Genomic DNA, 114,749 nt, shown 5'->3' with positions numbered 1-114,749 from the left:
GTGGCGTTGATTGAGCGGCACGATATCGCCACCGGCGCCACCGGCCGCAACCATGGTCTGTTGCACAGCGGCGCGCGCTATGCCGTTACCGATAGCGAATCCGCACGCGAATGTATCAGCGAGAATCGCATTTTACGTCGCATCGCCCGCCACTGCATTGAACCCACCAACGGGCTGTTTATCACCCTGCCTGAAGATGACATGGCCTGGCAGCAAACCTTCATCAACGCCTGTCAGCAGGCCGGTATCGATGCTAAACCGCTTACCCCCGCTGAAGCATTACGTCTGGAGCCTGCGGTGAACCCTACGTTGCTTGGCGCCGTACAGGTACCGGATGGCACCGTCGACCCGTTCCGTCTGACGGCCGCCAATATGCTCGACGCCCGCGAACACGGCGCGCAGATCCTCACCGGCTGCGAGGTTACCGGCCTGCTACGTCAGGGCGATCGTGTGTACGGCGTACAGATCTACGATCATCAACGTCGCGAAGCGCGCAGCATGCGCGCACAGGTGGTGGTCAACGCCGCCGGGATTTGGGGCCAACGCATCGCGGAATACGCCGATCTGCGCATCTCCATGTTCCCGGCAAAAGGCTCGCTGCTGATCCTCGACCATCGTATTAATAATCAGGTGATTAACCGCTGCCGCAAGCCGGCGGATGCCGATATTCTGGTGCCCGGCGATACCATCTCGCTGATTGGCACCACCTCGACGCATATTCCTTATGACGAAATTGACGATAACCGGGTGACGACGGAAGAGGTCGATACGCTGCTGCGCGAAGGGGAAAAACTGGCGCCGATCATGGGGCGCACCCGGGTGCTACGCGCTTACTCCGGCGTCCGTCCGCTGGTCGCCAGCGATGACGACCCCAGTGGGCGCAGCGTCAGCCGCGGTATTGTGCTGCTCGACCACGCCGCGCGCGACGGTATGGAAGGCTTTATCACCATCACCGGCGGTAAGTTGATGACCTACCGTCTGATGGCGGAATGGGCCAGCGACGCCGTCTGCCGCAAACTCGGCAATACTGAGCCGTGCCGCACCGCGGAGCGTCCGCTGCCGGGCTCGCAGGAAGCCACAGAAACCACGCTGAAAAAGATTATCTCGCTACCGACGCCGCTGCGCGGGTCGGCGGTCTATCGCCACGGCGACCGCACCCCGGCATGGCTCGGCGACAGCCGCCAGCACCGCAGCCTGGTCTGTGAATGTGAAGCGGTCACCGCCGGGGAAGTGCAGTACGCGGTAGAGAATCTGGCGGTGAAGAATCTGCTCGACCTGCGCCGTCGTACCCGAGTCGGTATGGGCACCTGCCAGGGGGAACTGTGCGCCTGCCGCGCCGCCGGGCTGCTACAGCGCTTCAACGTCGCCACACCGGCGCAGTCGTTAACTCAGCTGTCGGAATTTCTCAATGAACGCTGGAAAGGCGTTCAGCCCATCGCCTGGGGTGACGCGCTGCGCGAAAGTGAATTTACCCGCTGGGTCTACCTCGGCTTATGCGGACTGCAAAAGGAACATCAGGATGAAATTTGATTGCGCCATCGTCGGCGGCGGGCTGGCCGGGCTACTGTGCGGACTGGCGCTGAATCAGTACGGCCTACGCTGCGTGATAATCAGCCGCGGGCAAAGCGCGCTGCACTTTTCCTCTGCTTCATTAGACCTGCTCTCGGCGCTGCCGAACGGCGATACCGTCACTGATATCGCACAAGGTCTTCAGCAACTGGCCGTTCAGCTTCCTGAACACCCCTACTCCCGTCTCGGTGCCGACGCGGTGTTCGAATACGCCAGGCAGGCCGAAGCGCTGCTGGCCGCCTGCGGCGCGAACATGCAAGGCGAAGCGCGCCGACCGCATCTGCGGGTGACGCCGCTGGGAACGTTGCGCCCGGCGTGGCTGTCGCCCGAAGAGGTTCCGCTGGCGCCCATCGCGCAGCAGCGCGTATGCATGGTGGGGATTAGCGGTTTTGCCGATTTTCAACCGCACCTGGCCGCCGCCGCCCTCGGACAGAGCGGAGTGGACGCCTCCGCGGCGGAGATTGATTTACCGCTGCTTGATGTGCTGCGCGATAACCCTACGGAGTTCCGTGCCGCCAACATCGCCCGCGTGCTTGATGATGAAAACCTGTGGCCTGCCCTGCAGTCCGCGCTGCTGCCGCTAGCGCAAGAGTACGAACTGCTGATAATGCCCGCCTGTTTTGGGCTCGCGGATAATCGCCTCTGGCATTGGCTACAGGAACATCTGCCCTGCTCGCTGCGCCTGCTGCCGACGCTGCCGCCTTCGGTGCCGGGGATGCGCCTGCATAGCCAGCTTCAGCGTCAGTTCATCCGCACCGGTGGTACCTGGCTTGCCGGTGACGAAGTGGTGAAAATCAGCCATCAGCAGGGCGCCGTCGAGGCCGTCTGGACGCGAAATCACGGCGATGTCGCGCTGCGCCCGCGCTTTACCGTGCTGGCGAGCGGTAGCTTTTTCAGTAACGGACTCGTCGCCACCCGTGATAGCGTGCGCGAACCGATCCTCGGCCTCGATCTGCAGCAAACGCTGGCGCGCGATAGCTGGTATCAGCGTGATTTCTTCGCGTCACAACCGTGGCAACGCTTTGGTTTGAAGACGGACCCCATGCTACGCCCACACCTGCTCGGCCAGCCGCTGAGTAATCTTTTCGCTATCGGCTCGCTGCTCGGCGGTTTCGATGCCATTCAACTCGGCTGCGGCGGCGGCGTTTGCGCCGTCACCGCGCTGCATGCCGCCAGACAGATCCACGCCCTTGCAGGAGGCCGGCCATGAACGATACTCGCTTTGAAAGCTGCATAAAATGCACGGTTTGTACCACCGCCTGCCCGGTGAGCCGGGTAAATCCGCGCTATCCCGGCCCGAAACAGGCGGGGCCGGACGGCGAACGTCTGCGTCTGAAAGATGGCGCGCTGTACGATGACGCGCTGAAATATTGTATTAATTGCAAACGCTGCGAGGTGGCCTGTCCGTCTGATGTGAAAATCGGCGATATCATTCAACGCGCGCGTGCGCAGTACAGCCAACAAAAACCGACTCTGCGCGATGCCATCCTCAGCCATACCGATCTGATGGGCACCCTTTCCACGCCTTTCGCGCCGCTGGTCAACGCCACTACGGGGTTAAAACCGGTGCGCCGCCTGCTCGACACCGCGCTGAAAATCGACCATCGCCGCACGCTGCCGAAATATGGCTTCGGCACCTTCCGCCGCGCTTATCGCCAGCTCGCCGCCAAACAGGCGCAGTACAGCGAGCAGGTGGCTTTCTTCCATGGCTGCTACGTCAACTATAACCACCCGCAATTGGGTAAGGATCTGATTCGCGTCGTCAACGCGCTGGGTACCGGCGTGCAGCTCCTATCGAAAGAAAAATGCTGCGGCGTCCCGCTTATCGCCAACGGCTTTTTTGACAAAGCGCGCAAGCAAGCGCACAGCAACGTCGCCGCCATGCGCGAAAACAGCTTGCCGATCATCGCCACCTCTTCAACCTGTACTTTTACCCTGCGCGATGAATATCCCCATCTCCTGGATATCGATAACAGCGATCTGCGGGATCGGGTGGAGTTAGCGACCCGCTGGATTTGGAAACAGCTCGATGCCGGCAAAACCCTTCCATTGCGCCCGCTGCCGCTGAAGGTGGTCTATCACACCCCATGTCATATGGAAAAAATGGGCTGGTCGCTATACACCCTTGAGCTTTTACGCCAAATCCCGGGCCTACAGCTGGAAGTACTGGATTCGCAGTGCTGCGGTATCGCCGGCACCTTCGGCTTTAAGTCGGAAAACTATTCTTCGGCGCAGGCGATTGGCGCGCCATTATTTCGCCAGATTGAGGAGAGCGGCGCGGACTTAGTGATTACCGATTGCGAAACCTGCAAATGGCAGATTGAGATGTCCACCAGCAAGCGCTGCGAACATCCCATTACTCTGCTGGCGCAGGCGCTGGGCGCGCCTGCCTGAATCAGTCGATAAACAGCGTCTCGACGACGTTGATCCAACCATGCTCGCCGCTGACCGGCTTACCGTTGAGCCAGCGGCGCAGCATATTCAGCGCCATCATGGCGCACACTTCTTGTCGCACCGCCAGCCCATGACGATTCACGCTGAACTTAACCCGCAGCGCGTGCGTACCTTCCGGCGTCGCCAGCACAAAGTTCAGGTAATCGGCCTCCTGACCGCTGACCGACAACGCCAGCCCGGCAAAATGGTTAACGCGCCGCTCGGCGGCCCAGCGCGCCGATTGCGCTAACGTCTCCTCCTGCGCCGGCACCACTTCGCTGGCGAGAAGCGGCGCGTTCGCCCGCCTCAGCTGCAGCGCCAGCAGACCGCTGGTGAACTGTTCGCTCAAGGTCAGGCTAAGCTGACGCTCCTGCAGGCAGCGCGCGATCTGCGCCGGTAACCCTTCCGTGCCCTCGAAGATAAGGCTCTCTCCGGCTACCTTACGCACTTCTGGCCACAGCGCCAGCATGGCATCGCGCTGCTCGGCAGGACCGGTTAGTTTTAGCTCGATAATCGGCATTGACGAGCGATAGCCCATCACCACACCAGGGGGGAGCTGCAGGTGATTGAGGCTTTGCGCCAACTCGCTTTCCGAACGTCCGAAGGTGGTTAAACGCAGACAGACAGGCGGCGACGGAAGCGTGAAGCGCGCACGTAAGCGCGGTACGATCTCCTGCTCGACCATAACTTTGAATTCAGACGGTACGCCGGGGGTGAAAAACATCAGGCAGCGGTTGAACTGTACGGCAAACCCGCAGGCGGTGCCCACCGGATTATTGATCATTTCGGCGCTGGCGGGGATTTCCGCCTGCTTGCGATTGCTTTCCGCCATCGGCCGACCGCGCTCGGCAAAGAATCGCGTCATCGTCTCCAGCCATTCAGCGTTGAGGACCAACCCTTCGCCTTTCGCCGTCGCCGCCGCCAGCGCGCTAAGATCGTCGCTGGTCGGCCCCAGGCCGCCATTCACGATCAGCACATCCGCCTGTTCGCTGCGTTCGCGCAGAATAGCCACCAGCGCGTCGAGGTCATCGCCGACGGTATTGCGGCGCGTTAACGGTAAACCCTGATTAAAAAAGTAATCCGCCAGCCAGGCGGCATTGGTATCGACAATCTGCCCATGCAGCACTTCATCGCCGGTGGACAGCATTTCCACTTGTAGCATTATGAACTCCAGCCTGATAAGTCGAATTACTATAGCGCAAAGGCGCGGGCTGGCGACGAAGAAATTTGGCGCGGCGGATGGCCGCGCCGGAGGATTAGAAGCTGGCGCTGGCGCCGATGTACGGACCGTCGGCGATGGTGTTATCACGGTTGCCGTCTTTGCCCGCCAGGTTCAGGTAGCGATAACCTGCCTGGATGCTAAGCGGACGCATGATGGTCCAGCTGGCGCCGACGTTCGCTTCTTCATAGCTCTCGATGCCGCTGGAGAGGGAATCAGGCGAGTAGTAATAGTCGCCGTACAGACGGAAGCTATCGCCAATTTTCCACTGCAGGCCGCCGCCGACCGCGGCCGCGTAACCTTCATCGCCCTGCTTCGGATTGGTGTAGATGCCTTTGCCGCCCACGGTCGCCAGGAATGGTCCCAGCGGAATATTCAGACCCAGACCTAAACCCGCGGCGTCGCCGTCGTTATCGCTATGCAACCAGTTGCCGGAAATAGCAAGGCCGGTGGATTCGGTACCGAAGCCAACGCCGAGGTTGGTATAGTGCTCGCCGGCTTCGCCAGTAACGCTAATAGCATGGGCCGCCGAGGAAACCATCATTACCCCGGCCAGGGCCATAAAAATGCTCTTTTTCATTATTTACTCTATCCAGAAAAGAAGAATCAAAGAAGTCCCGAAAAAACCAGAAAATTCTACTGCGCACCCGTCAGGAATCAATGACCTGGCGAAATGATTTTTCACAAGAGTGTAACCAGTTGCGTCTTTTTACATCAATACCGACGCGCAGTTGCGAAAGAATGCAAATTCTGCCGAATTTAAATTCATCAGAATTATATTGAATTGAGTTGTATTGATTAAATAAATCTATATTAACCTGCGCGATCGCCATCACGCAGGCCGTTTGAAGGAAGCAGAGAAATTAATGTGCGAGCAGAGCCAGACGCTCCGGCGCAAGCCCCGTCAGCTTCGCCACCAGCGCCAGATCAAGCCCGTTTTCCAGCATCGCCTGGGCAATACGTTGCGCAGCCAATTGTTCTCCCTGTTCAAGACCTTGCTGCAGGCCCTGCTCAAGGCCCTGCTGATGGCCGCGTTGTTCCAGAAACTGGGCAATATTCATTAGCGTCTCCTTATGCGGCCGTCTGGGGACATTTTGCGCAAGATTACGTAAAAAGGCGACCGGATCGGCGGCATTTCCTGCCTGCAATAAATAGTGAAGCAGCGTCCTGAGCTGCCTGCGGCTAGTGTATCCCAGCGCCAAAAGGCTGGCTAGTTGCTCCTGCAGTTCCATCATATCGCGTTGCCGGATATGCTTTTGCAGCAACTCAAGCATCGCGACCCGTCGGTGCTGCATTATTGTATCGTCAGGAAGCACCGTGATATCGATTAAGTGAAAATCCTGATTGTATACCTGCCGCGCGGTTTGCGGATGAGCAAATCCTTCCAGCCAGCACATGGGATACGGCCAGGGCGAGACTTGCCCATGATAAAAAAGCAGCGGGATCACCAATGGCAGTTGCGTATGTCCTTTATCCAGATGCCGCTGCATCGCTGCTATCGCATAACGCATCAGGCGAAATGCCATATGACGGTCCACAGAGCTTTGATGTTCGATAAGCAGATAGATATATCCGTCTCCCGCTTGGGTTTGCAGCGAGTAAAGAATATCGGAATGGCTGGCGCGCAGGTCTTCATCGATAAAACTTCCGGACTCCAACTGCAGCGTTTGCAGATTGCATAATTCTCGCAAATGTTCAGGAAGGTGAATGTCCAGAAAATCCCGCGCCGTCGCCCGATGCGACAGCAGGTGTTTAAACACGGCGTCATGTGGGGAATGGGTGGTCCTTTCCATGGTGGCTCTCCATAAGATAATTTCGCTTAACTTAGCACTCTGTAGAGCCAGCGCCGTATTTCCCTTGCGGTTTGCCGAGGCGCCTCGCAAACTGTTTCCTCTATACCCGGCCCGACTCACTGCGAAGGAGAAAAATCATGCGTCAAAGGACGATTGTTTGCCCGCTAATCCAAAATGATGGCCATTACCTGTTGTGCAAGATGGCTGCCGACCGCGGGGTTTTTCCCGGACAGTGGGCGCTGTCCGGCGGCGGCGTGGAGCCGGGGGAAAGTATTGAAGAGGCGCTGCGACGTGAAGTCCGCGAGGAGCTTGGCGAAAAACTGCAGTTGACCCGTATCACGCCATGGAGCTTCCGCGATGATACCCGTGTGAAAACCTATGCCGATGGTCGCCAGGAAGAGATCTACATGATCTATTTGATTTTCGATTGCATAAGCGCCAACCGCGAGGTCACGATCAACGAGGAATTCGACGATTACGCGTGGGTGAAGGGCGAAGACCTGCGACACTACGATCTTAATGCCGCGACCCGCCTCACCCTCAGCCAGAAAGGGCTGCTTTAAGCCACGGTCAGCAGACGCAGCGTCACCTTTAATCCTCCCAGGCTTTCGCTGCGCGACAGCTGCGGGCGGCTACGATGCAGACGTGCGATATCGTTTACCAGCGCCAGGCCCAGCCCGGCGCCGGGTATGCCGCCACCATTCTCCAGCCGTCGAAACGGCGTCAGCGCCTGGTTAATCAGGTTTTCATCGATACCCGGGCCGCTATCCTCCACGCTCAGCGTGACGGCTTCGCCATCGCGATGCAGACTCAGCGTCACCGTCCCACGTGCCGGAGTGTAGCGAATCGCATTGTCGAGCAGGTTGGCGCACAGTTCCCCCAACAAAACGCCATCACCCAAAACGTTCACCGGCGACTGCTCGCCCTCATAACCCAGATCGATGTTTTTACTGCGCGCCTGGGCAATGCGCGAAAAACAGCTATGGTGCACGACCTCCTGCAGATCGACCGCGGCAAACGCCTGCTCGCCCTGCTCCCGGCGTTTTACCGTCGCCAGTTGCAACAAACGTTCGGTGAGTAAAATCGTATCATCCAGCGTCGCGCGCATGGCCTGCAAACTCTCGCGCCACAGCCGCGGATCGTCGCTGGCCAGCGCCACCGAGGCCTGGGTTTTCAGGACCGCCAGCGGCGTTTTCAACTGATGTGAAGCGTCGGCGCTAAAGCGTTCTTGCCGGGAGATCATCACCCGCAGGCGGTCGATATAGCGGTTAAAAGCCACGATCAGCAGCCGAGTTTCCGACCACGGCAGCAATTCCGGTAGCGGCGTCAGCAGGCCGGGTTCGCGGCGCACCATCAGCGCCGAGAGCTGACGCATTGGCCGCAGAACGCGGCGCAGTAGCCACCCCGCCAGTACCAACGTCAATAGCACTAATAAGCCCTGTGACACCCAGGATGAGAACAGCAGTTGTCCGGCCAGCCAGCGCCGCGACTGCAGCGTTTCGGCAATATAAATCTCCGCCATACCAACGATACCGCCTTCATTGACCGGCTGCAGCAGGCGCGCCACGCGGATTGCCTGACCGCGGTATTCGGTATGATAAAACCATGCCAGCGCCGGATAAAGTTGAGTTCGTGAAGTGGCCGGCGGCATTGCCGGCAGATCGTCAAAGCCGGAAATCACTTTCCCCTGCGGGTCGACCACCTTGTAATACAGCCGGTCGTTCATGTTGAGTTCAAAGCTGTCCAGCACCACCCAGGGCACATTGACCTCCAGATGACCGCCGCGCACTACCAGCCGCTCCGCCACGGTACGCGCCGAGGAGAGCAGCGTACGATCGTAGGCCTGCGTCGCCGCCTGCAGCGCGCTCACGTAGCTATTGAATGCCGATAGCCCCCACAACAGCGCCAGCGGCAGGCCAAGAAACAGCAGCAGTTGGGCATACAGCGATTGCGGTTTACCCCAGCTCATGCGGCTCACACTCCAGCAGATAACCCAGCCCGCGTAGCGTAGTAATACGCACGTTGCTTTGCTGGAGCTTCTTGCGCAGGCGGTGAATATAAAGTTCGATGCTTTCCGGACTGACGTCGTCGCTGAGGCTAAACACCTGTTCAAATAGCTGCTGGCGGGAAACCGGACGGGTACGGCGAAACATCAGCACTTTCAACAGCGCCAGCTCGCGCGGCGTCAGGGACAACATCTCACCACGCAGCAGAAAATAGCCTTCATCGCGATATTCCAGATCCCCAAGCTGCTGTACCTCATGCACCTGCCCTTCGCTGCGTCGCAGCAACGCCCGCAGACGGGCGTCGAGCTCCTCCAGCTCAAAAGGTTTAGGCAGGTAATCATCGGCGCCGACGTTCAGCCCTTTCACCCGGTCCGCTACCGCGCTGCGCGCGGTCAACAGCAGCACCGGCAGCGTTTGCCCGCGCTTACGCAACCGCTGTACCACCTCGAGGCCATCCAGGCCCGGCATACCGATATCCAGCACCGCCAGCGCATATTTTTCGCTTTGCAGCAGGAGATCCGCCGCCCGGCCATCAAAAACGCAATCCACGGCAAAACCGCCCTGCACCAGCGCTTTTTCCAGCCAGTGAGCCAGCTCACGGTTATCCTCGGCTAATAAGAGACGCATATCACATCCTGTAAAGTTGCTGCCGCATTGAAAGGGAAATGAAAGGTAACTGTTTTAACAATCACGCAACCGAATCGCCACATGTCGGTTCACATAATCAGAAAAACATTCCCTGTACCTACTGAGGAAGCCTATGAAAACGCCATTTTTCCGCCATCTTAGCGCCATCGCGCTGTGCCTATGTACAACCACCGCTTTCGCGGCGCAAGCCCCGTCCCGCACCGAATGTATCGCCCCCGCCAAACCCGGCGGCGGCTTCGACCTTACCTGTAAGCTAATTCAGGTGAGCCTGATGGAAACCGGCGCGATCGAAAAACCGATGCGAGTCACCTATATGCCCGGCGGCGTCGGCGCGGTGGCCTATAACGCCATCGTCGCCCAGCGCCCGGCGGAAGCCGGAACCGTGGTCGCCTTTTCCGGCGGCTCGCTGCTGAATTTGTCGCAGGGGAAATTCGGCCGCTACGGCGTTGATGACGTACGCTGGCTGGCCAGCGTCGGTACCGACTACGGCATGATTGCCGTGCGCGCCGATTCGCCATGGAAAGACCTGAAGTCATTCATGACTGCGATGGAGAAAAATCCCGCCACTATCGTCATTGGCGCCGGGGCCTCCATCGGCAGCCAGGACTGGATGAAAGCGGCGCTACTGGCGCAAAAAGCCAACGTTGATCCGCACAAGATGCGCTATGTCGCCTTTGAGGGCGGCGGCGAGCCGGTAACCGCGCTGCTCGGCAACCATGTGCAGGCGGTCTCCGGCGATCTGAGTGAAATGGTGCCGTACCTGCAGGGAAATAAGATCCGCGTCCTGGCGGTCTTCTCCAACGAACGTCTGCCGGGCGCGCTGGCCAATGTCCCTACCGCTAAAGAGCAGGGCTATGACCTGGTGTGGCCGATTATTCGCGGCTTCTTTATGGGCCCGAAGGTAAGCGATGCCGACTATCAGTGGTGGGTTGATGAATTCACTAAACTGCAGCAAACCGATGAGTTCAAAAAGCAACGTGAACTGCGCGGCCTGTTTGAATTCAACATGAACGGCAAGGAGCTCGATACCTATGTAAAACAGCAGGTCAGCGATTATCGCGAACAGGCGAAAGCCTTTGGCCTGGCTAAATAATCCGCGGAGGCGCTAATGAGCGATCGTATCTTTGCCGGAGTCTGGCTGTTGTTATGCATTGGCGGCCTGTTTATCGCCTGGCAGATCCACAGCGAATACTCGTATGAACCCGTCGGCCCGCGCCCTTTCCCATTGGGCATTATCGGCCTGATGCTGCTGTGTTCGGCGCTGATGCTGCTGCGTCGCCCGGACGCCATCGAGTGGCCGGGACGACATGTACTGCAACGGCTGTTAACCATGGTCGTGGTGCTGGTGGTCTATGCCTGGGGATTTGAATGGCTGGGCTTTCCGCTAGCCACTGCGCTACTGACGGCGGTGATTGGCCTGCTGTTCGGCGCCACGCTACCGGCGACAGGCATTGCCGGCGTGGTGATGGGCGTCTCGTTATGGTACGCCTTCGATACCTTACTTGATGTGACCCTGCCGCTTGGCGTCTGGTTAAATTAACGGAGAAGCTTATGGATACCTGGATCTATCTGTCGCAGGGTTTCGCCGTCGCCATGACGCCGGAAAATCTGCTTATCGCCCTCATCGGCTGCTTTGTCGGAACCATCGTCGGGCTGCTGCCCGGCCTCGGGCCGATTAACGGCGTCGCCATTCTGCTGCCGCTGGCCTTTGCCCTGCACCTGCCTGCGGAATCGGCGCTGATCCTGTTGGCGACGGTCTATATCGGTTGCGAATATGGCGGGCGTATTTCATCTATCCTGCTGAACGTACCCGGCGATGCCGCCGCCATCATGACGGCGCTTGATGGCTATCCCATGGCGCAGCAAGGGCGCGGCGGCGTCGCACTATCGATTTCCGCCGTTAGCTCTTTCTTCGGTTCGCTTATCGCGATCGGCGGCATTATTCTGTTCGCGCCGCTCCTCGCCCAGTGGTCGCTGGCGTTCGGCCCGGCGGAATATTTCGCGCTGATGGTGTTTGCCATCGCCTGCCTCGGCAGCATGATGGCGCAAAACCCGCTGAAATCCTTTCTCGCGGCGTTAATCGGTTTGGGCCTGGCGACGGTGGGCGTGGATGCCAACACCGGGGTTTACCGCTTCACCTTCGACAGCGTCCATCTCTCCGATGGCGTGCAATTTATTGTGGTGGTCATCGGCCTGTTCTCCGTTTCCGAGATCCTGTTGATGCTGGAGAGCACCAGCGGTGGGCAAACGCTGGTGCGTAAAACCGGGCGCATGCTGTTTAACACCAAAGAGGCCGCGCAGTGCGTCGGCGCGACCCTACGCTCTTCCGTCGTGGGTTTCTTCGTCGGTATTCTGCCCGGTGCCGGGGCGACCATCGCCAGCGCCATCACCTATATGACGGAGAAAAAAATCAGCGGCAACAGCGATAACTTCGGCAAGGGGGATATTCGCGGCGTGGCGGCGCCGGAAGCCGCTAATAACGCCTCCGCCTGCGGTTCGTTTATTCCGATGCTGACGCTCGGCGTGCCTGGCTCCGGTACCACCGCGGTCATGATGGGTGCGCTGACGCTATATAACATTACGCCCGGCCCGGCGATGTTCACCGAACAGCCGGATATTGTCTGGGGACTTATCGCCGCGCTGCTTATCGCCAACGTGATGCTGCTTATCATGAACATTCCGCTGATTGGCCTGTTCACCCGCATGCTGACGATACCGCTGTGGTTCCTGGTACCAGCCATCGCCGCCGTTTCCGCCGTTGGCGTCTATGCGGTGCACAGCACCACCTTTGACCTGCTGCTGATGGTTGGTCTCGGCGTGCTCGGCTACATCATGCGTAAAATGCATTTCCCGATGTCGCCGCTGATCCTCGGTTTTGTGCTGGGCGAGATGCTGGAGCAGAACCTGCGCCGCGCGCTGTCAATCAGCAACGGTAATCTGGCTATCCTCTGGGAAAGCGGCGTAACCAAAACATTGCTAATGCTGGCTGTCGCCGTCCTGGTGGTGCCGCCGCTGCTGCGTCTGAGACGTAAACAGCGCCAGCGCCGCGCCGAGGCCAATATCGGCTAAACCGGCGAATTGACCCATTCGCGCAGCGCCCGGCGCGAAATCTTAATCCCGCCGTTCTTTAACGTTTCCGGCAGCCGTAGCCACTGTACCGGCTGCTGGAAACGCGCTAACCGTTCTGCACTCCATGCCGCCAGCGTGGCCATTTCGCAGCCGTCCTCGCATTCAACCACCGCCACCGGGCGTTGGCCGTATTCGACATTATCCTGCGGCACAATAAACACCTGCTGAACCTGCGGATGGGCGAGTATCACGCGCTCAACCTCCTCCGGCTGAATGCCTTCGCCGCCGCTAAAAAAGAGATTATCCAGTCGCCCTATAATCGACAGCCTGGCGTTGCGTAACTCCCCGCGATCGCGCGTCGCAAACCAGCCTTCATCGTTGGTTAATGACAACAGTTGACCATCCCGCCAGTAGCCCGCGGCCATGCTCGCCGCCCGCAGCCAGATCTCGCCGGCGACAATTTTTACCTCCCGTCCCGGCAGCGCTTCGCCCACATCCGCCGCTCCGTCGGCCTCTTTGGCGCAAACCGTGGAGGCGAATTCAGTGAGGCCGTAGCCGCAGAAGCTGCGTATCCCCTGCGCTCGCGCCCTTTCGGTCAGCTCGACGGGGATCGCCGCGCCGCCAAGCAGCACCGCCTTGAGTGAAACATCGGCATCGCCATTTAGCAGGCGCCATAGCTGAGTCGGTACCAGTGAAGCATGGGTACAGCCCAGCAGCGCCTGCTCCAGTGGTTGTCTATCGCGCACCGTCAGCCGCGCGCCAGCCAGCAGCCAGCGCCAGATGATCCCCTGCCCGGAGACATGGAACAACGGCAGCGACAGCAGCCAGTCGTCTTCCGCGGCAAACGGCATCAGCGCCAGCACGCCAGCGGCACTGGCCAGATGGGCGCTGGCGCTATGTACCGCCGCCTTCGGCAGGCCGGTTGAGCCGGAGGTTAACGTCATCGACACCAGCCGTTCGCCATACCAGCAGACGGCACAGGCGCCTTCTGCCGCCTGCAGAGTTAACGCCGGTAAATTCCCCGGCAGCGAATCACCGTTAAGCACCAGTTGATGCTGTACGGTTAACGCAGGCAGCAGTTCCTGCAGCAAGGCCATAGGCAGCTGCGGATTAAGCGGCAGCACCCGCGCCCCGCACTGCAGCAGCGCCAGCCAGGCGAGTAGCGTCTCCGGCTGGTTGTAGGCCCTAAGCGCCACGCCCTGACCCTCCATGACGCCCTGCGCGGCAAAACCAGATGCCAGCGCGTCAATCCGCGCGCATAGCTCACGCCAGGTCAACGGCTGGTCATTCAGGCGTAGCGCCTGCGACTCGCCGCGTAACTGACGCCAGTGGCGCCACGGCCAATCGGAAAACATCACAGCAGTTGCTCCAGCTCATCAGCATTGAAAATTGGCAGCGTACTCTCCGGCCACGCCCGCACCAGCTGAGCGCCCATCAGCGCCAGCGTGTCGAGTCCGGGGATAGTCTGCGGAGTCAGCCAGGCGGCAACCCGCGCCAGCTGCGTTAATCCCAGGCTGGACTCGATCGACGAGCTAATCACCGCGCTCAGCCCCAGCGCATGCGCCGCGGCGACCTGTTGCTGAACCTTTTGTAAGCTGCCGGTCAGCGTCGGTTTGATCACCACCGCGCGCACGCCAGGCTCGGCGACAAAGCGGAAATCCGCCTCGCGCAGGCTTTCATCCCAGGCGATAGCAATACCGGTCTGCTGGCTGAATTCACGCGAATCGTCGCGGCTTTTGCACGGTTCTTCGAGAAAGGCAATGCGTTGGCGATACGCCGGATTAACGTATTTGGCGAACTGCTGCGCTTTGACCGGCGTCCACGCCCGGTTGGCATCCAGCCGCAGCTGCAGGTCGGGGATCGCTTCCAGCAGCAGATTCACCACCATGCCGTCGCGTACCGCCTCCCACAGCCCTACTTTCACCTTAGCGACTTTCTCGCCGGGCATCGCCGCCAGTTTGGCGAACAGTTCATCCGGGTCGCCGGAACAGAGCGGCGCCGCGCGATAATCCGCCGCCTGTGGTAGCTCGCCGCCAAGCTCCGCCTGCGCGCAACTAATACCAAAAGCGACGGAGGGCTGCATAGGAAGCGGCGCCTCGGCGCCGTCGCGCCAGGCCCGCGCCCACGCCAGCAGCGCCATTTGCGCCTCTTCCAGCGTTTCGTCACTGAATCCCGGCAGGGGAGAAATTTCCCCCCAGCCTTCGCGTTCACCCTCCTGCAGGCGGATGAACAGCCCATCGCGGGTTTTTAACCGCCGTTCGCGCAGAACCACGCCCGCGTCCATCGGTATCTGCCAGCGGTAAACCTGCGAAACGCGCATTATGGATTCCGTTTAAATTTGCTGAAGTCCGGCTGACGTTTCTGGTTGAAGGCGTTACGTCCTTCCTGCCCTTCTTCCGTCATGTAGAACAGCATGGTGGCGTTACCCGCCAGCTCCTGCAGCCCGGCCTGGCCGTCGCAGTCGGCGTTCAGCGCCGCTTTCAGGCAACGCAGCGCCATCGGGCTGTTTTGCAGCATTTCACGACACCAGCGCACGGTCTCTTTTTCCAGATCCGCCAATGGGACCACGGTATTCACCAGCCCCATATCCAGCGCCTGCTGGGCGTCGTACTGACGGCACAGGAACCAGATTTCGCGCGCTTTTTTCTGCCCGACGATACGCGCCATATAGGAAGCGCCCCAGCCGCCATCAAAGGAGCCGACTTTTGGCCCGGTCTGGCCGAAGATGGCATTATCCGCCGCGATGGTCAGGTCGCACATCATGTGCAGTACGTGGCCGCCACCGATAGAGTAACCGGCGACCATCGCCACTACTGGTTTCGGGCAGGTGCGGATCTGGCGCTGGAAGTCGAGCACGTTGAGATGGTGAACCCCGGAGTCGTCCTGATAGCCGCCGTAGTCGCCGCGGACTTTCTGGTCGCCGCCGGCGCAGAAAGCTTTATCGCCTTCACCGGTCAGCACGATGACGCCGATATTGTCGTCATAGCGGGCATCCGCCAGCGCCTGAATCATCTCTTTGACGGTCAGTGGACGGAAGGCGTTGCGCACCTGCGGACGATTGATGGTGATTTTAGCAATCCCGTCAGTCGATTTTTGATAACGAATATCGGTATAGCCTTCTGAGCAATCGTGCCATTCAACGGGGGCGTAGAGCATTGCTTCATCAAGAGAGATCATAGAATGTCCTTCAGTTAACTTGCCAGAATCTGCGCCAGACAGGCAATCACCGCAGCGGGGTTGTCCCGGTGCGCGTTGTGTCCGGCATGGTGAATGATATGGGTATCGGCGGCGAGCGCTTGCGCGATAGCGCGAAACTTGGCGTCGCGTTCGCCGCACAGGTAGTGAAAAGGAAAATCGCGAGCCTGCAGAGACGCGCGCAAATCGGCCTGCTCCGCAAGGGAGGTTGCCTCCAGCATCGCCGCCAGCGTAGCGCCATTATTGCGGCGACGTAGGGCGACCAATGACTCACGCTGCGCCGCATCCAGCGAAGCGAAGACCGGCTGCTGATACCAGTCGGCGAAGACCTGCGCTAACGGCTCGCGGCGAAAACGTTCCGCCCAGGCGCTATCATTGCCGCGCCGCGCCTGCCGCGACGCTTCGTCCTGCAGGCCCGGATGTCCGCCCTCGACGATCAGGCCGCGCAGGCCCGCGCGCGGCTGGCAGGCGAAGTTCATCGCCACCCGGCCGCCCAGGGAGTAGCCAACCAACCAGTAATCCAGGATGTTGTAACTATTTAGCGTAGCCTGCAGTAATTCGCTGACCCCGGTAAAGCCATCGACCGCGATATCCGCCGAGCCACCGTGCCCCGGCAGATCGAGATACAGCCGCGGCCAAGCCGGAAACGCTTCACCAACCGTACGCCACTCGTCGCGGTCTCCGGAAAAGCCGTGCAGGAATACCAGCCAGGGATAACCCGGCTGGCCGCTTTCAACCGTCGCGTTGAACGTCACAGGCGGCTTACCTGCGCCAGCAGTTGCTGGAGAGTCTGCGTACCGTCGGTCTCGTTAACCGCCAGCTCAATTACCGTCGCCCCGGCGCGGCGCCACGCGCCTGCCAGCGCCTCATCCAGCGACTGCCAGTCATCAGGGCGGTGATAAGCCAGACCAAACATCGCCGCCGCGTGGCTGAAATCAACGTCCTGCGGCATTAAATAGAACTGGCGGCGCTCGTCCTGCGGCGTCGGCAGCATAGAGAAAATCTGCCCGCCGTTATTATTGACCACGATCAGCACCAGCGGCGCCGACGCCTGGCGCAGCAGGGCCAGCGAGTTGAGATCGTATAACGCCGAAAGATCGCCGACGATCGCAAGCGTAGGCCGGGCGCTCGCGCGCTGCACGCCGGCGGCGGTCGCCAATAGGCCATCGATGCCGCTGGCGCCGCGATTACTATAGACCGGATAACCCGCCGGCAGTTGCCCCAGCGCGTCTATCAGGCGTACCACTAAACTGTTGCCAACAAACAGCTGTCCCTGATCCGGCAAATAGCGCCGAATGCGCTGCGCCAGCTGCGCTTCGCCAAAAGGCTCGTTGCTGGCGACCGCGGCCTGCCACGCCTGCCCGGCAAGCTGCGGGATCACCGTCGCCCACGGCTGGCGTTTCTCCGCCGGATGCAGTTCGAGCCAGCGCTCAACGCTTGAGAGCAGACGGCGACCGCGGTGCTGCGCCGGATCGAGGCGACCGCGCAGATTATCCACCAGCCAGTATTCATCCGGCTCGCAGGTCGCCTGCCACTGAAGCACGCGTTTGCCGGTCAGGCTGCTACCGAGTTGCACGACGATTTGCGCCTGCGCCAGTTCGCTGACCGCTTTACCGTTGCCAAGCCACAGGTCGGCGCACGGTAACGGCTGCCCGGTCTGCGACAGGACATCGCCAATCAGCGGCCAGCCGAGGGTCTGCGCCCATTCAGCCACTTTTTTACCTTCCGCGGCGCTCATCCTGCCCGCGACCACTACGCCGCGTTTTTGCCGCCAGAAGAACCAGTCGCGCTGTTTCTCACTCTCCATCTGCAGCGCCTGACGCAGCCAGGGCTTATCGCTCTGCCACCAGTTGCCGAGCTGCTGTTGCCACTCCAGCCCGGTATCGTCCATATCGCCATATAGCGGCTCAGCGAACGGGCAGTTGATATGCACCCCGCCGGCATGCAGCTCGCCCAGCGCCTGATCGATGGTCGAGACCAACCAGCGCGCGGAAATATCCTGCGAAGGACGCGGTAAAGAAACGGTCTGCGCAGGATGAGAAGCAAACATTCCCGGTTGGCGGATGGCCTGATTGGCGCCGCAGTCGATAAGCTCCGGCGGGCGGTCGGCGGTCAGCAGGATCAGTTTTTCACCCGTCAGGCCCGCTTCAATCAGCGCCGGATAGAGATTCGCGGTTGCGGTTCCGGAGGTCACAATCACCGCCACCGGCTGGCGGCTAGCCTTCGCCAGTCCCAGCGCCAGGTGGCCAAGGCCACGTTCGTCAAAATGAGTGTGATGAATAAAAGCGCGGTTTTCCGCCGCCGCCAGGGTTAAGGGCGTCGAGCGCGAGCCTGGGGCAATGCAAATGTGCTGCACGCCGTGGCGGGTTAAAGCTTCAAGGATCACCGCCGCCCAGCGTCGGTTAAATGCGCTTACTGACATGAAATTGTCCGGTATCAAATATTGATGCTAAGTATAGATAAGGCAGAGTTGCGCCGTTTTGATATACGTCGTCTCTCTACGTTTCTGAAAGTAATAACGTTCGTAATCCCGCCGCTTTATTTTCTATTTCTTGCCACTCCTGCTGCGGGTCAGATCCGCTGACAATACCGGCCCCGGCATACAGCCGCAGGGTGTCGTTCTCGACTTTTGCCGAGCGCAGCGCCACGCAAAACTCGCTTTGCGCCAGAGAAAGATAACCTGCGGAGCCGGCATACCATTCGCGGGCGAAAGGCTCATGACGGCGGATGAACGCCAGCGCCGTCTGGCGCGGCAGCCCCGCCACCGCGGCGGTAGGCTGCAGCTGCAGCAAGCAGCGGCTGTCGTCGGGCTCAGCCAGTTCGCACCAGATACAGCGCCGGAGATGCTGCACCTTACGCAGGCGTACGACCTGCGGCGGTAGAACGTCAAGCGTCGGCGACTCGCTCTGCAAACGCTGGCAGATATCCTCGACCACCAGCATATTTTCCCGCTGGTTTTTATCGTCTTTCATTAGCCAATCGCCCAACTGCTGCGCCCGGGCGTCATCAGGATGATTAGCGAGGGTACCCGCCAGCGCTTCGGTGCGCAGCAGCGCGCCGCGTCGCCGCCATAGCCGTTCCGGCGTGGAGCCGAGAAACGCCTGCTTCGGGCTAAAGGCCATCAGGAAGTGAAAACAGTTAAGATTGCTGCGCCGACTGGCCGCCATAATGGCAAACGCCTGCAGCGGCGCGCTAAAGCGTAAATCCGTGACCCGCGCCAGCACAACCTTATCCATTTCGCCGGCGCCGATTGCCTGCGTCGCCTGCGTAATCAGCTCACGCCACTGCGGGTATTCCGGCGCATGCTGCTCGCTTTGCAGCGGCGGCATCGATGCCGCCGTCGCCTGCTCGCTATTTAATGATTGGAGAAACGCCCGCGCGGCGGTCGCGTCGTCAAGCAGCGAGGTCGCACTGTGTACCACCAGCCGCAAGGTCGCTTTGCCGCCCAGGCGGCGCCACTCCAGCCGCGGCAGAAACAGATGGCCCTGCTGCGGGTCGAACGCGTTCAGCCCGCTGATGCGCAGATCTTCCCGCCCCTGCGCGCATAAAAAATCATGCGCCGCGGACAAAGAGGCAAAGGTGGTTACCGCCCCCAGCGCCGCCAGCTCTTCATCACCATTACGCTGCTGCCAGTAGAATTGCGGCCAGCACGGCTGGCGCGCGCACCACAGTAACGGGTCGAAGGCGTCGTTTAACGGGAATGGGATATCAAAAATTCGCGTGCCGGGCGACGGAGGGAAATCTTCAGCCAGACAACCCAACAGGCTTTCCAGCGCGGTGGAAACAGACAGCACGCGAACCTCCACGAAATTAAAAACCCCACATTATAAAGGGTAGCTGCGATAAATAGCAGTACCCATCATGAGGGAGCGAACCTTAACAGGCCCGGCGAACGCCAGACACTGGATTCGCTACAGGAGGAAAAGTATAGATAATTGATAGCGATACGCTATTACTATTTAGCTTCTTAATGAGTTGTGATGTCACGCGCCATACCGATATGGGCAATACCATCTTCATCGTATACCTCTGTCACCGGCACAAAACCAAAGCTGGCATAAAATTTCTGCAGATGCGCCTGCGCCCCCAGATAAATCGCCTTCTGCGGCCAGTTCTGCCGGCAGCTGGCCAGCGCCTGCTCCATCAACTGGTAGCCCAGCTTCTCGCCGCGCACGGACGGGCTAACGATAACCCGGCCAATCACCACCGGTTCGAACTCCTCTTCGCTTTTGAGGATCCGCGCGTAGGCCACCAGCTCTCCGTCGCGCCAGCCGAGCAGATGACGGTTCTCACCGACTAAATCATCGCCGTCGATATCCTGATAGACGCAGCGTTGTTCGACGACAAACACCGCGCTGCGCAGCTTCAGCAAGGCGTACAGTTGAGCAACGGTGAGCTCGCTGTGATGTAAATCCTGCCAGGTCATCATTTGTGACTCCTTATTGATATACTGATGCTTTACCACTCGCCTGAGGACACTGGACGATGGAATTAACATTTTTGGGGACATCCGCCGGCGTGCCGACCCGTACGCGTAATATGACGTCGATAATACTGAATTTGCAACAACCCACCAGCGCTGAAATGTGGTTGTTTGACTGCGGCGAAGGCACCCAGCATCAGTTTCTCCATACCCCTTACCACCCAGGCAAACTGAATAAAATTTTCATCACTCACCTGCACGGCGATCATCTGTTCGGCCTGCCCGGCCTGTTGTGCAGCCGCTCGATGCAGGGAAACTCGCTGCCGCTGACAGTTTACGGGCCAAAAGGGATTAAAGAATTCATCGAAACCGCGCTGCGCCTGAGCGGGTCATGGACCGATTATCCGCTCACTATCATCGAAGTCGGCCCAGGTCTGGTCTTCGACGAAGACGGCTATCGGGTCAGCGCGTACCCGCTCAGCCATCCGGTGGAGTGCTACGGCTACCGCATCGAACAGCATGACAAGCCCGGTACGCTCGATGCCGCCCAACTGATTGCCGATGGCGTGCGTCCGGGGCCGCTGTTCCATCAGCTCAAGCTCGGTCAGCGCGTTGAGCTGGAAGATGGCCGGGTCATTGACGGTAGCCGCTATCTGGGGCCATCGACGCCGGGTAAAACGCTGGCCATCTTTGGCGATACCGCCCCCTGCCCGCAGGCGCTGGAGATGGCGCGCGGCGCGGATGTAATGGTCCACGAAACCACCCTTGAGCAGGCGATGGCGGAGAAAGCCAATAGCCGTGGCCACTCTTCCAGTCAGCAGACCGCGGCGCTTGCCAAAGAAGCAGGGGTCGGCACGCTAATCGCCACCCACTTTAGCTCGCGCTACGATGCCGAAGGCTGCCTGCGTATGCTGGCGGAATGCCGGGAGATTTTCGCCAATACGCTACTGGCGGAGGATTTTATGGTTTATCGACTGGCATAAATCGCAGGCATAAAAAAACCGCCGACAAGTCGGCGGTTTTTTTTATTTATAGCGCAGATTACATCAGCGGCGTCGCCAGTTGCACGATGCTAATCAGCGGCTGCGGCCACACGCCAAGCACCAGCACCAGCAGCGCGGAGATCAGCACCACGATACCGCCGGCGCTGTACTGCCAGTTTGACGGCGCATCGCGGTTCAGCTGCTCCGGGGCGCTCAGGTACAGGCTGACGGCAACGCGCAGGTAGTAGTAGAGACCAATCGCCGAGCCGATCACTACCGCGGCAACCAGCCACCACAGGTGCGCATGCACACCGACGGCCAGCACGTAGAACTTACCGATAAAGCCGAGGGTCATCGGAATACCGGCCAGCGACAGCATCATCACCGTCATTACCGCCGACAGGATCGGACGGTGCCAGAACAGACCGCGGTAGGAGAACAGCGAGTCAGCATCCGGACCGCGGTACGGGCTGGACATCAGGCTGACCACGCCGAACGCGCCGAGGCTGCTGAACAGATAACCGGCCAGGTAGACGCCAACGGCTTCCATCGACATTTCGCCGCTCTGCAGGGCGATTAACGCCACCAGCAGATAGCCGAGGTGTGAGATGGAAGAGTAACCGAGCAGACGCTTAATGTTGGTCTGGCTCAGCGCCATCAGGTTACCGAAGATGATAGAGGCGAAGGCGATCAGGCCCAGCACCACGCGTACCGCTTCGCTGTCGCCCACCGGCATGTACAGGAACAGACGCATCACCACGCCGAAGATGGCAATCTTGCTGGCGGTCGCCAGGAAGGTGGATACCGGCGCAGGCGCGCCCTGGTATACATCAGGCGTCCACAGGTGGAACGGCACCAGCGACAGTTTAAAGCCAAGACCGACGATCATCAGACCGAGGCCCGCCAGCAGCAGCGGCTCGTGGAGCGCGTTGTCAGCCAGGCTCTTGCCCAGCGCGAGGAAGGACAGGTTACCGGAATTCGCATACACCAGCGCCATACCGAACAGCAGGAAAGACGAGGCTGCCGCGGAGAGGATGGTGTATTTGATGCTCGCTTCCAGCGAACGTTTCTGGCGGAAGGCGTAACCGACCAGGCCGAACAACGGCAGCGAAATCAATTCGATACCGAGGAACAGCGAGGCCAGGTGATTAGCGCCGGCCAGCAGAATACCACCCAGCGCGGCGATCAGCACCAGCAGGTAGAACTCTTCTTTATTGTCCTTGTAACCCTCAAGCCATGGGTAGGCGAAAGTACAGGTCGCGAGGCTCGCTAACAGCACCAGCCCGGTATAGAGCATCGAGTAACCGTCAACGCGGATCAGCGGGGTGACGTCCATCGCCCCGTTCTGACCGACAAACCAGAGCGAGACCAGCGCGGCGTTAAGTCCGAGAACCGACAACGTGGCATTGAGAAAATGATTGCGTCGCCACGCAATGGAGAGCATCACAACCACCACCGTCAAGCCGACGATCAGCAGCGGTAGCAGTGCGATCAGTTGTTGTGGAGTTATTGTCATGGCGAATTACGGCCTTGTAGTAGAAACAGAATTAACAAACCACTGCTGAATGTTGCTCATCGCAGCATGCGAGGTGTCGAGAATTGGCTGCGGGAAGAAGCCCAACAGCACCAGCAGCACCACCAGCAGCAGGATGATAGACAGTTCACGCAGGGACATCCCCGGCAGCTCTTTCGTCGCGATTTCGCTTTTCGCTTTACCGAAGTAAGCGCGATGCAGCATCGACAGCGAGTAAACGGAAGCGAATACCAGACCAAAGGTCGAGATAACGGTAATCACCGGCACCACTTTATAGCTGCCGAACAGAATCATAAATTCGCCGACAAAGTTACCGGTGCCCGGCATCCCCAGGGTGGCGACAGCGAAGAACATCGACATCGCCGGCAGCCATTTAATTTTGCTCCACAAGCCGCCCATCTGGCGCATATCGCGGGTGTGCAGACGTTCGTACAGCTGGCCGCACAGAATGAACAGACCCGCCGCGGACAGACCGTGGGCAATCATCTGAATCACCGCCCCTTGATAAGCCAGCTGGCTACCGGTGTAGATAGCAATCAGTACGAAGCCCATGTGGGAAACGGAGGTGTAAGCAATCAGACGTTTGATATCGGTCTGGGCGAAGGCCATCCACGCGCCGTAGAAGATACCGATCACGCCCAACCACATGGCGATTGGCGCAAACTCGGCGGAGGCGTTCGGGAACAGCGGCAGCGCAAAGCGCAGCAGACCGTAGGCCGCGGTTTTCAGCAAGATGCCCGCGAGGTCGACGGAACCGGCAGTCGGCGCCTGGGAGTGGGCGTCCGGTAGCCAGCCGTGCAGCGGCACTACCGGCATTTTCACCGCGAAGGCGATGAAGAAGCCGAGCATCAGCATGTATTCCACGCCGTGCGACATCGGGGTTTTCAGCAGCTCTTCATAGTTGAAGGTCCACACGCCGGTGGCGTTGAAGTGAACGAATGCCAGCGCCAGAATGGCGATCAGCATCACCAGGCCGCTCGCCTGGGTATAGATGAAGAACTTGGTGGCCGCCGTGATACGCGTTTTACCGTCAGAGGCTTTGTGACCCCACAGCGCGATCAGGAAGTACATCGGCACCAACATCATTTCCCAGAAGAAGAAGAACAGGAACATGTCGATGGCGAGGAATACGCCGATGACGCCGCCCAGGATCCACATCAGGTTGAGGTGGAAGAAGCCCTGGTACTTTTCGATTTCGCGCCAGGAACAGAGCACCGCCAACACGCCGAGCAGGCCGGTCAGCACCACCATCAGCAGCGACAGACCGTCAATCGCCAGATGGATGCTAATGCCGAAACGTGGGATCCACGGCAGCACGAATTCCGACTGCCACTGCGGAATACCCGCGGATTGCGTCAGAGAATAGCCGCCCTGCATCCACAGCTGCAGGCCAAGCACCAGCGTCAGTCCCATGGTAATCAGCGCAATCCAGCGCGGCAGTTTCACGCCAAAGCGTTCAGTCTGCCAGCACAGGAAGCCGCCAATAAAGGGGATTAATATTAGCCAGGGTAATAACATGGCGATTTTTATTCCTTGTTAAAGTCCCGTTCAGGACCGATTTTCAACGAATTCGACTACATTCACGTTTGAGTGCGGTTTGTTGTGTCGGGTGGCGTTTCGCTTACCCGACCTACGGTTTCGTAGGCCCGGTAAGCGAAACGCCACCGGGCAAAACCGCGCGCTCAAATCAACGCAGTACCATCAGCAGAGCCAGCACTACCACCGCGCCAATGCTCATTGAAGCCACATACCACCGCAGATAGCCGTTCTCGCTCACCAGCAGGCCTTTACCTGCGAAGCGGGACAGAATCGCCGGGATATTCATCAACGAGTTCAGCGGATCGCTCTTCAGCAGCCAGGCGATACCGAGGAATGGTTTCACGAACACTTTGTCGTATAACCAGTCGAAGCCCCAGGCATGGAACCACCAGGTACCGAAGAAGCGGCCAGGCGCGCTGTTGGCGATGGAAGTCACCAGCGTACGTTTGCCCAGCCACAGCCATGCGGCGATCAGGATGCCGGCGATAGCGATAATCCCGGAGGTCATTTCCAGCGTCATCACGCTACCGTGAGCGAGCTCGGTGGTCTGCGGCAGTACGCCTTCCAGCGGCGGCACAATCAGCGCGCCAACGAAGGTGGACAGAATCAGCAGCACAATCAGCGGCAGATGGTGGGTAATCCCCTTCCCTGCGTGCGCGTGAATTTGCTCTTTACCGTGGAACACGATGAAAATCATACGGAAGGTATACAGCGAGGTCATAAAGGCGCCAACCAGGCCCGCTACCATCAGATTGATATGGCCGTTGGCCATCGCGCCAGCCAGAATCTCATCCTTACTGAAGAAGCCTGCGGTGATAAGCGGCAGAGCGGACAGCGCCGCTCCCCCCACCAGGAAGCAGACATAAACCAGCGGAATGGATTTGCGCAGGCCGCCCATCTTGAAGATGTTCTGTTCGTGATGGCAGGCGAGGATCACCGAACCGGACGACAGGAACAGCAGCGCTTTAAAGAACGCATGCGTCATCAGGTGGAAGATCGCCGCGTCCCATGCCTGCACGCCCAGCGCGAGGAACATGTAGCCAATCTGGCTCATAGTCGAGTAAGCCAGCACGCGTTTGATGTCGGTCTGCACCAGCGCGGCGAAGCCCGCCAACACCAGCGTGATTGCGCCAACGATACCGACCAGATGCAGCACTTCCGGCGTCATCAGGAACAGGCCGTGGGTACGGGCAATCAGGTACACGCCCGCGGTCACCATGGTAGCGGCGTGGATCAGCGCAGAGACCGGCGTCGGGCCCGCCATCGCATCGGCAAGCCACGTTTGCAGCGGCAGCTGAGCGGATTTACCGACCGCGCCGCCGAGCAGCATCAGCGTCGCCCACTGCAGCGTGGTGCTGCCGTTAGCGAAGTGCTGCGGCGCCAGCTCAACCATTTCGCGGAAGTTCAGGGTGCCCAGTTCGTTATAAAGAATGAACAGCGCGAAGGCGAGGAACACGTCGCCGACGCGGGTGACCACGAACGCTTTCATCGCCGCGGCGTTGTTCTTCGGATCGGTGTAGTAGAAGCCGATCAGCAGGTAAGAACAGAGACCCACGCCTTCCCAACCCAGGTACATCAACAGCAGGTTATCGGCCAACACCAAAACGACCATGCTGGCGATAAACAGGTTGGTGTAAGCGAAGAAGCGAGAGTAGCCCTCTTCGCCGCGCATGTACCAGGAGGCGAACATGTGGATCAGGAAGCCGACGCCGGTAACCACGGAGAGCATGGTCAGAGACAGGCCATCCAGCACCAGGTTGAAGCCGATGTTGAAATCACCGACCGACATCCAGTTCCACAGCGGTACGCTGACCGCCTGTTTGCCGTTAGCGAAAAAGTCGACGCCGACGTACGCCGTCACCAGCGCCGCCAGGCCTACCGAGCCCATCCCCACGGTAGCGGAAAGATTTTCCGACCAGCGTCCGCGGGAGAAGGCCAGCAGCACAAAGCCAATCAATGGCAGAAGAATGGTTAAGGCAAGCATGTTCATCCACGCAACTCACTTACTGAATCGATGTTCAGGTTCTGGCGGCGACGATGGAGCTGCAGCAGCAGCGCCAGACCGATACTCGCTTCCGCAGCCGCGAGGCTGATGGCGAGGATATACATAATCTGACCATCAGTCTGGCCCCAGTAGCTTCCCGCGACCACGAATGCCAGCGCGGCGGCGTTAATCATGATTTCCAGGCTAATCAGCATAAACAGCAGATTGCGGCGGATCACAAGACCAGTCAGGCCGAGCACAAACAGGATGGCGGCGAGGATCAGTCCATGTGTTAAGGGGATCATGCGTGTTCCTCCGTTTTTCTTTTGTCGCTGTCGTTCACGCGGTTGCTCAGCACCTCACCGGCGCGCTCTTCGCGGCCAATGTGGAAGGCAACAACCAGGCCCGCCAGCAGCAGCATGGAGGCAAGCTCCACCGCCAGGACGTACGGCCCAAACAGCGCAATACCCACTTCTTTGGCGTTGATCGCCGCGCCGTCGATACCCTGGTCATTGATGCCAAGGATGGCGTAAACGATTACCACCAGCAGCACTGCGGAAAGGATGGCCGGGCCAATCCAGATCCCCGGCTGCAGCCATTTGCGTTCCTGTTCGATCTCGGTGCCGCCCAGGTTGAGCATCATCACCACGAACACGAACAGCACCATAATGGCCCCGGCGTAAACGATGATTTCCAGCGCACCGGCGAAGTAAGCGCCCAGCGAGAAAAACACCCCGGCAATCGCTAACAGCGAAATGATCAGGTACAGCAGCGCGTGCACCGGATTGGTGTGGGTGACGACCCGCAAGGTTGCGAGGATGGCTATCAGGCCACAGATATAAAAAGCGAATTCCATTGCCCCTCTCCTTACGGTAACAGGCTCTTGACGTCGATTGGCTTAGCTTCGTTTTCCGCTTCGCCCTTATCTTTGCCGTCGATTGCCATACCCGCCATCCGGTAGAAGTTATATTCCGGGTATTTGCCCGGACCGGAAATCAGCAGATCCTCTTTTTCGTACACCAGATCCTGACGTTTGTATTCGCCCAGTTCGAAGTCCGGGGTCAACTGAATCGCCGTGGTCGGGCACGCTTCTTCGCACAGGCCGCAGAAAATGCAGCGTGAGAAGTTGATGCGGAAGAATTCCGGGTACCAGCGGCCGTCTTTGGTCTCTGCTTTCTGCAGAGAGATACAGCCAACCGGGCAGGCTACCGCACACAGGTTACAGGCAACGCAGCGCTCTTCACCGTCCGGATCGCGCGTCAGCACGATACGGCCACGATAGCGCGGCGGCAGATATACCGGCTCTTCCGGGTACATCTGAGTTTCACGTTTGGCGAAGGCGTGCATCCCGATCATGCAAATACTGCGGACCTGGGTGCCGAACCCTACCAATAATTCTTTTAAGGTCATGTTCAATTCACCCCTTATTGCGCCTGCCAGAGAATGACAGCCGCCGTTACCAACAAGTTGACCAGCGTTAACGGCAGGCATACCTTCCAGCCAAAGGACATTACCTGGTCATAACGCGGACGCGGTAATGATGCGCGGATCAAAATGAACATCATCATGAAGAACGCGGTTTTCAGCGCGAACCAGATGAAAGGCGGTAACCACGGGCCATTCCAGCCGCCGAAGAACAGCGTCACGATCAGCGCTGAGACGGTGACGATACCGATGTATTCACCGACGAAGAACAGACCGAATTTCATACCGGAATATTCAATGTGGTAACCATCGGCCAGTTCCTGCTCCGCTTCCGGCTGGTCAAACGGGTGACGGTGACACACCGCCACGCCGGCGATGGCGAAAGTCACGAAGCCGAAGAACTGCGGGATGACGTTCCACAGATGCGCCTGGTTGTTGACGATATCGGTCATGTTGAATGACCCCGCCTGCGCCACCACGCCCATCAGGGAGAGACCGAGGAACACTTCGTAGCTCAGCGTTTGCGCGGAAGCACGCATCGCCCCCAGCAGCGAGTATTTGTTGTTGCTCGACCAACCGGCGAACAGGACCGCGTACACCGCCAGGCCTGCCATCATCAGGAAGAACAGAATACCGATGTTGAGGTCGGCGACCACCCACGACGGGCTAACCGGCACGATAGCAAAGGCCAGCAGCAGCGAAGTAAAGGCGATAACCGGTGCCAGAGTAAAGATCACGCGATCGGAGAAGCGCGGGATCCAGTCCTCTTTGAAGAACATCTTGATCATGTCGGCGACCAGCTGCAGCGAACCGCCCCAGCCCACGCGGTTAGGTCCGTAGCGGTTCTGGAACAGGCCGAGCAGACGACGCTCGCCGAAGCTCATGAACGCGCCGCAGGTGACGACCACCAGCAGAATGACCACGGCCTTCAGGATGCTTAACAGAATGTCGATAAGATCCGGCGTTAACCAACTCATGCTTGCGCCTCCTGCAGTGAATCAATACGCGCCCCGGCCAGTACCGGCGCGATGCCCGGCATGCCCATCGGTAAGCCAACCTGTCCCGCGGTCAACCCTTCAGAAATAACCAGCGGCAGACTCAGCGTCTGGCCTTCTACGCTGAAGGAAACCATCGCCCCGGCGTTAACGCCAAGCTTTGCGGCATCCGCCGGGTTCAGCTTGATGTATGGCTCAGGCATCCGGCTCTGGAACACCGGAGAACGCTGCGACAGCTCATCGCTGCCAAACAGGTGATAGTACGGCGCGATACGCCATTTGCCCTCTTCCGCGTGGAAGCTGGCCGGAACCGCCGTGAAGTACTCCAGCCCGCTGGCGGAAGCTTCAATCAGACGTACGCCCGGATCGCCGTGGCGCAGTTTACCACCCACTTCATCCTGGAATTTGTTCCATGCCTGCGGGGAGTTCCAGCCCGGCGCCCAGGCGAACGGGATCTGCGAACGCGGCGCGGACGGCTGGTTGTTCCCTTCCATTGAGAAGGCGAACATGGTGTCTTTATCCTGCGGCTGACGCGGTTCATGCACGCTGATGTTGGCGCGCATCGCCGTGCGGCCGCTGTAGCGGTGCGGTTCACGCGCCAGCTTCTGGCCGCGAATGCGGAAGGTCGCATCCGGCGCGGCATCTTTAATGCCCGCCAGCTGCGGCAGCGCCGCAATCGCCGCATCGATGACGTGGTCCAGCTGCGTCCAGTCAACCTGACGGTTGTTGACGGTGCTGTGCAGCGAATGCAGCCAGCGCCAGCTTTCCAGCATCACGGTTTTCGCGTCGTAGTAAGCCGGGTCGTAAACCTGGAAGAAACGCTGGGCGCGGCCTTCGTTGTTAACAACGGTACCGTCGCTTTCCGCAAAGCTTGCCGCGGAGAGCACCAGGTGAGCTTTGTCCATAATCGCAGTGCGCTGATGATCAACCACCATCACCAGCGGCGCTTTCGCCAGCGCAGCGTCGACGCGCGCGGCGGAAGCATGACGGTGCAGGTCGTTTTCCAGCACGATAACCGCGTCTGCGGCGCCGCTTTCCAGTTCGTCCAGCGCCTCTTCAAGCGAGCCGCCGCCGATCATGCCCAGACCGACGCTATTCACCGCGCGGGCGACCATGGTCACGCCAACATCGGCGCCGCGGCCTTTCAACGCTTTCGCCACGTTGGCGGCAGCCTGAATGATTTCCATGCTACCGGCGTTAGTACCGGAGATAATCAGCGGTTTTTTCGCCCCGGCCAGCGCCTGAACGATAACATCGACTTTACCCTGCAGGTCATGGCTCAGGCCATCAACCGCCGGCGCGCTGTCATCCAGCGCATGGGCGATAGCGAAGCCCAGACGCGCCTGATCTTCCACCGGCGCGCGGTAGGTCCACGCCGCGATGTCATCCAGGCGAGTGTCGTCGATATTAGTGACGAATAACGGATGCTTGGCGCGCTGTCCGATGTTGAGAATTGCCGCAATCTGCCAGTCGGCCACTTTCTGCGCCGCCGCCATTTCGCGAGCTTTCCCTTTCACCGCCTGGCGTACCGCCAGGGCAACGCGCGCGCCGGTCTGAGTAATATCTTCGCCCAGCACCAGTACCGCATCGTAGGATTCGATATCGCGCAGCGTCGGGGTATGGATCCCGCCTTCGCGCAGCACTTTGAGCATCATCTGCAGGCGCGCTTGTTCGCCTTTAGCGATGCCGGTATAGAAGTTTTCGCTACCGACCAGCTCACGCAGCGCGAAGTTGCTTTCAATGCTGGCGCGCGGAGAACCGATACCAATGACTTTCTTCGACTGGCGCAGGATATCCGCCGCCCCCTGCATCGCCTGTTCGGCGTTGAGCGCGATCAGATCGTCGCCGCGGCGCTGAACCGGCTGACGCGGACGATCTTTGAGGTTTACGTAGCCATAGCCGAAACGACCGCGGTCGCAGAGGAAGTAGCGGTTAACGGTGCCGTTATAACGGTTTTCGATACGACGCAGCTCGCCATAGCGTTCGCCAGGGCTGATGTTACAGCCAATGGAACACTGCTGGCAGATGCTCGGCGCAAACTGCATGTCCCACTTACGGTTGTAACGCTCAGAGTGCGTTTTATCGGTGAAGACGCCGGTCGGGCAAACTTCAACCAGGTTACCGGAGAACTCGCTTTCCAGCGTGCCATCTTCCGGGCGGCCGAAGTAGACGTTGTCATGAGCGCCATAAACGCCCAGATCGGTGCCATCGGCATAATCTTTATAGTAGCGAACGCAGCGGTAGCAGGCGATGCAGCGGTTCATTTCGTGAGAAATAAATGGCCCCAGATCCTGGTTGCGGTGGGTACGCTTGGTGAAACGATAGCGGCGGAAGCTATGACCGGTCATGACCGTCATATCCTGCAGGTGGCAGTTGCCGCCCTCTTCGCAGACCGGGCAGTCGTGCGGGTGGTTGGTCATCAGCCACTCCACCACGCTTTCGCGGAACTGCTTCGCTTCGCCGTCGTCAATAGAAATAAAGGTGCCGTCAGATGCCGGAGTCATACAGGACATCACCAGGCGACCACGCGTGTCTTCCGCGTTCTGATATTGCTTCACCGCACACTGGCGGCAAGCACCGACGCTCCCTAGCGCCGGGTGCCAGCAAAAGTATGGAATATCAAGACCAAGAGAGAGACAAGCCTCTAGCAGGTTGTCCGCTCCGTTGACCTCGTATTCTTTGCCGTCTACATGAATCGTAGCCATTTGCGTGCTTCCAAAAATAAAAAACCTTTAGATTACCAGCGCGTCTTAAGCAGGTTCGGCTGAATACCGTTAATTGCATGGGTATTGCTGAACTGCTGCTTAATGCCAGCCTCGAATTCTTCGCGGAAATATTTGATAGCGCTCTGCAGCGGTTCAACCGCGCCCGGCGCGTGCGCGCAGAAGGTTTTACCCGGCCCGAGGAATCGACACAGTTGCTCAAGAGTTTCGATATCGCCAGGCTGGCCTTCGCCGCGCTCCAGGGCGCGCAGGATCTTCACGCTCCACGGCAGGCCGTCGCGACAAGGCGTACACCAGCCGCAGGATTCGCGGGCAAAAAATTCTTCGAGGTTGCGCACCAGCGGAACCATGCCGATCTCGTGGTCGACGGCCATCGCCAGCGCGGTGCCCAGACGACTACCGGCTTTACCAATGCTTTCAAACTCCATCGGCAAATCGAGGTGCGCTTCGGTCAGGAAGTCGGTACCGGCGCCGCCCGGCTGCCAGGCTTTAAACTTCAGGCCATCACGCATGCCGCCGGCGTAATCTTCGAGGATCTCGCGCGCGGTGGTGCCGAAAGGCAGTTCCCAGACGCCCGGATTCTTCACGCGCCCGGAGAAGCCCATCAGCTTGGTGCCGGCATCCTTGCTGGTTGAAATATTCTGATACCACTCCACGCCGTTGGCGAGAATGGCAGGCACGTTGCACAGGGTTTCAACGTTGTTGACGCAGGTCGGTTTGCCCCATACGCCCGAGCTCGCCGGGAACGGCGGCTTGGAGCGCGGGTTCGCGCGGCGGCCTTCCAGGGAGTTGATAAGCGCCGTCTCTTCACCGCAAATATAGCGCCCTGCCCCGGTATGCACGAACAGCTCGAAGTCAAAACCGGTGCCGAGGATATTTTTCCCCAACAGGCCTGCTTCAGTGGCTTCGGCGATCGCACGACGCAGATGCTGCGCCGCTTCGATATATTCGCCGCGCAGGAAGATGTAACCGCGATAGGCCTTCAGCGCAAAGGCGGAGATCAGCATGCCTTCCACCAGCAGGTGCGGCAGCTGTTCCATCAGCAGACGGTCTTTATAGGTACCCGGTTCCATTTCATCGGCGTTACACAGCAGGTAACGGATGTTCATGGACTCGTCTTTCGGCATCAGGCTCCACTTCAGACCGGTGGAAAAGCCCGCGCCGCCGCGCCCTTTCAGGCCGGCGTCTTTTACCGCATTGACGATTTCATCCGGCGCCATACCGCTTAAGGCCTTGCGCGCCCCTTCATAACCGTTTTTACTGCGATACTCGTCCAGCCACACCGGCTGCTTGTCATCGCGCAGACGCCAGGTTAATGGATGCGTTTCGGCAGTACGAATAATGGTTTTCATTTATACCGCTCCAGGAGGTCAGGAATCGCTTCCGGCGTCAGATAACTGTGCGTGTCGTCATCAATCATCATGGTCGGCCCCTTGTCGCAGTTGCCAAGGCAACAGGTCGGCAGCAGCGTGAAGCGGCCATCAAAGGTGGTTTGACCCGGTTTGATGTCCAGCTTTTTCTCGATAGCCGACTGGATCCCCTGGAAGCCGGTGATATGGCACACCACGCTGTCGCAGTAGCGGATCACGTGACGGCCAACCGGCTGGCGGAAGATCTGGCTGTAGAATGTCGCCACGCCTTCGACGTCGCTTGCCGGGATCCCCAGCACATCGGCGATCGCGTAGATCGCGCCATCCGGCACCCAGCCGCGCTGTTTTTGAACAATTTTCAGCGCTTCGATGGACGCCGCACGCGGGTCTTCGTAGTGGTGCTTCTCGTGCTCAATAGCCTCACGCTCTGCCGCACTCAGCTCAAAAGCCTCGGTTTGTGGTTGTTGATTCTCGTGCATAATTAGCGGTCCACGTCTGACATAACAAAATCAATACTACCCAGATAGACGATAAGGTCGGATACCAGGCTGCCGCGGATCGCCGCCGGGATCTGCTGCAGGTGCGCATAGCTCGGGGTACGAATACGGGTACGGTAGCTCATGGTGCTGCCGTCGCTGGTCAGGTAGTAACTGTTAATCCCCTTCGTCGCTTCAACCATCTGGAAGGATTCGTTGGCCGGCATTACCGGGCCCCAGGAAACCTGCAGGAAGTGCGTAATCAGGGTCTCAATGTGCTGCAGCGTGCGCTCTTTCGGCGGCGGCGTGGTCAGCGGGTGATCCGCTTTGAACGGGCCTTCCGGCATATTATCGAGGCACTGCTGGAGAATGCGCAGGCTCTGGCGCAGCTCTTCCACTTTTAGCATCACGCGGGTGTAGCAGTCGGAAACGCCGCCGCCGGTCGGGATTTCAAAGTCGAAGTTTTCGTAGCCAGAATAAGGACGCCATTTACGCACGTCGAAGCCGATACCGGTCGCGCGCAGGCCTGCGCCGGTGGTACCCCACTCCAGCGCTTCTTTCGCGGTGTAGGCGGCAACGCCTTTGGAGCGGCCAATCAGAATAGTGTTGCGCAGCGCGGCTTTCTCATAGGAATCCAGGCGCTTAGGCATCCACTCAAGGAATTCACGCAGCAGGCGATCCCAGCCGCGCGGCAGGTCGTGGGCGACGCCGCCGATGCGGAACCATGCCGGGTGCATACGGAAACCGGTGATCGCTTCGACCAGATCGTAGATTTTCTGACGGTCGGTAAAGGCGAAGAAGACCGGGGTCATCGCGCCGACGTCCTGAATAAAGGTCGAGATATACAGCAGGTGGCTGTTAATGCGGAACAGTTCGGACAGCATCACGCGGATCACGTTCACGCGATCCGGCACGGTGATCCCGGCCAGTTTTTCCACCGCCAGCACGTACGGCATCTCGTTGACGCAGCCGCCGAGGTATTCGATACGGTCGGTGTACGGGATGTAGCTGTGCCAGGACTGGCGTTCACCCATCTTCTCCGCGCCGCGGTGGTGGTAGCCGATGTCCGGCACGCAGTCGACAATCTCTTCGCCATCCAACTGCAGAATAATACGGAATGCGCCGTGAGCGGACGGGTGGTTCGGGCCGAGGTTGAGGAACATAAAGTCCTCGTTTTCGGTGCCGCGCTTCATGCCCCACTCTTCCGGCTTGAAGGTTAACGCTTCCATTTCCAGATCCTGCTTGGCTTTAGTCAGCTCAAACGGATCGAATTCGGTGGCGCGCGCCGGATAGTCTTTACGCAGCGGGTGGCCTTCCCAGGTCGGCGGCATCATGATGCGGCGCAGATTCGGGTGACCGTCGAAGGTCACGCCAAACATTTCCCAGGTTTCACGCTCATACCAGTTGGCGTTAGGGAACAGTTTGGTGAAGGTCGGTAGATGCAGATCGTTTTCAGACAACGCCACCTTGAGCATGATATCGCGGTTGCGGTCTACTGAGATCAGGTGGTAGAAAACGGAAAAATCCGCGGCTGGCAAGCCATCGCGGTGTGTACGTAAACGTTCGTCCATGCCGTGCAGGTCAAACAGCATCACGTAAGGTTTAGGCAATCTCTTCAGGAAATCACCCACCTCGAGCAGCTGTTCGCGCTTCACCCATACCACCGGAACGCCGGTACGGGTAGGCTGAACGGTAAAGGCATCCGGCCCAAAACGGTTGCGCAGTTCGCCGATCACCGGGTCATCAAGGTGATCGCGGGTTTGCCAGGCTGGTGCGGCGTCATGCGCGGTTAAATCAGTCATATTGTTCACCATTGCAAAAGGTCCGTGGTGACTGCCGGGCGAGGCTTCGCTGCTTTTGTAGATTGATTTGCGAAGTCTGGTTCCCGCCCGCAGGCGCAAGTTAAATCTCGTCCGGAGTCCGCAGATTGGTCACCGCAATTCGTTCGCCGCGTTTACGCTCGCGCTCGGATTGCATGTTGGCGCGATAGACGCCCTGATCGCCAACCACCCAAGAGAGAGGGCGGCGCTCTTTACCAATGGATTCCTGCAGCAGCATCAGCGCCTGCATATAAGCTTCCGGACGCGGCGGACAGCCCGGGATGTAAACATCAACCGGAATAAACTTGTCCACGCCCTGGACGACGGAGTAGATATCGTACATCCCGCCGGAGTTAGCGCATGCGCCCATAGAGATAACCCACTTCGGCTCCAGCATCTGATCGTACAGGCGCTGAATAACCGGGGCCATTTTGGTGAAGCAGGTACCAGCGACCACCATCAGGTCGGCCTGACGCGGAGAGGCACGCAGTACTTCCGCGCCAAAACGCGCAACGTCATGCACCGCAGTGAATGACGTCACCATTTCTACATAGCAGCAAGACAGGCCGAAGTTGTACGGCCAAATCGAGTTCTTACGGCCCCAGTTCACCATGTCATGCAGCGCGTGTTCGAGTTTCCCCATATACACGCTTTTATTGACTTCTTGCTCCAGGGGGTCAGTTACGATCTCCTGTTTTTGCAGGGGGTAACGGTCGTTCTCACCGTTAGGATCTATGCGGGTGAGCGTATAATCCATCTTATTGCCTCGCTTTTACTGCATATGACGGTTAGTGGGACTGTCTGTTTCCGGGTTAACCAGCGTGCGACGGGAACGCGCAGGCGTCCAGTCCAGTGCGCCGATGCGAACGAGGTAAACCAGACCAGCCAGTAGCACTAAAATGAAAATTGCGGCTTCCACAAAGCCAACCCAGCCGCTTTCGCGAATGGATGTTGACCATGCGTAGAGATACAGGGCTTCCACGTCGAAGATAACGAAGAACATGGCGACCAGATAAAACTTCGCAGAAAGACGTAAGCGGGCCGAACCAACGGAGTCGATCCCCGATTCAAACGGCGTGTTTTTGCTACGCGCGCGCGCGCGACCGCCAAGGTACCAGCCGCCGACGAGCATCAGGCAGCACAGACCGATAGCGATGATGAGAAATATAGCGAATGCCCAATGATGAGCGATGACTTCAGTGGATGTTGACATACGCATTGCTTAACCAAAAAAGTGTAGCGCCAAAACCCTCTGCTCTTGATGGCAGATGAACGCCACAGCGTTTCACGGGAGGAATAAAAAAATGACCTTGCAAAAAAGCGTCCCTGGTTGATGAGGAAGCCCAAATGCCGTGGCTTTTTACCCCTTTCTTTAACCTTTTGTCAACTTTAACAAAAGTTTTAACTACATTAATTTACATTGGAATCTTTTCATTAACATTAAATGCCCTTTGTTGCGTAATAACCTTGCATATCATTCGGATTTAGTGTTGTTGAATCGTGTCCGTTTTAGACGTAAATCAGTTTCGCCAATCTATTTTGACAGGATTTGGCCGCGATTCCTCCCCCCAAGTAGGGGTATTTTCTTGATCTGTGACACGCTTTTGTTAATTACATCTGGAAAACGGCAACAATCCGTCCGGTTTTTTAACATTAGCAGGAAGTATTGAAACTGCAGCTAAAAACAGGGAAACAATGGTCGCTTTCAATCCAACTCATTGATTCATATATCAATAAATTATTAAACTGCTTAAAATCCTTGTAAAATATAAAAAAAAAGAGCCACTGACCTCATTTTGTCGATCGGCGGCTCTTTTTTACACTTACATTTTGTTACCGGATTATTGTGATCGATATATGATAATTTCGCTTTATGAAACCAGAGATCCGTCTCCCCCTTCCGGGGTATACAGCGTTTCCGTGTTCCACGGATTATGGTCCTGGCTCAGGGACTGAAAAATCGCCTGCGCCAGCTCGTTTTCCCGCTGTGGATTGCAGCTCAGCACATAGTGGGTATCCGGTAAGCCTGGCAAACCATCGCTTTTACCCGGCACGCGCAGTTCCGGACTCATCATTTCTACCGGACGCGCGGTGACGCCAAGCCCCGCTTTCACCGCCGCCTTCACCCCGGCCAGAGAACTGGCGGCATGCGCCAGATGCCAGGGGACCTGCGCGGCATTCAGCGCCGAGATGATATCTTCGCGAAACGGCCCGGACTCTTCGAGCAGCACCAGCGGAACAGATTCACCGTGCGCCAGTACGTAATCCGCGGCGCAATACCACAGCGTCGGCGAGGTACGCAGCGTCAGGACATCAAATTCGCCGGTTTGATGAGTGGTTAACGCCAGGTCAATCTCGCCGCTACCCAACTTCGCAACGATATCGGCGTAATTCAGGACCTTAATTTCCAGCGTCAGTTTGGGATAGAAGCTGCCGATTCGATTGAGCAGATAAGGCAGGATGGTATCCGCCGTTTCATCGGAGGCGCCGATAGTCAACGTCCCCTGCAAACTGCCAAACATCAGCGACATGCAGGCTTCATCATTAAAACGCAGTATTTTGCGCGCGTAGCTGAGCAGTTGGATCCCCTGCTCAGTCAGTAATTTATTACGCCCATGACGAGCGAAAAGCTCTTTGCCAACCAGTTGCTCCAGTCGCTGCATCTGCTGGCTGACGGCGGACTGGGTACGACATACCGCGGCAGCGGCCGCCGCAAAGGTACTCAGATCGGCGACGGCGACGAAGGTCCGCAGCAGATCGAGATCGAGATTTAGTATCGGACGATTTGCATTTATCATATTTCTTCACTTACAGGCGCTAATGCTGGCCTGCCTTGTTGATGCTGTATCCAGGTTTCCGGCTATTCCATGAGCCTCGTGCCGAGCGGACAATTGCCGCGGATGACAACTGGAAGAACGTCATTGCATGTGAAAGCACTCGTTCGCGACAAATGTGCGAAAAATTTGAGTAATATTTTGTTCGTAGCTCTACGCATTTTTAATTACTGAGACTTACGTTATGTGATGAATCTCAAACAAAGTCTGCAATAACAAATGTCGTTACGACCGGAAGCCCGACACAGATAACAACGCTTGCTGGAACACAAACAAAAAAGTCTGCAATAACAATATATTAATAAAATCACGCCGTTAAACAGAGGTTTATACGTCGATATTAACCGTCATATCCTAACCGAAAACCACAATATTTATAAGCGCTAATCAGTATTATCTAAGGTAATTTTAAACATTTTTGCAGCACTATAATTAAATTAACAAAAGCCGAAATAATCCATGCAATCAAATATACCTGATTCATTAATTGGCATGTTTTATTAAAAAAAATTAACATAGTTGCTACAGTTGTCGTCGCCCTCTTTCTTATTAGCATAGTGTCTTTTAGCGGTTAAAATTCAGGCAAGCCGCTTTTTCCTTCAGCAACAAACCGGATAAACATCCATGTAATCACCTAATACGCGCAACATAAAACCATTCAAAAACCCATACCAGGCACATTATATAAAGAATAACGCCATTACACAGATAAATTCATTACTCTAAAAAAATACTATTCGCAAAATCTTCTCCTGTTAACCCTTCAAAACAGCGGGGATGCGGAGTACATTGTTCCGTGCTGACTTCCACGGCAGGGAGTGGCGATAACAGCTAAAAGGTCAAAGGTTCATGTCCCCTATCGAAAAATCCAGCAAGTTAGAGAATGTCTGTTACGACATCCGCGGTCCGGTTCTAAAAGAAGCAAAACGCCTTGAAGAAGAAGGCAACAAGGTACTCAAGCTGAATATCGGCAACCCGGCGCCGTTCGGCTTTGATGCGCCTGACGAAATCCTCGTCGACGTTATCCGCAATCTGCCGACCGCCCAGGGCTACAGCGACTCAAAAGGTCTCTATTCCGCCCGTAAAGCAATTATGCAGCACTACCAGGCGCGCGGAATGCGCGATGTTACCGTGGAAGATATCTATATCGGTAACGGCGTTTCAGAGCTGATCGTCCAGGCCATGCAGGCGCTGCTCAACAGCGGCGACGAAATGCTGGTTCCGGCCCCGGACTACCCGCTGTGGACCGCGGCTGTCTCGCTTTCCAGCGGCAAAGCTGTGCACTATCTGTGCGACGAATCTTCAGACTGGTTCCCGGACCTCGACGATATCCGCGCCAAAATTACGCCACGCACCCGCGGGATCGTCATCATTAACCCGAATAACCCAACGGGCGCCGTTTATTCCAAAGAGCTGCTGCAGGAGATAGTCGAGATCGCCCGTCAGCACAACCTGATTATTTTCGCCGACGAAATCTACGACAAGATCCTGTATGACGACGCCGAACACCACTCTATCGCCGCGCTGGCGCCGGATATGCTGACCGTCACCTTCAACGGACTGTCGAAGACCTATCGCGTCGCCGGTTTCCGCCAGGGCTGGATGGTGCTGAACGGGCCGAAAAAGCACGCCAAAGGCTATATCGAAGGGCTGGAAATGCTGGCCTCAATGCGTCTGTGCGCGAATGTTCCGGCGCAACACGCTATCCAAACCGCGCTGGGCGGCTACCAGAGCATTAGCGAATTTATCATTCCGGGCGGGCGTTTGTATGAGCAGCGCAACCGCGCCTGGGAGTTAATCAACGAGATCCCGGGCGTCTCCTGCGTCAAGCCGAAAGGCGCGCTGTATATGTTCCCGAAAATCGATGCTAAACGCTTTAATATCCACGATGACCAGAAAATGGTGCTCGATTTCCTGCTGCAGGAGAAAGTGCTGCTGGTTCAGGGTACCGCCTTTAACTGGCCGTGGCCGGATCACGTGCGTATCGTCACCCTGCCGCGTGAAGATGACCTGGAAATGGCAATTTCCCGCTTTGGCCGTTTCCTCTCCGGCTATCATCAGCTTTAATCGCGCCGCCGCCGGTATTTGCATCCGGCGGCGATCCCTGCGCACAATGGAACCTGATGTTGTCACCGCTTAAGGGTTCCTATGAGTCAGAGTCATTTCTTTGCCCACCTCTCCCGCCTGAAACTAATTAACCGCTGGCCATTGATGCGCAACGTGCGTACCGAGAACGTCTCCGAGCACAGTTTGCAGGTGGCGATGGTCGCCCACGCGCTGGCGGCGATTAAGAACCGCAAGTTTGGCGGCCAGGTCAACGCCGAACGTATTGCCCTGCTGGCGATGTATCACGATGCCTCCGAGGTACTCACCGGCGATCTGCCCACGCCGGTGAAATACTTCAATTCGCAGATTGCCCAGGAATATAAGGCGATTGAGAAAATCGCTCAGCAAAAACTGGTCGATATGGTTCCCGATGAGCTGCGCGATATCTTTGAGCCCCTGATTGATGAGCACCATTACAGTGAAGAAGAGCAGTCGATTGTGAAGCAGGCCGACGCCCTGTGCGCCTATCTGAAATGTCTTGAAGAGCTTTCCGCCGGCAATAACGAATTCCTGCTGGCTAAAGGTCGGCTGGAAAAAACGCTGGAGTCGCGCCGCAGCCCGGAGATGGATTACTTTATGCAGGTGTTTGTCCCGAGCTTCCAGCTGTCGCTTGATGAAATCAGCCAGGATTCACCGCTTTAATATACGGGCCGGGCATCCCCTGCCCGGCCTGAATGAATTAAAACGGAAAGAGTACCGGGATCAGCAGCACGCAGACCACCATCACCAGTACGGTGAAGGGCACACCGATTTTGACAAAATCACTGAACGAATATTTACCGGGTCCGAGCACCAGCGTGTTAACCGGTGAAGAGACCGGGGTCATGAAGGCCGCCGAAGCCGCCATCGCCACCACCATGGCGAAGGGATACGGCGATACCCCCATCGATTTCGCCGCCGCCAGAGCAATCGGCGCCATCAGCACCGCCGTCGCGGTGTTAGAGATAAACAGACCAATCGCCGCGCACATCACAAACAGACAACCCAGCATCAAGTAGGGGCCTTTGCTCCCGGCGACGTCCATTAACCCCTGCACCACCAAATCCACGCCGCCGGTTTTCTGCAATGCCAGGGCAAACGGCATCATCCCCACGATCAAAATGATACTCGGCCAGTGAATCGCCTTGTAGGCGCTCTCCGCATTGATGCAGCGAAACTTGCCCATCAACAGGCAGGCGATGATTGCGGCAATGGGGTTGGGAATTTCATCGGTAAGCATCAGCGCTACCATCAACACCAGGCAGAATATGGCGTGCGGCGCCTGGCTGTGCGCGGGTGACGCATCGTTGACCTCAACCGGCATATTCAGCACCACAAAATCACGGCCGCGTTTTGCCAGCATGGCTATCTGACGCCAGTTGCCGACCACCAGCATAATGTCGCCTAATTGCAGCGGTTCATCGACTACCGCGCCGTCGAGCGCTGTGCCATCGCGCTTCAGGCCGACGATATTCAGACCGAAACGGGTACGGAAGGCCATCTCGCGCACCGTTTTACCAATAAGCTCTGAATCAGGGATTAATGAGACTTCCGCCATGCCGACGTCCAGCGCCTGGTCGGAAAAGTATTCGCCACGCAGCACCATCGGCTCAAGCATCTGTTCGCCGCAAAACTGCCGCAGATCGACATCGGAAGCCGACATATCGATAAGCAACACGTCGCGGGCGCGAAACTCCGATACCCCGTTAACGTTGACAATCACCCGGCGAAAACGCCGCCAGCGCTCAACGCCGATAACGTTGGCGCAGTAGCGTTCACGCAGCTTTAAATCATCAAGCCGCTGACCGATCATCGGCGAGCCCGGACGAATCGCCAGTCGGCGCGCCCTACCGGTGAGGTGGTACTCTTTGATTAAATCGCGAAAGGTGCTTTTCTTGCGGCCATCGCGAGCGGCGCTGTCATCTTCGCCCTTCAGCATAAAACGCATCACCAGCATATAGACGATACCTAACACCAGCACCACCAGACCAATCGGAGTCACGCTGAAGAAACTGAATCCATGCAACCCCTCGCGCAGCAGTTCACTGTTGACCACCAGGTTCGGCGGCGTCGCCACCAGGGTCATCATGCCGCTAATCAGCCCGGCGAAGCTTAGCGGCATCATCAGCCGCGATGGCGAGGTATTCATGCGCAACGAGACGCTGAGCACCACCGGAATAAATATCGCCACGACGCCGGTTGAGCTCATAAACGCGCCCAGCCCGGCAACGGTGAGCATCAGATAGACCAGCATTTTGGTTTCGCTATTGCCGGCAACCTTGACCAGCCAGGAGCCCATTTTAGTCGCCACGCCGGTGCGCACCAGGCCATCGCCAATGATAAATAGCGCAGCAATGAGAATAACGTTCGGATCGCTAAAGCCGGAGAAGGCCTCGCTGAGGGTTAACGTACCGCTAAGCACAAACGCAACAATGATCATCAGCGCGATGGCATCCATGCGCACCTTGCCGGTTGCAAACAAGACAACCGCGATGGCCAGTAGCGATAACACCCAAATCAATTCACCGTTCACAACTTATCCTTGTCTGAAGAGGGAGCCGGAATTGTGGCATAAAAAAGCCCCGGCGACGCGGGGCTAAATCATGAGATTATGCTTTAAGATTCACCTGAACATTGCCGTCCGCCTGCCGCTCAATGCGCAAGCTCTCGAGGGTTGTCAGCACCAGATCGGCTTCATCAAGACGCGGCGCATCCGCCGGAACGTTGACGGCGATGGTGCGGCATCCGGCAGCCAGCCCGGAAAGCAGCCCCGCCGGCGCATCTTCAACCACCGCGCACTGTTGCGCCGGTATCCCCAGCAATTCAGCGCCGAGCAGATAGGCATCCGGCGCCGGTTTCCCCTTCTTCACCTGCTCGGCGGTGACAAACACTTTCGGCATCGGCAGACCTGCCGCGCGGTGGCGGGCGTGAGCGACCGGAATGGAGCCCGAAGTCACGATAGCCCACGGGATCCCCGCTTCATTAAGCGTATTCAGCAAGCTTAACGCGCCCGGCAGTGCGACAATGCCTTCGATATCAGTGGCTTCAATCTGCTCAAGAAAGCGGAACTCGGCCTGAATATCCTCTTCGCTGCGCCCCGGCATAAAATGACGAATCGAAGTGATGGCCTGTTTACCGTGAATGAAACCGAGAATCTCATCGTGTGGAATGCCGAAACGATCGCCCCATTTACACCATGAACGCTCGACTACCGGCAAAGAATCCACCAGCGTCCCGTCGAGATCGAACAGGAAACCTTTACACTGCACGGGCACCTCCATCAGGCATTAATAATTTGGTTAATTTCGTTGCTACTCAAGTGATACTGGCGCGGGCAGGAGTGCCAGGCGGCCAGCATACGCTGGTATTTTTCCCACATCGGCGTCTGCGAGTTAAAGCCGTGAGTTCCTGCGTCGAAGTGGCTATAGCGCCCTTCTACATTGACCATAAAGCGCACGTAGCCGAGATAGCGGGCTTCTGTGGCGACATCAAAGCCAAGGAAGGTGACCCGGCGTTCATCAATAGCGGAGGCATCCTTCAGGTTGGTCCACGAGACGTGCAGCGCGTGGTACATCTCCATGATATCGATAATGGTCCGGCAGGTTTCTTCCGTCAGTTGGCCAAATTCGCGGTCCAGCTCGCGCATTTGCAGCCCATATCCACGCTCGATGATGGTCTGTAGACGGCGGTAACGTTCGGCGTTGTCCGGGTCGAGCATAGTCATCATCTTGTACTGATTGGACAAAATCAGACGCTGCGCATTGGTCATTTCCATTTTTGACTCCTGTAGCACTTACGGCGTGAAATAAAGAAGGCGCATAAATCATGCGCCTTCTTTTATATGCGTTTTCCGTATGGAATTACAAATCATCAAGGAAAGTTTTATCCAGTTGTTTGAAGGCGCGCTTAAGCGTGTCAGCCAGCGCCTGGTAATCCGGCTTGCCGTCAACCGGCGCTAACGCCTGCCCGGCCTCTTGTAATTTGCCGCGCACTTCATAAAACCAGTTCAATATTGATGGCGGTAATGGCGTCACGGAACGCTTGCCCAACCACCACAGCCCCTGCATCGGCAGGCTTAAGGCAAATAGCGCGGTGGCGACGGCCGGGCCGAGCTGCCCGCCGAGCGCTATCTGCCAGCATAAGGTGAAGACCGCAACCGGCGGCATGATGCGAATCGCGTAGCGGGTGGCGCGAATAATGCGGTTTTCGATAAACACCGGCGCCAGCCGTTTATCGAGGGGCCAGGTCTTCGCATAGTGCTGCCCGCGACGAAACAAGCTAAAAAAGCTAACGGGGCGATTCTCAGGGGTCGACATGGCTATACCTCAACTTTACATATAAAACTTAAAATTTTCGTGCAAAACACCAACTGTGCATGACAACGTTCAAAAGATTTTGGCAATGGGTGCGGCAATCAGGTATCCTGTGCCCACCTGAGAGGGCGGTTAGACCCTTTTACCAGGTTAGTCAAATTATCGCATATTCTGCTGCTGGCGGAAAATTATGCAAAATGACATAAAATCATATGTACTTCCCTCATCGTGCCAGAAAACAGAACAAGGCATGATGTTAATCATAAATGTCGATGTCATCCTGCGCTACGCTTTGTGACACACTGATGTTTTTTTAGCCACGTATCATAAAAGGTACTTCCATGTCGAGTAAGTTAGTACTGGTTCTGAACTGCGGTAGCTCTTCCCTGAAATTTGCTATCCTGGATGCCGTTAACGGTGACGAATATCTCTCCGGTTTAGCCGAATGTTTCCATCTTCCTGAAGCCCGTATCAAATGGAAAATGGACGGCGGCAAACACGAAGCTGAGTTAGGCGCTGGCGCCGCTCACAGTGAAGCGCTGAACTTTATCGTTAACACTATTCTGGCACAAAAACCAGAACTGTCAGCACAGCTGACCGCAATTGGCCATCGTATCGTTCACGGCGGTGAAAAATACACCAGTTCCGTTGTCATCGACGATTCCGTTATTCAGGGCATCAAAGACTCCGCTTCCTTCGCACCGCTGCACAACCCGGCGCATCTGATCGGTATCGCTGAAGCGCTGAAATCCTTCCCGCATCTGAAAGACAAGAACGTTGCCGTGTTCGACACCGCGTTCCATCAGACCATGCCGGAAGAGTCCTACCTGTACGCCCTGCCGTACAGCCTGTACAAAGAGCACGGCGTACGTCGTTACGGCGCGCACGGCACCAGCCACTACTATGTGACTCAGGAAGCCGCTAAGGTTCTGAACAAGCCGGTTGAAGAACTGAACATCATCACCTGCCACCTCGGCAACGGCGGTTCCGTTTCCGCTATCCGTAACGGTAAATGCGTTGATACCTCCATGGGTCTGACCCCGCTGGAAGGTCTGGTGATGGGTACTCGCTCTGGCGATATCGACCCGGCAATCATTTTCCACCTGCACGACGCGCTGGGTATGAGCGTAGATGCTATCAACAAAATGCTGACCAAAGAGTCCGGCCTGCTGGGTCTGACCGAAGTCACCAGCGACTGCCGCTACGTTGAAGACAACTACGCGGATAAAGCTGACGCTAAGCGCGCAATGGACGTTTACTGTCACCGCCTGGCGAAGTATATCGGTTCTTACACTGCGCTGATGGACGGTCGTCTGGACGCGGTTATCTTCACCGGTGGTATCGGTGAAAACGCCGCGATGGTTCGTGAACTGTCCCTGGGTAAACTGGGCGTTCTGGGCTTCGAAGTTGATCACGAGCGTAACCTGGCTGCCCGTTTCGGTAAGTCTGGCTTCATCAACAAAGAAGGTACCCGCCCTGCCGTGGTTATCCCGACCAACGAAGAGCTGGTTATCGCTCAAGACGCACACCGTCTGACCGCTTAATTCCACACCGCCAGCGATAACCCTGACGTCTTCGAGTTGCCACTTGAAGCATGACGGTAAGCTGGCGGTGCTGTTTTGTATCCCGCCTAAAACTGGCGGTAACGAAAGAGGATATATCGTGTCCCGTACTATCATGCTGATCCCTACCGGAACCAGCGTAGGCCTGACCAGCGTCAGCCTCGGTGTTATCCGCGCTATGGAACGCAAAGGCGTTCGCCTGAGCGTCTTTAAACCTATCGCCCAGCCGCGTTCCGGTGGCGATACTCCAGACCAGACTACCACCATCGTTCGCGCCAGCTCTTCAACGACGACTGCCGCTGAGCCGATGAACATGAGCCACGTTGAGTCGCTGCTGTCCAGCAACCAGAAAGACGTGCTGATGGAAGAGATCATCGCCAACTACCATGCCAACACTCAGGATGCTGAAGTGGTGCTGGTTGAAGGCCTGGTCCCGACCCGTAAACACCAGTTCGCTCAGTCTCTGAACTACGAAATCGCAAAAACGCTTAACGCGGAAATCGTCTTCGTGATGTCTCAGGGCACCGATACCCCAGAACAGCTGAACGAGCGTATTGAACTGACTCGCAACAGCTTCGGCGGCGCGAAAAATACCAGCATCACTGGCGTTATCGTTAACAAACTGAATGCTCCGGTTGATGAACAAGGCCGTACCCGCCCTGACCTGTCCGAAATCTTCGACGACTCGTCTAAAGCGAAAGTCGTGAAGATCGACCCGGCGCAGCTGCAGAACGGCAGCCCGCTGCCGGTGCTGGGCGCGGTGCCATGGAGCTTCGATCTGATCGCCACGCGCGCTATCGACATGGCGCATCACCTGAATGCGACCGTGATCAACGAAGGCGACATCAATACTCGCCGCGTGAAGTCCGTAACCTTCTGCGCGCGCAGCATTCCGCACATGCTGGAGCACTTCCGTCCGGGGTCTCTGCTGGTGACTTCCGCAGACCGTCCAGACGTACTGGTCGCTGCCTGCCTGGCGGCGATGAATGGCGTAGAAATCGGCGCCATCCTGCTGACCGGCGGCTATGAAATGGACGCGCGCATCAGCAAACTGTGCGAACGTGCTTTCGCCACCGGCCTGCCGGTATTCATGGTTAACACCAACACCTGGCAGACCTCTCTGAGCCTGCAGAGCTTCAACCTGGAAGTACCGGTTGACGATCACGAGCGCATCGAGAAAGTTCAGGAATACGTTGCCAACTATATCAACGCCGACTGGATCGAATCGCTGACCGCGACCTCCGAGCGCAGCCGTCGTCTGTCTCCGCCAGCCTTCCGCTACCAGCTGACCGAGCTGGCGCGTAAAGCGGGCAAACGCGTCGTTCTGCCGGAAGGCGACGAACCGCGTACCGTTAAAGCGGCGGCCATCTGTGCCGAGCGCGGTATTGCCACCTGCGTGCTGCTGGGCAACCCGGATGAGATCAACCGCGTTGCGGCCTCTCAGGGCGTAGAGCTGGGCGCTGGCATTGAAATCGTCGATCCGGAAGTGGTACGCGAAAGCTACGTGGCGCGTCTGGTCGAACTGCGTAAGAACAAAGGCATGACCGAAGCGGTTGCGCGCGAGCAGCTGGAAGATAACGTGGTTCTTGGCACCCTGATGCTGGAACAAGACGAAGTCGACGGCCTGGTATCCGGCGCGGTTCACACCACCGCCAATACCATCCGTCCGCCGCTGCAGCTTATCAAAACGGCGCCGGGCAGCTCGCTGGTCTCTTCCGTATTCTTCATGCTGCTGCCGGAACAGGTTTACGTTTACGGCGACTGCGCGATCAACCCGGATCCGACGGCAGAACAGCTGGCGGAAATTGCAATTCAGTCCGCTGATTCCGCGATTGCCTTCGGTATCGAACCGCGCGTAGCGATGCTCTCCTACTCCACCGGCACCTCCGGCGCAGGTAGCGATGTAGAAAAAGTACGCGAAGCGACTCGTCTGGCGCAGGAAAAACGTCCTGACCTGATGATCGACGGTCCGCTGCAGTATGATGCCGCAGTGATGGCTGACGTAGCGAAGTCCAAAGCGCCGAACTCTCCGGTAGCTGGCCGCGCAACCGTGTTCATCTTCCCGGATCTGAACACCGGTAACACCACTTACAAAGCCGTACAGCGTTCCGCTGACCTGATCTCCATCGGGCCGATGCTGCAGGGTATGCGTAAGCCGGTAAACGACCTGTCCCGCGGCGCGCTGGTAGACGATATCGTCTACACCATCGCACTGACGGCGATTCAGTCTTCTCAGCAGCAGAACTAATCTTCCGCTGAGACAAGAAAGGCAGCCAAATGGCTGCCTTTTTTTTGACGCTAACGCGTAAAGGAAATTACGCTTCGTCTTCTTCCGGCTCGTCGCGTTCGTGGCCGGTATTGCCCGCGTTACGGGTCATCCACAGCGCCAGCGCTTTCAGCGAATCGGCGGTGAACTCATCGCAGCGCGCGGTGATCTCTTCCGGCGTCAGCCAGCATACTTCGCTAACCTCTTCTTCCTGCAGGGCGAACGGGCCATGAGAAACACAGCTAAACAGGCTGCCCCAGACGCGGCAGTGTTTATCTTCGTAATAGAATTGGCCATGATCGGCAAAAGGCACGCCCGCAATCCCCAGCTCTTCTTCCGCTTCGCGGCGCGCCGAGTCCAGCAGCTGTTCATCCGCCTGCACCACGCCGCCGGCGGTCGCATCCAGCATACCCGGCATGAAATCTTTGCTCTCGGTACGGCGCTGCACCAGAATTTTGCCCATCCCATCATGAACCACAATATAGGTCGCGCGGTGACGCAGACACTGCGCGCGCATTTGCTCGCGGCTGGACTGTGCTATCACCTCATTGTTTTCATTAACAATATCGACCCATTCTGTGCTTGCCAAATGCTTCTGTTCCGCCATCAGGAAACCTTACTTTTAAGCGCTCTCGCGGCGCGTCTTTACGATTGAGGGGTAAATTACGGGTAAATCGCGGCCTCTGCAATAACCTGATTATCTTTGAGTGCGAAAACCTGCAGCCGATCATCTTCCAGCATGCCGTAGCTGGCGGCAAAGCCGCCTTTCGGGATGCTCACAGAACCAGGATTGAAGAGGAAAATATCGCCGCGTTTCTCGGCAACCGGAATATGAGTATGACCATAAGCCAGTACATCGCCAGCGGCGAGCGGCGGCAAATTATCCGGACTATAGAGATGACCGTGGGTCAGAAACAGGCGGTAGCGTTCGCTAAGCACCTGCTGCCAGGGGGCGGTAATGGGGAAATGCAGCAGCATTTGATCGACTTCGCTATCACAGTTACCGCGGACGGCGATAATCCGCTGCGCGACGCTGTTCAGCCTCTCGGCGACCTGCGCCGGCGCATACCCTTCCGGCAGCGCGTTGCGCGGCCCGTGATTGAGCACATCGCCGAGGATAACCAGCCACTGCGCCCCGCTCTGCGCGAAGCGTTCCAGAACGCGTTCGGTCGCAGGCAGCGAACCGTGAATATCGGATGCGAACATCAGTTTCATATCAACCCCTTACCAGACAATACGGTCTGTCTATGATAACGGAACTGCCTGCGCTTATCAGCCGCTACGTTTAGCCGACAGTGCGGCATAACGCTGAACAGACGCCCGCTGCCACTGGAAGGTCGCGTAGTCCGCCAGCGCTTCCGGCACCTCGTCGCCGTTCAGCACCAGACGGTTTAGCATCAGCGCAAGATCGGCATCGGCAATACACCATTCGCCAAACAGATTCTGCCCGCCATGCGCCAAAAGCGCGCCGGCGGTCGCAAAGAGTTTAGCCGCGCTGGTTTGCCCCGCGGCGCTAAGCGCGGGCTTCTTCGCGCCGCCAAACACCACGTCGGTAGAACGTTCTTCGCGTATGGGCATCAGATCGCTTCGCAGCCAGGCCTGCACCTGCCGCGCCCGCGCGCGTTTTTGCAGGTCGTGCGGATACAAGCGCTCCCACTCCGGCGGCGCAAAGCGTTCGTCAAGGTATTCGGTAATGGCCGAGGATTCGCTTAGCGAAAAATTATCCACTTCCAGCAGCGGCACGCGCCGTGTCGCGGAGTAGCCCTTCCAGCCCGGCTGCAGATGCTCGCCGCTGTCGAGATTGACGGTTTTAAGGGTGAACGGCAGGCTTTTTTCCTGCAGCGCCACATACACGGACATCACATAGGGGGAGAAAAAATCGGCATCGGACCACAGGGTAATAACAGGCTGATTCATGACATCCTCAATGAAGCCAGGGGGAGATAAATCAACATAGCTGGTCTGCTATAAGATGTCACTGGCAGCCGCATGAGGATTTCGCAATATAATCTTTGCCCCGCGATGGCGCAGGTCGCCTATACTCGAAACGTTTGCGACCTTCGATGGCGGGAGACCTCATGATCGATCTTTACTATGCACCCACCCCCAACGGCCACAAAATCATCCTTTTTCTGGAAGAGGCGCAGCTGGCCTATCGCCTGATACGCGTCGATATCGGCAAAGGTGAACAGTTTCGCCCGCAGTTTCTGGCTATCTCGCCAAATAATAAGATCCCGGCGATCGTTGACCACGTTCCGGTCGACGGCGGCGCGCCGTTAAGCCTGTTTGAGTCCGGAGAGATCCTGCTCTATCTGGCGGAGAAATCGGGAAAATTACTAAGCGGCGAGCTGCGCGAGCGGCATACTACCCTGCAATGGCTATTCTGGCAGGTCGGCGGTCTGGGGCCAATGCTTGGGCAAAACCACCACTTTAACCATCACGCGCCTCAGGCTGTCCCTTACGCCATTGAACGCTATCAGGTCGAAAGCCAGCGCCTCTATGGCGTAATGAACCGGCGTCTTGAAACCAGTCCATGGCTGGGCGGCGAGCACTACAGTATCGCCGATATCGCCTGCTGGCCATGGATTAATGCCCACTCGCGCCAACGCATCGATCTTAGCCAGTTCCCGGCGGTGCATAACTGGTTTGAACGCATCCGCCAGCGCCCGGCAACGCAACAAGCGCTACTCAAAACGCAACAGTATTAATCCCCTGCTCGCAGGGCGTGCTTTCATGTATGATTGCGGAAATTACTACACGGAGGAAGCCTGCAATGTCTCAGCCAGACGCCATTATTCGTATTAAGAACCTGCGCCTGCGTACTTTTATTGGAATCAAAGAGGAAGAGATCGCCAACCGACAGGATGTATTGGTGAATGTGGTGATTCACTATCCGGCCGATAAGGCTCGCGACAGCGAAGACATCAACGATGCTCTGAACTATCGCACCATCACTAAACGCATCATCAGCCATATTGAGAATAACCGCTTCTCGCTGCTGGAAAAATTAACCCAGGATGTGCTCAATATCGCATGCGAACATCACTGGGTCACTTATGCTGAAGTAGAGATCGATAAACTTCACGCGCTGCGCTATGCCGACTCAGTATCGATGACCATGAGCTGGCGGCGCTAAAACGTTTGTTAGGGAGGCGGTATGAAAATCCTGATCACGGGCGGTACCGGGCTCATTGGTCGGCATCTTATTCCCAGGCTGCTGGAACTTGGGCACCAGCTCACGGTTTCCACCCGCAACCCTGAACGCGCGAAAGCCCGTCTCGATCCCCGCGTCACGCTGTGGCGCGGTTTCGAGGGGCAAAACAACCTCGATGGCTTTGACGCCGTCATTAACCTTGCCGGTGAACCGATCGCCGATAAGCGCTGGACGGCGGAGCAAAAAGAGCGCCTGTGTCACAGCCGCTGGGACATCACCCGGCAACTGGTCGCGTTATTTAAAGCCAGCGAAACCCCACCGTCAGCGCTGATTAGCGGTTCCGCTACCGGCTATTACGGCGACCTCGGTGAAGTCGTGGTGACCGAGGAAGAGCCGCCGCACAATGAATTTACCCATAAACTTTGCGCCCGCTGGGAGCAAATCGCCTGTGAGGCGCAAAGCGATCGCACGCGCGTGTGCCTGTTGCGCACCGGCGTCGTCTTAGCGCCGCGCGGCGGGATCCTGGCCAAAATGACGCCCGCGTTTAAGCTCGGCCTGGGCGGACCTATCGGCGATGGTCGCCAGTATCTGGCGTGGATCCATATCGATGATATGGTGAACGGTATTCTGTGGCTGCTGGATAACGATCTGCGCGGCCCGTTCAATATGGTCTCGCCCTATCCCGTGCGTAACGAACAGTTTGCCCACGCTCTCGGCCACGCGCTCAATCGCCCGGCGATTTTTCGCGTTCCCGCCGCCGCCATTCGCCTGCTGATGGGGGAATCCTCGGTACTGGTGCTCGGCGGCCAGCGCGCGCTGCCAAAACGCCTGGAAGCCGCTGGCTTTAGCTTTCGCTGGTACGATCTGGAAGAGGCGCTGAACGATGTGTTGGGCTAGGTAGATAAACGGGGAGCAACGGCTCCCCGTTTTCTTCCCTTGGGCGGAAGCCGCCTCGCAAATCGTTAGTTCCTCGTCCTCCTTGCTACGCTTCTTGTGAAGCGCATTCCAACCGCAAAATTCTTCTCCTGCCATAACGTCCTGACGAGGAATATACCCTCAAAAAACGTTGACAACCGTCAACACCCTTTTTATTCTGAGCAGGATTTGACGATGAAGGAACATCCGGACAAACATATCAGGAAGGCGATTGCTACGGCGCTGGCGCGGGGGTGGATATTGCTGCTTGCAGGTAAAAGCGCTCATTGCTTTGGCCGCCTCGTCTGCGGCGTGGCTGAACACCGTGAACATATGATGAGCATTTGGTCGACGCCCGCCGTCCCTGAAAACCACGCCCGGCAAATAATCAGAATGGTCGAACGGTGTCCCATCCCGGCTACCGCGCGCATCACGCATAAGGAACGCTAAACGATGCCGATATTTAATTTTACGCTGACGCTGTCCGGCGTCACCAGTCAAACGTCAGGACTGGAAGATGCGCTCTTTGCCGCAGGCTGTAGCGATGCGCTGGTCTGCTTTTACGGTACCGCGGTCTACCTTGAGTTCGATCGCGAGGGCCAATCGCTGGAGCAGGCGGCGCTGTCCGCCATCCGCGATGTAGAAACCGCCGCGCTGCCAGATATCCGCGTGGAGTCCATCGATTCGACATTGGTCGGGCTGAGCGATATCGCCGAACTTATCGGCGTCTCCCGCCAGGCGATCGCGCTATTAAAAGAGGGCGCTCGCGGCAGCGGGCGCTTTCCCGGCCCCGTACAGCGTGTGAAAGGCAATTCCCCTCTCTGGCGCTGGAAATCCGTCGTTGAATGGTTAGTCGCGGAAAAGCGCATCGCCGCCGATTCGCCGATGGTGGCTAACGCCCAACTGCTGGATAGCCTCAACCTGGCGCTACAGCTTCGCCGTTCACCGGAAAATCACCGCGTGCAGCGCTACCTGCAAAGGCTGAGCGCCACGCCACCCGCAGGCTGATTCGCGAGGGCGAGCATGTTACCCGGCGAAGTATGGTGGTAAAGTAGGCTTTCGTTTTAGCTGATTAATTGCTTTATGACTACGATAACCACGCCCCGCCTGTTGCTTTCCCGCTTCACTCCGGCCGATTGGCCCTTTTTTCTGCGTCTGCGTCAGGATCCTGACGTCATGCGTTACATGGGTGAGGTGTTAAGCGAAACGGCGCTACGCAGCGTGTTTGAATGCCGCTGCGAAGATGCCGGCGTCTTTGTATTGCGCGATTCTGCCGGCACACCGCTGGGAGATATTGGTCTGCGCATCAGTACGAAAAACCCCCACGAGGCCGACGTCGGCTACGCGCTACTGCCGCAAGCGCAGGGTCAGGGCTACGCCAGCGAAGCGCTGCGCGCGATTTGTGATTACGGCTTTACCATCCTTGGCATCAACGCCATTAATGCCTGGGTGCTGGGAGATAACCTGGGGTCGTCGCGGCTGCTGGAAAAGCACGGTTTTGTACGCATTCAGGTGCTGGAAAACGCCTGGCACCTCAACGGCGTGGATTACGATGATTGGATCTACCGGCTGGAACGTTAAGTCATTCCCGGCGAGCAAAGCCGCCGGGAATGAGCGATTACTTCAGTGAACCTTTAAGGAACTGCTGCAGGCGCTGGCTTTTCGGGTTGCCGAATAGCTCGTCGGGATGCCCCTCTTCTTCGATTCTTCCCTGATGGAGGAAAATCACGTGTGAAGAGACGTGGCGGGCAAAGCCCATTTCGTGGGTGACGACCACCATGGTTTTCCCCTCTTCCGCCAGTTTTTGCATAATACGCAACACTTCGCCCACCAGCTCCGGATCCAGTGCCGATGTCGGTTCATCAAACAGCAGTACGTCCGGCTCCATCGCCAGCGCCCGCGCGATGGACACGCGCTGCTGCTGACCGCCGGAAAGATGTACCGGATATTTGATCTGCTGGCGTTCATCGATGCCGACTTTCGCCAGATACTTCACCGCCCGCTCGCGCGCTTCCTGTTTGTTAAGGCCGAGCACCTGAATCGGCGCCTCCATGACGTTTTCCAGTACCGTCATGTGGCTCCACAGGTTGAAGTGCTGGAACACCATCGTCAGTCGCGTGCGCAGCAGACGCAGCTGGTTTTTATCCGCTACCTTCAACTGGCCGTCTTTATCGCGCACCAGGCCAATATTCTGCCCGTTGACGATAATCGTTCCTTCGCTTGGCTTCTCCAGAAAGTTAATGCAGCGCAGGAAGGTACTTTTACCAGAACCCGATGAGCCGATAATACTAATCACGTCTCCGGCCTTCGCTTTCAGCGAGACGCCTTTCAGCACCTCGTGCTCGCCGTAACGTTTATGCAGATCGATAACGCTTAATTTATTGTCGGTCATGGCTTTCTCAGTGCGTCGAAGAAGGTTTGATATGCTGCAACCAGCGCTTTTCCGCCTTGCGGAACAAGCTAATCAGCACATACGAAATAATTAAGTACAGTACCGCGGCGATACCGAAAGCGGTAAACGGCTGATAGGTCGCCGAGTTAATATCGCGCGCGATTTTCAGCAAATCCGGCACCGTGGCGGTAAACGCCAGCGCCGTCGAGTGCAGCATCAGAATGACTTCGTTGCTGTACGCGGGTAACGCAATACGTAGCGCAGAGGGCAAAATAATGCAGCGATACAGCTTAACAGACGAAAAGCCGTAAGCCCGCGCAGCTTCAATCTCGCCCGGCGCCACCGAACGAATCGCCCCGGCAAAAATCTCGGTGGTGTAGGCGCAGGTATTTAAGGTCAATGCCAACACCGTACAGTTCAGGCCGCTGCGGAAAAACGCATTCAATAGATCGCTGCCTTTGACGATTTCCAGCGTATACATCCCGGAGTAAAACACCAGCAGCTGCACGTACAGCGGCGTACCGCGGAAAATATAGGTAAACAGCCAGATCGGAAACTGAATGTATTTATTGCTCGATACGCGCCCGATGGCGAGAAACACCGCGAGGATGCCGCCCATCACCACTGAAGCAATCAACAGCCACAGGGTGATCGCCACGCCGGTAAAACGGTAACCATCGGTCCACAGCAGGGATTTCCAGTACTCCTGAATAATTTCAATCACAGGTCAGCCCTCTTCACACCCACGGAGTAGCGGCGTTCAAGCAGCAGCAGCACACCATTGGAAATCGTGGTAAACACCAGATAGATCGCCCCGCAGACGATAGCGAAATAGAACGGCTGCCAGGTACTTTTGCCCGCCAGCTGCGTTGCCTTCACCACGTCTTCCAGACCGAGCAGCGACACCAGCGCAGTGGCTTTGAGAATCACCTGCCAGTTGTTGCCGATACCGGGCAGCGCATAGCGCATCATCGCCGGAAACAGGATGCGGCGGAACGTCTGCCAGCCGCTGAAGCCAAATGCCGTCGCCGCTTCAATATGGCCTTTCGGCACCGCCAGAAACGCGCCGCGGAAGGTTTCGGTGAAGTACGCGCCATAGATAAAGCCGAGGGTGATAATACCGGCAATCATCGGGTCAATATCAAATTGCGCCATGCCTAATGCATCGGTAATGCTGTTAAGGGCGATCTGCAGCCCATAGAAAATCAGCAGCATCAGCACCAGATCCGGCACCCCGCGGATCAACGTGGTATAGCCTTCAAACACCAGCGCCATAGGCCGGTTGGCGGATAGTTTCGCCCCCGCGCCCACCAGCCCGATAAGGACCGCCAGCACCACCGAGCTAAGCGCCAGCTCAAGGGTGACCAGCGCGCCCTGAAAAATAACCTGTGAGAACCCGTACAGCATGCTGTCTGCCCTGTCTGTCATCGATCGCCGCACGTGAAAACGCGTGCGGCGAGGTACTAACGATGATTAGTCGCCGTACACGTTAAAGTCGAAATATTTCTTCGCCAGCTTGTCGTAAGTGCCGTCTTTACGCATCTCGGCGAAAGCTTTATTTAGCGCCTCACGCAGCTCGGTGTCGTCTTTACGCAGGCCCATGCCGGTACCGACGCCAAATAACTTCTCATCCTTAATGGACGGGCCGCCAAACTGATAATCTTTGCCAATCGGCTGTTTGAGAAAACCTTCGCTGGCGGCGACCTCATCCTGGAACGCAGCGTCAATACGGCCCGCGGTCAGGTCGGAATAGATATTGTCCTGGCCCTGATAGGAGACAATTTCAATGCCTTTCGGCGCCCAATGCTCGTTGCCGTAGGTTTCCTGAGTGGTGCCCTGCAGTACGCCAATGCGCTTGCCTTTCAGCTTGCTCAGGTCTGGCGTAATATCGCTGCCCTTTTTCACCACCAGACGGGAGTCAGCGGCATAAAGTTTGTCGGTGAAGGCAATTTCCTGCTGGCGCTTTTCGGTAATCGACAGCGAGGACATAATCGCATCGATTTTCTTCGCTTTTAACGAGGGGATCAGCGCATCCAGCGGGTTTTCAACGAAGGTACATTGGGTATTAATACGCTTACACAGCTCTTTCGCCAGATCGATGTCAAAACCGATCAATTGCCCCTGCGCATTCTTCGATTCGAACGGCGCATAAGTAGGATCGGTACCAATACGGATTTTCTGTGGAATGGCTGCGAATACCGTGGAAACGCTGGAAAGGGCCAGCGCCAAAGAAAGAGACAACGCCAGTTTTTTCATAATTATCCTCAACAGACTGTCATTCTAACGGGTTTATTAGAAGCACTTACGCCAGTTATCGTGCCATTATTCGCCCTGCCAAGGCAAAGCAAAATGCGCAGGAAAGCAGATTTTTTTGCATCAGAAACGCTTAACTATGCATTTTCTGAACAAAGAAAAACTGCTATCGCCCCATTCTGGTGCAAGCCGTCAACCGCTTGCACCTATCAAGGGCAACAATAACCGCGTCGCAATGGAGCGGCCTGGCATAACCAGACCGCTACAGTCTTAATCGCCGTAGACGTTAAAGTTGAAGTATTTCTTCGCCATTTTGTCGTAGGTGCCGTCTTTACGCATTTCACCCAGCGCTTTGTCGAAAGCGGCTTTCAGCTCGCCATCTTCTTTGCGCAGGCCGATGCCGGTACCATCGCCGAAGTATTTTTTGTCTTTAACGGAAGGACCGGCAAAGGCGTAGTCTTTACCGGCAGGTTGTTTGAGGAAACCTTCACTGGCCGCGACTTCATCCTGCAGCGCCGCATCAAGGCGCCCTGCGGCGAGGTCGGAATAGATCAGATCCTGGTTGGCATAGGCGACAACATCCACGCCCTGGCTGCGCCAGCGTTCGTTGGCATAGGCCTCCTGAGTAGAGCCCTGCAGTACGCCAACATGCTTGCCTTTCAGCGACTCCAGCGTCGGCTGAATCGGCGAGCCTTTTGCCGCGATCAGTCGAGAATCTGCCGCATACAGCTTGTCAGAGAACGCAATCTCCTGCTGGCGTTTTTCGGTAATCGACAGCGACGAGATAATCGCGTCGATTTTCTTCGCTTTCAGCGAGGGGATGAGCGCGTCAAAATCGCTGCCCACCCAGGTGCACTTCACCTTGATACGCGAGCACAGCTCATTGCCCAGATCGATGTCAAAGCCAATAAAGTTGCCCTTCGAATCCTTCGACGAGAAAGGCGCATAGGTGGTATCGGTGCCGATGCGGATACTTTGCGGCAGCGCCGCAGATACGCTGGCGGCGCTGCTGATTCCCATGATTAACGAGAGAGCCAGGATCGTCTTCTTCATAGAAAGCCCTTAAGTGTCGTGATGTTGTTATGTTGTGCGCTGTCTGGTTATGTATGTTGCCGACGGTTCTTGCAGGTTTTATGCCATTTTCCCGGTGCGTGCCGGTAACAGCGTTAAATTTGTTAATGTAAAGTTGCAAGATTGTCTTAAGAGGGAAGATACCAGCATTGGCGGATAAACCGCAGCGGCAAAACGCAAAAAAACAAATTAAATGTCGAGGATTTGATCAGGACAACAAAAATGCACCAGCGGAAGGCAAAGGTAAATAAAATGCACCAAACAGGTGCATCAGGCCCCGCCCTGCCAGCGGGTAAACAGGTCCTGCGGCAGCTCAATATCAAACTGATCGACAACCCGATTAACCGTCTGATTAATCACATCATCCAGCGTCTGCGGACGATGATAGAAGGCCGGCACCGGCGGCATGATCACCGCGCCCATTTCCGCCGCCTGCACCATTAAACGCAGATGCCCCAGGTGGAACGGCGTCTCGCGTACGCAAAGCACCAGCGGGCGGCGCTCTTTTAACACCACGTCCGCCGCGCGGGTCAGCAGACCGTCGGTATAGCTATTGACGATGCCAGAGAGCGTTTTCATCGAGCACGGTAGAATAACCATCCCACTGGTTTTAAACGAGCCGGAGGAGATGCTGGCGGCGATATCGCGCGCGTCGTGTACCACATCGGCCAGCGCCTGCACTTCCCGCAGCGAGTAGTCGGTTTCCAGCGACAGCGTCTGACGTGCAGCCTGGCTCATTATCAGATGGGTCTCGACCCCGGCGACATCACGCAGAACCTGTAGCAAGCGTACGCCGTAAATCGCGCCGCTGGCGCCGGAAATGCCGATAATGAGTCGTTTCACGATGTATTCCTCTTGCGCGTAATGCCGCAGACTTTGCCGGATTATAGTCCCCGACGCAACCTGGCGGGTAAAAATAAAAAGGCCCGCGGTCTTCGAAAGACGGCGGGCCAGCGACAAGGGACCAATTAGCCTTCGTTATGCATCTCTAAGTTTTCAACTTCGGTTTGCAGTTGGACCGCTTTGGCATCGTCGTTACGCAGAGAATCAAGATAATCGAGATACTGTTGGTCAACGTCTTTGGTGACGTACACGCCGTTAAAGACCGAACACTCGAACTGTTGAATGTCCGGGTTCTCAGCGCGTACCGCTTCGATCAGATCGTCCAGATCCTGGAAAATCAGGCCATCAGCGCCGATGATCTGACGGATCTCGTCAACTTCGCGACCGTGGGCGATAAGCTCGTTGGCGGTCGGCATATCGATACCGTAAACGTTCGGGAAGCGAATTTCCGGCGCCGCGGAGGCCAGATACACTTTCTTCGCGCCGGCTTCGCGCGCCATTTCGATAATCTGTTCAGAAGTGGTGCCGCGAACGATAGAGTCATCCACCAGCAGCACGTTCTTATCACGGAATTCGGCGCGGTTGGCGTTCAGCTTACGGCGCACGGATTTACGGCGCAGCTGCTGGCCCGGCATGATAAAGGTACGGCCAACATAGCGGTTTTTGACGAAGCCCTGACGATAGGGTTTATCAAGGATACGAGCAATCTCCAGGGCGATATCGCAGGAGGTTTCCGGGATCGGAATAACGACATCGATATCCAGATCTTCCCACTCACGGGCAATTTTCTCGCCAAGCTTCGTGCCCATGTTCACACGGGCGCTATAGACGGAAATCTTGTCGATAAAGGAGTCCGGACGCGCGAAATAGACGTATTCGAACAGGCATGGGTTGCTGACCGGGTTTTCCGCGCACTGGCGGGTAAACAGCTGGCCTTTCTCGGTGATGTAGACCGCTTCTCCCGGCGCGACGTCGCGCAGAAATTCAAAGCCCAGTGTATCCAGCGCCACGCTTTCGGAGGCGACCATGTACTCGGTGCGGCCATCGCCAATATCGCGCTTGCCGAGCACCAGCGGGCGGATACCGTTCGGGTCGCGGAAGGCGACCATACCGTGGCCGATAATCATCGCCACGCAGGCGTACGCGCCGCGAATCTGGCGGTTCGTCGCGGCAATAGCGGCGAAAATGTTATCGGCTTCCAGCGGGTAATGACGGAAATTATCCAGCTCGCTGGCGAAGATATTGAGCAGAATTTCGGAATCGGAGGTGGTGTTGATGTGGCGGCGTTTTTCTTCAAACAGCTTTTGACGCAGCTCGTGGGCATTGGTCAGGTTGCCATTATGGGCCAACGTAATGCCGTAGGGCGAGTTAACGTAAAAAGGCTGCGCTTCAGAAGCGCTGGAACTGCCTGCCGTTGGGTAACGGACGTGGCCAATCCCCATATTTCCCTGCATACGCTGCATGTGGCGCGCTTCGAACACATCGCTCACCAGTCCGTTAGCTTTACGCAAACGGAAGCAGTTATTTGCATCAATGGTGATGATGCCCGCGGCATCCTGCCCACGATGCTGAAGCACCGTTAACGCGTCATAAATCGACTGGTTTACCGGCATAACACCGGCGATACCGACAATACCGCACATACGTCTTTTCCTCGTTAAGCTACATCCCAACGCTTATGCTTTGGGCAAGAAACTTGACGAGCTCTGCAGATAGTCAAAGAACCATCTGATAACGAAACTGAACTGCGGGATAAGCTCAGACTTTTGCCAGTCTTCACTTTTTGCCATACCGGTGAAGCTATCGAGAAAGAACAGAATAGCGGAGACGATAAGCACGCCGCGCAGGGCGCCAAAACAGATCCCCAACACCCTGTCTGTTCCTGACAGACCGGTTTTCTCTACCAGAGCGCCTATCACATAGTTAACGATAGCGCCGACGATAAGCGTTGCGATAAACAATATCGCGATAGCAATCCCATTTCGGACCAGTTCGTCTTCAAAGCCCGTGAACCAGACAGCCAGGTAAGTGTAGTAATGACTGGCGACAAAGAAGGCACATCCCCATGTCACCAGCGATAACGCTTCACGAACAAAGCCGCGGATAAGGCTAACCAAACAGGAAAAACCAATTACCGCAATAATGGCGTAATCAATCCAGACCATATACATCCCACGATTTTACGCCCTGTCGTCCAGTTCGGGGCGCATTCTAACAGAAAAAGAAAACGTTTGCGTAGGGATTTCCGTGCCCTACAGAAATAAAAATGGCGCTGAAAAAACATTCAACGCCATACTGCCTGACGCCTCTTCAGGGCGTATCCGGCAAGGGTTTCAGCAGGTTAACCCGCCTGCCAGCTCGCCCAATCAGAGCGGATGTCATTTTTTAATTCGGGCTATACCCCATGACCACGCCGCTCAGGCCAGAAATCTGCTGCAGCTCGCCGAGTTGCCCCTTCAGCTTGTCTTTCGACGCATCCGGCCCCACCAGAATACGGGTAATTTTACCCTGAACCGGCGTGGATGGCGATGTCCAGGCTTTAAAGCCCGAGGAACGCAGCTTACCTACGATTTCGTTAACCTTATCGGCATTCTTCAACGCCCCTAACTGCACCACATAGGCTTTTCCGGTCGGCGCCGGAATAGCGGCCTGCTGCTGTTGCGGCTGTGGTTGCGGCTGCGGTTTCGCCGGCGGCGGGGTCTGCGCGACCTGCTGCGGCTGCGGTTTCTCAACCGGCTTCGGCTGTGGTTTCGGCTGCGGCTTGGCGGCCACCACCGGCTCCTGGACTTCATCGAAGCTATTGTTGTTCACAGGGATGCGCGACGGATCCAGCGATGGCGCCGCGGCGTCTCCCGCTCTCACCTCTTCCGCGGCGCCTTCCGGCGGCTGCGAAGGCAGCGCCTGGGTAGCCGCCGGCAGCATATCCGGCTCATCGCGATCGCCCGGCTTCGGCACCAACGGGATCGCCGCAAACTCATCCTGATAATGTTTTTTCTGACCGTCGAGCAGACCCGGGAGAATAATTACCCCCAGCGCTACCAGTACAATCGTCCCGACTAAACGGTTCTGAAACTTACTCGCCACCGATTCTCCCCGCGTCTATCTCTTCCATTACATGCGCTACCGTGTGGAAGGAACCACACACCAGCACCGTATCTTCGGCTTTGGCATCCGCCATAGCGGCATGCCACGCCTGCGCTACGCTGTCATAACGTTGGCCCGCACGCAGATGCGTAATCAGCTGGTCCGCCGTGGCGCCGCGCGGCCCTTCCAGCGGCGCGCAGTACCACGCATCTACTTCAGGCGCCAGATTCGCCAGGGTTCCGGCGATATCTTTATCATGCAGCATACCAATAACCGCCAGTACGCGCCCCGTTTTCGCTAAGGTTTTGAGACGCCCGGCGAGATAAGCCGCCGCATGCGGGTTATGCGCGACATCGAGGATCACCCGCGGCGCGTCGCTGATAATCTGAAAGCGGCCCGGGAGCATGGCGTGATGAATGCCGTCGCGCAGCGCCTGTTCAGCGACGTTAAGCCCGCTGGCGCGCAGCGCCGCCAGCGCCGTCGCGGCGTTCGGCAATGGAACCTGCGGCAACGGTAGCCCTGCCAACTCGCCCTGACCATCGGAAAAGTTCCATGACTGGTCCGTCACGCTATAGCGCCAGTCATGGTCGCGGCGCAGCAGCGTCGCGCCCTTTTCATTCGCCACGTCGGCAATCGTCTGCGGCATATCGGGTTCGCCCACCACCGCCGGTTTACCGGCGCGGAAAATACCGGCTTTTTCACGGCCAATGCTTTCACGATCCGGCCCCAGCCAGTCGGTATGATCCAGCGCGATGCTGGTGACCACCGCCACGTCGGCATCGACGATATTCGTGGCGTCCAGGCGTCCACCGAGGCCCACCTCCAGGATAACCACATCCAGCTGCGCCTGCTTAAACAGCCATAGCGCGGACAGCGTGCCAAATTCAAAATAGCTTAGCGAGATATCGCCGCGCGCCGCTTCGATTTCGGCAAATGAGGCGGTATGCGCCGCTTCCGGCAGCTCGGCGCCCTGAATTCGCACGCGTTCGGTATAGCGCACCAGATGCGGCGAACTATATACGCCAACTTTATAGCCCGCCGCCATCAGCACGGATTCCAGCGTCCGGCAGGTGGTGCCTTTGCCGTTGGTACCCGCCACGGTAAAGACAAACGGCGCCGGTTTTAGTATCGCCATCCGTCCGGCGACTTCGCTCACCCGCGAAAGCCCCAGGTCGATGGCTTTACTGTGCAGATGCTCCAGATAAGAAAGCCACGTAGCCAGGGGCGACGTGGCCTGAGGAATAGGATCTTTTTCCATGATGTCCGCGAAAGTTAACGGTAAAAAAAAGGGCAGCGCCTGTCGGCCCTGCCCTCTGCATTATCAGGCCTCTGGTTCCTGATCCGGTACCGGTGGTACCACCTCGCCTTCGTGAGGCGCATCGGCCTGCGGCGAAGGAAGATTCATCAGTTTCGCCAGGATGCTGGCTAATTTCAGACGCATTTCAGGACGACGGATAATCATGTCGATCGCCCCTTTTTCAATCAGGAACTCACTGCGCTGGAACCCCGGCGGCAGCTTCTCACGCACGGTCTGCTCGATAACGCGAGGACCGGCGAAGCCGATCAGCGCTTTCGGCTCGGCGATATTAAGATCGCCCAGCATCGCGAAACTCGCGGAGACGCCGCCCATGGTCGGGTCGGTCAGTACGGAGATGTACGGTAAACCGCGCTCCTGCATTTTCGCCAGCGCCGCGGAGGTCTTCGCCATCTGCATCAGCGACATCAGCGCTTCCTGCATACGGGCGCCGCCAGAGGCGGAGAAGCAGATCAGCGGGCAGTTATCTTCCAGCGCCTGCTCAACCGCGCGGACGAAACGCGCGCCGACAACGGAACCCATCGAACCGCCCATAAAGGCGAATTCAAACGCCGCCGCCACGACAGGCATGCCGTGCAGGGTGCCTTTCATCACCACCAGCGCGTCTTTCTCGCCGGTCTCTTTCTGTGCAGAGGCCAGACGGTCTTTATACTTTTTCGAATCGCGGAACTTCAGCACATCCTTTGGCTCGAGCTCGCTACCCAGCTCCACGAGAGAACCTTCGTCCAGCAGGCTATGCAGGCGGTTGCGCGCCGACATACGCATGTGGTGATCGCACTTAGGGCAAACCTCCAGGTTGCGCTCCAGCTCTGCGCGGTACAGTACCTGACCGCAGCTGTCGCACTTGGTCCATACACCTTCAGGAATACTTGCCTTACGGGTGGGGGTTATATTGCTTTTAATTCGTTCAATCCAGCTCATTGATAACCTTTCTACCTGAACCTGGTCGATGCCAGTTTTGTCGCAAGGGGCGCATAATGCCACTTTTGCCCCTCACAGACCATGAATGTTGCACATTAAATCATAACATCCCGTAACATGGGATAAAAAAGTGGTCGAACCGCTCACACTTTGCGCGCCGGACATCATAGCAACGCCCGGCGAAAATGCCGCTAAGGGCCTATTTAGCCTGCTTTGCCGCCGCCCGGCGATGGCGAATCACTTCGATAACGCCAGGCAGTACCGACAGGACGATAATGGCCACGATCAGCAGCTTCAGGTTTTCCTGCACGATCGGCAAATCACCGAACAGGTAGCCGGCGTAGGTGAACAGCAGTACCCACAGCAGCGCGCCTACCACGTTGTACGCCGCAAAATGACGATAGGACATGTGGCCCATTCCCGCCACAAACGGCGCAAAGGTTCTGACGATCGGCACAAAACGCGCGAGGATGATGGTTTTGCCGCCGTGGCGTTCATAGAAGGTATGGGTTTTATCGAGATAGCTGCGACGGAAAATCTTTGAGTTCGGATTGCTGAACAGCTTTTCGCCGAACAATCTACCGATGGTATAGTTCAGGGCATCGCCAATAACGGCGGCAATGACCATCAGCGCAACCATCAGGTGTACGTTGAGATCGTTCGTTGGTAGCGCGGAGAGCGCGCCGGCGACGAACAGCAGAGAATCTCCGGGCAGGAACGGCGTCACCACCAGGCCGGTTTCGCAGAACAGAATCAAGAACAGGATGGCGTAAACCCAGACGCCATACTGCGCGACCAGCTCCGCAAGGTGCACATCAATATGCAGGATGAAATCAATCAAAAAATGAATCAGGTCCATATTTGTCTTAGCCTTTAGTGACAACCGCCCCCTGTTACGGGGGCGCTGATATTAGTCCGCCAAAAACAGCGGGCCCATCGGCATCACCGGCAGGTCGAAATGGGCCGGATAATCCACCGACACCAGATACAATCCTTCCGCTTTCGCCGTCGCGGCAGCCAGAGTCCGGTCCTTCGCCGCCAGCAGTTCTGCAATCCAGCTCTCTGGCTGGTTTCCGGCGCCTACTTCCATCAGGCTGCCGACGATGTTCCTTACCATATGATGAACAAAAGCGTTCGCTTTGATATCCACCACCACATAAGCCCCGTGACGGGTCACGTTGATATGCATCACGTTGCGCCACGGCGTGCGCGACTGACATTGCACCGCGCGAAACGAGGTGAAGTCATTCTCGCCAATTAAACACTGCGCGGCGCGATGCATCCGCCCGGCATCCAGAGGGTGGTAATAATGCGTCACCCCCTGACTTAACACCGCCGGGCGCAGGCGGTGATTATAGATGACGTAGCGGTAACGACGGGCCGTCGCGCTGAAGCGGGCGTGAAAATCGTCCGCAACATGCTTCACCCAACGCACGGCGATGTCACCAGGTAAATTCGCATTTACGCCCAGCGTCCACGCGGCGTCTTTACGCTGGGCGCGGGTTTCAAAGTGCACTACCTGGCCGGTACCGTGAACGCCGGCGTCGGTACGCCCGGCGCAGAATACGTGTACCGGTTCGGCCGCTACCTGCGACAGCGCCTTTTCCAGCTTTTCCTGCACGCTGCGCACTTCGTTTTGCCGCTGCCAGCCGTAGTATTTGCTGCCGTCGTACTCGATGCCCAGCGCGATTTTATACACCGGCTGCTGCTGTGGTTCAGACATCAGTACAAATACTCCTGAACCAGTTTCTCGGCGATTTTCACCGCCATCAGCGCGCCGCCAAAGCGGACGTTATCGGCAACCGACCAGAACTGAATCTGCTCGGGCATGCCATAATCGTTATGCACGCAGCCGATGGACAGACGCGCGTTTCCGGAAGCATCGCCGACCTGCGTCGGGAATTCGCCCTCTTCGGAAAGCTCAATATCCTCGCCGCGGGTAAAGGCGTCGCGCGCCTCCTCGGCCGCCAGCGGACGCAGCGCTTCAAAATTCACCATCTGCGCATGGCCATAGAAGACCGGCGATTGCACGACGCTTGCGGAAATCATCAGGCCGTCATCCTGCAGAATTTTGCGCGCTTCATCGACGATACGTCGTTCTTCGCGCACGCTACCTTCGCGATCCGGCAGAATCGGCAGCATGTTGAAAGCCAGCTGGCGACCAAAGAAATCGTCTTCATCAATCGGAATACCGTTCAGCAGTTTCGCGCTCTGCCCCGCCAGCGCATCGACCGCTTTTTTCCCCTGCGCCGAGGCAGACAGCAGGTTGGTAACGGTAATACGCGACAGGCCGCCATCATCGATAAGCGGTTTCAGCGCCGTCAGCAGCTGGCTGGTCAGGCTGTTTGGTACCGCAATCACGTTACGGTTGCGGTAGTCGCCGAGCACGAACGGGTTGACGTCCGGCACCACCAGCGGCACGTCCGGCTCCAGCGCAAACAGGCCGCTAAGATCGATAACCAGACAACCGGCGTTGGTGGCTTCTTCGACATACGCCGCGCTGGCTTCGACGCCCGCGGCGAAGAAGGCCAACTGGGCCTGGGTCCAGTCAAATTCGGCGGCGTCCTGCACGATGACCGATTTGCCACCATAACGCAGATGTTCGCCCGCGCTTTCATTGCGCGCCAGCGCATAAATTTCGCCTACCGGAAACTGGCGTTCAGCAAGGGTTTCAAGCAGGGCTTCGCCTACGGCGCCGGTTGCGCCCAGTACGGCAATATTCCAGCCTTCAGACATGGTGGTGTACTCCAGAAAATAGCGACCCTGCCGGATTATCCAACAGGGGCATTAAGAAGATATTAACGAACAGGATGATGTACGGCATTAAAACCGAGCTGACGCAGCAGCGTCGCTGCTTTTTCATCGCTGCACTGTACGTACAGGGACGACCATTCGCGGCGTTCCTGATAATTTTTGCGCAGCTTGTCGAATTCGCCGGCAATGCCTGCCACTTTACGCAGCGGCGCATCATCGCGGCGCACATCATACACCAAATGAACCAGCCTTTTCAGCGTCGCCTGATCGAGCGGGCCGTGCAGAGTGATGCGGCCAAATTCCGGCGCTGGCAGTAGCGTATCCAGCGCCACCTGCTGCGGATGGCCAATGAACGCGCTATAGGCTTCAAACACCTGAGTGGTGCCGCGCGCTTTGCCTTCAAGGGTATAACCGGCGATATGCGAGGTACCGATATCGACACGCGCCAGCAACTCGGTATTCAGATCCGGTTCGGGTTCCCAGACGTCAAGCACCACGCTCAGCTGCTGCCCGGCCTGCAAGCGCTTGAGCAGCGCCGCGTTATCCACCACCGGGCCACGGCAGGCGTTAATCAGGATAGTCCCCGGCTGCAGGCGGCTAATCAGCGCTTCATCGGCCAGATGCTGCGTTTTATACTGCCCGTCTTTAAACAACGGCGTGTGGAAAGTCAGGATATCCGCCTGTTGCACTAGCTCGTCCAGGGTGCGGAAGTCGCCTTCATCGCCACGATCGGCGCGCGGCGGATCGCAGAGTAATGTTTTAATTCCCAGCGCTTCCAGACGTTTTTGCAAACGCCCGCCAACGTTGCCGACGCCGACGATACCGACGGTACGGTCAGCCAGCGCGAATCCGTCGCGCTCGGCGAGCATCAGCAGCGCCGAGAAAACATACTCCACCACCGCGATCGCATTGCAGCCCGGCGCGGCGGAAAAGCCAATCCCCGCCTGCTGCAGCCACGCTTGATCGACATGATCGGTACCTGCGGTGGCGGTGCCGACAAACTTAATCGCCTTACCGGAGAGCAGCGCTTCATTCACCTTAGTGACGGAACGCACCATCAGCGCGTCGGCGTCGGTTAACGCTTCCTGCGGAATGGGACGACCGGGAACGGCCTGTACGTCTCCCAAACGGCTAAAAAGCTCACGCGCATAGGGCATATTTTCATCAACGAGGATTTTCACGGTTCAGTACCTGTCTGAGAACGAGAGTAAACCGGGGAAGTGTGCCATAATCTGGCCGCCAGGAACATCATCACCCGGCTTAAGTACAGTACTACGGTAAGGATTCATCATGACACCACCCGTTTCAGGTATGTCCGATCGCCCTCCGGGGACTGGCCCATCCGGCGCATCCGCCGTGGGCCCAAACGCGCTCACCATGCAGCAACGCACCGTTCTGGAGCGGCTGATAACGCGTCTGGTGACGCTGACATCGCAGCAAAACGCCGAAGTGTGGGCCTGCGTGAAGCACGATCTGGGTCTGAAAGGCGATACGCCGCTGCTGGCGAGCCATTTCAGCGCGGCTGAGAGCAACCTGAATCAGCGCTTAAGTATCGCTCAGCAAAACCACCACCACCGGCAAATTCTCGCTCAGCTTAGCGAACTGCTGACCCAGGGGAATAACCGTCAGGCGGTGAGCGATTATATCCGCCAGAATTACGGCCAAACCGTGCTGCACGCGCTGACGCAGGCGCAACTGGAGAACGTGCTGCATCTGCTGCAAAACGGCCAGTTGGCGATCCCGCAGCCGCAGCAGCGAACGCCAACGCTGCGTCCTTTGCTGCCGGCGGAACATAACACCCTGAATCAGTTAGTGACCAAACTGGCCGCCGCAACCGGCGAATCGAGCAAGCTTATCTGGCAATCAATGCTTGAGCTGTGCGGCGTGAAATCCGGCGAACTGATCCCCGCCACCCACTTCACCCCGCTCTCGTACTGGCTGCAGGCGCGACAAACGCTGAGCGCGCAAACCGCGCCGACGATGAATTCGCTGCAGGCAGCGCTCAAGCAACCGCTGGAGGCGCAGGAGTGGCAGAAAATCGCCGATTTCGCGCAAAGCAGCTGGCAGGTGACGCCCACGACGACCTTAACCAGCCCGCAGGTGCTAACGCTATTAAATAAGGTCTTTGCGCTACGCGTAGCCCGCGCCCAGGCGACAATGGCAATTACCCCGGTCGAGCCCCTGCCCGCACCCCATGCGGTGTATAGCAAAAAAGCGTGGACGGTGGCGATTGCCCTGCTGGTGGTGATTATTCTGCTGTGGCTGGTGCTGTAAGCTAAAAACAATCATGGCGGCCAGAACGCCGCCATGATGCCATTACTTACGCAGCGTCAGTAAAGTGACACCAATGCCCAATACCGCGCAAATCGCCCCGGCAAGGAACACGGAAGCATAGCCAAGCGAGGTGGCAAGCAGGCCAGCCAGCGGGCCAGTGACGCCGTAAGAGATATCCTGAAACGCGGCATAGCCGCCAAGCGCGGTGCCGCGAACCTGGGCCGGAACCCGTTTGACTACCTCAACGCCCAGCGCCGGGAAGATGAGCGAGCAACCGCAGCCGGTCAAAGCGGCGCCCGCCAGCGCCACCCAGGCGCCCGGCGCTTGCCATAGCAGCGTCAGACCAATCGCTTCAATCAGCAGTGATACCATCGCCACCTTAATGCCGCCAAAGCGATCCGGCATCCAGCCGAACAGAATACGCATCAGGACAAAAGCGCCGCCAAACGCGGTCAACGTGAAGCCGGCCATCGCCCAGCCGTGGCTGGCGAAATAGAGTGAAACAAAGGTACCGATCACCGCAAAGCCGACGCCCTGCAGGCCGAGACCAATTCCCGGCCGCCAGATCATGCCGATGACGCTCCATAGCGAAGGACGCTCGCCGCCGTGGGCGGGAACTTTACGGACCGTGCCGTTAATCGCCCATGCCAGCAGCGGCAGCGCCATCGTGACGCAGGCCAACGCCGCCACGCCGAAGCGGCTGTAAATCAGCAGCCCCAGCGGCGCGCCCACCGCCAGCGCCCCGTACATCGCCATGCCGTTCCACGACATCACTTTACCGGAACGTCGCGGGCCAACCAGCCCTAATCCCCAGCTTAAGTTACCGGTCAGCAGCTGGCTTTCACCAAAGCCGAGAATCAAACGTCCCAGCACCAGCAGGCCAAATTTGGCCATTACCGGCACCGGCAGCAGCGCCGCCGCCAGCCAGGCGCAGCCGGCCAGAGCACAGGCCAACATTCCTTGCAGCACCGAACGTTTCGCGCCGTACTGATCGGCCAGTCTCCCGGCATAGCCGCGGGTTAATACCGTGGCGAGAAACTGGATGCCGACGGCCACGCCGACGAGTGTGTTGCCAAAGCCGAGATCGTGGTGCACAAATAGCGGGATAACCGGTAGCGGCAACCCCACGGTCATATAGGTCAGAAAAACCGCAAAGGTAATGCGAAATAGCGAGAGGTTCTCTGAAGCGTTGTTTATCGTTTTTGTCGCTGCGGACATGCGTTACCCCAGTTTTGCAGAGCAAGGCGAGAAGATGGAATGGGAATGATGGCGAGCAATTTGCCTGCTCTCGCCAGGCGCTGTCAAGACGTCAAAAAAAGGGGAGCCTCGGGCTCCCCTGGTACTGACTCTAACCAATTAGGCGTTGTATTTACGCATAACCAGGGTCGCGTTGGTGCCGCCGAAGCCGAAGCTGTTGGACATCACGGTGGTCAACTGAGCATCGGTCGGTTTGGTGACGATGTTAAGGCCGGCAGCCTGCTCGTCCATCTCTTCGATGTTGATGCTTGGCGCGATAAAACCGTGCTCCAGCATCAGCAGAGAGTAGATGGCTTCCTGTACGCCTGCGGCGCCCAGAGAGTGGCCGGTCATCGCTTTGGTGGCGGAGATAGCCGGGCTGTTGTCACCGAAGACTTCGCGGATAGCGCCCAACTCTTTCACGTCGCCTACCGGAGTAGAAGTGCCGTGGGAGTTCAGGTAGTCGATCGGAGTATCAACGCCGTGCATCGCCATCTGCATGCAGCGCACTGCGCCTTCGCCAGATGGAGCAACCATGTCCGCGCCATCGGAAGTCGCGCCGTAACCGACGATTTCCGCATAGATATGCGCGCCGCGCGCCAGCGCGTGTTCCAGCTCTTCCACCACGACCATGCCGCCGCCGCCCGCGATAACGAAACCGTCGCGGTTCGCATCATAGGTACGGGACGCTTTGTCCGGAGAATCGTTGTATTTAGTGGACAGCGCGCCCATGGCGTCGAATTCACAAGCCATTTCCCAGCACAGCTCTTCGCCGCCGCCGGCAAAGACGATGTCCTGTTTGCCCAGCTGAATCTGTTCTACCGCGTTACCGATGCAGTGTGCGGAAGTGGCGCAAGCGGAGCTAATAGAGTAGTTGACGCCGTGGATTTTAAACGGCGTGGCGAGGCAGGCAGATACGCCGGAAGCCATCGCTTTAGTCACAACGTATGGGCCCACGGCTTTCAGACCACGCGGGCTACGCATGGCATCGGCGCCGAAGACCTGGAATTTCGGGGAGCCGCCGCCGGAACCTGCAATCAGGCCGACACGCGGGTTGTTCTGGTATGCTTCCGGCGCCAGACCTGCGTCGGCTACCGCCTGCTCCATGGACAGATAAGCATAGATAGATGCATCGCTCATAAAGCGAACTACTTTGCGGTCAATGAGGCCCGTGGTATCCAGTTTGACGTTGCCCCACACGTGGCTACGCATTCCTGAATCCTTCAGCTCCTGAGAGAAAGTGATCCCTGAACGTCCTTCACGCAGAGATGCCAGGACTTCCTGCTGGTTATTACCGATGCTGGAAACGATGCCCAAGCCAGTAATCACTGCACGTTTCATTCAATACCTCTGTAAGTCGCACTATTTTAAGTTTCGAGTCGCACAATAGCGTACACTTGTACGCCGAACAAGTCCGATCAGCCATTTTGTGTATAAATTTGCGCCTTCTGGCACACATCGTTAAGATCGCGCTACGCCTTGTGATTCGAGTAACTTACGTGAAACAAAACGCCATACAACCCGCCAACCTGGAATTCAACGCTGAGGGTACACCTGTTTCCCGAGATTTTGACGACGTTTATTTTTCTAATGACAACGGTCTGGAAGAGACGCGCTACGTTTTTCTCAACGGCAACCAGCTTGATAGCCGTTTTCCAACCCACCCGCGCCCGCTGTTTATCGTCGCGGAGAGCGGCTTCGGCACCGGGCTCAATTTCCTGACGCTGTGGCAGGCGTTTGCTGTTTTTCGTCGCGATAATCCGCAGGCTACGCTGCAAAGATTACATTTCATCAGTTTTGAAAAATTTCCCCTGAAGGCCGACGACCTGCGCCTGGCGCACCAGCACTGGCCGGAACTGGCGCCATGGGCTGAACAGCTACAGGCGCAGTGGCCATTGCCAATCGCGGGCTGCCACCGCCTGCTGCTCGACGATGGCCGCGTCACGCTGGACTTATGGTTTGGCGATATCAACACGCTCACCGACCAGCTTGACGATTCACTCAACCGCCAGGTCGACGCCTGGTTCCTCGACGGCTTCGCGCCGGCGAAAAACCCGGATATGTGGACGCCGGGGCTGTTTTCCGCCATGGCGCGTCTGGCCCGCCCCGGCGGCACGCTGGCGACCTTCACCTCCGCTGGCTTCGTGCGCCGCGGGCTGCAGGAGGCCGGCTTTAGCATGCAAAAACGCAAAGGCTTTGGTCGCAAGCGCGAAATGCTAATCGGTAAATTGACCGCCGACGTTCCGACATTCGCGCAGACGCCATGGTTTGCCCGCAGCGGTAGTCAATCGCGCGAAGCGGCGGTGATCGGCGGCGGTATCGCCAGCGCCCTGCTCTCGCTGGCGCTGCTGCGTCGCGGCTGGCAGGTGACGTTGTACTGCGCTGACGATGCGCCCGCCAGCGGCGCATCCGGCAATCGTCAGGGCGCGCTGTATCCGCTATTAAGCCAGCACGACCCTTCGCTGGCGCACTTTTTTCCGGCGGCGTTTACTTTCGCGCGCCGCCTCTACGACGCCCTGCCAGTGGAATTTGATCATCAATGGTGCGGCGTAACCCAACTCGCCTGGGATGAAAAAAGCACGCAGAAAATCGCCCAAATGCTGGCTTCAGATTTACCGGCGGAGATCGCCTGCGCGGTGACGGCGGAGCAGGTTGCTGAACTGACCGGCGTTGATACCGGCTGCGGCGGTATCACCTATCCGGCCGGCGGCTGGCTGTGCCCGCAGCAGTTGACGGCAGAATTGCTGGCGCTGGCGGCGACACAGGGATTACGCAGCCACTACGGTTATCCCGTCGAAACGCTCAGCGCGGAGGGCGACGGCTGGTTGCTCAATCAGCAGCATCGTCATCAGGCGGTAGTACTGGCGAACGGACATCGCCTGACTGATTTTGCCCAGACCAGGCAGTTACCGGCTTATCCGGTCGGCGGCCAGGTCAGCCATATCCCCACCACGCCGGGGCTTTCCGCCCTGCGCCAGGTGTTATGTTATGACGGCTATCTGACGCCGCAAAACCCCAAGAATCAGCAACACTGTATCGGCGCCAGCTATCATCGCGGCAAGACGGATACCGATTTCAGCGCCGAAGATCAGTGGCAGAATCGCCAGCGCCTGATTGATTGTTTCCCGCAGGCGGCATGGGCAAAAGAGGTGGATGTTAGCGGCAACGAAGCCCGCTGCGGCGTACGCTGCGCCACCCGCGACCACCTGCCGATGGTGGGCAACGTTCCGGATTATGAGAAAACGTTGACGCAGTACGCCACGCTTCACCAACAGCAGGAAAATGTCGGCAGCGCGCCGGTCTATCACAATCTGTTTATGCTCGCGGCATTGGGATCTCGTGGGTTGTGCACCGCGCCATTGAGCGCCGAACTGCTGGCCGCGCAGATGAGTGAAGAACCGCTACCGCTGGATAGCGAAACCCTCGCGGCGCTGAATCCGAATCGGCTGTGGGTGAGAAAACTGCTGAAGGGAAAAGCGGTAAAATAACGCCGGCTTGCGCCTTATACCGACCTGGGTTTAGTCGCCCCGGTAGGCGCAGCGCGACCGGGGAGAGTCTCCGGATGTGGGCTACCGCCTCATCCGGATGACATCATTTATCAGGCCTGATTTTTCGCCTGCTGGTACAGGTTATTCCACATCCCTTGCACCAGAATCTGATCCGGCGGCGATAGTTCGCCCGCGCTGATGGCCTTTTCCAGGCTGCTGGCGACTTTATCATTAATCGCCTGCGCCGTATGTTCCCCTTCCCCTTCCAGCTCAGCCACCGCCAGCGTCAGGTGGCCGCGCAGATAACCGCCAGCAAACAGTTCGTCATCACTGGCGTGGTCTACCATATCGTCAATTAACGCCAGAATGCGTGATTCAAACTCCGCGATCATCGTCTTTCCTCTTTCATTTGTAGAACGTGGCTTTAGTGCAGGTCTTCCGGCCACGGAAATTGTTCTGCCGTCAGCGGCGGCGTTTGATAATACTGTTGCAGCGCGCGAATAAAGCGTGCCGGTCGCTCAGGGATCCCTTGCTCCAGATAGGTCATCACCTGGGCATGTACGCGCCGTTGAAAGGCGATGCGGTCGGGCTCAAAGTCGCCTTCGAGGTTGTCACAGCTGACGTTAAACGGAAATCCCGCCGCCGTGCAGAACAACCAGTCAAAAGCCTGTGGCTTGACCTCGACGTCTTCGAACTTGCTTTGCGTCATCGCATCGCGGCCGTCCGGGCAGTACCAGTAACCAAAATCTACCTGCTCTCGCCGCGCCTTGCCGGCGATACACCAGTGGGAAATTTCGTGCAGCGCGCTGGCGTAAAAGCCGTGAGCAAACACGATCCGGTTGTATGGCACTTCGCTATCTGCAGGAAGATAGATCGGTTCGTCGTCGCCTTTAATCAGACGGGTATTAAAATCATCGGCAAAGCAGCCGTCGAAGATCTCGACCAACTGCTGATAATGGTGTTGCTGTTGCATTAGTGAATTCCCAACCACTGCAAAATCTCAGCCCCGTGGCTGTCGTAAAGAAGTTTAGCGCTCATCACCGCGGAGACGATGACGATCATCGGCCGAATCAGCGACTGTCCTTTACTCAGCACCAGCCGCGAACCGGCGCGAGCGCCGATAAACTGTCCGGCCATCATCACAAAACCGGTGGCCCAAATCACTTTGCCGCCAATAATAAACAGCAGCAGGCCGCCAACATTAGAGGTGGCGTTTAGCAGTTTGGCGTGAGCGGTTGATTTCGCGAGATTAAACCCGGCGAGCGTCACAAAGGCCAGCGCATAAAACGAACCGGCGCCGGGGCCAAAAAAACCGTCGTAGAAACCCACGCTGCCGCCAGCGACCAGCGCGAACGGCAAGCCATACAGGCGACGCTGACGATCGGACTCCCCGAGCTTAGGCATCAGCAAAAAGTACAGCCCGATGCCTATTACCAGCAGCGGCAGGATTTGCTTCAAAATATCGGACTGCACGTGCTGCACCAGCAGCGCGCCCGCCGTCGAGCCGATAAACGTCATCAGAATATTGAGTTTCTGATCGGCGAGATTCACTACCTTACGACGGATAAAATAGAGCGTCGCGGAAATGGAACCGCCGCAGGCCTGTAACTTGTTGGTCGCCAACGCCTGAGCGGGCGGCATACCCGCCGCCATCAGCGCCGGGACGGTTAACAACCCGCCGCCGCCGGCTAAGGAATCAATAAATCCGGCAAGAATCGCGACAAAAAAGAGTGCCACCAGCACCATTGGCGAAACCATAAACAGCTCGGCAAAACTATCCATTAGAGAAGATGCTCATCCAGTAGCGCCTGGCAGGAAGGCGGCAGCGGAGGCGGCGTCTTCTTCACAGGTGGGGTTGACCCAGGTTTAGGCGGTTCAAACCAGCTTTGCAGCTCGGCTCCGCAGCCATCGCCAGCCGGCGGCGGCGCTTGATCTTCGCACTCGAGGCTGCCCGCCGGGCAGCGCAGGCGCACGTGCATGTGGGCGCGATGCTGGAACCACGGGCGAACTTTGCGTAGCCATTGGCGATCGTTACCGGCATCAAGGCACAATTGCTGTTTGATAGCCGGATTGACGAAAATACGCGTCACATCGTTATCTTCCGCAGCCATTTTAATCAGGTTGCTGATTTGCGGGCTCCACAGTGAGGGTACCACCCGCTTGCCATCGCGGGCGACTAAGTCCAGCGCCTGTGGTTTCAGCAGTTGCGCGGAGGTCCAGCGGGTCTGCGGCAGTTGCAGGAAAATATCAACATCCAGGCCCGACTGATGGCTGGCGTGGCCGCCGTTAAAGCGCCCGCCGGCAGGCATGCCCATATCGCCAATCAGCACCGTCCCCATACCTTTATTGTGCGCCTGCAAACTCAGTCGCTGAATAAACTGCACGAGATCCGGGTGGCCGAAGTAGCGACGCTGATCGGTACGCATCACCTGGTAATCAGGGGAGTTCAGCGGTAGCGGCTGGGCGCCGACGATGCAGCCATTGGCAAACGCGCCAATAGACTGGGCGCTGCCGCTAATCGGCTGGGATATTTTCTGCCACGGCGTCGCCGCCAGGCTGGCGGTGCTGGCCAAAAGCGCCAGCAGTGCGATAACGGTATTTTTCATCGGTTACCAGCGTGGAATTGATGTCGTCACGTCGCCATTCTGCGCGCGTTGACGCATAAAGTGATCCATTAACACGATAGCCAGCATGGCCTCGGCGATAGGAACCGCGCGAATGCCGACGCACGGATCGTGACGCCCTTTGGTGATCATTTCGACTTCTTCGCCGAAGCGGTTAATCGTATGACCGGGAACGGTAATACTGGAGGTCGGCTTCAGCGCGATGTTAGCAACAATTTGCTGGCCGCTGCTGATACCGCCAAGAATGCCGCCGGCGTGGTTACTCTGGAAGCCGGCTTTGGTGATTTCGTCGCGGTTTTCGCTGCCGCGCAGTTTAACCACCTCAAAACCATCGCCGATTTCTACCCCTTTCACCGCGTTGATGCTCATCAGCGCGTGGGCGATATCGGCATCCAGGCGGTCGAATACCGGCTCGCCGAGACCCGGCGGTACGCCGTCAGCCACGACCGTCACCTTCGCGCCGATAGAGTCGCCCTCTTTTTTCAGGCCGCGCATCAGTTCATCCAGCGCGTCGATTTTATCCGGATCCGGGCAGAAGAATGGGTTCTGCTCAACCTGATCCCAGTCTTTGATAGCCAGCGGAATATCGCCCATCTGCGTCAGGCAGCCGCGGATTACAATACCGAATTTGGCCGCGAGGAATTTTTTGGCAATCGCCCCGGCCGCCACGCGCATCGCGGTTTCACGCGCAGACGAACGCCCGCCGCCGCGATAGTCGCGCAGGCCATATTTCTGCTCGTAGGTGTAATCCGCATGTCCCGGACGGAACACATCTTTGATAGCGCCGTAGTCCTGGGAACGCTGATCGGTGTTCTCAATCAGCAGGCCAATGCTGGTGCCGGTGGTCACGCCTTCGAAGACGCCGGAGAGGATTTTCACCTGGTCCGGTTCGCGGCGCTGGGTGGTGTAGCGCGATGTCCCAGGGCGACGGCGATCCAGGTCGTGCTGCAGGTCGGCTTCGGTCAGCGGAATGCCTGGCGGCACCCCGTCGACGATGCAGCCCAGCGCCAGGCCGTGCGATTCGCCGAAGGTGGTGACGCGAAAGAGTTGTCCAATTGTATTTCCTGCCATCACGGCTCCGTTCTTTTCGTTATGTTTGCGTGTTGTTTTTTTAGTCTTTATAAATGCCGAAATGCGCGCGCGCGTCAATGAGCTGCTGTTTAGTCAGCATAAAGACGCCATCACCACCGTTATCAAACTCAAGCCAGGTGAACGGCACGTCCGGGTACTGCTCCATCAGATGTACCATGCTGTTACCGACTTCACAAATCAGAATACCGTCATCGTTGAGGTAATCCGGCGCGCAGCCAAGAATACGGCGCGTCAGCTTCAGGCCATCGCTACCGGAAGCCAGACCCAGAACCGGCTCGTGCTCATATTCATCGGGCAGATCGGCCATATCTTCTTCATCAACGTACGGCGGGTTGGTCACGATCAGATCGTACTGCAGCTTTGGCAGATCGCGGAACAGATCGGAGCGGATCGGCGTAACCTGGTTAATCAGGCCATGTTCTTCAACGTTATGTTCCGCAACGGCCAGCGCGTCCGGGGAGATATCGACAGCGTCGACTTCGGCTTCCGGGAAGGCATAGGCGCAGGCGATGGCAATGCAGGCGCTCCCGGTACACATATCGAGAATATGCTGCGGTTTATGGTTTATCAGCCCGGCGAACTGGTTATTGATCAGTTCGCCAATCGGCGAGCGCGGTACCAGCACGCGCTCATCGACATAGAATTCATGTCCGCAGAACCACGCTTTGTTGGTCAGGTAAGCGACGGGAATACGTTCGTTGACGCGGCGAATCACGCGCTCGACGATACGATGTTTTTCGCTGGAAGTCAGGCGCGCGGTGCGCATATCTTCCGGTATATCTAACGGCAGGTACAGCGAGGGTAATACCAGCTGTACGGCCTCATCCCACGGGTTATCGGTACCATGACCGTACCAGATGTTGGCGGCGCTAAAACGACTTACCGCCCAACGCAGCATGTCCTGAATGGTCTGCAACTCATTGACCGCTTCATCAACAAAAATTTTATCCACGCAATCCTCCAGGGCACGCTCTGCTATAAATTCGGCGGCTAGTTTGCCACGACGGCGGCGATAAATCAGCATTCTTGCGCAGCCGGAGTGGGGAAAAATAGGTTTTCCTTGCCTGAAGCGCGGGCGAGTCGGGTAAACTAGCGAAAAGAAATAGTGAGATTGGGCAATGAAAAAGAAAACACCGCTAAGCGCGGAGGATCAGGCGCTGTTCCGCCAGCTAATGACCGGCACCCGGCAAATTAAACAGGACACTATCGTACACCGCCCGCAGCGCAAGAAGCTCAGCGAGGTTCCGCCTAAGCGATTGCTGCAGGAACAGGTGGATAACAGCCACTATTTTTCCGACGAATTTCAGCCGTTGCTCAATACGGAAGGCGCGATGAAGTACGTGCGCGCGGATGTCAGCCATTTTGAGCTGAAAAAGCTGCGCCGCGGCGACTATTCGCCGGAGCTGTTTCTCGATCTGCACGGTTTAACCCAGCAGCAGGCGAAACAAGAATTAGGCGCGCTGATTGCCGCCTGCCGCCGCGAACATATCTTCTGCGCCTGCGTGATGCACGGACACGGCAAACATATCCTCAAGCAGCAAACGCCGCTGTGGCTGGCGCAACATCCGCATATTATGGCGTTCCATCAGGCACCAAAAGAGTACGGCGGCGATGCCGCGCTATTAGTACTGATTGAAGTTGAAGAGTGGTTGCCGCCAGAGCTTCCGTAAGCGGAAGCTCCGAGGGGGGAAAGCCTTAGATGGCTTTCGCCATTCTCAAATTGCAGGGGCTCATCTGCCAGGTGAATTCGCCCTTGCCGTCGGCGTCGAGGGTGACACAGGCAATCGCTGAAGTAGTAAACATCGGGGGCGTTTCCCCCGGGCACAGCTCTGAGACGAGGTACCCCACCAACGGCAGGTGTGAAACGACCAGCGCCGTTTTCACGCCTTCATTCGCCAGCGCCTGAAGGTAAGCGCTAACCATCCCAACATCGCCGCATGGCGTGAGTTCCGGCATCACGTCGACATCTTTCGGCAGGTTCATGCACTCCCCTACTATGTCCAGAGTTTGCTCTGCACGCAGGTAAGGGCTGACAAGCACCCGCTCAATATCCACTTTTTGACCTTTCAGCCAGGTTGCCATCTGACGAGATTCGTCACAACCGCAAACGGTTAAGGGACGAACGGAGTCACTGGCTGCATCGAGGGCAGCGTCGCCGTGACGCATGATAAAAACTTGCATATTGCACCGCTTTTGTTAACCAGAATCACCGCAACTCGCTCTGCGTAAACAATACGCAGGCGACCCGGTGGCCGGGCATTGTGCCTGATCCATCCAACGAATGAAACGCTGTTTTTTACCTCAATGGCGTAAGTATAGTCAATATTTGTTTACAAAACCGCCAATCAACAGCGCCAGCCAACGTTGGATTTACCTTCTTTTGACCATAACTTAGGTCGTCCGTTCACCAGTGGGCCAAAAGGTCGCCCCCTGCTCGGCCATGCGCAATAAGGTGTCGCACGGAGAAAAACGAGGGCCGTACTGTGCGGCCAGACGCTGCAAGATTGCGGCGACTTCACCCGCGCCGAGGCTATCCATATAGCGGAACGGGCCGCCGAGAAACGGCGGAAAACCTATACCAAAGACGGCGCCAATATCGCCATCACGCGCGCTACGTACGATCTGTTCATCAAAACAGCGCGCCGCCTCGTTGAGCATCATCATCACGCAGCGTTCAGCGACCTGCTGAGCAGACAAACGCGCCTGCGGACTTGCTACTGCCAATAATGGGTAAATAGCCGGGTCAGCCCGTTTTTTGCTTTTACGCCTTTTTGTCTCATAAAGATAGAAACCGCGATTATTTTTTCTCCCTTTGCGATCGTCCTTCAAAATCGCGTCAATGATGTTTGCAGGCGGGCTAAAACGTTCACCAAAAGCGCTCTCCAGTACCGGGATAATCTTAGTGCCGGTATCAATGCCGACTTCATCCAGCAACTGAATAGGTCCAACCGGGAAACCAAATTTTACCAATGCATTATCAATATGTTCGACCGGCTCACCTTCCAGCAGCAGGCGCATGGCTTCATTGATATAGGGCGCCAGAATACGGTTAACATAAAAACCGGCACGGTCGGCAACCACGATCGGCGTTTTCCCCTGCAACTTCGCAAGCTTCACCACCGTGGCGATGGTTTGCTCATCGGTCGTTGCGTGCGGGATAACCTCAACCAGCGGCATTTTTTCGACCGGGCTGAAAAAGTGCAGACCAATTACCTTCTCTGGCCGGGCGGCCTGAGCCGCGATCTCGCCGATCGGTAGCGATGAGGTATTGGAGGCAAAGATCGTCTGCGGCCCGCAGCATTGTTCGATCTCGCCCACCATCCGCTGCTTGAGCGCCAGATCCTCAAACACCGCTTCGATGACCACATCGCGATGGGCAAAGCCATGATAATCCGTAGCGCCGGAAATCAGCGCCAGCTGACGATCGCGTTCACTGGCGCGCAGATAGCGGCGACGCACCTGCTTATCCAGCAGATCCCAGCTGTACTTAAGCGCATGATTGATGCCTTTCGCCTGAATGTCTTTTATACGTACCGGCAGCCCGCCTTTACAGGCGGTGACGTAAGCAATACCGCCCCCCATTAAACCGCCGCCTAGCACACCGATGCTATTCAGCGCAGCGGGGTCAGCCTCGGCACCACGATCCTTTTTCAGATCGGTACTGGCAAAGAAAATAGAACGTAACGCTTGCGATTGCGGCGTCATCGCCAGTTCGCCAAACGCTCGCGCCTCTTCGGCGTAACCGCTGCTGCAGCCGTGCGCCAGCCCGTTTTCTATCACCTGTAAAATACGTTCTGCAGCCGGGTAATTACCCTGCGTTTTTTGCCGGGTCTTTTTCGCCACCATGCGGAACAGCAGCTGACGCCCCAGAGGCCCGGCAAGCACCCGTTCGCGCACCGGTACAGTTCGGCTCGCCGGCCGGCCCTGTAGCGCCAGCTCAACCGCGGTCCGCAGCAATATCGATTGCGGGACAACATCGTCCACCAGCCCGGCTTTCAACGCCTGACGCGGACGCAATTGTTTACCGGTGAGGATCATTTCGAGTGCCGTACTGACGCCAATCAGCCGCGGCAGGCGTTGAGTGCCGCCGGAGCCCGGTAGCAACCCCAGTTGTACTTCCGGCAATCCCAAGCGCGTTTTATCATCATCGCTACAGACTCGCCCATGACAGGCCAGCGCCAGCTCCAGGCCGCCGCCAAGGCAGGCGCCGTGAATGGCGGCAATCACCGGGATAGAAAGCGCGTTGATCTCGGCCATGATCTGCTGGCCCTGGCGCGCCAGCGCTTCGGCTTCTGAGGCGCTGGTACAACGAGCAATCATGTTGATATCGGCGCCGGCGATAAAGTTGTCGGGTTTAGCGGAGATAAATACGGCGCCGCGCAGCGCTTTGTTCTCACGGAGCTGACGGATAATCGTCCGCACTTCGCCGCCGAACTCGGCTTTCAGGGTATTCATCTTTTCGCCGGGCGCGTCGATGGTGATAACGGCGATATTATCCGGGCGAATTTCAAGCGTAAAAGCTGTTGCCGCTTCCATTATTCGGCCTCCAGAACCATAGCGGAACCTAAACCACCCGCCGCGCAGGCGGTAACCAGACCAAATCCGCCGCCGCGGCGCCGGAGTTCATGCAGCGTCTGGGTGATCATGCGCGCACCGGTCGCCGCGAAGGGGTGTCCGTAGGCGATGGAACCACCCAGCACGTTGAACTTGCTGGCATCGACTTCCCCGGTCGCCTGTGGGCGCCCCAGAACCTCCCGGGCGAAACGATTGCTGGCTAAACATTGTAGATTCGCCAGCGTCTGCGCGGCGAAAGCTTCATGCATATCAATTAGCGTAAGGTCTGCAAGGGTAATTCCCGCCCTATCCAACGCCAGCGGAGTCGCCCACGCAGGGCCCAGCAGCATATCCTGCCAGACATCAATAGCGGTGAAAGCATAGCTACGCAGATAGCCCAGCGGCGTTAACCCCAGCTCTTTGGCCCGGGATTCGGTCATCATGATCACCGCGGCGGCGCCGTCGGTAAGCGGCGTACTGTTTGCTGCCGTCACGCTGCCGTGTTTACGATCGAACGCCGGACGTAACTTCTGGTAATCCGCCAGGGTTGAATTTTTACGAATATTGTTGTCCTGCTCCAGCGGCTCGCGATAAGGCGGTACATAGGCCGTCATCACTTCACTGGCCAGTTTGCCCTCTTCCCAGGCGCGGGCGGCAAGCTGGTGTGAACGCAGCGCCAGCGCGTCCTGATCTTCACGGCTGATGCCCCAGGTTTTCGCCATCTGCTCGGCGGTGTCGCCCATCCGCAGACCGGTTGAATATTCCGCAACCGCAGGCGGCACCGGTAAAAGATCGCGCAAACGCAGGCGGGAAAAGAGTTTTAGCCGCTGACCAAGCGTGCGCGCTTTATTGGCATCCACCAGGGTGCGGGCCAGTTTTTTACTCACGCCAATAGGGAGAACGGAGGAGGAATCAGCGCCGCCGGCAATGCCCGCGCGGATAGTGCCGGCCATCAGGCTTTCGGCAATATTGGCTACCGCCTGGAAACTGGTGGCGCAAGCGCGGCTGACGCTATAGGCGTCGGTATGCACATTCATTCCGGTGCCAAGGACAATTTCTCGAGCAATATTCGGCGCTTCCGGCATCTGCACGACCTGGCCAAAAACCAGCTGTTCAATCACTTCCGGGGGAACTTCACTGCACGCCAGCATTTCGCCGACGACCATTTTTCCCAGATCAACGGCCGGAACGCCGTGATACGCCGTCGCTTGACGGGCAAATGGGGTACGTAAACCGCTGACAATGGCAATGCGATCGCCCTGACGGGTGATAAGCGGTAATGCCTGACTCATAACTCTCCCCTGTTAACCGATAAAACCAAGTGGTCTGACCTGATAACTAGTCTTAACTAATTTTTTACATTAAGCCAATCGGGGAAGAGAAAAAGTGGGAGCCAAAACACATTGAATAGAAAAGATAACGCCTCTGGAAAGAGGCGTTACGAGAGAGGATTAACGTAAACCCAGCTGGAAGATCAGCGATTCCGCTTCGCAGCTAAAAACAAAATCGATATTCAGCTGCACGCCGCCGTCAACGTCGGTGAACGTCGAGTTAATTTTGCACGGTTCAGACTCCACATTGCGGGCTTTTTCGCTCAGCGCGGCGAGCGTCGCTTCCGCTTCAGCGCGGTTAGCAAACACGCGGCTGTAGGAGGCGGTGCAGTCGGTGTTGTCCACAATGGTGCCAACATCCATACAGCAGCAAACCGGGGTTTCATCAGCGCTACATTTACTCATCGTAGATTTCCTCTGTATATGCACCTTCGGTGCCAGACAAATGATGCGCGTATTTTACGCCCGCCCTCGGTCGCCCTCCAGTTGTTAATGGCAGGAAAACGTTTAAGTGACAGAAATCACACTTAAAAATGATCCAAAACAAAAATGCCCCAAATTGGATATGACGCACCGGGGCAATTTTGCCAGCTGGATCGCGTTTCTGTTATCACAATTGAAAAATCTTATAAACAAACTTGCAACAACTCATCTGGTCAGACCTATACTCAGGCCACTGGTCTGATTTCTCTGTCGTAAAGCAGACCCTACACTTCGCGCTTCTGTTACGGCATGTAACATAGTTTAAATAAAAATAACTCAATGAGGTTATGGGCATGAGCCAGAAAACCCGCTTTACCCAATCTGCCCTTGCAGTGGCTGTAGCACTTGTTTCAACCCAAGCCTGGTCCGCAGGATTCCAGTTAAATGAATTCTCTGCATCCGGCCTTGGTCGTGCCTATTCCGGTGAAGGGGCAATCGCTGACGATGCGGGCAACGCCAGCCGTAACCCCGCGTTAATCATGATGTTTGACCGCCCGATGATGTCGGCAGGCGCCGTCTTCGTCGACCCGGACGTTAATGTTTCTGGTACCTCGCCGACCGGTAAAAGTCTGAATGCAGACAATATTGCCCCAACGGCATGGGTACCAAACTTCCACTTTGTTTCGCCAATTAACGATCAGTTTGGTTGGGGCGCATCTATTACCTCTAACTATGGTCTCGCGACTGAATTCGCTGATGACTATGCTGCCGGCAGTATGGGTGGTAAAACCGATCTCACCACCGTTAACCTCAATTTAAGCGGCGCCTATCGCCTGAACAGCAACTGGAGCTTTGGTTTAGGGTTTGATGCGGTGTATGCGAAAGCGAAAATCGAACGCTACGCCGGTGATTTAGGACAGATCGTTGCCGGTTCCGGCAAGCTGCCGCCAGCGCTGGCTGGCCGGGTCTCGCAGATCCCTGCCGACACTCAGATTGCGCATTTGAACGGCAACGAATGGGGCTTCGGCTGGAACGCCGGTATCCTGTATGAGCTGGACAAAAACAACCGCTACGGTTTCACCTACCGCTCTGAAGTTAAAATCGACTTTGACGGCAACTATAAGAGCGATCTGCCGTCCGCGTATAACCAGATCCTCGGCAACTTCGGTCTACCGGCCGGTACCGATGGCCGTACCACTAACGGCGCGCTGACTCTCAATCTGCCAGAAATGTGGGAGCTGTCGGGTTATAACCGCGTCGCGCCGCAGTGGGCGGTTCACTATAGCCTGACCTACACCAGCTGGAGCCAGTTCCAGGAGCTGAAGGCCACCGGCAGCAATGGCCAGACGCTGTTCTATAAAGATGAAGGCTTTAAAGATGCTTATCGCATCGCGCTGGGTACCACCTATTATTATGACGATAACTGGACCTTCCGTACCGGTATCGCCTTCGATGATAGCCCGATCCCGGCTGGCACCCGCTCCATCTCTATCCCGGATCAGGATCGCCTGTGGCTGAGCGCCGGTACCACCTACGCGTTCAATAAAGATGCTTCAGTGGATGTTGGTGTCTCTTACATGCACGGTCAGCACGTAGAAATTAAAGAAGGTCCTTACACCTTCCGTTCTGAAGGTACCGCCTGGCTGTACGGCGCGAACTTCAACTACCGCTTCTGATAAGCAAACGATATAAAAAAGGGTGAACATCATGTTCACCCTTTTTCTTTTCTGACCCGCGTGGATTACTGCGAATCGATATCTTTCAGCTCATCCTGAATCGCCTGCGCGTTCGGGTTATCTGCCGGCGTCAGCTTACCGCCGTTGGCGATAAAGTCGTGCCGCTGGAAATAGGCTTCTCGCATCAGGATGTACGGATCGGAAGACTGGCGCAGCAGGCCGTCGGAATCCAGCAGCTGAGCGCGGGTTTCAATCCCTTCTACCGCCCATTTACCGATGGACATCGGCCAGGTCAGCCAGGAGAGTACCGGATACAGACCATCGGCCATGTCACCGCCCTCATCACGCAGGGTAAAACTGCCGTAGAACGGTAACTGTACGTACGGGCCGTAGCCCACGCCGTAGTGGCCCAGCGTGCTACCGAAACGATGCGGTTCAACGCGCTGCAGCTGCGGGTTCGCCATACCGGCCACGTCGATCAAGCCGCCCATCCCAAGAATGGTGTTAAGGAAGAAGCGAGTGAAATGCACCATGCCTTTATAGGGATCGCCCTGCAGGAAGGAGTTGACCATTACCGCCGGTTCTTCAAGGTTGCTGGTGAAGTTGCTTAAACCATTACGCGCCGGTTGCGGCACATAATCACGCCAGGCGACGGCAACGGGGCGCAGTACATAAGGATCAACGACATTAAAGTTGAAGTTGAACATGGTACGGTTAAACCCTTCAAGCGGATCTGAACGCCCCTGCGACCGATCGTCAGTGCTGGAACTGGCGCATCCCACCAGCAATGTGGCGCCAAGCGCAAGCGCCGACAGGCGATAATTCATAGGTTTCTCCCTGTTAATTCTGGCTATCGCTGGAGGCATCCGGGACGGCGCCCCCATTAGCATTTTATCGTTGGGTAGCTGCTTTCAGCATAGCCTTCTTTGGCATCAATGTAGCTTCCCGATTCTATACATATTTTGCAATATTCGTATTGCTATTCTTGCCATTGCGCTGAATTTAGGAGCATATCCTGTGCCGCCGCGCTGATTTCTCTCTACGCTTAGTAACAAATACAAAGGGAGAGCAGCCATGACCCGACAAAATACCGCCACCGGCACACATGATAGCGATGAACGAGAAGTTGAAAGCGAAGAGAAGCAACATGGCGAGAAAATAGAAGTGGATGAAGAGCGTCTGCCTTCACAGGCAATGGCTACACATGAGGTGATTCGCCAGGAGGGTGAAAAGGAGCTCGAGCGCGATGCTATGGCGCTACTGTGGTCAGCGATTGCCGCCGGCTTATCGATAAGCGCCTCGCTGGTCGCCAAAGGAATTTTTCACGTTCACCTCAGCGCCCTGCCCGGTGGTTATCTGCTGGAGAATTTGGGATACACCTTTGGCTTTATTATCGTCATTCTCGCCCGCCAGCAGCTGTTTACGGAGAATACCGTCACCGCCGTACTGCCGATTATGCATAAACCCAGCGCCGGTAATATTGCGCTATTGCTGCGCCTGTGGGGCGTGGTGTTATTAGGTAATTTACTGGGTGGGGCTATCGCCGCCTGGGCGTTTAATATCATGCCGATTTTCGATGACGCCACTCGTGAGGCGTTTCACAGCATCAGCCAGAAAGTAATGGAAAACACGCCAACCGAAATGTTTGCCAACGCGATTATTTCCGGCTGGCTGGTGGCGACAATGGTCTGGATGTTCCCGGCAGCCGGCTCGGCGAAAGTCATCGTCATCATCCTGATGACCTGGCTGATTGCGCTGGCGGATACCACGCATATCGTCGTCGGCAGTGTGGAAATTTTCTATCTGATTTTCAGCGGCGCCCTGCCCTGGCAGGAGTTCTTCTGGCCGTTCGCGCTGCCGACGCTCGCCGGCAACATTTGCGGCGGCACCTTTATCTTCGCCCTGCTAAGCCACGCCCAGATTCGCAACGACATGACCCAGGAACAGAAAGCCAAAGCGAAGGCCGAAGCAGATAAAAAGGGCTAAACGGCTGCAAATTAAGCAATTAATCGCAATGCGCTTAACGGGCGGCGGAAAAAACGCTATAATCCCGCCGCCTTGTCCCCTTAGTTAAATGGATATAACGAGCCCCTCCTAAGGGCTAGTTGCAGGTTCGATTCCTGCAGGGGACAATCCGAACGTGAATAACCCCTTCTTCATAACTCCATCAAAACCGCACCAGACAAGGCTTAGAGCCTAATTGCATGTCTAACAATTTCCAGCGAATCGCACCTCAAGCTACAATCACAGATATCTCTTTTTGTTACTCTCACTCTGTTAGAACTTCGGGAGAGATATTCCGTGGCACTACTACGCTTCAGATTAAAAATGCAGCCCCCAAAGAAACGGATTACACCCTAACAGACACCTCCGGCCCGTTCATGATTGTAATACCCAACGGCTCTAAGCTATGGCGTTTCCATTATCGGCGCGAAGGTAAACTACGCCGCTTATCTTTGGGCACATACCCAGAAACATCACTGGCGCAAGCGCGGGTACAGCGCGTTAAAATGAATTACTTTCCCATAGAGTGATTTTTCTTTGTCTCTTTGTCTCCCCCTGAAATGGCTGGAATTCAAAAGATCTGGCTAGATATTAATATGCGGAGACAAATCGCACCATGAGCTGAAGAAGCCTCATCGTGTAGTCCCCCCTTTTTTCCGTTACAGCTACCAAAGAGAAAGCTTTCCTTGCAGCTAAAATTTGCATAGTACTGGGAGGAGGGGGAACCAAAGCTTTATTTTCAGATGAGTTATACAGAACAATAAATTGCAGTTACTCACAGTAAACTTCTGATACAGAAAAACCGATTTACTATTTAAACCAAAGCATCTTACAGCCAAAAGAGTTAGCAGGAATTGCGCATGATAAATCTAACGACTTTGACTGTGAGGGATTATGAAAAGACTAGTATTTGCAGTGCTGACTCTTACCTGCTTTGGTGCATCAGCAAAATACAAGCCATTAGATGGCAAAGAGAGCATGACCCACGATTACAATTGCATGGGTGTGAGTACAGGGAGATCTGCGGTTATGACTGTGCAGGAATTCCCCGGAGGAGCTAACCAAATTCTCATTGCAGAAAATACGCAAAAGCCAATGGCAGTAACGCTTTCAGCCATAGATGACCAAACAAGAGCATCCCGGCAATATGAGTTTAAATCATCTAATGGTAGCGCAGAAATATTGCAGGTTTCAGACCTTACAGAGATCGCAACAACAACAATGCTTCATACCGTTGGCCTTGAGGCGTTCACATCCTTGGTATGCCATGAAGACAAATAACAGCATAGAGATTGCTGCAATGTGGCATTCAACGCTATTCGTAAAGGAACTGACCTAAGCACACCAGTCGGGAAAATGATGCTTCTTATGATGGCTGGGTTTGCAGAGATGGAAAAAAAACCTTATCGCATAACGCCGCACTGCCGGAATAGCAAGAGCTAAGGCCGAAGGTACACACATGGGGCGAGCTAATTGCCTCTATGTGGGCTGACGGTATGAGTTACCCCGAGATAGTGACAGCTTTAAGCGCAAAGGGCATCAAAGCAGGAAAGACGACCGTATACAGATTCAAAAAGTAGCCCTTTTCCGTAACCGCCAAGGAATTAAAATTGAGCCACACTCACCAAGTATCTACAGCACTGCAAGCACTTTCAGCCGTATCTAAGCCCAAAGCAATGCAGACAAGTTTTGGCAGTGCGCAAGAGCCTCTACCCGAAGCTTGTGGAATCGCCCCAAAACAAAAAGGCAGTACGAGGTAATAAGATCAATAATTGATGGGTTTGCCTTCAAGACCCATGGCTAGAGCATTCCTCATGGAGGCCTTTTTGCATTGCTAATTAAGGCATTACTAACCTCGGATAGGCTAATCAATCAGGAGCTTGTCAAATCAACAACAATCTCTTTGCCAGGAGGGTGGATGACGAGGTGGAGTACTTTACAATGTCTCATACTGGCGGCTTATTCAGCAACAATCTCAAATAAATCAGTATGGATACATTAAGATGAAATCTCTCATGCCAAGAAGTAGGATCCTTTTCAAATATCGTAGATTTGATAAAAGCTGCTTAGAGCTACTCCTGAACCGAGAGCTCTGGTTCGCTTCTCCATCAACTTTAAACGACCCATTTGAAGCACAATCCTCATTCGATGAAGTTCTACATGCGGTATGGGCTCGTTATCCCTTGCCGCAAAAAGAGCGTGAGCTTTACGAAGACTACCTCCAAAAAAAACTTAGCTCAGCGGGTATTTGTTCGTTCAGCATGGCTCGAAAAAATCAGTTAATGTGGGCTCATTATGCTGATGAACATAAGGGTGTATGCATAGGATTCAAAGAACAAAAAATCAGGCCTGAAGGCTCACATATTTTCCCTATAGATGTTACTTACCAAGATAACTATCCATTTGACGACATTATTGAGCGCTTCAAGCACTTTGAGCATTATCCTGGTATGAACGACTTAAATAGCATAACTGGCGATATTCTTTACTCTGTCCTCGGAACTAAGTACACAAGTTGGAAATATGAACGAGAGCGGCGATTGGTTTTTTTTAAGTCATGTGCTAAAAAATTTGAAACGGAAGCAGTTAACTCCATTGCTTTTGGGCTCAGAACCAGTGAAAGGGATAAACAGACATTGCGAGCTTTGTTAGCTGGAGCAGAATGGGAGCATGTAAAATGGTTTCAGTCAGTTAAGTCTACTACTAAGTACTCACTTGAATTCGAGCGTATAAAGTCATCACCCCTTCACTCAAGACAGCTTTGAGGGAAAACGAAAAGCATATCCCTCAAAGTATCCCTTTGTACGTGGTACAAAATATATAAATTAAAATCAATTAATTATCATCAAACATGGTTCCTGCAGGGGACACTTATCAGTAGTTCGTCATAATCCGCAGTAGTTCGCAACATCCCTCTCATACCAGGCATTTCAGAAAACAGTTGTTCGCGATAGTTCGTCATAGTACGTGGGCAGCCGCACTCCTCAGAGGATAAAAAAACAGGCAAATAAATTTACCCACCGGATTTTTACCCATGCTCACCGTTATGCAGATAGAAGCTGCTAAGCCGAGAGATAAGCCTTATCGCATGCTCGAAAGTAACGGTCCATAACCATTCGGCTAGCGTGGAGAAAGTCCACTGCGACCCTATTGCCAGTAATGGCGTTCTGGTTTGCGTTTTATACGCCAGTTCGATAAACCACTGCCGCTGTAGCGGGGCATTGAGTACGATACGAATCAGTAGCGGCGCTATTTCGGGCAGGAATTCCTCCGGCAGACCAAGGTAAAGGGACTGCCATTGCAGAGGGGGAGAAAACTCCTCAAGTGCCGGGATAATGGAATAATCGAGACCGCTCTGGTCAATAATAAAATCAAGATACTCCGTTTCTATTTCGGCACAAAGCGGCTCAAGCTTGCTTACCCAGTAGCTTATACATTGCATACTCAATTATGGTTCCCTCTGTAAGAAACGCTCAGGTATGTTGCTATTTTTTTATGCTACACACCTTCGCCAACAATAAAATAATAATGATTGAGATGAGATAAAATTAAGCAACGCCACTAAAAAAATAAAAAATCACTTCAATATATTCATCAATATGAAATTGATGAATTACCCTATGCTAATGGCGCTGAATGTGCATAATCAGGCAACCGGGAGAGGAATCTGCGCTGTTTCGCGCAAAACTCCCGATACCTGAGTCGTGCCAACGGGCGTAAGCCTTTGTTATCAGTTTTAGCAGGCGGTATACATGAAACAAATCACCATCAGTGATATGCAGCAGCAGAGCGCAGCAGCAGCCGCGGCTCCCCGTCTACGGGCGCATCGGAATTTTCATCCAGAATTAAGCGATCCGGTACAGCGTCTGGCCATTGCCATGGAGCCGGGAACCTACATTCGCCCACACTGTCATCCTCATACTTTTGAGCTGCTGCTGCCGTTAAGCGGCCGTTTTGTGGTGCTGAACTTCGATGAACAAGGGACCGTGACCCACCGCGTGGTATTAGGCGAAGAGTGCACGGCGCTGGAAATGGCGGCCGGCACCTGGCATGCGGTATTGTCGCTCGATCGCGGCGGTATCATCTTTGAAGTCAAACACGGAGGCTATCAGCCGGTAGACGAACAAGATTCCGCGCCATGGGCGCCAGCCGAAGGCGCGCCGGGTACCGAGGAATTAATGGCGTGGTATGCCACGGCGCAGGTAGGGGATGGCGGTTTTACTCTCCAGAAGAGCGCCCGCTAATTTGTGCCAGCGATGATTATTATAAAAAGGCGCTGCAGCGTCTTTTTTTTATCGATACAATCATTAACATCTAACGCATTCAGTTTTAGAGTAATTTATTATGATTTACATTGTCTTTATCGTTAATTAAGCATTACTCTATTTGTTATTTATAAAATAGTCATTATAATCATCCGCAGAGGGTATTTTAACCACCACCCTCCGTCGTATAAATGTTCCAAATCGTGAACATACATTCCCCTGATGAATAGTTTCTGATGAAAAGGATTGTGTAGCAAAATAACAACGCTCGCGTTATGTTAATCAGAAACGCAGACCATTAAAAACATTTATATTAAATTAATGCCATGAATAAGATAGAAAGAAACATTTGGAAGTTGAACAATCTCCCACCGCTGGAGTATTGCTCTATCGCTCGTGCGCAAAAACTCCTGCAGTGCGAACTGGAAGATTTACTTCACTGGCACGATATCGGTGCTATCAGCCTGTGCCTGAAACTGAAAAAGAATCGCGGCACGCTCAATAGCGCCCTGACCCGGAATCAGGGGGTTGGCGACTCGTCATACGGCTACGGCGGTTTTGATGATATTACCAAAGCTAATAAGCCCTGGTCTCAGCACTCTAAAATAAACAATATCATCACCCTGAATGAAAATGTGTCGGTCATTGATGCCGATCACGACAGCGCCATTGCCAAAATTAAGCTCAACGTTTCCGTTTCTGGTTTATGGCACACTCACTCAAGAAATTTAATGGATGTGCTGGAGAGTCCGGATAACATTCAGCAAGAAGAAACGCTTAGCATTATCTCCCCGGCTAAAAACGTCATCTACTGCAATTTCATTCCTGATAATGATGATAAGCCAACGATTGAGCTCAGCAAGCTGTACATTACCAGCAAAGAAATTGAAAAAATTTACGAGCACACTATCAGCAGTCGTCCGCTTGAGTATTCTGAAGCTGCGATGAATTCATATAATGAAAAAACCATTAACGAGCCATCAACGCCGCCACAGAATAAACTGCTGCTCGAATTCATTAATTATATCATTCAATCGAATCCCGCCTTTAACCGCGACCTGCTTAACGCGACAGAAAGCAGTAAACAGCTCGCCTTTAAATCCATTATGGAAAAATTAAAAAAAGAAGGCATCGTCACCAACGAAAATCATTCGATGGCTTCACTCTCTGAACTGATTCTTAATTCATAACATTCATTTTTTGTGCGGATTATTTACGCGAATAATCCGCCATTATGGATAGTGTCGATACTGGCACACTTTGCTTTCCCCCCAAAAGCAAAACAGAAAAAGTACGATAAAAAACAAAAAATCTCCCCCTACCGCATTCGCTATCGTCTATTGTTTATCATGCTCGATTCACATCGACTTCATCATCCCGTGCCAACTATGAGCCCATGCTGAAACTATCCCGATATCCCATAGCCATTCTCGGTTCGCTTGCTTTGTATTGTGGTGCCACCCGCGCTGAGGTCGACCTCGGCTCGATCGACATTTTTTCCGCCGATAACCCGAATAGCCCGGTACCCAAAGGATGGGTTCTCGGCGCCGCCGCGATTAGCGGTACCGCGCGCTACCAAAAGCAGGACAATGAAACCCACTTTATTCCCGGAGGATTGTATTTTGGCGACCAGTTAATGTATCTGGGCGATCGCGCCCGCTACTATTTTCACCTTGATGACAATATCGCGCTTTATGGCTACGGGCGCTGGCGTTTCGGTAATTTAGATCCCAGCGACGATGCGGCATTCAAGGGAATGGACGAGCGTAAAGGCGAGCTGGAGGGCGGTATTGGCGCTACCTGGATCACGCCATACGCGCTGATAAGCGCGCGCATCAGTTCCGATATTAGCGGTCGCAGCAACGGCCAGGAGCTGCTGTTATGGGCCGATTTCCCGATCGTTAAAGACAATCTGCTGGTGATGCCCGGTATGGGGCTGATGGTGCGTAGTCATAACATGGCGAACTACTATTTTGGCGGCGTCTCTGCGGGCGAGGCAACGCCCGAGCGCCCGCAGTGGGATACCGGCACGACGGTATCGCCAATGGTCGCCATCATAACCAGCTACCGCTTTAGCCCGCATTGGGTCGGTATGGTGGCGGCAAACTACGAACGCTATGATGACGATATCGCCGATAGTCCCATTGTCCAGCACAGAGGCGAGCTGTATGGCATCCTCGGCGTCGGATATACCTGGTAGAACACCCGGGTATTTCTCAATCCATAAGTTAATCTGATTAACTCAATTATAAATAAGTCTTTTAGCTTATGGCATCAGCTCGCTACCCTGTAGCAGAATTCAATCTCCAGCCTGCCGCCGATTGAGTTCTTCTACCCGACCTCTACAGGAGCCGCTCATGTCTACTCATGCTAACCATCTTCAGCGCGCCATTACGCTTGCTGCCAAAAATGTTGAAAACGGTGGCCGCCCATTCGGCTCCGTCGTTGTGCGCCACGGTGAAGTCATTGCCGAAGCGGTGAATACCTTGCACCAGAGCGGCGATCCTACCGCGCACGCTGAACTCAATGCCATCCGCGACGTTTCCTTACGTCTGGGCAATCAGGTATTGCGCGAATGCGTGGTTTACGCCAGCGGACAACCCTGCCCGATGTGTCTGAGCGCGATGTATTTAACCGGCGTGCGCGAAGTCTATTTTGCCAACAGCAATGAGGATGGCGAGCGCTTCAATCTCTCTACCGCCGCTATCTATCAGCAATTGCAGCAGCCGTTAGACAACCAATCACTCCCCATACACCATTGCCCGCAACCCGAAGGGTTGGCCCTGTATCAGCGCTGGGCGAGTAAAGCGTAATGAGCCAGACGCAACGCAATATGCTGACGTTATTTGTGCTGGTGCTGATCGGCATTAATATGCGCCCGCTACTGACCTCGATAGGTCCATTTCTGCCGCAACTGCAGCGAGCAACCGGCATGAGCTTTACCCTGGTTTCACTGTTGACCGCGCTTCCGGTCGTCGCGATGGGCGTGCTGGCGCTCGCTGGTGGATGGATTAATCGCCACGTTAGTGAAAACCGCAGTATCGCGTTAAGTCTGCTGGCGATAGGCATTGGCGCAATCCTGCGCGAGCTGGCGCCGCAAAGCGGCCTGCTGCTTAGCAGCGCGCTGCTCGGCGGGATTGGCATCGGCGTGATTCAGGCGATTATACCCAGCGTCATTAAACGTCTTTTTCATCGCCGCACGCCGCAGGTGATGGGATTGTGGTCGGCGGCGCTGATGGGCGGCGGCGGCCTTGGCGCCGCGATCACTCCCTGGCTTGCGCAGCATAGCGCGCTCTGGCACCACGCGCTGGCGTGGTGGGCGCTACCGGCTCTGGCCGCAGTCATTGGCTGGTTGCCGCTCTGCAAAATGCTGCCCGCCGCGCCGGTTGCCGCATCGGCGCAAACCGCGCCGTCGGTCTTTCGTCACCACCGGGCCTGGACTCTTAGCCTTTATTTCGGGCTGATCAATGGCGGCTACGCCAGCCTGATTGCCTGGTTACCACCCTATTATATGCAGCTTGGCCACAGCGCTCAGTTTAGCGGCACGCTTCTGGCGTTGATGACCGTCGGCCAGACCGCCGGCGCGCTGGTACTACCGATGCTCGCTCGCCATGAAGATCGCCGTAAGCTGCTGATGCTGGCGCTTGCGCTACAACTGTTCGGGTTCTGCGGTTTCATCTGGTGGCCACAACAATTGCCGCTGTTGTGGGCCGTGAGCTGCGGCGTAGGACTGGGCGGCGCCTTCCCGCTGTGTCTGGTGCTGGCGCTGGACCATTCGCCGCAGCCTGCCGTCGCCGGTAGACTGGTGGCGTTTATGCAGGGCATCGGTTTTATTATCGCCGGGTTATCGCCGTGGCTTTCAGGGCTGCTACGCAGCCTGAGCGGAAACTACCAGCTAGACTGGGAATTCCATGCCATCTGCGTTTTCCTCTTAATGGCGCTTACCTTGCGTTTTGTTCCCGCACGTTATCCGCATCAATGGCGCGCGCCGACGGCCGCCCGCTAACCTCATCGTTTAGGGTGCAGAAAGTGATTTCTGCACCTCTTCGCTAATAGAAAAAATCCCAAAATCAAATAACTACAGAATGTCAGGGTATTACTAAAAATCTTCGTCGCCGTAATTGAATTTATTACCGAATGAAATTAATGTGTCGCCTATTCACGACAGTCGTAAGTAACTAAAAATTAATAAAAAAATGGATCTTGTTTCCACCATTTTTTAAGCGTACATTAGCGCCATCTGGAGCAGTTGACGCACAGAATTTCGGGCTGCCGCAGTCGCCAGAATAGTCTGGTTTTATCTGCGACAATCCTGCAAGGGTTAAAGTTAAATTCATTTAGGCGTTTCGCCAAAATGCGGAGTGACATGTCGTGAAATACTTTTTGATGGGAATTTCTTTTATGGTCATCGTTTGGGCCGGTACCTTCGCCCTGATGATTTAACCTGGTATGCAGTAAAGAGATGGGAGCCAGACGGCTCCCATTTTTTATTCGTGATGTTCAGCTACCGTTTTACTGGCTGCCGGTAGCAGTCCATCGGCGCGGAACATGGATTTGATGCCGCGAATAGCCTGCCGGATACGATCGCGATTTTCGATCAATGCGAAACGCACATGAGTATCGCCATAGTCGCCAAAGCCGATTCCCGGCGAGACGCACACTTTGGCCTCCTGCAGTAGCTTTTTGGCGAACTCCAGCGAGCCCATCGCCGCATATTGCTGCGGAATTTTGGCCCACACGTACATTGACGCTTTCGGGCATTCAACCATCCAGCCGGCTTCATGCAGCCCTTTCACCAGCACATCACGGCGACGTTTATATTGTTCCGCAATATCACGCACGCACTGCTGATCGCCTTCCAGCGCGGCAATCGCCGCCACCTGCAACGGCGTGAAGGTACCGTAGTCATGGTAACTTTTGATGCGGGCCAGTGCGTTAACCAGCGTTTTATTCCCCACCATAAAGCCGATACGCCAGCCAGCCATGTTGTAGCTTTTTGACAGGGTGAAGAATTCGACCGCCACATCGCGCGCCCCGGGCACCTGCATAATCGACGGCGCTTTCCAGCCATCGTAGACGATATCGGCGTAGGCCAGATCGTGCACCACCAGCACGTCATAGCGTTTCGCCAGCGCCACCACCTTCTCGAAGAAATCGAGCTCGACGCACTGCGCGGTTGGGTTAGACGGGAAGCCCAGAATCATCATTTTTGGCTTCGGATAACTCTCGCGGATCGCGCGTTCCAGTTCATTGAAGAAATCCACGCCTTCCACTAGCGGGACGGAACGGACCTGCGCCCCGGCGATAACCGCGCCGTAAATATGAATCGGATAGCTGGGGTTTGGCACCAGCACCGTATCACCGTGATCGAGCGTCGCCAGCATCAAATGCGCCAGCCCCTCTTTCGAACCAATCGTCACGATGGCTTCTGATTCCGGATCGATATCCACGTCATAGCGCTCCTGGTACCAGCGCGAAATCGCGCGGCGCAGACGAGGAATACCGCGAGAAGTAGAGTAACCGTGGGTATCCGGGCGCTGGGCGACGGTACACAGTTTTTCAACAATATGCGGCGGCGTGGCACCATCCGGGTTGCCCATACTGAAATCGATAATATCTTCGCCGCGCCGACGCGCAGCCATTTTCAGTTCGGCAGTGATGTTAAAAACATACGGAGGGAGACGATCGATACGCGTAAAACGGCGTTCAGGACTGAATTCAGCCATAGATTCCTCAGATTAACGTTAGCGCCCGGACCGTCCGAGCGACGCGGCCACCGATGTGGCTCGCTTAGAAAATAACCTGAAAAAAAACACGCTGTCGAGAGGGTTGATAAAAAATAATCGCCCACGCATAAAACGGGTCATCCCGCATCGGTATGCGGCAGAACGTTTTCCCAATACGAGCGCCGCTTAAATAAACAATCAACATATTGATATCATTTATAATACTCAAATGTATCATCGTTACTCATCAACGCCCTGATAGCTGGAGTGAGCGACTTATCCCCTTTAATTTTTATGCTTGTTCCTCATTTATCTCTGCTGCTAGCCTTCTGGCGTGAGGTTTTCTATCATATTGCTTTCCCGCGAATCCTGGGCGCATCCATGCACGATATATTTAATATGCTGCTGGCGGTTTTTGACCGCGCGGCATTAATGCTCATTTGCCTCTTTTTTCTTATCCGCTTACGCCTGTTCCGCGAACTGCTGCATAAATCGGCACATACGCCTCGCGAGTTGCTGGCGGTCACCGCCATTTTCTCCATGTTTGCGCTATTTAGCACCTGGTCCGGCGTTCCGGTAGAAGGTTCGCTGGTTAACGTACGGATTATCGCGGTGATGTCCGGTGGGATCCTGTTTGGGCCGTGGGTCGGCGCGATTGTTGGCGTGATTGCCGGCGTACACCGCTATCTCATTGATATTGACGGCGTGACTGCCATCCCCTGCTTTATCACCAGTATTGTCGCCGGGTTACTTTCCGGGCTTATCAACCGCAAAATCCCGAAAGCCCAGCGCTGGAAGGTGGGGATTCTGGCCGGGATGCTGTGCGAAACGCTAACCATGATCCTCGTGGTGCTGTGGGCGCCGACGCTGGCGTTGGGGATCGATATTGTCTCCAAAATCGGTATTCCGATGATCCTTGGCAGCATCTGCATCGGTTTTATTGTTCTGCTGGTCCAAAGCGTGGAAGGCGAGAAAGAAGCCAGCGCGGCGCGCCAGGCAAAACTGGCGTTGGATATCGCCAACAAAACGCTGCCGCTGTTCCGCCACGTCAACAGCGAATCGCTGCGCCAGGTTTGCGATATCATTCGCCGGGACATCAATGCCGACGCGGTCGCGATTACCACCACTGACCGGGTGCTGGCCTACGTTGGCTACGGGGAAAATAACTATAACGATCGCAACAACGATATCAGCCCAACCACCCGCAAAGCCATTGAAAGCGACACCATCATCATTAAAAACAACGATGAAGCCTACAGAACACCGGAGATCCACTCCATGCTGGTGATTCCGCTACGCGAGAAAGGCGTAGTGACCGGCACGCTGAAAATTTACTACTGCCACGCGCATCGTATAACCTCCTCGCTGCAGGAGATGGCGATCGGCCTGTCGCAAATTATCTCCACCCAGCTTGAGGTCTCGCGGGCCGAACAGCTGCGTGAAATGGCCAATAAAGCGGAACTACGCGCCCTGCAAAGTAAAATTAATCCCCATTTTCTGTTTAATGCGCTTAACGCCATCTCCTCTTCCATCCGCATGAATCCGGATACCGCGCGGCAGTTGATTTTCAATTTGTCGCGTTATCTACGCTATAACATTGAGTTAAAAGATGACGAGCAGATCGACATCAAGCGCGAACTGTACCAAATTAAGGATTATATCGCGATCGAGCAGGCCCGCTTCGGCGACAAGCTGACGGTGATTTATGATATTGACGAAGAGGTCAGCTGCGTCATCCCCAGCCTGCTGATTCAGCCTCTGGTAGAAAACGCCATTGTCCACGGCATTCAACCCTGTCGGGGCAAGGGCGTGGTGACCATCGCCATCAACGAATGCGGAAACCGGGTGCGCATTAGCGTACGGGATACCGGTAACGGCATTGACCCGGCGGTGGTGGCCCGCGTCGAAGCCGACGAGATGCCGGGCAATAAAATTGGCCTGCTGAATGTTCATCATCGGGTGAAACTGCTCTACGGCGAAGGGCTGCATATCCGCCGCTTGACGCCGGGAACGGAGATTGCGTTCTACGTCCCCAACCAGCACGCCCCGGCGACTGAACCGGTATCGCTGTTGCCATGAGCGGAGAAAACATGAAAGTCATTATTGTTGAGGATGAGTTCCCGGCGCAGCAGGAACTCACCTGGTTGATTAATACTCACAGCCAGATGGAGATTGTCGGCACCTTTGATGACGGTCTCGACGTGCTGAAATTCCTGCAGCACAATAAAGTCGATGCCATCTTTCTCGACATCAATATTCCCTCTCTGGATGGCGTGCTGCTGGCGCAAAATATTAGCCAGTTTGCGCATAAGCCGTTCATCGTTTTTATCACCGCGTGGAAAGAACATGCGGTGGAAGCCTTTGAACTGGAAGCGTTTGACTACATCCTAAAGCCTTATCAGGAATCGCGGATTATTAATATGTTGCAGAAACTGTCCAGCGCCTGGCAGCAACAGCAGCAGGTGGCGGTAAGCGGCACGCCCGTGCACAATCCAACCCGCGAAAACGACACCATTAATCTGATTAAAGACGAGCGGATCATCGTCACCAGCATTCACGATATTTATTACGCGGAAGCGCATGAAAAAATGACCTTCGTTTATACGCGCCGTGAATCATTCGTCATGCCGATGAACATCACTGAATTCTGCAGCAAGCTGCCGGCTGCGCACTTCTTTCGCTGCCACCGCTCGTACTGCGTCAATCTGAATAAAATTCGCGAAATTGAACCATGGTTCAACAACACCTACGTCCTACGGCTACGCGACCTTGAATTTCAGGTACCGGTTAGCCGCAGTAAGGTGAAAGAGTTTCGCCAGTTGATGAATCTGTAGTGAGATGGGCGGCGGCAGACGCCGCCCGACTGAAAACGACTTAAAGGATGTGCCCCAGCGTCTGGCGCAGATGCGCGCCGGAGCCCAGCAGGCCTGGGTTATCGTGAACGATGAGATAGACCGGTATATCCTGCACATAGGCTTTAAAGCGCCCTTTATCTTCAAATCCGCCGCGGAAACCCGACGCTTTAAAGAATTCAAGGAAACGCGGGACAATGCCGCCCGCGATGTACACGCCGCCGAATGTGCCGAGTGTCAGCGCCAGATTGCCGCCAAAGCGCCCCATAATGACGCAGAACAACGACAGCGCGCGGCGACAATCAATGCAGGTATCCGCCAGCGCACGTTCAGTGACGTCCTTCGGCTGTAGGTTTTCCGGCAAACGGCCATCGGATTTAACAATCGCCCGGTACAGATTAACCAACCCAGGGCCGGACAAAACGCGTTCGGCGGACACGTGGCCCAACTCGCTGCGTAGCTCTTCGAGAATAATGCCCTCTTCTTCACTGTTCGGCGCGAAATCAACGTGGCCGCCCTCGCCCGGCAGGCTCACCCAGCGTTTATCAACGTGTACCAGGTGCGCTACGCCAAGACCGGTGCCTGCGCCGTAGACTGCGATCGGTTTACCTTCCGCCGGTTGCGCGCCGCCGAACTGGATCAGATGCTCGGCTTTGAGCATCGGGATCGCCATCGACACCGCGGTAAAATCATTAATGATTTCCAGATGCGCGAACCCGAGGTTCTTTTTCATCTCGGCAATAGAAAAAGCCCAGGTATGGTTGGTCATCGCCACCCAGTCGCCGGTGATGGGGCAAGCAATGGCGATGCAACCATCATCAACCTTCACGGCTTGTTCGTCGAGATAGACGCGTACAACGGCCTCAAGGCTTGGGTAATCGAGCCCGGAATAAGTTTTAGCGCGGGAAATCTCCCCGCTTGCGATATCACATAACGCCAGACGGGCGTTAGTTCCACCGACGTCTCCTACTAAAGCAAATTTTGTCATTCCGTTACGGCTCCGCTAAAGTCAAAATAATTCTTTTCGCACACTGTAAATTCATGGCGACATAACAACAACGACCAACGTACAGCCGCCGGTAGTTTAGCGACATTGGTCACAATTAGACTGTAATCTATGTAACACGGCATCTTATTTCATACACGCAACGTCAGGTTTGGCCTTAAGTTTATCGTTTCAGCACCATTTGCGCCGAAGCTCTTTACAGAGACAGGCAAAGTAGCGCTTCAGGACATTTAAAAGGAACCCTTCATGCTGCACCCGCGCGCCAGAACGATGCTGTTGTTATCAATACCGGCCATTATTATTGGCATCGCTTCCAGCCTGGTATTGATTGTGGCGATGAAGATCGCCGCAATTCTGCAGAGCATCTTGTGGAGCGACCTGCCGGCACATGTCGGCATTGCCGCCGATAGTCCGCTATGGATAATAGCCATCCTCACTCTCACCGGGATTGCCGTGGGGCTGGTGGTCCGTTTCAGTCCTGGACATGGTGGGCCAGATCCGGCAACCGAATCCTTAATCGGCGCGCCCATCGCCACCAGCGCGCTACCGGGGTTACTGGCGGCGTTGATTCTCGGCCTCGCCGGCGGCGTTAGCCTCGGGCCGGAACATCCGATCATGGTCGTCAATATCGCGCTTGCCGTCGCCCTTGGCTCGCGTCTGTTTCCGCGGGTAAGTTCGCTGGACTGGACAATTCTTGCCGCGTCGGGAACCATCGGCGCGCTGTTCGGTACACCGGTTGCCGCGGCGCTTATTTTTTCGCAAACGCTCAATAGCAGCAGCGACGTTCCGTTATGGGACCGGCTGTTCGCGCCGTTGCTGGCGGCGGCGGCAGGCGCATTGACGACCGGTATTTTTTTCCATCCCAATTTCACCCTACCAATCCCGCACTATCCGCACCTGCGCATCGTCGATATCATCAGCGGCGCGATTGTCACGCTTATCGCCATCGCCGTCGGCATGGTCGCCGTGTGGTGTCTGCCGCGTCTGCACGCGCTCGTCCACCGCTTGAAAAATCCGGTGTTAATGCTCGGCATCGGGGGTTTTTTACTGGGGATCCTGGGCGTTATTGGCGGCCATATTACGCTGTTTAAAGGCCTGGACGAAATGCAGCAACTGGCTTCCAGCCAGACGCTTGGCGCCGCTGATTTTCTGCTCATTGCCGTGGTGAAATTGGCGGCGCTGGTGCTGGCGGCCGCCTGTGGCTTTCGCGGCGGGCGTATTTTCCCGGCGGTGTTTGTCGGCGTCTCGCTGGGGCTAATGCTGCATGCGCACGTTGAAGCGGTACCGGCCGCCATTACCATCTCCTGCGCGATCCTCGGTCTGGTGCTGGTCGTCACCCGCGATGGCTGGTTGAGCCTGTTTATGGCGGCAGTGGTGGTACCGGATACCACCTTGCTGCCGCTGCTGTGTATCGTGATGCTTCCGGCCTGGCTACTGCTGGCCGGGAAGCCGTTGATGATTGCCAAACGCCGCGGCGATTAGCCGCGGTTGTTGCGATTTTCCAGCGCCTGGGTGACCGCACGTAAGAAATCAGGAATATCCATTTTCGGCAGCATGACTTCGACCATCGTTAACTTATCTGAGTTAACGCTATCGGCCATCGCCTCCGCCAATTCGCCGGTTTGCGTTACCCGCCAACAGCGGGAAGGCGTATCCGGCGCAAAAGCATCAGGGAAGCGGCTCCAGTCCCACAACGCGATATCGTTGTAGCGCTGTTCCGGCCCGTGAATCGCGCGCTCGACGGTGTAGCCCTCATTATTCAACAGCAAAATTAACAGTTTTTGCTTATCACGCAGCATCGAGCTCATCTCCTGGATAGTGAGCTGCGCGGCGCCATCGCCAATGATTAATACCACCCTTCTGTCCGCGGCGGCTGTCTGCGCGCCGTAAGCGGCAGGTAGCGTAAAACCGATAGAGCCCCATAGCGGCTGCACCAGCAGCGTCGCCTGCGAGGGAAGTTTTAATGAGGCGATGCCGAATGCCGAGGTTCCCTGATCGGCAAGAATAATATCGCCCGGCCGCAGCTGTTTCTCGACCGTACTCCAGAAGCTTTTCTGCGTCAGATTGCCCTGCGGCGCGCCGGAAGCGTCGGGCGCGATGATATCTGGCGCGCTCCATTCCGCGGACAGCTTGCCAGAAACATCAATGAGGGCCGCCAGCGCCTGATCCATCGGGATCCGGCTGAACCAATGATCGCCAACCCGTGCGGCAAACGGCTGGATTTCGATGGTTTTCTCCGTTGGCAAATGATGGGTAAAGCCGGCGGTAATCGTATCGGTAAAGCGCGTACCCACGCAGATGATGGCATCGGCGCTTTCCATCGCCTCGCGAGTCTGCGGCGCGCTGGCGATCCCGCTATAGGTCCCGGCAAAACCTGAGCCTTGTTCGTCAAACAGCCCTTTTCCCATCAGCATGGTGGCGTGGGTAATCGGCGCGGACTTAACCCATTGCTGTAGTGTGTTTTGCAGGCCGTAACGCTGGGCGAGAAAATCCGCCAGCAGCGACACGCGGCGACTGCTGCGTAACAGTTTGGCCGCGTGCTCACGGAAGCCGGCAAGCTGGTTTTCATCGGCCGCCGGGCCCTTAATCACCAGCGCGCGGGCTGGCGGCACCGCGCGGGCTTTCGCCACGTCGGCAGGCAGCATCAGATACCCAGGGCGGTGGTGGGTCAGCATGTCGCTTAATACCCTGTCAATTTCGTGACAGGCGTTGCCCGCCGTTAGCGTCGCCTGGGTACAGGTAATTTGTTCGCTCATCCGCGAGAAATGGGTGAAATCGCCATCGCCGAGCGTATGGTGCAGCAGTTCGCCGCGCTGCTGCGCGCCGGTAGAAGGCGCGCCCACAATATGCAGTACAGGGATATGTTCTGCATAACTACCGGCCACCCCATTCAACGCGCTTAACTCCCCTACGCCGTAGGTGGTTAGCAGCGCGCCGGCGCCTTTTATGCGCGCATAGCCGTCAGCGGCGTAGGCCGCGTTCAGTTCGTTAGCACAGCCGACCCATCCCAAATTTTGATGGGCTATCACGTGATCGAGAAACTGTAAGTTGTAATCACCAGGCACGCCGAACAGGCGATCGATACCACAATCTACGAGACGATCCAGCAGATAATCGCCAATGGTGTAAGTCGGTTGCATATCCATAATCCTTGTTATTGTGCAGGTAATCTGAGTATTAGATATGCGCTTTACCTGTCCAGATTGTGAGCAATAAAGAGGGTGGAAAGCAAAATTTACGCGTTTTCCCCATATACTCCGCATACAACATTGATTAGTGTAAACGTATACACACCCTGTTTTGATGCGGAGGAAGTATGGTTTACCAGGCAAGTAACACGCGTTATCAGACCATGGAGTACCGCCGATGCGGGCGCAGCGGCCTGAAGCTACCGGCGATATCTCTCGGCCTGTGGCATAACTTTGGCGATGAAACACAGGTAGAGGTCAGCCGCCAGTTGCTGCGTCACGCCTTCGACCTTGGTATTACCCACTTCGACCTGGCGAACAATTACGGTCCACCGCCCGGCTCGGCTGAGAGCAACTTTGGGCGGATCCTGAAAGAAGATTTTCTGCCCTACCGCGACGAACTCATCATCTCCAGTAAAGCCGGCTATACCATGTGGGATGGTCCTTATGGCGACTGGGGATCGCGCAAGTATCTGGTCGCCAGTCTCGACCAGAGCCTGAAGCGGATGGGTCTTGAGTACGTCGATATCTTTTATCACCACCGCCCGGACCCGGAAACGCCGCTGGAAGAGACCATGCGCGCGCTGGATCATCTGGTTCGCCAGGGAAAAGCGCTCTACGTTGGTTTATCGAACTACCCGCTCGAGCTGGCGCGTCAGGCTATTGCTATCCTCAACGATCTCGGCACGCCGTGCCTGATTCACCAACCCAAATATTCGATGTTTGAACGCTGGGTGGAAGAAGGATTATTAGCGATGCTGCAGGCCGAAGGCGTGGGAAGTATAGCGTTTTCACCGCTGGCTGGCGGCCAGCTGACCAACCGCTACCTCAACGGTATTCCGCCAGACTCGCGCGCAGCCAGCAATAGCCGTTTTTTACAGCCGGAACAGCTCACCGCCGAGCGGCTGGAAAAAGTCCGCCAGCTTGACGCCCTTGCCGGGCGCCGCGGACAGAAGCTTTCACAGATGGCGTTAGCCTGGGTACTGCGTGAAGATAAGGTGACGTCAGTGCTGATCGGCGCCAGTAAGACAGCGCAACTGGACGATGCCGTGGGCATGTTAAGCAACCGCCAGTTCAGCGCTGAAGAGTGCGCCGCCATTGACGCGATCCTTGCGGTGTAAACTCATTTTTACTTTGGCAAAAAATGCTATTTCTTGCGATTTAAGAGTTCCCTGATGCTACGCCTCTTTACCGGCTCGTAATATCTGGTTAACAGGTCATTTAAGACCCGATCGTGAGGAGAAGAGTATGTTCAGGTCACTGATTCTGGCTGCGGTACTGCTGGCGTGTGCGCCGGTTATCGCCAATGCTGGTGAAATCACCCTGCTGCCATCGGTAAAATTACAAATTGGCGATCGTGACGGTTACGGTAACTACTGGGACGGTGGTGGCTGGCGCGACCGTGACTACTGGCGTCGTCATTATGAATGGCGCGATCATCGCTGGCATCGCCATGATAACGGCTGGCATCGCGGTTGGGATAAACGCGGCTGGGATCGCGGTCGTGCTTACGAGCGCGGTTATCGCGAAGGCTGGAACGATCGCCGTGGCGATTGGGGCGGTCGTCACGGTGGCTGGGGCGGTGGTCGAGGACATGGCCACGGGCACCACTAATTGATAAAGGGAGCGAAAGCTCCCTTTTTTGTTGTCCGCCTTAATCTAATGCGGAACCAATAATCAGCCAGCCGTTCAGCGCCACCACAATCACCACAATCAGCCAACCGATGCGTTTTACCCACCGACTGTTTACCAGATCGCCCATTAACCGCGCATCGCTGGTAAAAATCAGCAGCGGCACCAGCGCCAGCGCAATCCCGAAGCTCAGCAACACCTGACTCATTACCAGGATACGCGTCGGGTCCAGCCCCATCAAAATCACGATAAACGATGGCAGCATGGTAATTGTCCGGCGAAACCACAGCGGAATATGGAAGCGGATAAACCCCTGCATCACGACCTGCCCGGCAAGCGTTCCGACTACAGTCGACGAGAGACCGGCGGCAACCAGACTGAGACCAAAAATCGTCGCGGCGGCATGGCTAAGCAGCGGCTCGAGAGTTAAATAAGCCTGGTCGAGATCGGCCACTCCGGTGTGACCGTTGAAGTGAAACGCAGCGGCAGCGGTCGCCATCATCGCCAGGTTAACGAAGCCGGCAATGGTCATCGCAATCGCCACGTCCCAACGCGTGGCGTTATAGCGTTCTTTGCGCGAGCCGTCGTGCAGGTTTTGCGTCAGCGACGAGTGCAGATAAATAACGTGCGGCATAATCGTCGCCCCGAGAACCCCGGCGGCAAGGAATACCGCTTCGCCATTCGGCAGGCTCGGAATAATCATACCTTTGGCCAGCGGCGCTATCGCCGGCTGCGAGAAGATAAGCTCGACCACATAGGCCACCGCCACAAACAGCAGCAGCCCGCCGATGACTTTTTCCAGCGGTTTCTGCCCACGACGCTGCAACATCAGGATCAGGAAGGTGGCGACGCCGGTCAGCACCGCCCCCTGTAATAAGGAAACGCCGAGCAGCAGCTTAAAGCCGATGGCCGCGCCGATGAATTCAGCCAGATCGGTCGCCATGGCGATAATTTCCGCCTGTACCCAGTAAAACCACACCACCGGGCGCGGGTAATGGTCGCGGATCTGTTCCGCGAGGTTTTTACCGGTGGCGATACCGAGCTTGGCCGATAACACCTGAATCAGCATCGCCATCAGGTTCGCCCATACCACTACCCATAACAATTGATAGCCAAAGCTGGCGCCAGCCTGGATATTCGTGGCGAAGTTACCCGGATCGATGTAGCCGATGGCAGCAATGAATGCGGGCCCCATCAGTGCGAGCCTCATCTTGCGCGCTGCGCGACCGCTGCTATTCTCAACGCGACTGCTAGTCATTTTCTGCCCCTGGAAATATAGCCTTTGCTATGTTTAATGCTATCAAAATGCGAATGATTATCAAGTTCATTTAGAAAGGTGATAATAATTGCTTTGATAGGAGGGAACGATAGTAGGCCAAACAACAAAACGGGCGTGAAGATGTGGACAACGCGCCTTTCATCAGATTAGTACATTAATGCAACTTTTAATACCTTTGCATAACATAACAAAAATGTACGATTGATCACTATTTTTGTTATTGGTCACATATCCTTGCAATAGTGTGGATTCGATCTCGTTTTATTTAGGCTTGTTGCATAGAATGTGCACGGAAATTTAACCTGCCTCATATTTGGAGCAAATATGGACCGCGTCTTGCATTTTGTCCTCGCGATCGTTGTGGTGGCTATACTGGCCTTGCTGGTCAGTCACAACCGTAAGCAGATCCGCATTCGTTATGTTATTCAATTACTTGTTATTGAAGTTTTGCTGGCCTGGTTCTTCCTGAACTCCGATGTCGGTCTGGGTTTCGTGAAAGGCTTTTCTGAGATGTTCGAGAAACTTCTCGGTTTCGCCAACGAAGGCACCAACTTCGTATTCGGTAACATGAACGATAAAGGTCTGGCCTTCTTCTTCCTGAAGGTTTTGTGCCCAATCGTCTTTATTTCCGCGCTGATTGGTATTTTACAGCATATTCGCATTCTGCCGATTGTCATCCGCGCTATCGGTACCGTGCTGTCGAAAGTTAACGGCATGGGCAAACTGGAATCCTTCAACGCCGTCAGCTCGCTGATCCTCGGCCAGTCGGAAAACTTCATCGCCTATAAAGATATTCTCGGCAAAATGTCGCGCAACCGTATGTACACCATGGCGGCAACCGCGATGTCTACCGTTTCGATGTCCATCGTCGGCGCCTATATGACTATGCTGCAGCCGAAGTATGTGGTTGCCGCGCTGGTGCTTAACATGTTCAGCACCTTTATCGTCCTGTCGCTGATTAACCCGTATCGCGTTGAGCAGAGCGAAGAAAACCTGCAGATGTCCAATCTGCACGAAGGTCAGAGCTTCTTCGAAATGTTGGGCGAATACATTCTGGCAGGCTTTAAAGTAGCGATTATCGTTGCGGCGATGCTGATCGGCTTTATCGCGCTGATTTCCGCACTCAACGCCCTGTTCGCCACCGTTACCGGCTGGTTTGGTTACAGCATCTCCTTCCAGGGGATCCTTGGCTACATCTTCTACCCGGTTGCGTGGGTGATGGGCGTGCCGGCGAGCGAAGCGCTGCAGGTGGGCAGTATTATGGCGACCAAACTGGTGTCTAACGAATTCGTGGCGATGATGGATCTGCAGAAAGTGGCAGCGACGCTCTCCCCGCGTGCGGAAGGTATCATCTCCATCTTCCTGGTCTCCTTCGCCAACTTCTCTTCTATCGGCATCATCGCCGGGGCGATTAAAGGCCTGAATGAAGAGCAAGGTAACGTGGTTTCTCGCTTTGGTCTGAAACTGGTTTACGGTTCCACGCTGGTCAGCGTGTTGTCAGCCTCTATCGCTGCGCTGGTACTGTAATCTCAAACAGACGTTAATAAAATAACAAGCCGGGCTGTAGCATCGCCCGGCTTTTTTACGCCTTCAATTCGCTTAACGGCTGTGGTTTGCCAATCAAGTAGCCCTGCAAATAATCGACGCCCAGCGCCAGTAACATCGCCTTCTGCGCCTGGGTCTCTACGTACTCTGCGACGACCGTTAACTGTTTCGCCCTCGCGATTTCGATAATGGATTTGACGATAATCGCATCAAGCTGGTCGCTCTCGATTTCGTGCACGAAGCAGCCGTCAATTTTTACGATATCCGCCTGCAGGCTTTTCAGACGCTCATAGTTAGCGTAACCGGTACCGAAGTCATCAATAGCGATAGCGCAACCGAACTCGCTCAGCAGCTGAATATTATGCATGCTGGTATCCGCATTCGAGAACGCCTGTTCTTCGGTTATCTCAATCGTGATATAAGCAGGCGAAACGCGATAACGCTTAAACAGCGCGATAATCTGTGCGGCGCTATCTTTTTGCATCAGCGTATACGGCAGCAAATTAACGGAGAAACGTCGGCCGGGATGTTGATCAAGCTGGCTGAACAGCGTTTCCAGCACCAGCATATCGAAGCGCTGACTGAGGTTGAACTGTGCAATAAGCGGAATAAAACGATCGGGGGTGATAATCGTCTCGCCGCAGCGCATACGGGTGAGGATTTCGTAATAGCCTTCCCCTTCTGCATTCTGAATCGGCTGCGCATATAACAGAAGATTACGCTCGTTCAGCGCTTGTTTAATTTTCGTCAGCATCCGCACCTGTTCGGTCGTTTGATCGGAAACCTCTTCCTGCGCGGTATCTAACGCCAGCACCCGCTGCACGGCGCCAGCCTGCTCCGATAACCAACTAAGCTGGCCGAGCATGGGATGTAATTCCGTCTCAATGCCGCTGTAGCTGCCCCACGCCGCGCCAAACTCTAAATCGAGAGCGTGGTTATGCCAGTTAAATTTTGCGTGGTTAAGCATCGCGACAATGTGATTTAGCCGCGCAGCCGGATCCGGCCCTTCTATCACCAACAATAACTCGCTACCCGGGAGCTGATAAATTTTATCGCGGTGATCCAGGAGCGGCTGCAGACGGCGGGCTATTTGCCGTTTGCACTCTACGCGCATCATCATGCCGTAATGGCGGCTAAGGAAGTCCAGGTTTTCGATGCGCAGACTGCTAATAACCACCCGCGGCGACTGGCGCAAATGTCCCTCCAGAGCCCGCAGATTGGGTAACCCGGTTAACGGATCCTCTTCAGCCCGATCGCGCCAGCGTTGTTTAATTCTGTCGCTACGCGAATAAATATCCGTCATGTAAAACAAACAAATCGTGAATGAAATTAGCACCGACAGGACAAATGACAAGGAGTACCCCGATTGAACGCCCTGCAGAAAGTTTTTGTTATAGGCGACTAAAAAGAATGCCGAAATAGCCCACGTAATGCGAATTAACTCATGCCCCAGCCGCCCAATACCAACAAAGTAGAGAATGAAAATAATTGGCACCAGATATCCGGCAATTAAATCGGAATCAAAAGGCGCGCAAAGCACCAGCATGATTGTGATTAATGCTATAAACCAATACACGGTAAAAGTTCTTTTTTCTTTCACCAGCCACGGTTGACAATGACGGGCCCAAAACACCCGCCGATAACGTGGGCTAACTATCATTCTCATCGGATAATAGAAAGCGGTCGTAAAGATTAAGGCGGCGCATATCAACGCTTGGATATCAATAACGGAATAGATGATCGAGGCGGTACTAAAGTAGCTTGAGACGGCAAGCGGGAAAGCGAAGAAGCGCCCCGCCAGATACATCGTCAGCTTAAGCAGGATTGGGGCAAAGAAGCCGCCCCAGAAGATACGGCGACCAATATGGCGCTTGGCCGGCCTTCCGCTACGCCATTTTTTCCCCGACAACGAGCGCATGATTGCGAAGGTGAAAAAGACGGAAAATAACTGACAGAATAACAGGATAGCGGCCTGCGTATAAGTTAGATCTATTATAAATGTATTAGTAATTGCAAACGCAACAATCAAGGGAGCAACGGCGTAACGACCGAAAATACAAATGGTTGCGTACATGACGCTTAATGGTAGCCATGCCAGATAAATTTGTTTTCCGTCGATAAGGGTTTGCGGAGAAATTAATCGAGAAAGCGGAATAAAAATCAAACAAACAATTAACGCCAGCAGAGTTTTTTTAACTTTGATGTTAAATATGTCAGTCATTATTGTTAATCAACACCTCTGCGGCTAAAAAATTATAAGCAATCAGAAAATAGTATGTTGGTTAATAATGGCAGGCAAGAAAATAAACCGAGAAAAATTCCTAAATTACGTTGGTTTTTATTTGCTCGATACACGCTGACGTAAGCTTAACGTCATTTACATTGACGGCGCCAAAAGCAAAAACCCCCGCCGTAGCGAGGGTTCGAATTTTGGTGGAGCTAAGCGGGATCGAACCGCTGACCTCTTGCATGCCATGCAAGCGCTCTCCCAGCTGAGCTATAGCCCCACAGGACCTCTTTACGAACCAAATCCGCTGGGTGCAGAATTTGGTGGAGCTAAGCGGGATCGAACCGCTGACCTCTTGCATGCCATGCAAGCGCTCTCCCAGCTGAGCTATAGCCCCGTAACGTAAAGCGTGTCGTGTTGACGGGCGGCATAATATGAATTCCTTCGCCAGGTGTCAACGGCAAAATTACCCCTCCTGATTCAATCGCTGAAAAAGCAGGCAAATAGCTGACAATGCGAGCCTTATCGCAGGCAGGCGTTAAACATGTCACTATTTCCTGTAAAAGGATGCTATAACATGAAGCACTAATTCCCACATATTTACTCAGGAAATAGTATGCTCAAGGAACGAATGACTCCGGAAGAAATTGCGCATCTAACTGGCTTTAGCCGACAGACGATTAATAAATGGGTTCGTAAAGAGGGGTGGCAAACTTCTCCGCGGCCTGGCGTACAGGGAGGCAAAGCGCGTCTCGTACACGTTAACGAGCAGGTACGGGAGTTTATCCGCAATGCCCAGCGCGTAGCGGAAACGCCCTCGCCCTATTCGGTCGCTGAGACCGATCTCGAACCCTTATTGCTTACGCTCTGCAAAGAGATGACTCATCGCGAACAGAAGCAGCTAATGTCGCTGCTGCTACGCGAAGGCATTACCGGGTTGTTAAACCGTCTTGGAATACGCGGCCAGTAAAATAAGAATGATGAAACTAAAAGAAAAAATGACGCCTGCGGAGCTTGCCGAAGTTCTGGGTCTGGCCAGACAAACGGTCAACCGTTGGGCGCGAGAACAAAAGTGGCGAACCGAGGCGATTCCCGGCGTCAAAGGCGGGCGTGCACGTTTGATTGTCATCGACCGGCCAGTGATTGATTTTCTGACCAATATTCCGGCATTTCGTCATCTGAATGAAGAGTATCAGCTCGCCGAACAGCCCGGCGGCTACTTTATCAATGAAGCGGATGCGGTATGGCGGCAAATCGCCGATACGCTGCAGTTAATGACCGCCGCAGAACAAACTCACCTTCGGGATCTACTTGCCCGCGATGGCATTAGTGGCTTCCTGGCGCGGTTAGGTATTAGCCCCGCGACAAAATAGCGGCGAAAAAAAACGGCAGGATTAACCTGCCGCTTGCTTTAGCTTACGCTCGGCCTCAGGACTGCTGGCTTTCGCGCTCGGCGATAAACGCCAGCGCTTTGTTGATACGTTCAACGCTACGGGATTTACCGATCGCGTGAACGGTGACGTCCAGCGCCGGAGACTGACCCGCGCCGGTCACGGCCACACGCAGCGGCATGCCCACTTTCCCCATACCCACTTCCAGCTCATCGGCGGTCGCCTGAATCGCATGGTGGACATTTTCCGATGTCCAGTCGCTAATGGCTGCCAGCTTATCGCGAACCACTTCCAGCGGCTGACGCGCCACCGGGCGCAGGTGTTTCTTCGCCGCATCGGCGTCGAACTCGGCGAACTCTTCATAGAAGTAGCGGCAGCTCTGGGCAATCTCTTTCAGCGTTTTGCAACGCTCGCCCAGCAGCTTAACCAGCTCGGACAACTGCGGGCCGTTACGGGTATCGATATTTTCCTGCTCAATGTGCCACTGCAGATGCGTCGCCACATATTCCGCCGGCAGCGTGTTGATATAGTGATGGTTTAACCACAGCAGTTTATCGGTGTTGAACGCACTGGCAGACTTGCTCACCGCGCCCAGCGAGAAGAACTCGATCATCTCTTCGCGAGTGAAGATCTCCTGATCGCCATGAGACCAGCCCAGGCGCACCAGATAGTTCAGCAGCGCTTCCGGCAGGTAGCCGTCGTCACGGTACTGCATCACGCTCACCGCGCCGTGGCGCTTGGAAAGTTTTTTACCGTCATCGCCGTTGATCATCGATACGTGCGCATACACCGGCACCGGCGCATTCAGCGCTTTAAGAATGTTGATCTGGCGCGGGGTATTGTTGATGTGGTCTTCGCCGCGGATCACGTGGGTGATCGCCATATCCCAGTCATCCACCACGACGCAGAAGTTGTAGGTCGGGGAGCCGTCGGTACGGCGAATGATCAGATCGTCCAGCTCCTGGTTGCTGAATTCGATCGGCCCGCGGATCTGGTCGTCAAAGATAACCGAACCTTCCTGCGGGTTGGCAAAACGCACGACGCACGGCTCGTCGGCGGCGTGATGCTGATGATCATGGCGGCAGCGACCGTCGTAGCGCGGCTTTTCACCGTTAGCCATCTGTTCTTCACGCAGCGCGTCGAGACGTTCTTTCGAGCAGTAGCATTTATATGCTGTGCCTGCTTCCAGCATTTCATCAATAACCGCGTTATAGCGATCGAAACGTTTAGTCTGGAAATACGGGCCTTCGTCCCATTCCAGATTCAGCCAGTTCATCCCATCCATGATGGCTTCAATTGCTTCCGGGGTGGAGCGTTCGAGATCGGTGTCTTCAATACGCAGCACAAACTCACCGCCGTGGTTACGTGCAAAAAGCCAGGAATAGAGAGCAGTACGCGCACCGCCAACGTGCAGATAGCCTGTTGGGCTTGGCGCGAAGCGAGTTTTGATTTTCATGAATTGGCCTTACGTTTAATAAAGATGCCGATAGCCGGCAGTGTTCTTGGAATTGATAGGGGAATATTCTAACACCACAGGCTGATTCCTCAATGTAGATCCCGCCTCAACATCACGCTTTACCATTTTTGTTTATAAATCATACGTCGAAGCTGATTTTGCGATCGCTTTGTTTAATTTTACGACGAACAAACAAATTATTTAGAAAAGGCGTTGACTCAATTTCAACTCTCCCTATAATGCGACTCCACACAGCGGGGGTGATTAGCTCAGCTGGGAGAGCACCTCCCTTACAAGGAGGGGGTCGGCGGTTCGATCCCGTCATCACCCACCACTTTCTCGCCAGCTGGATTTTCTGTCAAAATGTGAAGTACCGAAGTGGGTGATTAGCTCAGCTGGGAGAGCACCTCCCTTACAAGGAGGGGGTCGGCGGTTCGATCCCGTCATCACCCACCACTTCGGGTCGTTAGCTCAGTTGGTAGAGCAGTTGACTTTTAATCAATTGGTCGCAGGT

Annotated in this window: 108 protein-coding genes, 5 tRNA genes and 2 pseudogenes (1 of these 115 running past the window's edge); 45 read left to right on the top strand and 70 right to left on the bottom strand. The window is 56.0% G+C overall.

Features of this window, described 5'->3' with window-relative positions:
• The 3 genes in view from glpA to glpC are tightly spaced (each overlapping or abutting the next) and all read left to right on the top strand, a layout consistent with a single transcriptional unit that may run on beyond the window.
• Positions 1-1,530, top strand: the 3' portion of a protein-coding gene (glpA, locus tag ABLV17_RS00575) for an anaerobic glycerol-3-phosphate dehydrogenase subunit A (RefSeq protein ID WP_308958263.1). 93 nt of this gene lie to the left of the window's left edge; the window shows 1,530 of its 1,623 coding nt (coding positions 94-1,623); its start codon lies off the left edge, out of view; the stop codon is at positions 1,528-1,530.
• On the top strand, positions 1,520-2,779 hold the full coding sequence (gene glpB / locus ABLV17_RS00570; RefSeq protein ID WP_308958264.1) for a glycerol-3-phosphate dehydrogenase subunit GlpB: 1,260 nt from the start codon (positions 1,520-1,522) through the stop codon (positions 2,777-2,779). The genes glpA and glpB overlap by 11 nt, the downstream gene beginning before the upstream one ends.
• Entirely contained in the window at positions 2,776-3,963 is a 1,188-nt protein-coding gene (glpC, locus tag ABLV17_RS00565) for an anaerobic glycerol-3-phosphate dehydrogenase subunit GlpC (RefSeq protein ID WP_271031722.1), read from the top strand. The genes glpB and glpC overlap by 4 nt, the downstream gene beginning before the upstream one ends.
• Position 3,964: 1 nt before the next feature.
• Here glpC and ABLV17_RS00560 read toward each other — a convergent pair whose 3' ends face one another.
• The 3 genes from ABLV17_RS00560 to ABLV17_RS00550 all read right to left on the bottom strand — a co-directional run bounded on the left by ABLV17_RS00560 (position 3,965) and on the right by ABLV17_RS00550 (position 7,014).
• A complete protein-coding gene (locus tag ABLV17_RS00560) occupies positions 3,965-5,164 on the bottom strand; it encodes a nicotinamide mononucleotide deamidase-related protein YfaY (RefSeq protein WP_308958265.1) in 1,200 nt (399 codons plus the stop codon).
• A gap of 94 nt (positions 5,165-5,258) precedes the next feature.
• Positions 5,259-5,801: a YfaZ family outer membrane protein gene (locus ABLV17_RS00555; RefSeq protein ID WP_087860120.1), complete on the bottom strand. Its 543-nt coding sequence runs from the start codon at positions 5,799-5,801 to the stop codon at positions 5,259-5,261.
• Positions 5,802-6,084: 283 nt separating this feature from the next.
• Complete coding sequence (locus ABLV17_RS00550) at positions 6,085-7,014, bottom strand: Rpn family recombination-promoting nuclease/putative transposase (RefSeq protein WP_045391428.1); 930 nt, start codon at positions 7,012-7,014, stop codon at positions 6,085-6,087.
• A gap of 137 nt (positions 7,015-7,151) precedes the next feature.
• Here ABLV17_RS00550 and nudI point away from each other — a divergent pair, with 137 nt between their 5' ends.
• The gene (gene nudI / locus ABLV17_RS00545) at positions 7,152-7,577 is read left to right on the top strand and encodes a nucleoside triphosphatase NudI (RefSeq protein WP_087860119.1); all 426 of its coding nucleotides are present in this window, start codon (positions 7,152-7,154) and stop codon (positions 7,575-7,577) included.
• Here nudI and ABLV17_RS00540 read toward each other — a convergent pair.
• Together ABLV17_RS00540 and tctD are read right to left on the bottom strand one after the other, a co-directional pair.
• Complete coding sequence (locus tag ABLV17_RS00540) at positions 7,574-8,983, bottom strand: sensor histidine kinase (RefSeq protein WP_271031724.1); 1,410 nt, start codon at positions 8,981-8,983, stop codon at positions 7,574-7,576. The two genes, nudI and ABLV17_RS00540, sit on opposite strands and share 4 nt — an antisense overlap.
• The gene (tctD, locus tag ABLV17_RS00535; RefSeq protein ID WP_308958266.1) at positions 8,970-9,647 is read right to left on the bottom strand and encodes a transcriptional regulator TctD; all 678 of its coding nucleotides are present in this window, start codon (positions 9,645-9,647) and stop codon (positions 8,970-8,972) included. Before tctD ends, ABLV17_RS00540 begins: the two co-directional genes overlap by 14 nt.
• 133 nt (positions 9,648-9,780) lie before the next feature.
• Between tctD and ABLV17_RS00530 the strand changes: the two genes are divergently transcribed.
• From ABLV17_RS00530 to ABLV17_RS00520, 3 genes are read left to right on the top strand one after another with little or no spacing between them, the layout of a single operon-like run.
• Positions 9,781-10,761, top strand: a complete 981-nt coding sequence (locus ABLV17_RS00530) for a tripartite tricarboxylate transporter substrate binding protein (RefSeq protein ID WP_348854050.1) — start codon at positions 9,781-9,783, stop codon at positions 10,759-10,761.
• Between the two features lie 15 nt (positions 10,762-10,776).
• Positions 10,777-11,208: a tripartite tricarboxylate transporter TctB family protein gene (locus tag ABLV17_RS00525; protein WP_271031726.1), complete on the top strand. Its 432-nt coding sequence runs from the start codon at positions 10,777-10,779 to the stop codon at positions 11,206-11,208.
• Positions 11,209-11,219: 11 nt separating this feature from the next.
• On the top strand, positions 11,220-12,737 hold the full coding sequence (locus ABLV17_RS00520) for a tripartite tricarboxylate transporter permease (RefSeq protein WP_015365603.1): 1,518 nt from the start codon (positions 11,220-11,222) through the stop codon (positions 12,735-12,737).
• Here ABLV17_RS00520 and menE read toward each other — a convergent pair.
• From menE to ABLV17_RS00485, 7 genes are all read right to left on the bottom strand, one after another.
• Entirely contained in the window at positions 12,734-14,095 is a 1,362-nt protein-coding gene (gene menE / locus ABLV17_RS00515) for an o-succinylbenzoate--CoA ligase (protein ID WP_308959165.1), read from the bottom strand. The two genes, ABLV17_RS00520 and menE, sit on opposite strands and share 4 nt — an antisense overlap.
• A complete protein-coding gene (gene menC / locus ABLV17_RS00510) occupies positions 14,092-15,057 on the bottom strand; it encodes an o-succinylbenzoate synthase (RefSeq protein ID WP_348854049.1) in 966 nt (321 codons plus the stop codon). The genes menE and menC overlap by 4 nt, the downstream gene beginning before the upstream one ends.
• Positions 15,057-15,914 (bottom strand): 1,4-dihydroxy-2-naphthoyl-CoA synthase, encoded by an 858-nt coding sequence (gene menB, locus ABLV17_RS00505; RefSeq protein WP_015365600.1) that lies wholly within the window; start codon positions 15,912-15,914, stop codon positions 15,057-15,059. Before menB ends, menC begins: the two co-directional genes overlap by 1 nt.
• Positions 15,915-15,928: 14 nt before the next feature.
• Entirely contained in the window at positions 15,929-16,687 is a 759-nt protein-coding gene (menH, locus tag ABLV17_RS00500) for a 2-succinyl-6-hydroxy-2,4-cyclohexadiene-1-carboxylate synthase (RefSeq protein WP_348854048.1), read from the bottom strand.
• A complete protein-coding gene (menD, locus tag ABLV17_RS00495) occupies positions 16,684-18,354 on the bottom strand; it encodes a 2-succinyl-5-enolpyruvyl-6-hydroxy-3-cyclohexene-1-carboxylic-acid synthase (RefSeq protein ID WP_047466133.1) in 1,671 nt (556 codons plus the stop codon). The genes menH and menD overlap by 4 nt, the downstream gene beginning before the upstream one ends.
• 76 nt (positions 18,355-18,430) lie before the next feature.
• Complete coding sequence (gene menF / locus ABLV17_RS00490) at positions 18,431-19,726, bottom strand: isochorismate synthase MenF (protein ID WP_308959071.1); 1,296 nt, start codon at positions 19,724-19,726, stop codon at positions 18,431-18,433.
• A gap of 173 nt (positions 19,727-19,899) precedes the next feature.
• Positions 19,900-20,361, bottom strand: a complete 462-nt coding sequence (locus tag ABLV17_RS00485) for a GNAT family N-acetyltransferase (protein ID WP_015365596.1) — start codon at positions 20,359-20,361, stop codon at positions 19,900-19,902.
• A gap of 56 nt (positions 20,362-20,417) precedes the next feature.
• Here ABLV17_RS00485 and rnz point away from each other — a divergent pair, with 56 nt between their 5' ends.
• Entirely contained in the window at positions 20,418-21,338 is a 921-nt protein-coding gene (gene rnz, locus ABLV17_RS00480; RefSeq protein WP_015706158.1) for a ribonuclease Z, read from the top strand.
• A 58-nt stretch (positions 21,339-21,396) separates the two neighbouring features.
• On the opposite strand, the gene nuoN is transcribed toward rnz, so the two are convergent.
• The 14 genes from nuoN to ABLV17_RS00410 form a co-directional block, all read right to left on the bottom strand.
• On the bottom strand, positions 21,397-22,854 hold the full coding sequence (gene nuoN, locus ABLV17_RS00475; RefSeq protein WP_015365594.1) for an NADH-quinone oxidoreductase subunit NuoN: 1,458 nt from the start codon (positions 22,852-22,854) through the stop codon (positions 21,397-21,399).
• Positions 22,855-22,860: 6 nt separating this feature from the next.
• Positions 22,861-24,390 (bottom strand): NADH-quinone oxidoreductase subunit M, encoded by a 1,530-nt coding sequence (gene nuoM, locus ABLV17_RS00470; RefSeq protein ID WP_015365593.1) that lies wholly within the window; start codon positions 24,388-24,390, stop codon positions 22,861-22,863.
• A gap of 169 nt (positions 24,391-24,559) precedes the next feature.
• Positions 24,560-26,401: an NADH-quinone oxidoreductase subunit L gene (nuoL, locus tag ABLV17_RS00465; protein ID WP_015706160.1), complete on the bottom strand. Its 1,842-nt coding sequence runs from the start codon at positions 26,399-26,401 to the stop codon at positions 24,560-24,562.
• Entirely contained in the window at positions 26,398-26,700 is a 303-nt protein-coding gene (gene nuoK / locus ABLV17_RS00460; protein WP_004865088.1) for an NADH-quinone oxidoreductase subunit NuoK, read from the bottom strand. The genes nuoL and nuoK overlap by 4 nt, the downstream gene beginning before the upstream one ends.
• Positions 26,697-27,251, bottom strand: a complete 555-nt coding sequence (gene nuoJ / locus ABLV17_RS00455; RefSeq protein ID WP_015365591.1) for an NADH-quinone oxidoreductase subunit J — start codon at positions 27,249-27,251, stop codon at positions 26,697-26,699. Before nuoJ ends, nuoK begins: the two co-directional genes overlap by 4 nt.
• A gap of 11 nt (positions 27,252-27,262) precedes the next feature.
• Entirely contained in the window at positions 27,263-27,805 is a 543-nt protein-coding gene (gene nuoI / locus ABLV17_RS00450; protein ID WP_015365590.1) for an NADH-quinone oxidoreductase subunit NuoI, read from the bottom strand.
• 14 nt (positions 27,806-27,819) lie between these two features.
• Entirely contained in the window at positions 27,820-28,797 is a 978-nt protein-coding gene (gene nuoH / locus ABLV17_RS00445; RefSeq protein ID WP_015365589.1) for an NADH-quinone oxidoreductase subunit NuoH, read from the bottom strand.
• Positions 28,794-31,520, bottom strand: coding sequence for an NADH-quinone oxidoreductase subunit NuoG (gene nuoG, locus ABLV17_RS00440; RefSeq protein ID WP_213316937.1), 2,727 nt, complete (start codon positions 31,518-31,520; stop codon positions 28,794-28,796). The genes nuoH and nuoG overlap by 4 nt, the downstream gene beginning before the upstream one ends.
• A gap of 32 nt (positions 31,521-31,552) precedes the next feature.
• The gene (nuoF, locus tag ABLV17_RS00435) at positions 31,553-32,890 is read right to left on the bottom strand and encodes an NADH-quinone oxidoreductase subunit NuoF (RefSeq protein ID WP_015365587.1); all 1,338 of its coding nucleotides are present in this window, start codon (positions 32,888-32,890) and stop codon (positions 31,553-31,555) included.
• The gene (gene nuoE / locus ABLV17_RS00430) at positions 32,887-33,387 is read right to left on the bottom strand and encodes an NADH-quinone oxidoreductase subunit NuoE (protein WP_015365586.1); all 501 of its coding nucleotides are present in this window, start codon (positions 33,385-33,387) and stop codon (positions 32,887-32,889) included. Before nuoE ends, nuoF begins: the two co-directional genes overlap by 4 nt.
• A gap of 2 nt (positions 33,388-33,389) precedes the next feature.
• On the bottom strand, positions 33,390-35,198 hold the full coding sequence (gene nuoC, locus ABLV17_RS00425) for an NADH-quinone oxidoreductase subunit C/D (protein WP_015365585.1): 1,809 nt from the start codon (positions 35,196-35,198) through the stop codon (positions 33,390-33,392).
• An 88-nt stretch (positions 35,199-35,286) separates the two neighbouring features.
• Complete coding sequence (gene nuoB, locus ABLV17_RS00420; RefSeq protein ID WP_002913178.1) at positions 35,287-35,961, bottom strand: NADH-quinone oxidoreductase subunit NuoB; 675 nt, start codon at positions 35,959-35,961, stop codon at positions 35,287-35,289.
• A gap of 15 nt (positions 35,962-35,976) precedes the next feature.
• On the bottom strand, positions 35,977-36,423 hold the full coding sequence (gene nuoA, locus ABLV17_RS00415; RefSeq protein WP_002913181.1) for an NADH-quinone oxidoreductase subunit NuoA: 447 nt from the start codon (positions 36,421-36,423) through the stop codon (positions 35,977-35,979).
• Between the two features lie 652 nt (positions 36,424-37,075).
• A complete protein-coding gene (locus ABLV17_RS00410) occupies positions 37,076-38,002 on the bottom strand; it encodes a LysR family transcriptional regulator (RefSeq protein ID WP_213794342.1) in 927 nt (308 codons plus the stop codon).
• A gap of 885 nt (positions 38,003-38,887) precedes the next feature.
• Between ABLV17_RS00410 and alaA the strand changes: the two genes are divergently transcribed.
• The gene (gene alaA / locus ABLV17_RS00405; protein WP_015365583.1) at positions 38,888-40,105 is read left to right on the top strand and encodes an alanine transaminase AlaA; all 1,218 of its coding nucleotides are present in this window, start codon (positions 38,888-38,890) and stop codon (positions 40,103-40,105) included.
• 81 nt (positions 40,106-40,186) lie between these two features.
• Positions 40,187-40,786, top strand: coding sequence for a 5'-deoxynucleotidase (yfbR, locus tag ABLV17_RS00400; RefSeq protein WP_032712094.1), 600 nt, complete (start codon positions 40,187-40,189; stop codon positions 40,784-40,786).
• A 37-nt stretch (positions 40,787-40,823) separates the two neighbouring features.
• Here yfbR and ABLV17_RS00395 read toward each other — a convergent pair whose 3' ends face one another.
• The 4 genes from ABLV17_RS00395 to yfbV form a co-directional block, all read right to left on the bottom strand.
• Entirely contained in the window at positions 40,824-42,656 is a 1,833-nt protein-coding gene (locus tag ABLV17_RS00395) for an SLC13 family permease (protein ID WP_087860106.1), read from the bottom strand.
• Between the two features lie 76 nt (positions 42,657-42,732).
• Positions 42,733-43,392, bottom strand: coding sequence for a sugar phosphatase (locus ABLV17_RS00390; RefSeq protein ID WP_087860199.1), 660 nt, complete (start codon positions 43,390-43,392; stop codon positions 42,733-42,735).
• An 11-nt stretch (positions 43,393-43,403) separates the two neighbouring features.
• A complete protein-coding gene (locus tag ABLV17_RS00385; protein ID WP_045391472.1) occupies positions 43,404-43,898 on the bottom strand; it encodes a YfbU family protein in 495 nt (164 codons plus the stop codon).
• Between the two features lie 85 nt (positions 43,899-43,983).
• Positions 43,984-44,439 carry a terminus macrodomain insulation protein YfbV gene (gene yfbV, locus ABLV17_RS00380; RefSeq protein ID WP_015365578.1) on the bottom strand — a complete coding sequence of 152 codons (456 nt, stop codon included), beginning with the start codon at positions 44,437-44,439 and terminating at the stop codon, positions 43,984-43,986.
• A gap of 338 nt (positions 44,440-44,777) precedes the next feature.
• Here yfbV and ackA point away from each other — a divergent pair, with 338 nt between their 5' ends.
• Together ackA and pta are read left to right on the top strand one after the other, a co-directional pair.
• A complete protein-coding gene (gene ackA / locus ABLV17_RS00375; protein WP_045391478.1) occupies positions 44,778-45,980 on the top strand; it encodes an acetate kinase in 1,203 nt (400 codons plus the stop codon).
• A 118-nt stretch (positions 45,981-46,098) separates the two neighbouring features.
• Positions 46,099-48,246, top strand: coding sequence for a phosphate acetyltransferase (gene pta, locus ABLV17_RS00370; RefSeq protein WP_015706164.1), 2,148 nt, complete (start codon positions 46,099-46,101; stop codon positions 48,244-48,246).
• Positions 48,247-48,313: 67 nt separating this feature from the next.
• Here the strand turns inward: pta and yfcD are convergent, their stop codons facing one another.
• Genes yfcD through yfcF form a run of 3 tightly spaced genes read right to left on the bottom strand, consistent with a single transcriptional unit; the run spans position 48,314 to position 50,181 of the window.
• A complete protein-coding gene (gene yfcD / locus ABLV17_RS00365; RefSeq protein ID WP_087860105.1) occupies positions 48,314-48,871 on the bottom strand; it encodes an NUDIX hydrolase YfcD in 558 nt (185 codons plus the stop codon).
• A 56-nt stretch (positions 48,872-48,927) separates the two neighbouring features.
• A complete protein-coding gene (yfcE, locus tag ABLV17_RS00360; RefSeq protein WP_047043293.1) occupies positions 48,928-49,479 on the bottom strand; it encodes a phosphodiesterase in 552 nt (183 codons plus the stop codon).
• A gap of 57 nt (positions 49,480-49,536) precedes the next feature.
• Positions 49,537-50,181 (bottom strand): glutathione transferase, encoded by a 645-nt coding sequence (gene yfcF, locus ABLV17_RS00355; RefSeq protein ID WP_015365572.1) that lies wholly within the window; start codon positions 50,179-50,181, stop codon positions 49,537-49,539.
• A 161-nt stretch (positions 50,182-50,342) separates the two neighbouring features.
• Here yfcF and yfcG point away from each other — a divergent pair, with 161 nt between their 5' ends.
• The 6 genes from yfcG to ABLV17_RS00325 all read left to right on the top strand — a co-directional run bounded on the left by yfcG (position 50,343) and on the right by ABLV17_RS00325 (position 53,914).
• Entirely contained in the window at positions 50,343-50,972 is a 630-nt protein-coding gene (gene yfcG, locus ABLV17_RS00350) for a GSH-dependent disulfide bond oxidoreductase (RefSeq protein WP_316424285.1), read from the top strand.
• Positions 50,973-51,037: 65 nt separating this feature from the next.
• The gene (gene folX / locus ABLV17_RS00345; RefSeq protein ID WP_015365570.1) at positions 51,038-51,400 is read left to right on the top strand and encodes a dihydroneopterin triphosphate 2'-epimerase; all 363 of its coding nucleotides are present in this window, start codon (positions 51,038-51,040) and stop codon (positions 51,398-51,400) included.
• Between the two features lie 21 nt (positions 51,401-51,421).
• Entirely contained in the window at positions 51,422-52,315 is an 894-nt protein-coding gene (locus ABLV17_RS00340) for a TIGR01777 family oxidoreductase (protein ID WP_308958768.1), read from the top strand.
• A gap of 213 nt (positions 52,316-52,528) precedes the next feature.
• A complete protein-coding gene (locus ABLV17_RS00335; protein ID WP_348854047.1) occupies positions 52,529-52,783 on the top strand; it encodes a hypothetical protein in 255 nt (84 codons plus the stop codon).
• A gap of 3 nt (positions 52,784-52,786) precedes the next feature.
• Complete coding sequence (locus tag ABLV17_RS00330; RefSeq protein ID WP_308958920.1) at positions 52,787-53,341, top strand: DNA-binding protein; 555 nt, start codon at positions 52,787-52,789, stop codon at positions 53,339-53,341.
• 75 nt (positions 53,342-53,416) lie between these two features.
• Positions 53,417-53,914 (top strand): GNAT family N-acetyltransferase, encoded by a 498-nt coding sequence (locus tag ABLV17_RS00325; RefSeq protein ID WP_308958919.1) that lies wholly within the window; start codon positions 53,417-53,419, stop codon positions 53,912-53,914.
• Between the two features lie 37 nt (positions 53,915-53,951).
• Here ABLV17_RS00325 and hisP read toward each other — a convergent pair whose 3' ends face one another.
• From hisP to argT, 5 genes are all read right to left on the bottom strand, one after another.
• The gene (gene hisP / locus ABLV17_RS00320; protein WP_015365566.1) at positions 53,952-54,725 is read right to left on the bottom strand and encodes a histidine ABC transporter ATP-binding protein HisP; all 774 of its coding nucleotides are present in this window, start codon (positions 54,723-54,725) and stop codon (positions 53,952-53,954) included.
• Positions 54,726-54,732: 7 nt separating this feature from the next.
• Positions 54,733-55,449, bottom strand: a complete 717-nt coding sequence (locus ABLV17_RS00315; RefSeq protein ID WP_015365565.1) for an ABC transporter permease — start codon at positions 55,447-55,449, stop codon at positions 54,733-54,735.
• Positions 55,446-56,132 (bottom strand): histidine ABC transporter permease HisQ, encoded by a 687-nt coding sequence (locus ABLV17_RS00310; protein WP_015365564.1) that lies wholly within the window; start codon positions 56,130-56,132, stop codon positions 55,446-55,448. The genes ABLV17_RS00315 and ABLV17_RS00310 overlap by 4 nt, the downstream gene beginning before the upstream one ends.
• Positions 56,133-56,198: 66 nt before the next feature.
• Positions 56,199-56,981, bottom strand: coding sequence for a histidine ABC transporter substrate-binding protein HisJ (gene hisJ / locus ABLV17_RS00305; RefSeq protein ID WP_015365563.1), 783 nt, complete (start codon positions 56,979-56,981; stop codon positions 56,199-56,201).
• A gap of 267 nt (positions 56,982-57,248) precedes the next feature.
• Positions 57,249-58,031: a lysine/arginine/ornithine ABC transporter substrate-binding protein ArgT gene (gene argT, locus ABLV17_RS00300; protein ID WP_015365561.1), complete on the bottom strand. Its 783-nt coding sequence runs from the start codon at positions 58,029-58,031 to the stop codon at positions 57,249-57,251.
• Between the two features lie 49 nt (positions 58,032-58,080).
• Here argT and ABLV17_RS00295 point away from each other — a divergent pair, with 49 nt between their 5' ends.
• Positions 58,081-58,209, top strand: coding sequence for a hypothetical protein (locus ABLV17_RS00295; protein ID WP_308958918.1), 129 nt, complete (start codon positions 58,081-58,083; stop codon positions 58,207-58,209).
• A 110-nt stretch (positions 58,210-58,319) separates the two neighbouring features.
• Here ABLV17_RS00295 and ABLV17_RS00290 read toward each other — a convergent pair whose 3' ends face one another.
• The 10 genes from ABLV17_RS00290 to pdxB all read right to left on the bottom strand — a co-directional run bounded on the left by ABLV17_RS00290 (position 58,320) and on the right by pdxB (position 68,147).
• Complete coding sequence (locus ABLV17_RS00290) at positions 58,320-58,892, bottom strand: UbiX family flavin prenyltransferase (RefSeq protein ID WP_087860198.1); 573 nt, start codon at positions 58,890-58,892, stop codon at positions 58,320-58,322.
• 125 nt (positions 58,893-59,017) lie between these two features.
• Positions 59,018-60,535, bottom strand: coding sequence for an amidophosphoribosyltransferase (gene purF, locus ABLV17_RS00285; protein WP_047043320.1), 1,518 nt, complete (start codon positions 60,533-60,535; stop codon positions 59,018-59,020).
• 33 nt (positions 60,536-60,568) lie between these two features.
• Positions 60,569-61,057 carry a colicin V production protein gene (cvpA, locus tag ABLV17_RS00280; protein WP_015706172.1) on the bottom strand — a complete coding sequence of 163 codons (489 nt, stop codon included), beginning with the start codon at positions 61,055-61,057 and terminating at the stop codon, positions 60,569-60,571.
• Positions 61,058-61,277: 220 nt separating this feature from the next.
• The gene (gene dedD / locus ABLV17_RS00275; protein WP_045391498.1) at positions 61,278-61,976 is read right to left on the bottom strand and encodes a cell division protein DedD; all 699 of its coding nucleotides are present in this window, start codon (positions 61,974-61,976) and stop codon (positions 61,278-61,280) included.
• Positions 61,966-63,234: a bifunctional tetrahydrofolate synthase/dihydrofolate synthase gene (gene folC / locus ABLV17_RS00270; RefSeq protein ID WP_213316928.1), complete on the bottom strand. Its 1,269-nt coding sequence runs from the start codon at positions 63,232-63,234 to the stop codon at positions 61,966-61,968. Before folC ends, dedD begins: the two co-directional genes overlap by 11 nt.
• Before the next feature lie 63 nt (positions 63,235-63,297).
• Entirely contained in the window at positions 63,298-64,212 is a 915-nt protein-coding gene (accD, locus tag ABLV17_RS00265) for an acetyl-CoA carboxylase, carboxyltransferase subunit beta (protein ID WP_015365554.1), read from the bottom strand.
• A 199-nt stretch (positions 64,213-64,411) separates the two neighbouring features.
• Positions 64,412-65,071 (bottom strand): DedA family protein, encoded by a 660-nt coding sequence (locus tag ABLV17_RS00260; RefSeq protein ID WP_087860098.1) that lies wholly within the window; start codon positions 65,069-65,071, stop codon positions 64,412-64,414.
• A 51-nt stretch (positions 65,072-65,122) separates the two neighbouring features.
• Positions 65,123-65,935 (bottom strand): tRNA pseudouridine(38-40) synthase TruA, encoded by an 813-nt coding sequence (gene truA / locus ABLV17_RS00255; protein WP_015365552.1) that lies wholly within the window; start codon positions 65,933-65,935, stop codon positions 65,123-65,125.
• A complete protein-coding gene (locus tag ABLV17_RS00250; RefSeq protein ID WP_045364476.1) occupies positions 65,935-66,948 on the bottom strand; it encodes an aspartate-semialdehyde dehydrogenase in 1,014 nt (337 codons plus the stop codon). The genes truA and ABLV17_RS00250 overlap by 1 nt, the downstream gene beginning before the upstream one ends.
• Before the next feature lie 62 nt (positions 66,949-67,010).
• Positions 67,011-68,147, bottom strand: a complete 1,137-nt coding sequence (gene pdxB, locus ABLV17_RS00245; protein ID WP_087860097.1) for a 4-phosphoerythronate dehydrogenase PdxB — start codon at positions 68,145-68,147, stop codon at positions 67,011-67,013.
• Positions 68,148-68,256: 109 nt separating this feature from the next.
• Between pdxB and flk the strand changes: the two genes are divergently transcribed.
• Positions 68,257-69,240, top strand: a complete 984-nt coding sequence (flk, locus tag ABLV17_RS00240) for a flagella biosynthesis regulator Flk (RefSeq protein ID WP_020078229.1) — start codon at positions 68,257-68,259, stop codon at positions 69,238-69,240.
• Positions 69,241-69,282: 42 nt separating this feature from the next.
• Here the strand turns inward: flk and ABLV17_RS00235 are convergent, their stop codons facing one another.
• Positions 69,283-70,458 (bottom strand): MFS transporter, encoded by a 1,176-nt coding sequence (locus ABLV17_RS00235; RefSeq protein WP_015365548.1) that lies wholly within the window; start codon positions 70,456-70,458, stop codon positions 69,283-69,285.
• A gap of 138 nt (positions 70,459-70,596) precedes the next feature.
• The gene (gene fabB / locus ABLV17_RS00230; protein ID WP_015706178.1) at positions 70,597-71,817 is read right to left on the bottom strand and encodes a beta-ketoacyl-ACP synthase I; all 1,221 of its coding nucleotides are present in this window, start codon (positions 71,815-71,817) and stop codon (positions 70,597-70,599) included.
• Between the two features lie 158 nt (positions 71,818-71,975).
• On the opposite strand from fabB, the gene mnmC reads away from it, so the two are divergent.
• Positions 71,976-73,964, top strand: a complete 1,989-nt coding sequence (gene mnmC, locus ABLV17_RS00225; protein WP_047054485.1) for a bifunctional tRNA (5-methylaminomethyl-2-thiouridine)(34)-methyltransferase MnmD/FAD-dependent 5-carboxymethylaminomethyl-2-thiouridine(34) oxidoreductase MnmC — start codon at positions 71,976-71,978, stop codon at positions 73,962-73,964.
• Positions 73,965-74,074: 110 nt separating this feature from the next.
• Here the strand turns inward: mnmC and ABLV17_RS00220 are convergent, their stop codons facing one another.
• Genes ABLV17_RS00220 through prmB form a run of 6 tightly spaced genes read right to left on the bottom strand, consistent with a single transcriptional unit; the run spans position 74,075 to position 78,632 of the window.
• Entirely contained in the window at positions 74,075-74,356 is a 282-nt protein-coding gene (locus tag ABLV17_RS00220) for a YfcL family protein (protein ID WP_015365545.1), read from the bottom strand.
• A gap of 32 nt (positions 74,357-74,388) precedes the next feature.
• Complete coding sequence (locus tag ABLV17_RS00215; protein ID WP_032708825.1) at positions 74,389-74,937, bottom strand: elongation factor P hydroxylase; 549 nt, start codon at positions 74,935-74,937, stop codon at positions 74,389-74,391.
• Positions 74,937-75,746 (bottom strand): sulfite exporter TauE/SafE family protein, encoded by an 810-nt coding sequence (locus ABLV17_RS00210; RefSeq protein ID WP_087860092.1) that lies wholly within the window; start codon positions 75,744-75,746, stop codon positions 74,937-74,939. Before ABLV17_RS00210 ends, ABLV17_RS00215 begins: the two co-directional genes overlap by 1 nt.
• The gene (gene mepA / locus ABLV17_RS00205) at positions 75,746-76,570 is read right to left on the bottom strand and encodes a penicillin-insensitive murein endopeptidase (RefSeq protein WP_015706180.1); all 825 of its coding nucleotides are present in this window, start codon (positions 76,568-76,570) and stop codon (positions 75,746-75,748) included. Before mepA ends, ABLV17_RS00210 begins: the two co-directional genes overlap by 1 nt.
• A 3-nt stretch (positions 76,571-76,573) precedes the next feature.
• The gene (aroC, locus tag ABLV17_RS00200) at positions 76,574-77,659 is read right to left on the bottom strand and encodes a chorismate synthase (protein WP_087860091.1); all 1,086 of its coding nucleotides are present in this window, start codon (positions 77,657-77,659) and stop codon (positions 76,574-76,576) included.
• A gap of 40 nt (positions 77,660-77,699) precedes the next feature.
• Positions 77,700-78,632, bottom strand: a complete 933-nt coding sequence (gene prmB / locus ABLV17_RS00195) for a 50S ribosomal protein L3 N(5)-glutamine methyltransferase (RefSeq protein WP_026612250.1) — start codon at positions 78,630-78,632, stop codon at positions 77,700-77,702.
• A gap of 166 nt (positions 78,633-78,798) precedes the next feature.
• Between prmB and smrB the strand changes: the two genes are divergently transcribed.
• Complete coding sequence (gene smrB / locus ABLV17_RS00190) at positions 78,799-79,350, top strand: endonuclease SmrB (protein WP_101705203.1); 552 nt, start codon at positions 78,799-78,801, stop codon at positions 79,348-79,350.
• Between the two features lie 25 nt (positions 79,351-79,375).
• Here smrB and sixA read toward each other — a convergent pair whose 3' ends face one another.
• From sixA to ABLV17_RS00170, 4 genes are all read right to left on the bottom strand, one after another.
• The gene (gene sixA, locus ABLV17_RS00185) at positions 79,376-79,861 is read right to left on the bottom strand and encodes a phosphohistidine phosphatase SixA (RefSeq protein WP_045391518.1); all 486 of its coding nucleotides are present in this window, start codon (positions 79,859-79,861) and stop codon (positions 79,376-79,378) included.
• Positions 79,862-80,071: 210 nt separating this feature from the next.
• Complete coding sequence (fadJ, locus tag ABLV17_RS00180) at positions 80,072-82,216, bottom strand: fatty acid oxidation complex subunit alpha FadJ (RefSeq protein WP_308958813.1); 2,145 nt, start codon at positions 82,214-82,216, stop codon at positions 80,072-80,074.
• Positions 82,216-83,526: an acetyl-CoA C-acyltransferase FadI gene (fadI, locus tag ABLV17_RS00175; protein WP_308958812.1), complete on the bottom strand. Its 1,311-nt coding sequence runs from the start codon at positions 83,524-83,526 to the stop codon at positions 82,216-82,218. The genes fadJ and fadI overlap by 1 nt, the downstream gene beginning before the upstream one ends.
• A gap of 159 nt (positions 83,527-83,685) precedes the next feature.
• Positions 83,686-83,970, bottom strand: a complete 285-nt coding sequence (locus ABLV17_RS00170) for a YfcZ/YiiS family protein (protein ID WP_015706185.1) — start codon at positions 83,968-83,970, stop codon at positions 83,686-83,688.
• A 371-nt stretch (positions 83,971-84,341) separates the two neighbouring features.
• Here ABLV17_RS00170 and fadL point away from each other — a divergent pair, with 371 nt between their 5' ends.
• The gene (gene fadL / locus ABLV17_RS00165; protein WP_045376989.1) at positions 84,342-85,664 is read left to right on the top strand and encodes a long-chain fatty acid transporter FadL; all 1,323 of its coding nucleotides are present in this window, start codon (positions 84,342-84,344) and stop codon (positions 85,662-85,664) included.
• A 65-nt stretch (positions 85,665-85,729) separates the two neighbouring features.
• Here the strand turns inward: fadL and mlaA are convergent, their stop codons facing one another.
• Positions 85,730-86,491 (bottom strand): phospholipid-binding lipoprotein MlaA, encoded by a 762-nt coding sequence (gene mlaA, locus ABLV17_RS00160; RefSeq protein WP_045376992.1) that lies wholly within the window; start codon positions 86,489-86,491, stop codon positions 85,730-85,732.
• A 247-nt stretch (positions 86,492-86,738) separates the two neighbouring features.
• On the opposite strand from mlaA, the gene ABLV17_RS00155 reads away from it, so the two are divergent.
• From ABLV17_RS00155 to ABLV17_RS00130, 6 genes and pseudogenes are all read left to right on the top strand, one after another.
• Positions 86,739-87,650, top strand: coding sequence for a formate/nitrite transporter family protein (locus ABLV17_RS00155; protein ID WP_087860086.1), 912 nt, complete (start codon positions 86,739-86,741; stop codon positions 87,648-87,650).
• A gap of 74 nt (positions 87,651-87,724) precedes the next feature.
• Positions 87,725-87,796, top strand: a tRNA-Arg gene (locus ABLV17_RS00150).
• Between the two features lie 72 nt (positions 87,797-87,868).
• Positions 87,869-88,198 carry an Arm DNA-binding domain-containing protein gene (locus ABLV17_RS00145; protein ID WP_308958810.1) on the top strand — a complete coding sequence of 110 codons (330 nt, stop codon included), beginning with the start codon at positions 87,869-87,871 and terminating at the stop codon, positions 88,196-88,198.
• Between the two features lie 364 nt (positions 88,199-88,562).
• On the top strand, positions 88,563-88,949 hold the full coding sequence (locus ABLV17_RS00140; protein ID WP_308958809.1) for a hypothetical protein: 387 nt from the start codon (positions 88,563-88,565) through the stop codon (positions 88,947-88,949).
• Positions 88,950-88,982: 33 nt separating this feature from the next.
• Positions 88,983-89,079 (top strand): annotated as a pseudogene (locus ABLV17_RS00135) (recombinase family protein); the annotation flags it as partial.
• A 592-nt stretch (positions 89,080-89,671) separates the two neighbouring features.
• The gene (locus ABLV17_RS00130) at positions 89,672-90,433 is read left to right on the top strand and encodes a DUF2971 domain-containing protein (RefSeq protein ID WP_308958808.1); all 762 of its coding nucleotides are present in this window, start codon (positions 89,672-89,674) and stop codon (positions 90,431-90,433) included.
• A gap of 356 nt (positions 90,434-90,789) precedes the next feature.
• On the opposite strand, the pseudogene ABLV17_RS00125 reads toward ABLV17_RS00130, so the two are convergent.
• A pseudogene (locus tag ABLV17_RS00125) lies at positions 90,790-91,110 on the bottom strand (DUF4123 domain-containing protein); the annotation flags it as partial.
• 310 nt (positions 91,111-91,420) lie between these two features.
• Between ABLV17_RS00125 and ABLV17_RS00120 the strand changes: the two are divergent.
• The 6 genes from ABLV17_RS00120 to ypdK all read left to right on the top strand — a co-directional run bounded on the left by ABLV17_RS00120 (position 91,421) and on the right by ypdK (position 96,376).
• Positions 91,421-91,912 carry a WbuC family cupin fold metalloprotein gene (locus ABLV17_RS00120; protein ID WP_308958807.1) on the top strand — a complete coding sequence of 164 codons (492 nt, stop codon included), beginning with the start codon at positions 91,421-91,423 and terminating at the stop codon, positions 91,910-91,912.
• A 347-nt stretch (positions 91,913-92,259) separates the two neighbouring features.
• Positions 92,260-93,123: a hypothetical protein gene (locus ABLV17_RS00115; RefSeq protein ID WP_308958806.1), complete on the top strand. Its 864-nt coding sequence runs from the start codon at positions 92,260-92,262 to the stop codon at positions 93,121-93,123.
• Between the two features lie 206 nt (positions 93,124-93,329).
• Positions 93,330-94,133 carry a MipA/OmpV family protein gene (locus ABLV17_RS00110; RefSeq protein WP_308958805.1) on the top strand — a complete coding sequence of 268 codons (804 nt, stop codon included), beginning with the start codon at positions 93,330-93,332 and terminating at the stop codon, positions 94,131-94,133.
• Between the two features lie 157 nt (positions 94,134-94,290).
• On the top strand, positions 94,291-94,746 hold the full coding sequence (locus tag ABLV17_RS00105; protein WP_308958804.1) for a nucleoside deaminase: 456 nt from the start codon (positions 94,291-94,293) through the stop codon (positions 94,744-94,746).
• Complete coding sequence (locus tag ABLV17_RS00100) at positions 94,746-95,939, top strand: cyanate transporter (RefSeq protein WP_308958803.1); 1,194 nt, start codon at positions 94,746-94,748, stop codon at positions 95,937-95,939. The genes ABLV17_RS00105 and ABLV17_RS00100 overlap by 1 nt, the downstream gene beginning before the upstream one ends.
• 365 nt (positions 95,940-96,304) lie before the next feature.
• Positions 96,305-96,376 carry a membrane protein YpdK gene (ypdK, locus tag ABLV17_RS00095; protein ID WP_077777854.1) on the top strand — a complete coding sequence of 24 codons (72 nt, stop codon included), beginning with the start codon at positions 96,305-96,307 and terminating at the stop codon, positions 96,374-96,376.
• Between the two features lie 44 nt (positions 96,377-96,420).
• Here ypdK and alaC read toward each other — a convergent pair whose 3' ends face one another.
• Positions 96,421-97,659 (bottom strand): alanine transaminase, encoded by a 1,239-nt coding sequence (alaC, locus tag ABLV17_RS00090; protein ID WP_087860080.1) that lies wholly within the window; start codon positions 97,657-97,659, stop codon positions 96,421-96,423.
• A 381-nt stretch (positions 97,660-98,040) separates the two neighbouring features.
• On the opposite strand from alaC, the gene ABLV17_RS00085 reads away from it, so the two are divergent.
• Together ABLV17_RS00085 and ABLV17_RS00080 are read left to right on the top strand one after the other, a co-directional pair.
• Positions 98,041-99,738, top strand: a complete 1,698-nt coding sequence (locus tag ABLV17_RS00085) for a sensor histidine kinase (protein ID WP_045391561.1) — start codon at positions 98,041-98,043, stop codon at positions 99,736-99,738.
• Between the two features lie 11 nt (positions 99,739-99,749).
• Complete coding sequence (locus ABLV17_RS00080; RefSeq protein WP_087860079.1) at positions 99,750-100,493, top strand: LytTR family DNA-binding domain-containing protein; 744 nt, start codon at positions 99,750-99,752, stop codon at positions 100,491-100,493.
• Between the two features lie 40 nt (positions 100,494-100,533).
• Here the strand turns inward: ABLV17_RS00080 and glk are convergent, their stop codons facing one another.
• Positions 100,534-101,499, bottom strand: a complete 966-nt coding sequence (gene glk, locus ABLV17_RS00075) for a glucokinase (protein ID WP_113374457.1) — start codon at positions 101,497-101,499, stop codon at positions 100,534-100,536.
• 264 nt (positions 101,500-101,763) lie between these two features.
• On the opposite strand from glk, the gene ABLV17_RS00070 reads away from it, so the two are divergent.
• Positions 101,764-102,999, top strand: a complete 1,236-nt coding sequence (locus ABLV17_RS00070) for an ion channel protein (RefSeq protein ID WP_308959043.1) — start codon at positions 101,764-101,766, stop codon at positions 102,997-102,999.
• On the opposite strand, the gene ABLV17_RS00065 is transcribed toward ABLV17_RS00070, so the two are convergent.
• Entirely contained in the window at positions 102,996-104,657 is a 1,662-nt protein-coding gene (locus ABLV17_RS00065) for a thiamine pyrophosphate-binding protein (RefSeq protein WP_308959044.1), read from the bottom strand. The two genes, ABLV17_RS00070 and ABLV17_RS00065, sit on opposite strands and share 4 nt — an antisense overlap.
• Positions 104,658-104,833: 176 nt before the next feature.
• Between ABLV17_RS00065 and mgrA the strand changes: the two genes are divergently transcribed.
• Together mgrA and ABLV17_RS00055 are read left to right on the top strand one after the other, a co-directional pair.
• Entirely contained in the window at positions 104,834-105,826 is a 993-nt protein-coding gene (gene mgrA / locus ABLV17_RS00060; protein WP_348854046.1) for an L-glyceraldehyde 3-phosphate reductase, read from the top strand.
• Positions 105,827-105,953: 127 nt separating this feature from the next.
• Positions 105,954-106,319: a DUF2502 domain-containing protein gene (locus ABLV17_RS00055; RefSeq protein WP_087860074.1), complete on the top strand. Its 366-nt coding sequence runs from the start codon at positions 105,954-105,956 to the stop codon at positions 106,317-106,319.
• A 40-nt stretch (positions 106,320-106,359) separates the two neighbouring features.
• Here the strand turns inward: ABLV17_RS00055 and ABLV17_RS00050 are convergent, their stop codons facing one another.
• Positions 106,360-107,595, bottom strand: coding sequence for an Nramp family divalent metal transporter (locus ABLV17_RS00050; RefSeq protein WP_087860073.1), 1,236 nt, complete (start codon positions 107,593-107,595; stop codon positions 106,360-106,362).
• A gap of 345 nt (positions 107,596-107,940) precedes the next feature.
• Here ABLV17_RS00050 and nupC point away from each other — a divergent pair, with 345 nt between their 5' ends.
• Positions 107,941-109,143, top strand: coding sequence for a nucleoside permease NupC (nupC, locus tag ABLV17_RS00045; RefSeq protein ID WP_013878156.1), 1,203 nt, complete (start codon positions 107,941-107,943; stop codon positions 109,141-109,143).
• A gap of 55 nt (positions 109,144-109,198) precedes the next feature.
• Here the strand turns inward: nupC and ABLV17_RS00040 are convergent, their stop codons facing one another.
• The 3 genes from ABLV17_RS00040 to ABLV17_RS00030 all read right to left on the bottom strand — a co-directional run bounded on the left by ABLV17_RS00040 (position 109,199) and on the right by ABLV17_RS00030 (position 111,785).
• Positions 109,199-111,382: an EAL domain-containing protein gene (locus tag ABLV17_RS00040; RefSeq protein WP_113374461.1), complete on the bottom strand. Its 2,184-nt coding sequence runs from the start codon at positions 111,380-111,382 to the stop codon at positions 109,199-109,201.
• 210 nt (positions 111,383-111,592) lie between these two features.
• Positions 111,593-111,668, bottom strand: a tRNA-Ala gene (locus tag ABLV17_RS00035).
• A gap of 41 nt (positions 111,669-111,709) precedes the next feature.
• Positions 111,710-111,785: transfer RNA gene (locus ABLV17_RS00030), tRNA-Ala, on the bottom strand.
• A gap of 219 nt (positions 111,786-112,004) precedes the next feature.
• On the opposite strand from ABLV17_RS00030, the gene ABLV17_RS00025 reads away from it, so the two are divergent.
• Both ABLV17_RS00025 and ABLV17_RS00020 read left to right on the top strand, forming a co-directional pair.
• On the top strand, positions 112,005-112,358 hold the full coding sequence (locus ABLV17_RS00025; RefSeq protein ID WP_013878158.1) for a YfeC-like transcriptional regulator: 354 nt from the start codon (positions 112,005-112,007) through the stop codon (positions 112,356-112,358).
• A gap of 7 nt (positions 112,359-112,365) precedes the next feature.
• Positions 112,366-112,761, top strand: coding sequence for a YfeC-like transcriptional regulator (locus ABLV17_RS00020; protein WP_087860071.1), 396 nt, complete (start codon positions 112,366-112,368; stop codon positions 112,759-112,761).
• Between the two features lie 55 nt (positions 112,762-112,816).
• Here ABLV17_RS00020 and gltX read toward each other — a convergent pair whose 3' ends face one another.
• Positions 112,817-114,235, bottom strand: coding sequence for a glutamate--tRNA ligase (gltX, locus tag ABLV17_RS00015; RefSeq protein WP_348854045.1), 1,419 nt, complete (start codon positions 114,233-114,235; stop codon positions 112,817-112,819).
• Between the two features lie 258 nt (positions 114,236-114,493).
• Between gltX and ABLV17_RS00010 the strand changes: the two genes are divergently transcribed.
• Positions 114,494-114,569: transfer RNA gene (locus ABLV17_RS00010), tRNA-Val, on the top strand.
• A gap of 46 nt (positions 114,570-114,615) precedes the next feature.
• Positions 114,616-114,691, top strand: a tRNA-Val gene (locus tag ABLV17_RS00005).
• Positions 114,692-114,749 lie beyond the last annotated feature (58 nt).

This window comes from Klebsiella sp. CN_Kp091 (assembly GCF_040065095.1).
GTDB classification, from domain to species: domain Bacteria; phylum Pseudomonadota; class Gammaproteobacteria; order Enterobacterales; family Enterobacteriaceae; genus Klebsiella; species Klebsiella aerogenes.
The sequence above is the reverse complement of the archived record's forward strand: the minus strand, read 5'-3'. Positions and strand labels throughout refer to the sequence as shown.

Coding starts and splice junctions, on each gene's coding strand:
- ABLV17_RS00110 (WP_308958805.1), top strand. CDS start 93,330: ATGCTGAAACTATCCCGATATCCCATAGCCATTCTCGGTTCGCTTGCT.
- ABLV17_RS00210 (WP_087860092.1), bottom strand. CDS start 75,746: ATGGATAGTTTTGCCGAGCTGTTTATGGTTTCGCCAATGGTGCTGGTG.
- ABLV17_RS00020 (WP_087860071.1), top strand. CDS start 112,366: ATGATGAAACTAAAAGAAAAAATGACGCCTGCGGAGCTTGCCGAAGTT.
- ABLV17_RS00065 (WP_308959044.1), bottom strand. CDS start 104,657: ATGCAACCGACTTACACCATTGGCGATTATCTGCTGGATCGTCTCGTA.
- truA (WP_015365552.1), bottom strand. CDS start 65,935: ATGTCTGAACCACAGCAGCAGCCGGTGTATAAAATCGCGCTGGGCATC.
- ABLV17_RS00340 (WP_308958768.1), top strand. CDS start 51,422: ATGAAAATCCTGATCACGGGCGGTACCGGGCTCATTGGTCGGCATCTT.
- ABLV17_RS00170 (WP_015706185.1), bottom strand. CDS start 83,970: ATGAGTAAATGTAGCGCTGATGAAACCCCGGTTTGCTGCTGTATGGAT.
- ABLV17_RS00250 (WP_045364476.1), bottom strand. CDS start 66,948: ATGTCTGAAGGCTGGAATATTGCCGTACTGGGCGCAACCGGCGCCGTA.
- folX (WP_015365570.1), top strand. CDS start 51,038: ATGTCTCAGCCAGACGCCATTATTCGTATTAAGAACCTGCGCCTGCGT.
- ABLV17_RS00145 (WP_308958810.1), top strand. CDS start 87,869: ATGTCTAACAATTTCCAGCGAATCGCACCTCAAGCTACAATCACAGAT.
- ABLV17_RS00140 (WP_308958809.1), top strand. CDS start 88,563: ATGAAAAGACTAGTATTTGCAGTGCTGACTCTTACCTGCTTTGGTGCA.
- fabB (WP_015706178.1), bottom strand. CDS start 71,817: ATGAAACGTGCAGTGATTACTGGCTTGGGCATCGTTTCCAGCATCGGT.
- ABLV17_RS00540 (WP_271031724.1), bottom strand. CDS start 8,983: ATGAGCTGGGGTAAACCGCAATCGCTGTATGCCCAACTGCTGCTGTTT.
- hisP (WP_015365566.1), bottom strand. CDS start 54,725: ATGACCGACAATAAATTAAGCGTTATCGATCTGCATAAACGTTACGGC.
- flk (WP_020078229.1), top strand. CDS start 68,257: ATGACACCACCCGTTTCAGGTATGTCCGATCGCCCTCCGGGGACTGGC.
- nuoG (WP_213316937.1), bottom strand. CDS start 31,520: ATGGCTACGATTCATGTAGACGGCAAAGAATACGAGGTCAACGGAGCG.
- nuoB (WP_002913178.1), bottom strand. CDS start 35,961: ATGGATTATACGCTCACCCGCATAGATCCTAACGGTGAGAACGACCGT.
- ABLV17_RS00055 (WP_087860074.1), top strand. CDS start 105,954: ATGTTCAGGTCACTGATTCTGGCTGCGGTACTGCTGGCGTGTGCGCCG.
- fadI (WP_308958812.1), bottom strand. CDS start 83,526: ATGAGTCAGGCATTACCGCTTATCACCCGTCAGGGCGATCGCATTGCC.
- nuoM (WP_015365593.1), bottom strand. CDS start 24,390: ATGTTATTACCCTGGCTAATATTAATCCCCTTTATTGGCGGCTTCCTG.
- ABLV17_RS00070 (WP_308959043.1), top strand. CDS start 101,764: ATGCTGCACCCGCGCGCCAGAACGATGCTGTTGTTATCAATACCGGCC.
- ABLV17_RS00310 (WP_015365564.1), bottom strand. CDS start 56,132: ATGCTGTACGGGTTCTCACAGGTTATTTTTCAGGGCGCGCTGGTCACC.
- accD (WP_015365554.1), bottom strand. CDS start 64,212: ATGAGCTGGATTGAACGAATTAAAAGCAATATAACCCCCACCCGTAAG.
- nuoE (WP_015365586.1), bottom strand. CDS start 33,387: ATGCACGAGAATCAACAACCACAAACCGAGGCTTTTGAGCTGAGTGCG.
- nudI (WP_087860119.1), top strand. CDS start 7,152: ATGCGTCAAAGGACGATTGTTTGCCCGCTAATCCAAAATGATGGCCAT.
- ABLV17_RS00130 (WP_308958808.1), top strand. CDS start 89,672: ATGAAATCTCTCATGCCAAGAAGTAGGATCCTTTTCAAATATCGTAGA.
- smrB (WP_101705203.1), top strand. CDS start 78,799: ATGAAAAAGAAAACACCGCTAAGCGCGGAGGATCAGGCGCTGTTCCGC.
- ABLV17_RS00115 (WP_308958806.1), top strand. CDS start 92,260: ATGAATAAGATAGAAAGAAACATTTGGAAGTTGAACAATCTCCCACCG.
- nuoK (WP_004865088.1), bottom strand. CDS start 26,700: ATGATCCCCTTAACACATGGACTGATCCTCGCCGCCATCCTGTTTGTG.
- cvpA (WP_015706172.1), bottom strand. CDS start 61,057: ATGGTCTGGATTGATTACGCCATTATTGCGGTAATTGGTTTTTCCTGT.
- mgrA (WP_348854046.1), top strand. CDS start 104,834: ATGGTTTACCAGGCAAGTAACACGCGTTATCAGACCATGGAGTACCGC.
- menD (WP_047466133.1), bottom strand. CDS start 18,354: ATGTCAGTAAGCGCATTTAACCGACGCTGGGCGGCGGTGATCCTTGAA.
- glpC (WP_271031722.1), top strand. CDS start 2,776: ATGAACGATACTCGCTTTGAAAGCTGCATAAAATGCACGGTTTGTACC.
- ABLV17_RS00085 (WP_045391561.1), top strand. CDS start 98,041: ATGCACGATATATTTAATATGCTGCTGGCGGTTTTTGACCGCGCGGCA.
- ABLV17_RS00260 (WP_087860098.1), bottom strand. CDS start 65,071: ATGGACCTGATTCATTTTTTGATTGATTTCATCCTGCATATTGATGTG.
- gltX (WP_348854045.1), bottom strand. CDS start 114,235: ATGAAAATCAAAACTCGCTTCGCGCCAAGCCCAACAGGCTATCTGCAC.
- glk (WP_113374457.1), bottom strand. CDS start 101,499: ATGACAAAATTTGCTTTAGTAGGAGACGTCGGTGGAACTAACGCCCGT.
- ABLV17_RS00555 (WP_087860120.1), bottom strand. CDS start 5,801: ATGAAAAAGAGCATTTTTATGGCCCTGGCCGGGGTAATGATGGTTTCC.
- yfcE (WP_047043293.1), bottom strand. CDS start 49,479: ATGAAACTGATGTTCGCATCCGATATTCACGGTTCGCTGCCTGCGACC.
- hisJ (WP_015365563.1), bottom strand. CDS start 56,981: ATGAAAAAACTGGCGTTGTCTCTTTCTTTGGCGCTGGCCCTTTCCAGC.
- nuoC (WP_015365585.1), bottom strand. CDS start 35,198: ATGGTGAACAATATGACTGATTTAACCGCGCATGACGCCGCACCAGCC.
- menC (WP_348854049.1), bottom strand. CDS start 15,057: ATGCGCGTTTCGCAGGTTTACCGCTGGCAGATACCGATGGACGCGGGC.
- ABLV17_RS00560 (WP_308958265.1), bottom strand. CDS start 5,164: ATGCTACAAGTGGAAATGCTGTCCACCGGCGATGAAGTGCTGCATGGG.
- ABLV17_RS00330 (WP_308958920.1), top strand. CDS start 52,787: ATGCCGATATTTAATTTTACGCTGACGCTGTCCGGCGTCACCAGTCAA.
- ABLV17_RS00080 (WP_087860079.1), top strand. CDS start 99,750: ATGAAAGTCATTATTGTTGAGGATGAGTTCCCGGCGCAGCAGGAACTC.
- yfbV (WP_015365578.1), bottom strand. CDS start 44,439: ATGTCGACCCCTGAGAATCGCCCCGTTAGCTTTTTTAGCTTGTTTCGT.
- alaC (WP_087860080.1), bottom strand. CDS start 97,659: ATGGCTGAATTCAGTCCTGAACGCCGTTTTACGCGTATCGATCGTCTC.
- nuoH (WP_015365589.1), bottom strand. CDS start 28,797: ATGAGTTGGTTAACGCCGGATCTTATCGACATTCTGTTAAGCATCCTG.
- argT (WP_015365561.1), bottom strand. CDS start 58,031: ATGAAGAAGACGATCCTGGCTCTCTCGTTAATCATGGGAATCAGCAGC.
- ABLV17_RS00235 (WP_015365548.1), bottom strand. CDS start 70,458: ATGTCCGCAGCGACAAAAACGATAAACAACGCTTCAGAGAACCTCTCG.
- menB (WP_015365600.1), bottom strand. CDS start 15,914: ATGATCTCTCTTGATGAAGCAATGCTCTACGCCCCCGTTGAATGGCAC.
- yfcG (WP_316424285.1), top strand. CDS start 50,343: ATGATCGATCTTTACTATGCACCCACCCCCAACGGCCACAAAATCATC.
- ABLV17_RS00550 (WP_045391428.1), bottom strand. CDS start 7,014: ATGGAAAGGACCACCCATTCCCCACATGACGCCGTGTTTAAACACCTG.
- nuoL (WP_015706160.1), bottom strand. CDS start 26,401: ATGAACATGCTTGCCTTAACCATTCTTCTGCCATTGATTGGCTTTGTG.
- fadL (WP_045376989.1), top strand. CDS start 84,342: ATGAGCCAGAAAACCCGCTTTACCCAATCTGCCCTTGCAGTGGCTGTA.
- ABLV17_RS00295 (WP_308958918.1), top strand. CDS start 58,081: ATGTATGTTGCCGACGGTTCTTGCAGGTTTTATGCCATTTTCCCGGTG.
- nuoN (WP_015365594.1), bottom strand. CDS start 22,854: ATGACAATAACTCCACAACAACTGATCGCACTGCTACCGCTGCTGATC.
- nuoA (WP_002913181.1), bottom strand. CDS start 36,423: ATGCGTATGTCAACATCCACTGAAGTCATCGCTCATCATTGGGCATTC.
- ABLV17_RS00025 (WP_013878158.1), top strand. CDS start 112,005: ATGCTCAAGGAACGAATGACTCCGGAAGAAATTGCGCATCTAACTGGC.
- nuoJ (WP_015365591.1), bottom strand. CDS start 27,251: ATGGAATTCGCTTTTTATATCTGTGGCCTGATAGCCATCCTCGCAACC.
- ABLV17_RS00215 (WP_032708825.1), bottom strand. CDS start 74,937: ATGCAACAGCAACACCATTATCAGCAGTTGGTCGAGATCTTCGACGGC.
- ABLV17_RS00120 (WP_308958807.1), top strand. CDS start 91,421: ATGAAACAAATCACCATCAGTGATATGCAGCAGCAGAGCGCAGCAGCA.
- ABLV17_RS00525 (WP_271031726.1), top strand. CDS start 10,777: ATGAGCGATCGTATCTTTGCCGGAGTCTGGCTGTTGTTATGCATTGGC.
- sixA (WP_045391518.1), bottom strand. CDS start 79,861: ATGCAAGTTTTTATCATGCGTCACGGCGACGCTGCCCTCGATGCAGCC.
- aroC (WP_087860091.1), bottom strand. CDS start 77,659: ATGGCAGGAAATACAATTGGACAACTCTTTCGCGTCACCACCTTCGGC.
- ackA (WP_045391478.1), top strand. CDS start 44,778: ATGTCGAGTAAGTTAGTACTGGTTCTGAACTGCGGTAGCTCTTCCCTG.
- nupC (WP_013878156.1), top strand. CDS start 107,941: ATGGACCGCGTCTTGCATTTTGTCCTCGCGATCGTTGTGGTGGCTATA.
- ABLV17_RS00385 (WP_045391472.1), bottom strand. CDS start 43,898: ATGGAAATGACCAATGCGCAGCGTCTGATTTTGTCCAATCAGTACAAG.
- nuoF (WP_015365587.1), bottom strand. CDS start 32,890: ATGAAAACCATTATTCGTACTGCCGAAACGCATCCATTAACCTGGCGT.
- purF (WP_047043320.1), bottom strand. CDS start 60,535: ATGTGCGGTATTGTCGGTATCGCCGGTGTTATGCCGGTAAACCAGTCG.
- ABLV17_RS00530 (WP_348854050.1), top strand. CDS start 9,781: ATGAAAACGCCATTTTTCCGCCATCTTAGCGCCATCGCGCTGTGCCTA.
- ABLV17_RS00220 (WP_015365545.1), bottom strand. CDS start 74,356: ATGATCGCGGAGTTTGAATCACGCATTCTGGCGTTAATTGACGATATG.
- mepA (WP_015706180.1), bottom strand. CDS start 76,570: ATGAAAAATACCGTTATCGCACTGCTGGCGCTTTTGGCCAGCACCGCC.
- nuoI (WP_015365590.1), bottom strand. CDS start 27,805: ATGACCTTAAAAGAATTATTGGTAGGGTTCGGCACCCAGGTCCGCAGT.
- yfcD (WP_087860105.1), bottom strand. CDS start 48,871: ATGGCGGAACAGAAGCATTTGGCAAGCACAGAATGGGTCGATATTGTT.
- ABLV17_RS00155 (WP_087860086.1), top strand. CDS start 86,739: ATGACCCGACAAAATACCGCCACCGGCACACATGATAGCGATGAACGA.
- fadJ (WP_308958813.1), bottom strand. CDS start 82,216: ATGGAAGCGGCAACAGCTTTTACGCTTGAAATTCGCCCGGATAATATC.
- alaA (WP_015365583.1), top strand. CDS start 38,888: ATGTCCCCTATCGAAAAATCCAGCAAGTTAGAGAATGTCTGTTACGAC.
- ABLV17_RS00040 (WP_113374461.1), bottom strand. CDS start 111,382: ATGACTGACATATTTAACATCAAAGTTAAAAAAACTCTGCTGGCGTTA.
- ABLV17_RS00105 (WP_308958804.1), top strand. CDS start 94,291: ATGTCTACTCATGCTAACCATCTTCAGCGCGCCATTACGCTTGCTGCC.
- ABLV17_RS00100 (WP_308958803.1), top strand. CDS start 94,746: ATGAGCCAGACGCAACGCAATATGCTGACGTTATTTGTGCTGGTGCTG.
- ABLV17_RS00485 (WP_015365596.1), bottom strand. CDS start 20,361: ATGATGACCTGGCAGGATTTACATCACAGCGAGCTCACCGTTGCTCAA.
- rnz (WP_015706158.1), top strand. CDS start 20,418: ATGGAATTAACATTTTTGGGGACATCCGCCGGCGTGCCGACCCGTACG.
- folC (WP_213316928.1), bottom strand. CDS start 63,234: ATGGAAAAAGATCCTATTCCTCAGGCCACGTCGCCCCTGGCTACGTGG.
- yfbR (WP_032712094.1), top strand. CDS start 40,187: ATGAGTCAGAGTCATTTCTTTGCCCACCTCTCCCGCCTGAAACTAATT.
- ABLV17_RS00335 (WP_348854047.1), top strand. CDS start 52,529: ATGAAGGAACATCCGGACAAACATATCAGGAAGGCGATTGCTACGGCG.
- mlaA (WP_045376992.1), bottom strand. CDS start 86,491: ATGAATTATCGCCTGTCGGCGCTTGCGCTTGGCGCCACATTGCTGGTG.
- ABLV17_RS00050 (WP_087860073.1), bottom strand. CDS start 107,595: ATGACTAGCAGTCGCGTTGAGAATAGCAGCGGTCGCGCAGCGCGCAAG.
- tctD (WP_308958266.1), bottom strand. CDS start 9,647: ATGCGTCTCTTATTAGCCGAGGATAACCGTGAGCTGGCTCACTGGCTG.
- ABLV17_RS00520 (WP_015365603.1), top strand. CDS start 11,220: ATGGATACCTGGATCTATCTGTCGCAGGGTTTCGCCGTCGCCATGACG.
- ABLV17_RS00325 (WP_308958919.1), top strand. CDS start 53,417: ATGACTACGATAACCACGCCCCGCCTGTTGCTTTCCCGCTTCACTCCG.
- glpB (WP_308958264.1), top strand. CDS start 1,520: ATGAAATTTGATTGCGCCATCGTCGGCGGCGGGCTGGCCGGGCTACTG.
- ABLV17_RS00410 (WP_213794342.1), bottom strand. CDS start 38,002: ATGATAAATGCAAATCGTCCGATACTAAATCTCGATCTCGATCTGCTG.
- yfcF (WP_015365572.1), bottom strand. CDS start 50,181: ATGAATCAGCCTGTTATTACCCTGTGGTCCGATGCCGATTTTTTCTCC.